53 protein-coding genes, 3 tRNA genes and 3 rRNA genes are annotated in these 85,349 nt (G+C 64.0%); 48 read left to right on the forward strand and 11 right to left on the reverse strand.

Annotation, left to right across the window (positions count from 1 at the left end; genetic code table 11):
* The 32 genes from ACPDIX_RS13400 to ACPDIX_RS13555 form a co-directional block, all read left to right on the forward strand.
* On the forward strand, positions 1-1,044 hold a 1,044-nt coding region (locus tag ACPDIX_RS13400; protein ID WP_423432311.1), incomplete at its 5' end, for a lipid II:glycine glycyltransferase FemX.
* 46 nt (positions 1,045-1,090) lie between these two features.
* Positions 1,091-3,352, forward strand: a complete 2,262-nt coding sequence (locus ACPDIX_RS13405; RefSeq protein WP_423432312.1) for an exopolysaccharide transport family protein — start codon at positions 1,091-1,093, stop codon at positions 3,350-3,352.
* 875 nt (positions 3,353-4,227) lie between these two features.
* Entirely contained in the window at positions 4,228-6,459 is a 2,232-nt protein-coding gene (locus ACPDIX_RS13410) for a glycosyltransferase (protein ID WP_423432313.1), read from the forward strand.
* 347 nt (positions 6,460-6,806) lie between these two features.
* Positions 6,807-7,790: a polysaccharide deacetylase family protein gene (locus tag ACPDIX_RS13415; RefSeq protein WP_423432314.1), complete on the forward strand. Its 984-nt coding sequence runs from the start codon at positions 6,807-6,809 to the stop codon at positions 7,788-7,790.
* Positions 7,783-8,736, forward strand: coding sequence for a glycosyltransferase (locus tag ACPDIX_RS13420; protein WP_423432315.1), 954 nt, complete (start codon positions 7,783-7,785; stop codon positions 8,734-8,736). The genes ACPDIX_RS13415 and ACPDIX_RS13420 overlap by 8 nt, the downstream gene beginning before the upstream one ends.
* Before the next feature lie 46 nt (positions 8,737-8,782).
* Positions 8,783-10,609: an asparagine synthase-related protein gene (locus ACPDIX_RS13425; RefSeq protein WP_423432316.1), complete on the forward strand. Its 1,827-nt coding sequence runs from the start codon at positions 8,783-8,785 to the stop codon at positions 10,607-10,609.
* Positions 10,585-11,358: a polysaccharide deacetylase family protein gene (locus ACPDIX_RS13430; RefSeq protein WP_423432317.1), complete on the forward strand. Its 774-nt coding sequence runs from the start codon at positions 10,585-10,587 to the stop codon at positions 11,356-11,358. The genes ACPDIX_RS13425 and ACPDIX_RS13430 overlap by 25 nt, the downstream gene beginning before the upstream one ends.
* Positions 11,359-11,383: 25 nt before the next feature.
* Complete coding sequence (locus tag ACPDIX_RS13435; protein WP_423432318.1) at positions 11,384-12,448, forward strand: lipid II:glycine glycyltransferase FemX; 1,065 nt, start codon at positions 11,384-11,386, stop codon at positions 12,446-12,448.
* Between the two features lie 15 nt (positions 12,449-12,463).
* Positions 12,464-13,522, forward strand: coding sequence for a glycosyltransferase family 2 protein (locus tag ACPDIX_RS13440; RefSeq protein ID WP_423432319.1), 1,059 nt, complete (start codon positions 12,464-12,466; stop codon positions 13,520-13,522).
* Complete coding sequence (locus ACPDIX_RS13445; RefSeq protein ID WP_423432320.1) at positions 13,519-14,868, forward strand: hypothetical protein; 1,350 nt, start codon at positions 13,519-13,521, stop codon at positions 14,866-14,868. Before ACPDIX_RS13440 ends, ACPDIX_RS13445 begins: the two co-directional genes overlap by 4 nt.
* 265 nt (positions 14,869-15,133) lie before the next feature.
* Complete coding sequence (locus tag ACPDIX_RS13450) at positions 15,134-16,312, forward strand: GNAT family N-acetyltransferase (protein ID WP_423432321.1); 1,179 nt, start codon at positions 15,134-15,136, stop codon at positions 16,310-16,312.
* A 497-nt stretch (positions 16,313-16,809) separates the two neighbouring features.
* Positions 16,810-18,432, forward strand: coding sequence for a hypothetical protein (locus ACPDIX_RS13455; RefSeq protein ID WP_423432322.1), 1,623 nt, complete (start codon positions 16,810-16,812; stop codon positions 18,430-18,432).
* 60 nt (positions 18,433-18,492) lie between these two features.
* The gene (locus tag ACPDIX_RS13460; protein WP_423432323.1) at positions 18,493-20,628 is read left to right on the forward strand and encodes a PKD domain-containing protein; all 2,136 of its coding nucleotides are present in this window, start codon (positions 18,493-18,495) and stop codon (positions 20,626-20,628) included.
* Positions 20,629-21,303: 675 nt separating this feature from the next.
* Positions 21,304-22,461 (forward strand): formylglycine-generating enzyme family protein, encoded by a 1,158-nt coding sequence (locus ACPDIX_RS13465; RefSeq protein WP_423432324.1) that lies wholly within the window; start codon positions 21,304-21,306, stop codon positions 22,459-22,461.
* Positions 22,462-22,507: 46 nt separating this feature from the next.
* Positions 22,508-23,725 (forward strand): GNAT family N-acetyltransferase, encoded by a 1,218-nt coding sequence (locus ACPDIX_RS13470; protein ID WP_423432325.1) that lies wholly within the window; start codon positions 22,508-22,510, stop codon positions 23,723-23,725.
* Complete coding sequence (locus ACPDIX_RS13475) at positions 23,715-25,472, forward strand: DUF1565 domain-containing protein (protein ID WP_423432326.1); 1,758 nt, start codon at positions 23,715-23,717, stop codon at positions 25,470-25,472. The genes ACPDIX_RS13470 and ACPDIX_RS13475 overlap by 11 nt, the downstream gene beginning before the upstream one ends.
* Positions 25,473-26,042: 570 nt before the next feature.
* Positions 26,043-27,551, forward strand: a complete 1,509-nt coding sequence (locus tag ACPDIX_RS13480) for an oligosaccharide flippase family protein (protein ID WP_423432327.1) — start codon at positions 26,043-26,045, stop codon at positions 27,549-27,551.
* A gap of 178 nt (positions 27,552-27,729) precedes the next feature.
* The gene (locus ACPDIX_RS13485) at positions 27,730-28,872 is read left to right on the forward strand and encodes an acyl-CoA dehydrogenase family protein (RefSeq protein WP_423432328.1); all 1,143 of its coding nucleotides are present in this window, start codon (positions 27,730-27,732) and stop codon (positions 28,870-28,872) included.
* A gap of 54 nt (positions 28,873-28,926) precedes the next feature.
* Complete coding sequence (locus ACPDIX_RS13490) at positions 28,927-30,579, forward strand: amino acid adenylation domain-containing protein (protein ID WP_423432329.1); 1,653 nt, start codon at positions 28,927-28,929, stop codon at positions 30,577-30,579.
* A 28-nt stretch (positions 30,580-30,607) separates the two neighbouring features.
* A complete protein-coding gene (locus ACPDIX_RS13495; protein WP_423432330.1) occupies positions 30,608-30,865 on the forward strand; it encodes an acyl carrier protein in 258 nt (85 codons plus the stop codon).
* Positions 30,866-31,060: 195 nt separating this feature from the next.
* Positions 31,061-31,639, forward strand: coding sequence for a CatB-related O-acetyltransferase (locus ACPDIX_RS13500; protein WP_423432331.1), 579 nt, complete (start codon positions 31,061-31,063; stop codon positions 31,637-31,639).
* A 746-nt stretch (positions 31,640-32,385) separates the two neighbouring features.
* Positions 32,386-33,540 carry a CapA family protein gene (locus ACPDIX_RS13505; RefSeq protein WP_423432332.1) on the forward strand — a complete coding sequence of 385 codons (1,155 nt, stop codon included), beginning with the start codon at positions 32,386-32,388 and terminating at the stop codon, positions 33,538-33,540.
* The gene (locus ACPDIX_RS13510; protein ID WP_423432333.1) at positions 33,537-34,892 is read left to right on the forward strand and encodes a polysaccharide pyruvyl transferase family protein; all 1,356 of its coding nucleotides are present in this window, start codon (positions 33,537-33,539) and stop codon (positions 34,890-34,892) included. Before ACPDIX_RS13505 ends, ACPDIX_RS13510 begins: the two co-directional genes overlap by 4 nt.
* A gap of 323 nt (positions 34,893-35,215) precedes the next feature.
* Positions 35,216-36,052: a VPDSG-CTERM sorting domain-containing protein gene (locus ACPDIX_RS13515; protein WP_423432334.1), complete on the forward strand. Its 837-nt coding sequence runs from the start codon at positions 35,216-35,218 to the stop codon at positions 36,050-36,052.
* 678 nt (positions 36,053-36,730) lie between these two features.
* Positions 36,731-37,612, forward strand: coding sequence for a hypothetical protein (locus tag ACPDIX_RS13520; protein WP_423432335.1), 882 nt, complete (start codon positions 36,731-36,733; stop codon positions 37,610-37,612).
* 76 nt (positions 37,613-37,688) lie between these two features.
* Positions 37,689-38,357: a GNAT family N-acetyltransferase gene (locus ACPDIX_RS13525; RefSeq protein ID WP_423432336.1), complete on the forward strand. Its 669-nt coding sequence runs from the start codon at positions 37,689-37,691 to the stop codon at positions 38,355-38,357.
* Complete coding sequence (locus tag ACPDIX_RS13530; protein ID WP_423432337.1) at positions 38,354-39,472, forward strand: lipid II:glycine glycyltransferase FemX; 1,119 nt, start codon at positions 38,354-38,356, stop codon at positions 39,470-39,472. The genes ACPDIX_RS13525 and ACPDIX_RS13530 overlap by 4 nt, the downstream gene beginning before the upstream one ends.
* Positions 39,473-39,930: 458 nt before the next feature.
* The gene (locus ACPDIX_RS13535; protein WP_423432338.1) at positions 39,931-40,650 is read left to right on the forward strand and encodes a VPDSG-CTERM sorting domain-containing protein; all 720 of its coding nucleotides are present in this window, start codon (positions 39,931-39,933) and stop codon (positions 40,648-40,650) included.
* A gap of 1,199 nt (positions 40,651-41,849) precedes the next feature.
* Entirely contained in the window at positions 41,850-42,659 is an 810-nt protein-coding gene (locus ACPDIX_RS13540; protein ID WP_423432339.1) for a PEP-CTERM sorting domain-containing protein, read from the forward strand.
* A gap of 849 nt (positions 42,660-43,508) precedes the next feature.
* The gene (locus tag ACPDIX_RS13545) at positions 43,509-44,795 is read left to right on the forward strand and encodes a nucleotide sugar dehydrogenase (RefSeq protein ID WP_423432340.1); all 1,287 of its coding nucleotides are present in this window, start codon (positions 43,509-43,511) and stop codon (positions 44,793-44,795) included.
* Between the two features lie 412 nt (positions 44,796-45,207).
* The gene (locus ACPDIX_RS13550) at positions 45,208-46,263 is read left to right on the forward strand and encodes an exosortase/archaeosortase family protein (RefSeq protein WP_423432341.1); all 1,056 of its coding nucleotides are present in this window, start codon (positions 45,208-45,210) and stop codon (positions 46,261-46,263) included.
* Positions 46,260-49,499: a tetratricopeptide repeat protein gene (locus ACPDIX_RS13555; protein WP_423432342.1), complete on the forward strand. Its 3,240-nt coding sequence runs from the start codon at positions 46,260-46,262 to the stop codon at positions 49,497-49,499. Before ACPDIX_RS13550 ends, ACPDIX_RS13555 begins: the two co-directional genes overlap by 4 nt.
* Positions 49,500-50,114: 615 nt before the next feature.
* Here ACPDIX_RS13555 and ACPDIX_RS13560 read toward each other — a convergent pair.
* Positions 50,115-50,189 (reverse strand) — tRNA-Asn (locus ACPDIX_RS13560).
* Positions 50,190-50,300: 111 nt separating this feature from the next.
* On the opposite strand from ACPDIX_RS13560, the gene ACPDIX_RS13565 reads away from it, so the two are divergent.
* The 5 genes from ACPDIX_RS13565 to ACPDIX_RS13585 all read left to right on the forward strand — a co-directional run bounded on the left by ACPDIX_RS13565 (position 50,301) and on the right by ACPDIX_RS13585 (position 55,401).
* Positions 50,301-51,188 (forward strand): prephenate dehydrogenase, encoded by an 888-nt coding sequence (locus ACPDIX_RS13565; RefSeq protein WP_423432343.1) that lies wholly within the window; start codon positions 50,301-50,303, stop codon positions 51,186-51,188.
* Between the two features lie 72 nt (positions 51,189-51,260).
* The gene (locus tag ACPDIX_RS13570) at positions 51,261-52,631 is read left to right on the forward strand and encodes a 3-phosphoshikimate 1-carboxyvinyltransferase (protein WP_423432344.1); all 1,371 of its coding nucleotides are present in this window, start codon (positions 51,261-51,263) and stop codon (positions 52,629-52,631) included.
* 42 nt (positions 52,632-52,673) lie between these two features.
* Positions 52,674-53,345, forward strand: a complete 672-nt coding sequence (gene cmk, locus ACPDIX_RS13575; RefSeq protein WP_423432345.1) for a (d)CMP kinase — start codon at positions 52,674-52,676, stop codon at positions 53,343-53,345.
* 14 nt (positions 53,346-53,359) lie between these two features.
* Positions 53,360-53,986 (forward strand): lysophospholipid acyltransferase family protein, encoded by a 627-nt coding sequence (locus ACPDIX_RS13580; RefSeq protein ID WP_423432346.1) that lies wholly within the window; start codon positions 53,360-53,362, stop codon positions 53,984-53,986.
* Positions 53,987-54,318: 332 nt separating this feature from the next.
* Complete coding sequence (locus ACPDIX_RS13585; RefSeq protein WP_423432347.1) at positions 54,319-55,401, forward strand: hypothetical protein; 1,083 nt, start codon at positions 54,319-54,321, stop codon at positions 55,399-55,401.
* A 194-nt stretch (positions 55,402-55,595) separates the two neighbouring features.
* Here ACPDIX_RS13585 and ACPDIX_RS13590 read toward each other — a convergent pair whose 3' ends face one another.
* The 6 genes from ACPDIX_RS13590 to ACPDIX_RS13615 all read right to left on the reverse strand — a co-directional run bounded on the left by ACPDIX_RS13590 (position 55,596) and on the right by ACPDIX_RS13615 (position 65,350).
* Entirely contained in the window at positions 55,596-56,903 is a 1,308-nt protein-coding gene (locus tag ACPDIX_RS13590; RefSeq protein ID WP_423432348.1) for a diaminopimelate decarboxylase family protein, read from the reverse strand.
* On the reverse strand, positions 56,900-58,258 hold the full coding sequence (gene thrC / locus ACPDIX_RS13595; RefSeq protein ID WP_423432349.1) for a threonine synthase: 1,359 nt from the start codon (positions 58,256-58,258) through the stop codon (positions 56,900-56,902). The genes ACPDIX_RS13590 and thrC overlap by 4 nt, the downstream gene beginning before the upstream one ends.
* 17 nt (positions 58,259-58,275) lie before the next feature.
* The gene (locus ACPDIX_RS13600; protein ID WP_423432350.1) at positions 58,276-59,598 is read right to left on the reverse strand and encodes a homoserine dehydrogenase; all 1,323 of its coding nucleotides are present in this window, start codon (positions 59,596-59,598) and stop codon (positions 58,276-58,278) included.
* A 130-nt stretch (positions 59,599-59,728) separates the two neighbouring features.
* Positions 59,729-60,829: a PQQ-binding-like beta-propeller repeat protein gene (locus tag ACPDIX_RS13605; protein ID WP_423432351.1), complete on the reverse strand. Its 1,101-nt coding sequence runs from the start codon at positions 60,827-60,829 to the stop codon at positions 59,729-59,731.
* Positions 60,830-61,034: 205 nt separating this feature from the next.
* Positions 61,035-63,080, reverse strand: a complete 2,046-nt coding sequence (locus ACPDIX_RS13610; protein WP_423432352.1) for a glycoside hydrolase family 172 protein — start codon at positions 63,078-63,080, stop codon at positions 61,035-61,037.
* Between the two features lie 143 nt (positions 63,081-63,223).
* Entirely contained in the window at positions 63,224-65,350 is a 2,127-nt protein-coding gene (locus tag ACPDIX_RS13615) for a hypothetical protein (RefSeq protein WP_423432353.1), read from the reverse strand.
* 275 nt (positions 65,351-65,625) lie between these two features.
* Between ACPDIX_RS13615 and ACPDIX_RS13620 the strand changes: the two genes are divergently transcribed.
* Positions 65,626-66,345: a class I SAM-dependent methyltransferase gene (locus tag ACPDIX_RS13620; RefSeq protein WP_423432354.1), complete on the forward strand. Its 720-nt coding sequence runs from the start codon at positions 65,626-65,628 to the stop codon at positions 66,343-66,345.
* Positions 66,342-67,340, forward strand: coding sequence for a glycosyltransferase family 9 protein (locus ACPDIX_RS13625; RefSeq protein WP_423432355.1), 999 nt, complete (start codon positions 66,342-66,344; stop codon positions 67,338-67,340). The genes ACPDIX_RS13620 and ACPDIX_RS13625 overlap by 4 nt, the downstream gene beginning before the upstream one ends.
* A 43-nt stretch (positions 67,341-67,383) precedes the next feature.
* Here ACPDIX_RS13625 and ACPDIX_RS13630 read toward each other — a convergent pair whose 3' ends face one another.
* Entirely contained in the window at positions 67,384-68,886 is a 1,503-nt protein-coding gene (locus ACPDIX_RS13630; protein WP_423432356.1) for a sigma-54-dependent transcriptional regulator, read from the reverse strand.
* A 357-nt stretch (positions 68,887-69,243) separates the two neighbouring features.
* Here ACPDIX_RS13630 and ACPDIX_RS13635 point away from each other — a divergent pair, with 357 nt between their 5' ends.
* The 8 genes from ACPDIX_RS13635 to rrf all read left to right on the forward strand — a co-directional run bounded on the left by ACPDIX_RS13635 (position 69,244) and on the right by rrf (position 78,464).
* On the forward strand, positions 69,244-70,689 hold the full coding sequence (locus tag ACPDIX_RS13635) for a 3-deoxy-7-phosphoheptulonate synthase class II (RefSeq protein ID WP_423432357.1): 1,446 nt from the start codon (positions 69,244-69,246) through the stop codon (positions 70,687-70,689).
* Positions 70,686-71,483, forward strand: coding sequence for a nickel pincer cofactor biosynthesis protein LarB (gene larB / locus ACPDIX_RS13640; RefSeq protein ID WP_423432358.1), 798 nt, complete (start codon positions 70,686-70,688; stop codon positions 71,481-71,483). Before ACPDIX_RS13635 ends, larB begins: the two co-directional genes overlap by 4 nt.
* 19 nt (positions 71,484-71,502) lie before the next feature.
* On the forward strand, positions 71,503-72,816 hold the full coding sequence (gene larC / locus ACPDIX_RS13645) for a nickel pincer cofactor biosynthesis protein LarC (protein WP_423432359.1): 1,314 nt from the start codon (positions 71,503-71,505) through the stop codon (positions 72,814-72,816).
* A gap of 420 nt (positions 72,817-73,236) precedes the next feature.
* A 16S ribosomal RNA gene (locus ACPDIX_RS13650) occupies positions 73,237-74,792 on the forward strand.
* A gap of 165 nt (positions 74,793-74,957) precedes the next feature.
* Positions 74,958-75,033: transfer RNA gene (locus ACPDIX_RS13655), tRNA-Ala, on the forward strand.
* 30 nt (positions 75,034-75,063) lie between these two features.
* A tRNA-Ile gene (locus ACPDIX_RS13660) sits at positions 75,064-75,140 on the forward strand.
* A gap of 174 nt (positions 75,141-75,314) precedes the next feature.
* A 23S ribosomal RNA gene (locus tag ACPDIX_RS13665) occupies positions 75,315-78,207 on the forward strand.
* A gap of 141 nt (positions 78,208-78,348) precedes the next feature.
* Positions 78,349-78,464, forward strand: a 5S ribosomal RNA gene (rrf, locus tag ACPDIX_RS13670).
* The 16S, 23S and 5S rRNA genes sit together here with 2 tRNA genes alongside, the layout of an rRNA operon.
* A 1,960-nt stretch (positions 78,465-80,424) precedes the next feature.
* Here the strand turns inward: rrf and ACPDIX_RS13675 are convergent.
* On the reverse strand, positions 80,425-81,825 hold the full coding sequence (locus ACPDIX_RS13675) for a glycosyl hydrolase (protein WP_423432363.1): 1,401 nt from the start codon (positions 81,823-81,825) through the stop codon (positions 80,425-80,427).
* Between the two features lie 47 nt (positions 81,826-81,872).
* Positions 81,873-82,667, reverse strand: a complete 795-nt coding sequence (locus tag ACPDIX_RS13680; RefSeq protein WP_423432360.1) for a 3-ketoacyl-ACP reductase — start codon at positions 82,665-82,667, stop codon at positions 81,873-81,875.
* A gap of 126 nt (positions 82,668-82,793) precedes the next feature.
* Here ACPDIX_RS13680 and ACPDIX_RS13685 point away from each other — a divergent pair, with 126 nt between their 5' ends.
* Positions 82,794-84,437, forward strand: coding sequence for an L-lactate permease (locus ACPDIX_RS13685; RefSeq protein WP_423432361.1), 1,644 nt, complete (start codon positions 82,794-82,796; stop codon positions 84,435-84,437).
* A 92-nt stretch (positions 84,438-84,529) separates the two neighbouring features.
* On the opposite strand, the gene ACPDIX_RS13690 is transcribed toward ACPDIX_RS13685, so the two are convergent.
* A complete protein-coding gene (locus ACPDIX_RS13690) occupies positions 84,530-85,279 on the reverse strand; it encodes a sulfite exporter TauE/SafE family protein (protein ID WP_423432362.1) in 750 nt (249 codons plus the stop codon).
* Between the last annotated feature and the right edge of the window lie 70 nt (positions 85,280-85,349).

Genomic DNA, 85,349 nt, shown 5'->3' on the forward strand with positions numbered 1-85,349 from the left:
GGGCTGGCGCCGGAACTGCGCGTCGTCAATCCGCTGGACGACCCCGACTGGGACGCCCGTCTGGCGGGCTTCCCCGAGGCCGGCATCTTCCACACGCGCGCCTGGTGCCGCGTCCTGCACCACACCTACGGCCACCGGCCCGCCTACTTGTGGCTTGAAGCGGGGAACCAGCCGCAGCTGTGCCTGCCCCTGATGGAGGTCCGCAGCCGCTGGACCGGCCGGCGCGGCGTCAGCCTCCCGTTCACGGATTTCTGCGCATGTCTGCGCACCGATCCGCTTGCGCCGGCGCGCCTGCTGCCGGCCCTCCTGGAACTGGCCAGAAACCGCAACTGGCGGCACGTGGAACTGCGCCAGCCGGGGTTCCTCCTGCCCGAGGTCGAACCCTCCCTCCGGTTCCTTGCCCACACGGTGGACCTCACCGGCGGTCCGGAGGCCATGCGGGCCCGCATGGACAGCGCTGCCCGCCGCAACCTGCGAAAGGCCGAAAGCAGCGGCCTGCGGGTGGAAATTTCCACCAGCGAGACCGCCATGGCCGCCTACTACCAGTTGCACACCCTCACCCGGCGCCGGCACGGCCTGCCCCCGCAGCCCTGGCGATTCTTCGAGAACCTCGCACGCCACGTCGTTCAGGAAGACCGGGGCATCGTCCTTCTGGTGCGGAAAGATCAAACCGTGGTTGCCGGAGCGGTTTTCCTGCACTTCGGGCGGGAGGCGGTGTACAAGTTCGGCGCTTCCGACATGAACGCCCAGCAATGGCGCCCCAACAATCTGGCGATGTGGACCGCCATGCGCTATTATTCGCTCCGTGACTGCACCCGGCTGCATCTCGGTCGTACCTCTCCGGGCAACGAGGGGCTCCGCAGGTTCAAGACCGGCCTGGGCGGCCGGGAAGAACTGCTGCCGGTCTACTGTCTCGACCCCGTCACCGGCCGGTCCCTCCCGAAGGCGGATCGCACCGAAGGACTCCACACAATGATCTTTCGCCGGCTCCCCCTGCCATGGCTGCGTTGGGCGGGGCAGGTGCTTTACCCTCACATGGATTGACCGATAAGAAGAGCATGAGGCTGACGCGTAGAAAAACGAGAAACCTATGAGCGACCCGATTCCAGTTCAGGCACGGCCCGTGCACGCCAGCCCTTCCACGGGGCTGAACGCGGCTGACCTGATGTACATGTTCTTCCGCCACAAGTGGAAGATCCTCTTCTGCTTCCTGCTCGGCTTGGGCGCCGCCGCATTCATCTACTTCCGCAACCCGCCCTCCTACGTCACCGAGGCCAAGATCCTGGTCCGTTACATCCTCGAAAACCGTCCGGCCCTGACCAAGACCGATGATTCGGACATCAAAACCCCCGACAGCCGGGGCGAAAACATCATCAATTCCGAGATCGAAATCCTCACCAGCCTGGACCTGGCACTGCAGGTCGCCGACGCCGTCGGGCCGCGCAACATCCTGGCCGGCTTCGGCGGCGGCGAGGATCGCATCCGCGCCGCCGCCCAGATCCGGCGCGGGCTCACCGTGGACGTCCCCCGGCGCAGCAACATCATCCTCGTCCGCTACCGGCACCCCGATCCGGTGATCGCCCGGCAGGTCCTCGACACCCTGTTGAAAACCTACCTCGACAAGCACGTCAGCATCCATCAGGGCATCGGCGTGCTCGACGATTTCTTCGCCCAACAGGCCGACCAGATCCGCGCCCGCCTGGCCCAGACGGAGGAGGAAATCAAACGCCTCAAAGCCGAAGCGGGCATCATTTCCCTCGCCGATGCCAAGGCTGCCACATTGGCCGAGTTGGCCCGACTCCGTTCGGAACTCTTGACCGCCGAGGCCCAACTGGCCGAGCACCGCGCCGCCCTCAACCACCTGCTGGGTACCGTCGGTACCAACGCCCTGGCCACCGTCACCAACGCCTCCGCCGTCCCGCCGGAGATCGCCGGGCAGTACCGGACCGCCGTGGCGGAGCTGGACGCCTATCGCCGGCGCGAAAGCGAACTGCTGCTGCGGTTCGGCCCGGAACACCCCTTCATCCGCCGCATCCGCGAACAAATCGCCGATGCAGATGCCCGCAAACGCGCTCTCGAACAGGAACACCCGGAACTCCTCGCGACGCCCGTCGTGCCGTCGTCGGCCCCTGCCGACACAAACGACCTGGCCCAGGCCGTGGCCCGCGTCCTGTCGCTGGAGGCCAAACTGGCCGTCTACTCCAACCAGATCGCCCGTGTCACTGACGACGCCAACCGCATCGCCGCCGTGGAACCGCGCCTGGTCGAGCTCGAACGGCGCCGTGAGCTCGACGAGGCCAACCTTCGGTATTACTCCGCCACGCTGGAAAAGGCGCGCGTGGAAGAGTCCCTCGGTCCCGGAAAGATCACCAACATCAGCATCGTCCAGTCGCCCTCGCCGGCAGCCCGCGATTTCTTCGAATTCGCCAAGCCGATGGCACTCTGTCTGGGCGGTGGCCTGGGACTCGGACTGGCCCTCGCCTTCGCCCTGGAGAAACTCTTCAGCATGGCGATCCGCAGGCCGGTGGACATCGAACGAAACCTGCGTCTGCCCCTGCTGGTCAGCATTCCCTATCTCAAGCGCAGGCGGCGCGGGCCCGACGCACTCAAACCGGCCGGTAACGGTCACCGGCCCATGGCGCCGTCCGGCGGCAACGGCGCCGCGGCACAGCCGCCGGTGCCCGCCGGCACGGGCGGCGGCGCTCTGACCGTCTGGTCGGAGAAGGACCCGCTCCGACCCTGGTTCGACGGGTTGCGCGACCGGATCGTGACCTACTTCGAGGTCCGCAACATGACCCACAAACCCAAACTCGTGGCGGTGACCAGCTGCCACGAGGGCGCAGGCGTCAGCACCCTGGCGGCCGGTCTGGCCGCCTCCCTGTCCGAGACCGGCGACGGCAACGTTTTGTTGGTCGACATGAACGTGGACGGCGGCGCCACCCGGCAGTTCCAACACGGGAAACCGGTCGTGGGCCTGTTGGAAGCCATCGAGGAGGGGCAGGCCGACCACGCCCTTGTCCAGGACAACCTGTACGTCGTATCGGCAGCCGCAACCAACGACCAGAAACTCCCGCGCGTCCTGCCCCGGCGGTTCGCCAATCTGGTGCCCAAGATGAAGGCCAGCCAGTTCGACTACATCATCTTCGACATGCCGCCGGTTTCCCAGACCACCATCACCGCCCGATTGGCCGGTTACATGGACATGGTGCTGATGGTTTTGGAAGGGGAACGAACCGGCCAGGACCTGGCCCGCCGCGCCCACGCACTTTTGCAGGAATCCAAGGCGAACGTCACCGCCGTGTTGAACAAGAAACGGGACTACGTCCCGGAGCGGCTCAGACAGGAGCTCTGAGCCATCCCTGGGGCCGCAGCGGTGGCGGCCGCGATGTTCAACGGATCGGGCCGGCCTGTGCGCGATCCTCCGTGATGCCGGGCGCCGCAAGCGCCCGGCGACAGCCAATGGCCACCGCGCACAAGCGCGCCGAGCGGCCAATGAGAGAGGAAAATGTGACGGGAAAGGGTCAATCGCAGGGAGACCTGCGAATTGACGGGGGCGGAGCCTGTCTTTCGTTCGCCCGGGTGCCGGATTCACCACAGAGACGCAGAGAGGACGACCTTGATCAAGTACGGAGGGCACAGAGAGAAGTCACAGAGATGAAAGGGAAAGAGGGTCGCAGCAGCAGTGCGGGCTGAGGGCCGGAGCTGTTCCTGAAGATCCAGCGCGGACGAACGGATGCCAGGACGGTGGACACGAAACGCACGGGCAGCTTTGAAGGTCAGAAGACAAGCACAAACGCGCAGCATCAAAAGAATGCATCAGGCCAAACGGTCTCTGTGTGTGCCTCCGTGCCTCCGTGGTTCCAATCTGCCGCCGACAGGGGCGCAAAGACCACAGGCAGATTCCACAGAGAAGAAGAAACGGACTTTCATGAAAATCGGCCCGGTGGCAATGTCCGCCACCTGATCTGACCGACCGGAGCTTGGTGGCAGGGCAGCACTTTCTGCTGGCGGACATGGTCCGGGACCCGGGAGACGCCATGGTTCCAGAGAAAGGAAGAAACACAATCCCTGTCTTTTCTCTCCGTGTCCTCTGTGCCTCCGTGGTTTTTAATGGAAGGTTTTTCTGTGTCTCCGGGGAAAACTCCCTGTCTCCGTGGTTTGCCGGACCAGCGGGTAGGCCGTCGCTCCCGAACATGAACGCGGCACCCGTGTTGAGCGCCTGAACTCATGTTACGGAACCGCTTCTGGTATGCCGTTAAGCCGCTGCTGCCGTACGGCGTGAGGATGCGCCTGCGGCGCTGGTACAGCCGGCGCCAGCTCCGGCGCATGTCCGATTGCTGGCCCATCCTCCCCGGCTCGGAAAAACCACCCGAAGGTTGGCCCGGCTGGCCCTACGGCAAAGAGTTTGCCTTCGTCCTCACCCACGACGTCGAGGGTTTCGACGGCATCGGCCGGTGCGAACGCTTGATGGAACTGGAACGCCAGCTCGGCTTCCGTTCCTCCTTCAACTTCATCCCGGAAGGTGAATACCACCTCTCGCCGATGTTGCGTGACAGGCTCGACCGCAACGGCTTCGAGGTGGGTGTGCACGACCTGCACCACGACGGTCACCTGTTCCGCAGCCGACAGCATTTCCAGCAGGCCGCCGTCCGGATCAACCGCTATCTGCGGGAATGGAACGCCGTCGGCTTCCGCGCCGGTTTCATGTTGCGCCGGCTTGAGTGGCTTCACGAGCTGGACATCCTCTACGACGCCTCCACGTTCGATACCGACCCATTCGAACCGATGCCCGACGGCGCCGGCATGATCTTTCCCTTCTGGGTCCCTGCACCGGCCGACGCCTCCGCGGGCGCCGCCAATCGTACTCGCAGCGGTTACGTGGAACTCCCGTACACGCTGGTTCAGGACTCCACCCTGTTCCTCCTGTTGGAAGAACGTTCTCCGGAAATCTGGCTGCGCAAACTCGATTGGATTGCCCGTCACGGCGGCATGGTGCTGGTCAACGTCCATCCCGATTATCTCCGATTTCCCGGCGAACCGGAGGACCCCTTCACCTATCCGGTGGAGTACTACGTCCAGCTCCTTTCGCACGTGAGGGAAGCATATGCCGGCAAGTATTGGCACGCACTGCCCAGGGACGTGGCCCGTTACGTCCGATCCCTGTCCGAGCCGCCGCGACATCGCCGGCCGTTCCGCGTGGCCATGGTCACCCATTCGGTTTACCGCCGTGACAACCGCATCATTCGCTACGCCGAGGCCCTGACCGAGGCGGGGCACGAGGTCGAGGTGCTGGGGCTTCGATCGGACCCTGACCTCCCGCGCTCAGACACACTCAACGGGGTTCGTCTCCACCGGCTCCACGACCGTTTCAGCAAGCGGGAAAAGAGCCCATGGCCGATCCTCAAAAGCACCCTGGCATTCTTCTGCAAGGCCGCCGTCCACCTCACGCGCGAGCACCGGCGGCGTCCGTACGACCTCATCCACGTTCACAACGTGCCGGACTCCCTGGTCTGGACCGCCCTGTATCCGAGACTGCGCGGCGCGCGCGTCATCCTCGACATTCACGACATCCTGCCCGAGTTCTTCTGCGGCCGGTTCGGTTACAGCGATCGCTCGCTCCTTTTTCGCTTTTTGTGTTGGATCGAGCGTCTCTCGGCCGCCTGTGCCGATCACATCATCGTCAGCAACCACCTCTGGCACGCCACCTATGTCGCACGCACCGGCACTGCGGATCGCTCGTCGGTTTTCGTGAATCATGTGAACCTGAACGTGTTCCGGCCCGAGCTCCGCACGGCCCGCCAGCCCGGCGATGCCCCCGTTTTGATCTTTCCCGGCGGGCTGCAGGAACATCAGGGCCTGGACATCGCCATCCGCGCCCTGCCGGAAATCCGCCGGCGCTTCCCCGGAGCCGAACTCCACATCTATGGCGACGGTCCGATGCGCGAGACATGGGAGGCACTGGCCCGCTCCCTCGGACTGGACGGCGCGGTTCGATTCCACCCGCCCGTACCCGTCCAGGAAATCGCCCGCATTATGGCCGAGGCAGACGTTGGCGTGGTTCCCAAACGGGCCGACTCCTTCGGCAACGAAGCCTACAGCACAAAGATCATGGAGTTCATGGCCCTCGGCGTGCCTGTGGTGGCCTCGGAAACCCGTATAGACCGCTACTATTTCGGCGATGACCTCGTCCGGTTCTTCCCGTCCGGCGATCCCCGGGCGCTGGCCGCGGCCGTGGTCGAGGTGCTGGAAGACATCGAGGGGACGCGCCGCCGGGTCGAACGCGCCCTGGCCTACGCCCGGGCCGAGAGCTGGGAGGTCAAAAAGCACGATTACCTGGCGTTGGTCAACCGCCTCTGCGGGCGGTCCGATTCGCAACGCAGGGAGTTCCATTTTCCGGACCGTACACCCCCACCAGCAGGACAGGCGGAGAGCTCCCTGAACTCCATGAGGCAACCGTGATGCCGGCTCATTGTGCTCTTTTTCCGGTTCTGCGTGCCTCCGTGGTTCAAACCGCAGAGACGCAGAGAAGAGGTGATAAAAACCACGGAGACACAGAGTTCACAGAGAAAAGGAAAAGGAAAAATCCTCTGTGTTATTCTCCGTGTTCTCCGTGCCTTTGTGGTTAAATAAGAAGGCATTCTGATGGTGTCTCTGTGGTACGACGGACCGGCGGGGGACGCCGTCCTGCCAGAAGCTCTTGGCGGGCCGATTCGGCCCGCGGGAGGGGCACCGTCCCCGGTGGCCCGATGGTTCGCCTGCGGGCCCGGAGTCTTCCCGGTGAGTGAGATGCTTTCGGTGCCGTTCTCATGCGCTGGGATCGCCTGATCACACTGTGTGTGGCGTCGCTGTACCGGCGGGGCCGGGCGCCGGTGGATCGAACCGAACGGCACCGGGTGCTCCCCATCCTCATGTACCACAGCATCTCGGAGGACCCGGAACCCGGCGTGCCCGCCTATTACCGGCTTTGCACGCGCCCGGCGCGATTCGCCGAGCAAATGCAATGGCTGGCCGGAAATGGCTGGCGGGGCGTGACCTTGAGCGAGGGCCTGGCCTGGCTGCAGGGACGGGCCGAAAAGTCCCGGGGCCCGGAGGAACCCCCGGCCGGAAGACCGGTTGCGATCACCTTCGACGACGGATTTCGGGATTTTTACGCCAATGCCTGGCCCGTCCTGCAGAGGCACGGTTTTCGGGCCACGATTTATGTGGCTACGGGCTTCGTGGGTGAGCAACCGCAGCCGTTCCGCCCGGCGGGGACCTCGGGCGTGCCGGGAGCGGCCGGACGACCGTGTCTCACATGGTCGGAACTGGCCGGGCTGGCGGCGGCCGGCGTCGAAATCGGCGGGCACACTGTGAACCATCCCGAACTGCCACGGTTGGCGCCGGCGGATCGCCTCGCGCAAATCCGGGCGTGCAGGCAGACCCTCGAAGACCGTCTGGGAGTTCGCGTCGGTTCTTTCGCGCATCCGTACGCGTTTCCCCAGGAAGATCCGGACTACGTGGCGTGGTTGGCGGAGGCGCTCCGGACGGCAGGGTATGAAAGCGGGGTCACGACGCGTGTGGGCCGCGCCACGATCGCGGACAACCCGTGGACGCTGCCCCGCCTCCCCGTCAACGACGCCGACGATTTGTGCTTGTTCTCCGCCAAGCTTCATGGCGCCTATGACTGGGCGGGGAGTGCACAGGCGTGGATGCGCCGCCTGCGGCGTGGTGGTTCGAAAAGGGCCGCCGGGTTGGACAGAACGCCCGGGACCGAACCACGCACGCCTCGCATGCTTTGCCTTCATGGCTGACTACGTCGTCATCACCCCGGTCCGGAACGAGGCCGAAAGATTTCCGCGTACCATCGCCTCGATGGTGGCGCAGACACGACGGCCGCTTCGTTGGATCATCGTGGATGACGGTTCCACGGATGAGACCGGGACGATCGCGGACCGGGCTGCGCGGGACCATGAGTGGATCCGTGCTTTGCACCGCCCGGACCGGGGACACAGGCTTCCGGGCGCGGGCGTCATGGATGCGTTTCACGAAGGCTGTGCTCTGGTGGCGGATCTGGACTGGGATTATCTGGTGAAGCTGGACGGCGACCTGGCATTCGAACCCGATTATTTCGAGCGTTGTCTGCGGCACTTCGAGGAGGATCCAAAGCTGGGGATTGGCGGCGGACTGATCTGCCGCCGTGTGGACGGCCGGCTGGTGGCCGAGGCGGCGGACGACCCCGCGTTTCACGTCCGCGGCGCGACCAAGATCTACCGGCGGGCCTGCTGGGAGGAGATCGGCGGGCTGATCCGACTCCCTGGATGGGACACGGTGGATGAACTCATGGCCAACATGCGTGGATGGCGTACGCGAACCTTCCCGGAACTCATGGTGGAGCAGCTCAAGGAGACGGGAAGCGCGGATGGTCGGTGGCAAAACTGGGTCAAAAACGGGCTGGCCAACTACGTGGCTCGGTATCATCCGCTGTTCATGTTGGCGAAGTGCTTCCGGCGTTTCCTCCGGTGCCCGTGGTCGGGTTCAGCCCTGGCGCTGGGCTGGGGCTATCTCAGCGGATACCTGAAGCATTTCCCACGGGTCGAGGACCCTGCATTCCGGCAGTTTGTGTGGCGGCAACAGCTCGATCATTTGTGCTTCCGGAGCAGCCTGTGGTCGAAACGACTCGCCCGGCTGCAACCGGACCGCGCCCCATTCTCCACAGCCGCAGGAACCGGATCGGAAATGAACTCTGCCGCCCATTGACGACCGGCGGCGGCCCCCGGGAAAAGCGCTCTCTTTGGCAGTTCTCATGCCGGACTTCCTGCTCGACACGCGGCCGCCCGAACGCCGTCCTTCGCATGATGTTGCCGGTATGCTGCGGTGGTCGGATCGGCTGCGGGTGCAAGTCTGGGACCGACCGCAGTTCCGCCTGATCGCGACATGGTCGGAACCCGACCCGGTGTGGGCACCGGCGCAGGACCCGGACGGGACCTTGTGCGCCGTGACCGGTTTCCTTGCCCTGGAAGAGGAGGAGTGGGCTCGCGCCGAAAAGGAGTGCAGCGGCGGTACCGGCTCCGGATGGGCTGCCCGTGCCGTCCTCGGCCGCTACCGGGCCGCCGGGACACAAGCCTGGGATGACCTGAGCGGCAACTGCGCAATCCTGTTGTACGATGCCGATTCCCAGACGTTTCATCTCCGGACCGATCCCGCCGGTTGCTTTCCCGTCTTCTGGTGTTCCTCGGATGGATACCCCGTATGGGCTTCTCATCCCGATGTGCTGGCGGGCGCCGTGGATCGAACCCATCGGCTCGACGAGGTTTCCCTGGCGGAATTCGTGCAAACCAGCATGGTGACGCCGCCTTACACGTACTACCAGGGCATTCAAGCGTGCGAATCCGGCATGGTGTTCACATGGCAACTGCGAACCGGCCGGATGCTTTCCCGTCGCTATTTCAACCTGGAGTACGATCCGGATCCCCGACCGGACGTGGAAGCCTGCGCTGAAAAGCTAGCGGAGGCATGGAAGACGGCCGTCCGTCGCAGGACCCTGCCGCGTCTCGGCCGTCCGGCGATCGCCCTCAGCGGGGGGTTGGACTCACGGCTCATCCTGGCCTGTACGCCTGAACCCGCACGGGCGGTGGCCTTCACGTGTTACGATGCACCCAACCGCGAGCTCCACATCGCTCGGGCCATTGCGCAGGCCGCGGGTGCGGAGTTCAAACCGCTGCAACGGCCGCCGGATTACTACGGCGAAAACGCGCCCAAAGGCGTGCGCATCGCAGGTGGCATGGGCACCTTTGCCAACAACCATTTTCTGGGGATTCTCGACTCTCTTCCCAACTGGGGGACGACCACGCTGCTCACCGGCTGTTATTGCGATTACCTCTTCAAGGGACTCCCGCTCAACCGCCGCCTCCGGGCTTGGGACGGCCGGGAGACCCTGGCACCGTACCGGCACGAATTCTATTTCCAACACTGGAGATTTGACACCCCGCTTGCGCGCCAGGTTTGGCAGCGCTGGGAAACAAGATTCCCCCCCGAGCTCCGGGAGCGACAGGATGACGAATCCTTGTTTCGCATCGAAGCCCTCCGTACCTTTCCCCTCTACCACGAGGGCGACAACCAGCAGCGCCTGGTTCCCCAACGGTACACGGCTTGGTCTCCTCCGGTCACCGACCTCGGCGTATTACGCGTCTACCGGAGCGTGCCTTCGCGGTTCAAGCTCAACCGTGACCTCTTCCTCCGCACCGCGCGGCGATTGCTTGCCGGCAGCCCGGTGAGGGACGTCCCCGACGCCAACACCGGTGTGGCCGTCCACGCCCCGCCATGGCTCGAGAATCTGAGCTGGCAGTGGCTGCGGGTGAAACGCAAGCTTAGAAGCCTCCGCGGCTCGTTGAGTTCCGACGGTTCCTGGCCCAACTGGACGCACTACTACCGGCACAGCCCGAGCTTGGATACCCACTGGCGGACGGCTGGTCCGGATATCCATGACCTGATTCTCAGGGTTACCGGTTGGAAAACTCTCCCGGATCGGCCCTCACGATTTCCGCCGGAAAAGTGCTTTCTGTTCGTGGCCATCCTGACCCTCAAGCTCTGGTGGCAATACCGCCCATGTTCCGGCGCTTCGCCAAGCTGACACTCAGCCTGTGCGTCAGCCTGTCCGATCGACTGGGCATGAGTCGTCCCGGGCAGGGAGTGGTTTTGTATTATCACGCCGTCCCGGCCCCGGCCCGAAAGCGGTTCGCGGAGCAAATGGACATCCTGGCGGAATCTGCACAGCCATGGTCGCTGGATCGCTCCCTACCCCGGGCGGATCGGTGGGTTGGAATCAGCTTCGACGACGCATACGTATCCGTGCTGGAGAACGCGGTTCCCGAGTTGGAAAAGCACCGCCTGCCCTTTACCATCTTCGTGCCCACGGGCTGTTTGGGCCGGCGCCCGTGCTGGGTTCGGTCCCCGGATCATCCGTTTTGGAATGAGCGAGTCATGTCTGCGGACCAGCTCAGAATCCTGGCACGCCTGCCGGGAGTCACCCTGGGATCTCACACGGTCACGCACCCCCGGCTGACCCGACTGGGACCGGAGGACCTGAAGCGCGAGTTGTCCGATTCCAAGGTGGCCCTGGAAGATTTGATCCAGCGACCGGTGGAATTGTTGAGCTTCCCCCACGGCGACTGGAACGAGACGGTGCTTCGGACCGCAGAAGCGATCGGATACAGGCGGTTTTTCGGCATCGAGCCCGCCTGTCTGAACGGCGGTCCGCTGCCCCCCGTGGTGGGCAGGGTGGCGGTCGAGCCCACGGACAGTCCCCTGGAGTTCCGAATGAAAGTCAGGGGATGCTACCGTTGGGCCGTGAAGCGGCGACATCCAACGCCGTGCTCCTGAAGAGTCCATGAACCTCCCAACCACCATGGGTGAGCGCGCAGTGCCCCTGGCCGACGGACCGGCGCCATGGAAGCCGCTTCCGTCCGCGCAATGGTGCGCTCTGCTTTCCCAGTTTGCGGATGGGAACTTCTATCAAACCCACGCCTACGGTGCCGTGAGTTGGGGTGAGCGCAACCTGGTCCACCTTTGTATCCGCCAGGACGGCGCGGTCCGGGCCATCGCGCAGATACGCACGGCGCGGATCGGGCGTTGGTGGGGGATGGCATATGTGCGTTGGGGCCCGTGCGTGCATCGGAAGGACGGTTCGTGGGACGCGGAGGCATTTCGTGCCGCACTGGAGCTGCTTCGGGAAGAGTTTGTGTTCCGCCGTGGCTGGGTGTTGCGAGTGATCCCCAACATCTTTCGTGAGGACGCCCCCGCGGGTCCGGCCCGGCAAATCCTGGGAGAGCTGGGATTTCTCGAGCATGCCCCCCAAGCGGTCTACCGTACGGCCCGGGTGGACCTGGATCCACCCCTCGAAATCGTGCGCAAGCGTCTCGACGGCAAGTGGCGCAACCAACTGAATGCTGCGTCGCGCAATCCACTCCGGGTCGTGGAGGGAAACGACACGGAACTTTTCGACCGATTCATGGTCCTCTACGAGGAAATGATGGCCCGAAAACGCTTCGATACGACCGTGAACGTTCGCGACTTTCGCCAGATGCAGGAGCACCTCGAGCCCTCCGAGAAGCTGCGTGTGGCGCTTGCCCTGCATGGCGATCAGCCTCATGCGGCCCTTGTGGTCACCGATGTTGGAAACACGGGCATCTACCTCCTGGGGGCCACCGGCGAGGCCGGGCTCAAGAGCAAGGCTTCCTACCTCCTTCAATGGCGGATGATGGAATTCCTCAAGGCGCAGGGCTGCCGGTTCTACGACCTGGGCGGGATCAACCCCGAGGGAAATCCGGGGGTTTACCACTTCAAGGCCGGCATGGGAGGTTCGGAGGTCCGGCAATTGGGGAGGTTCGAAGCCGCACCTTCGGAATCCGCTCGCCGGTTGCTTCACTGGGCCGAGAGAATCCGGAAGCTGCTGCACCGCCTGCGGCGCTAGGGAGACGTCCCCGTCATGGAGAAACAGCACACAGCGGGAGGTTTTCTGCAGCCGGGTGAGGGCACCACCGCCCTTACCATCGTCATCGTCAACTGGAACGCAGGGGAGAAGCTGCTTCGATGCCTCCACTCCGTTCGAGCGAGCCGGACCAGCTTTCCGGTCAAGGTGATCGTGGTGGACAATGACTCGGTGGACGGTAGCCGGGAGCGCGCGACCGCTGAGTTTCCCGAATTTCACGTGGTCAATACCGGTGCCAACCTGGGCTTCGGACGCGGCAACAACCATGCCCGTCCATGGGTGGATACCCCGCTGGTCCTTTTCCTCAACCCCGACACGGAACTGTTCCCGGACACTCTGGAAAAGGCCGTACGTTCGCTCCTTGCCCGCCCGCGTGTGGGCATGCTCGGCTGCCAGATGCGTTATCCGGACGGAACCGTGCAGCAGCTGGGTTTGCAGTGGTTTCCGACGCCGGGGAGGGCGTTCTGGGAGCTCCTCGTGCCCGGTGTGTTGCGCCGTTGGTTTTCTCCCTGGCTCTGTCACGATCCGTGCAAAAGTGGTCCGGTCCGCAAGCTTTACGGAGGTTTTCTCCTGGCCCGTAGAGACGTCCTCGACGCCGTCGGCTGGTTCGACGAGCGGTACTTCATGTACGCCGAGGACGTGGACTTGTCGGAATCCGTCCGGCGGGCCGGATGGGAACTTTACTACGATGCTGGCTGTGCCATCGTTCATGCCTGCGGCGGTGCCAGCCAGCGTGCACCATCCGGGTTCTCCGTGCTGATGAAACAACGCTCCGTCGAGCAACTCATTGAAAAGCATCAGGGCAGATCAGCCGCGCGGCGGTATCGGCTGCTGGTGGGCACGGCTGCGGGGCTGCGCTGGTTGGGCCTCACGCTGGCCGCGATTCTGCCTTCCCCGGGACTGCGGGCGCGCCTCCAACACGCGCGAGCGCGCACGCGACTGCTGTGGGATTGGGCCTGGCACGGTCGCGAGGCGGCCGTGCCCGCCCGGCCGACCCCGCCACCCCGGGAAGCCGTGCCGCCGAACGGGGCGAATCTTCTCTCCGCCACCCCATGACCCCGCTGGCCTTGCTGTTCCTGTTGGTTGCCGTGGCGGCGATCTGGTCATTGCCGCGGCAATGGGCTCCCGTGCCCCTTCTGGCCACCGCCTGCTACATGACCCTGGGACAGGGCACAGAACTGGCCGGCTTGAATCTTCACGTCATGAGGCTTGTCCTCTTGGCCGGCCTTGTGCGGGTCCTGGTGCGGCGCGAACGTGCTGCCGGTGGATGGTCGGGCATGGACCATCTGTTCGCTGCGTGGGGCGGCTGGGCCTTGGCAGCGAGTGTTTTTCATGAATCTCCTTCTGACACCTTCATCAACCATGCCGGCATGGTGTTCAACATCGCAGGTGCGTACATCCTTTTCCGCGTATTCGTACATGGGCGGGAGGATGTCGTCCGCTTGACGCAGGTCCTTGCTGTGGTGCTTGTGCCGGTCGCGCTTGAGATGCTGAACGAACAGTTTACCCGTCATAATTGGTTCTCGCTGTTTGGCGGTGTGCCGGAGGAGCCAGCGATCCGCAATGGCCGCCTCCGGTCGCAAGGGCCCTTCGCGCATGCCATTCTCGCGGGCACCGTAGGCGCCGTCTGCACGCCGTTGATGGTTGCTCTGTGGAGAGAACGGCCGTGGCAGGCGCGGGTGGGAATGTGCGCCTGCGGGATCATGGTGTTGACCTCCGCCTCGAGCGGACCTCTGGCCAGCCTGCTGGTGGCCATGCTTGCGCTGTTGCTCTGGCGCTGGCGGCACCTGACCCGTCAGATGCGCGTCGCCGCTGTGGTTGGCTACATTCTGCTCGATCTGGTGATGAAGGCACCTGCATATTACATCATCGCCCGCATTGATCTTGCTGGGGGGAGCACGGGGTGGCACCGAGCAGAACTCATCCGCAAGGCGCTCGAGCATCTTCCGGAGTGGTGGCTCGGAGGTACGGACTATACGCGCCACTGGATGCCGTACGGCGTTCCTTGGAGTGAGAACCACGCGGATATCACCAACCATTACCTGGCCCAGGGCGTCAGAGGTGGCGTGCTGTTAATCGTGCTGTTCATCTCCATCCTGTGGGCTGGATTTCGGTACGTTGGCAGGCTCGTTAAGCTGGAAGAGTCGCATCCCTCAGGCAAGCCGTTCTTCTGGTGGTGCGTCGGCTGCAGCCTGTTTGCCCACGCTGCAACTTGTATATCGGTTGCCTACTTTGACCAAAGTGTGATGTTCCTTGTCATGACACTGGCAATATGCGCCTCCGGGTTCAAGGCGGTAGAAGCCGAAGGGATTCCTTGTGCGAGGGAGAATGAGGAACTTGCGGCGGGGCTGGGGACCGCCCATGTACAGGGCGACCACGGTACAGTTCAAAAACTGAGTTGAACATCAAGCGGCCGCCTTCCGGCTGGCTGCTTGGCAGTTCGACTGGTCAACCTAGGGCTTCTTGTGCAGCGAGCTGCTTGGAAAGATGGCCGGCCCGATTGCCCGTTGAAGGGAGTGACGGGGTTGGAGGGAATTCGGCCTTGGGAGTCGAGATGCGGGCGCGGCTGTGCATTGCGGCAACGAGGGAGTCGCCCTGGCGGTCCAACTCCCTCAGATACGGACCGATGAGCTCGGGTGGCGAAGCCCGTGAAAGCATAAAAAAGGTATGATGGGTTGCTCTGACAGGGACGAGCAAAAGGTTGTGACACTCCGCCGTAAGGAGGAGTTCGATCGGGTTGCTGAAGCCTGGCGCAGCTTAGAAGTGCATCCGAACAGCTCGTTGGACCATTACCTGTTTGTTTGCGACCGGCGGGCCGAAGTAATCTCACCTTTGGCGCTCGGCTTCCAGCAGGGCGGCGAGTGGACAGCTTTTTGTGCCGGCCGTCTCGAAGACATTCGGCATGTGCCGCGGCTGGGGTATGCGAGGCTCGTGCCGGTGAAGGCCCGGGTCTGGACGGTGGTTTATGGAGGACTACTCGGTGCGTGGGACGGCGCCAAAGCAGAGAAGGTGATTGCGTGCTTTTCCAGGCTCCTTGACGATGGAATCTGTGATTTCATCCGGCTGCATGGCATATCAAGGACGCAAGTTGCGCTTTGGGACGCCTTCGGCCGGTGGCCGTCCGGGTCTCTCGGAGCTCTCGAGCCTCGATGGTCGAAGCACTATGCGATGACCATTGAGCATACGCCCGGATTTCTGCTGCGACGCCTGCGCTCGAAGCACCGGTCGTGGCTGAAGGGACGCCAACGGAGGCTTGAGGACGAATGCAAAGGACAGGTCCAGTGGGTGTGGTACGACAGTCAAATAAATGTGGACCAGTTGTGTGAGGAGCTCGAGGCAGTTGCGCGTACTACCTATCAGCGGCGGTTGGGGGCTGGCTTCATTGATGGTCCTTTTACGCGGGAACGGTTCCGGTTGCTGGAGTCCAGAGGAACGCTCAGGGTCGCTCTCCTCAAGATCCGGGGAGAAGCAAGAGCCTTTTGGCAGGGCACAGTTTGGAGAGACACATATTATTCGGGTTCAACGGGTTATACGCCTGATATGCGATCCTATGAGGCGGGCACTCTCCTTTTCCTGTGGCTTACGGATCGCTTGGCTGAAGAGGGTGTCAATCGTCTGGACTTTGGGTTGGGGCAGGCCGACTACAAGGAGAGGTTTGCGACGGAGTCGTGGGAGGAGGCCGACGTGGTATTGTTTGGCAAAAGGGCGCGCAGCCGGCTTTTGGCTGCCTACCTTCGGACGGTTGACGCCCTCAATCGAGCGGGGCGGGCACTGCTCGCTGACTCGCACTGGGTTCGGGTCATCAAGCGGCAGTGGCGCGATCGCCTGATCAGGCGTGGGGGCTGACAGTGGGCCGCCGTATGACAGCCGAAATGGCCAAGTCCCTGGTGGCTGACTGCCCAAATGACCGGTGAGGACCGGCGAAGCAGAATTATCCGCCCATCAAGTGCCCAGCCGCGCATCTGATCCGTGCTGGCGCGGTCCAAGCATGGGCAAGCTCATGGTACACAGGAGAGGGGTTCCTCCCGTCTTTGACAGGGAAGGTGGAGTAACACAAGGACGTGGAGGAAGCTTCGTTCGGGCGGGGGAATGGCTTGAGCGTCTTGGCGCGCCAGAGCGGTGGCCGGCTGAACGATGACCGCGAGGCGGATGGGCCCAAGATTTCCGGGCTGGCATGACACATGCTCTTCAAGGAGAGGGGCAAGACAAGATGCGGGACAAAAGGCTGATTCTCCATGCTGGCTGGCCCGGTCACCGCAGGCCCAACGCAGTCCGTATGCCTGGTGCTTGAAGACAAGAACATGAATCGAGGGCGCGGGAAGGAAGCCGAATACGGGGGATGGATGAAGAAGGAACGTCAATTTTCGAGACACTGGAGCATCCTGGGGCTGGGGATTCTGACGCTGAGTATGGTGCAAGCGCGCATTATCCATGTCAGTCCCGATGGCGCAGCCACCGGCGACGGTAGTGCTGGCGCACCTCTGGCCAGCGTGCAGAGTGCGCTTGACCGGGCACAAGCGGGAGATGTTGTCCTTCTGGCACCCGGTGTTTACACAGAAATTGTCACGACCGCGCGCGGCGGCTCACCGGAAGCGCCTTTGGTGATTGACGGACAGGGCAAGGCCGTGTTGTGGAGCTTGACCCTCGCGCACCCGTACGTACATGTGCAAAACCTCACGCTGAGCGGCATGACCAATCGGTACCGTGCCCTGCTGTATTTCGAGCGAGGCGCCCATTACTGCGTGGCATCGAACAACGTCATTGATCCGGCATTTACCCGTGACGTCTATGCAGTTTCCTGGCGAGGACCGGCAACGAAACCGTTTGGAGCTGACGCTGCGAGCTACAACCTGCTGATCAGCAATGTGATACGGCGCTCCATTGGGAACCCCATGGTGACCGTGATGGGGGACGGGAATGTCATTTATGGCAATCGTCTCCTGGATGGCGCGGTGGTGGACTTCTTCAGGCTGTTCGGGAGATCCAACATAATCGCAGCAAACCTGTGTTCCAACAACTTCCCTTTACCGGGTGTGAACAACCACCCCGACTTTATTCAAACGTTTGGAAACAACGGCCATGGGAGCATGGGTCATGTGATCGACGGGAACTGGGTGATAGGAGTCTGGTCGGGCCAGTTGACCCAGCTTAGCTCCGACCGTCTGTCCGACGTGATTCGAGACTGGACATTTCGAAACAACGTATTCATCGACATCGCGTTGCAGGCGAGCTGCACCATTCCAGAGGTGAAGTATTTCAACAATTTATTCCTGCGCTGCAACACAACCAATGGTGGTCATGCACTCAATTTCGGTTCCCGCGGTTATGACATCAGCAATGCCCCTCCCGGCTCTCTGGTAGCGGGTCTTGAATACGTCGTGCGGACCAACGGTTCTGGCGATGGGACGGGCTACATTGTTTACGAGGGCCGTCCATACCGTGCTGGAGAACGGTTTGTAGCAAACGCTGAACGTGAATACGTCGCCGTCGGTGACGCCGTCGTGTGGTTGAGGCTTTATGACTCGGCCCATGGAGCCTTGGTGTTCAACAATGTCTTCATCGATTGTGGTGACGCCCGGACAAACGTGGGCTGGTATGGATTTGCGACCAACCTTGTAAACGTGGCGGCGGACTACAATTTTGTTGCGAAGAGCGGATTCAAGCCCGTTCGTATAGACCCTCAAATGCGATCGGTCGGAGATCCGAGGGGATGGGACTGGGTGTCCATGTACTGGTGGGAGCCACACGGAATCAATGGGGGGGACCCCGGGTTCGTGGACCTTGCCGCATGGCGGTTCGAGCTCATGCCAGAGAGCCCTCTGGTTGGCGCTGGAACGAATTTGAGCAAATGGTTTCAGACTGACGCATTGGGGCGCCGGCGCGCAGGGGTCTGGGACATTGGACCCTATGCCGCCGTGACGACCACAAGGCCAGTGCCGCCGTCTGGATTACGAATCGTAAAGTAGGGTAAGAGAGGCTGACAAGACGTCACAGGCACGACGTTCTTGTGGGAAACTTCGAAGGCCATGCGAAGGACCGGAGAATCCAGCGGCTGCCAAAGGCAGATTGGGCCCACGCTTTTGATCCGAGCGGTGGCCGGCGCAAGCACGCGGGCGCTTTTTATTGCGCTGACGACCGGGATCCAGTTGACCGTTCAGGGAGCTGTTTTTTACGTGGCACCCGATGGAAATGACGAATGGGAGGGAAGCAGCGCCAGGCCGTGGAGGACCCTTGCCCAGGCTGCGCGTTGGACGGAAGCGGGCGATACAGTCGTCGTGCGACCGGGAGAGTACGATGAGCATGTGTACGAGACATCCTCCGGGACTCCTGATGCTCCCATCGTATGGCGATCGGACATCCTCCATGGCGCCATCCTGCGGGCCTTTCGAATCGGAGGTGCACACGTCCAGCTGGTTGGCCTTCGGCTCAGCGGCTATTCCGGGATCAATAACGTGTGGGGTGCGGCCATAAGGGTCGAGCCAGGTGCCCACTTCTGTGTGATCTCGAACTGCTGGATCTCGGATGCTCCTTACGTAATCGGCCATGACTTCCGCTTCGATCACACAGAAAATGCAGTAATAAGCGAAGGAAGCGACTTTATCGCTGCAGGCTTTCGTCCGGGAAGTCGCATCTACCTCGGGGCAAGCGGACTGGACGGGCTTTGGTACACAAACCACGACACCGCATGGATCGTGGCAAGTAACACGGCGACCACGATGTGGTTGACGAACCAGGCCGGACAGCGATTCCTGCCGGATCACGGTTCCAATTACTGGGCGGTGATCCGACCGGGTGGCGCGGGTTTGTACGGGATCCTTTTCGTCCGTTCCGGCGGCAAAGGCGCAGAACGCGCCCACATCGTGGGAAATGTGTTCTCAAACTGGATGGGGCATGCAATGAGTGTGACCAGCCGGGGCACAATCATCGAAAACAACGTCGCCACAAAGCTGCTGTCGTTCTATTTTCTCGCTTTTGATGGCAGTGATCTTGTCATCCGTAGCAATATCGTGCGGCATTCTCCCAACCTTCTTTACTACAGCCCGGAAGAACTCGGGCGTCTGATCCATCCAGCTGGGACGGGGTGGTACGACTATCAGGTTTCGATGATTCGAGGAGAATCTGCGGACAATTTGCAGACGCGAACGAACGTTGTGGTTGAATGGAACTGGTTCGAGAACCTGGACAACCAGATGGGCCGCGTGGACGACGGGCAGACGGAGACGTACGGAATTGTATACCGTAACAATGTTTTCATCGGTATCTCCATGCACTTTTCAGGTGGACGCGATGGGATGCAGTGGATCAGCAACACATTTTACCGCTGTGCGTTCGACACCGGACATCCGCTCTCCCTGGGCGGGCGACCCCCGGCCCAAACGAACTATGTCATCAAACATAACCTTTTTGTGGAGTGCGGTTCCCCGTGGCTGTATCGAAACTCGGGATGGTATGGTCTGAGCACCAACGTGGTGAGCTTTGTTGTAGACTCTAACATGGTCTGCTCAGCGGAGGTGACAGGCTTTGCGGCAAAGATTGGATTCAACGAGCCGAACGGCGTCAACGGGGGAGATCCCGGCTTTGTGAACCCCGAGGATCCCGATGGTGAGGACGATATACCATTCACGGACGACGATGGTTTGAAGGTGCTGCCGAATTCACTTGGAGCCCTGGTGGGCGGCGGGGCGCTTGGTGTGTATGATCGGACGGCGCAAGCGCCTGTGGCGCACTTCCGGGTGGTTGAGCCCACAGGGTGGTTCGAGCCAGGAAGGGAAGCTTACGATCCGGTCTGGCTGGCAGAGAGCCCGACGCGGCGGGGCCGGGTGATGCGTCCGTACCGCACTCCGCCCTACCTTGGACCGGTTCCGGTTCGGGCCAGGTTCGATGCGGGACTGGCGTGGCCTGGTGGTGAGGGGCGAAGGATCATGGCTTACGAGTGGGATTTCGGTGACGGCACCACGCTAAGAACGGTCCATCCGGTTGCCGAACACCTGTTCGTTCGAGGCGGAGACTGGCCGGTGAAGCTTACAGTGGTGAACGATCTCGGGCTGAGGGGTTCGCTGACCAAAACCTACAGAGTGGGAGATCATCTGACGCGCATGGGGGAGGCAAAGCCTCGACCTCCCCGCAGCCTCAGGCGCATTCAGGATACGGTGAAACAGTAGCAGCATCCTTTGACGGGGCTTCTTTGAGCGCGGCCGCCAGTGGTTGTCGCATAAGATTGCCTCGAGCGCCAACTGCCTGTTGAACACAGCGAGGAGAAGGCTCCAATCGGCGCTTTGTGCACGACTTTCTGAGTGGGGCTCGCTCGTCTGCGTGGGAAGTCCTGTGGCTGCTTGTGGTCTGGGATGTGCAGCCAAAGGAGAAGCTTCGGATGCTTCTGCACCTCTATTCGTCGCGAGCGGGCGGGTTGGAACTGGCCGAAAAGGGGCGTGGCGGAAGCGTGCCGGAAACCCGAGCGCTGCCCCGTACTTGACGAGGGCCAGGATGCGCAGAACATGGGAGAACGACAATGACGCATGGTGAGGCCCTCCGCGGGCTTATGCAGCGTACTCGCCTGATGGCGTGCACTGTGTGCACGGCATTGCAGACGCTCGGCGCATAGGAGGGCTACAAACGCGGCAGAGGCGGATGCCCTGTTGTTCGAGCGTATGAGAGCGCACTGCATAACCACGTGGTGTGCGATGAAGACATTCTGGATATCTGCGAGGAGGATCTCAGGGCAAAGGCCTTCGTTTATGGGTGCGTGCGAGGTCAAGGTGGATGGTGTTGCAGGAACAACGCAACGAATGTCGAACGATGAAGGCAGGGGTCGATCGATGAGGCGGACGCTCCTGTGTATGTCAGCGGCGTGGGTGCTGGCGGTTGAGATCAACGGGCACGGCCAGCCGCAACAGTTTCTCAGGATAGAAAGCACAAATGCGGCCCCCGTGCTGATCCGGTGGGATGTGGACATGGAGCAGATTATTTGCACACTTCCGCAGGGCACGATGTACTGGGTCCAAAGGACCAGGAAATTGAATGAGCAGTCATGGGAACCGTGGTCAAAGGGCATCGCAACGAACGGTACGCTGCGGGTTGCCGTGCGTGCGGACCGCATTCCGCCGGGCTTTTCCCTCGTGCCCGGCGGTCTTTTCCTCATGGGAGATGTTCTAAACGATCATAACGAGGCAAGAGACGTACACCCCGTCTGGATCGATCCCTTCTGGATGCAGACGACCGAGGTGAGCAACGGGGAGTTTGCCGACGTGCTCCAGTGGGGACTGGAGCAGGGACTGATCCGGGTCGAAGGCGACCTGGTCGTCGACTCGAGGGGAACCAACCTGTTCGCCCTGAATCGTTACGATTCTGAGATCGCTTTCGACGGGAAGCAATTTCAGGTGCGTGCAGGACGTGAAGTGTATCCAGTTGGATATGTAAGCTGGTACGGTGCGGTCTGGTATTGCCAATTGCGCAGCATGAAGGAGGGACTCGAGCCATGTTACGACATGAACACATGGAGTTGCGACTTTGCGAAAGGAGGCTACCGGCTGCCGACCGAAGCGGAGTGGGAATGCGCGGCGCGTGGGGGATATGAAGGGCGTCGCTTTTCCTGGAGTGACAGTGAATTCATCAGTCATGAACGAGCCGACTACCAGAGTCGCACGAATGTTTGGTATGACGCCAGTCAAACGACCGGATTCCACCCCATATACGGCCAATTCAGGCCGCGGACGGCACCCGTTGTGTCATTTGAACCCAATAATTATGGCTTGTACAATGTCATAGGTAACATTTTTGAGTGGGTGAACGACTGGGCTGCTCGATACTCCCGGGCCTTCCAGGTGAACCCCAGGGGGCCTGATACGGGCACTTTCAAAATCATTCGCGGTGGCTCATGGTACACAACTGCCGAGAGGACGACGGTGGCGTTCCGGTATATGTCGGCCCGCCCCGAAACGCTCACTGGTGACATCGGCTTTCGGGTTGCCCGAAGTCGTGCCGTGCGGGGTGAGTGAGCTGCGTACAGAGACGGTGAATCAACGCGGAGGAGAAATGGGGACCATGAGAGTGCCGGCACTGGGCGCGCACGAAGTGAGGCTTGTCCGGGCGTGCAGCAGGACGGTGACCGAGGAGTGTGAGAGCGCCATGGATCGTGTCGCCGGAGAGCAAGGTGCTCCCGTATACATGACATGGGATTGGCTGAAGTCTTGGTGGGAGTTTTACGGTGGCAATAGAGAGTTCGCATTGGTGTTAGTGGGAGATAGAGACCAAGTGGTGGGATTCGTGCCATGGTACATTGACAGCGTGGGATTGCTGGGCCTGAGGCGTCGGGTGGCGCGCATCGTGGGCGCCAACGTGCCACCAAAGACGTTCGACCCGCCGATCGGAGGATGTTCCGGGGACGCCGTTGAAAGCATGGTTAGGGCCTTGTTCGAGCAGTCGCGCTGTGACTTGGTGTGCCTGGGCCCGGTGTCCGCGTCGTGGAGAGGAAAAAAGGTGTGGCAGCGCGCCATCGAAAGATTGTCAGCCAGTGGGTATCGTTGGCAATACAGGCGGCTGGATGTGCGGACTATTTTCCTCCTACCCGCAACCTTCGAGGAGTTCGTGGCTAAATTGTCGAGTGGCGAGCGGAAGGGGCGGCTCAAGCGGCTCCGACAACTGTCGAGATCGTGCCATTTGGTGGCCGACGTCGTCTCGGACGCGGATCGTGTTGAAGCTGCATTCGAGGAGTTCGTCGAATTGCATCAACGCCAGTGGCGTTCGGCAGGCAGGCGGGGGCACTTCGGGGCGTGGCCGAAGGCGGTTCCCTTCAATCGTCAGCTCGTGACAAGACAAGCGGAGCACGGACGGGTGCGGTTCTACAGGCTGGTTGGAGATGGGCAGTTGTTGGCCTCCCGCTACACGTATTTGTTTGGCCGTACGCTCTATTCCGAGCTGCCGGCCCGTGCGACGGGAGGGGATTGGGACAGGAGGGGTGTTGGCATCTGCTCCATGCTGAAGTTTGTAGAACAAGCGATCGGGGAAGGCATTTCATGCATCGACAGCGGTATAGGTCATTATGAGCACAAAGAGAACCTTGGGGGGACGGAGGAAGAAGTGGGTACCTGGTACATATGGAAGTCCGGCGTGGTGCAGGGGTTGCTGACCCGGCTGAGCCTGATGGCCAGCCGGTATGCCATTGACATGTATCGCAAGCTCTGGTATCGGCGGATACATCGACACTTACCGCGTGAATGGCAGCGACCGCAAAGCGAAGCCTGGCTACGTTATGATTTCTAAGGTGCCGGAAGTCCTCCGACTGGCAGTGGGGGCCGTCGGGTTGGCGTGGCTGCTGGCTGGGACATGCGGCATGTCGGCAGCCGAGTGGTACGTAAGCCCGGACGGTGATGACGCCCAGATCGGGAACGCTGATCTTCCATGGCGGACGATCAGCCGGGCGGTTCAGGCGGCTCAAGCTGGCGACACGGTGCACGTGGGAGCCGGTTACTATTCGGAGAGGGTCAGCACGGTCAGAAATGGTGCTCCTGATGCACGTATCCGATTCCGCGGAGAGGGGGCGGTGGTGATGCACGGCTGGATCATCAACCATTCGTACATTACCATCGAAAACTTCGAAATCACACGCCATTCAGGGGCGTCCCAGCTCGACGCATATGTGCGAGTAAACAACGATGGAGACTTTTTTGAAATGATTGGCTGCACCGTTCGTGATGGCATCCACGTGGTCATCCCCGACGCGTGGTTCTTCGCAGCTGACGGGTGCATATCCAACCATGCTGTGAACTTTGTGGCAAGAGGCTTTTCGGCCGGCCAGACGCTCTACATCGGGAAGGCCACGGGTACCCAGTCCAGTATCAACAACGGATCGTACACGATCGTGATGGCTGAGCCGTCGCGGCTGCTGCTCCAGCCTGGTGTGCAAGACGAGGGGCCTGTTCCTGTGTATCTTTCCGCCAGTATGGTTTTCGGTTTGTACCTGTCAACGCGGTCGGAGGGGTGTATCATCCGAAGCAATGTATTCCGAAATCTCGGCTATGACAGCCTGCTCATCACGGGTCTGGGTCATCTCATTGAAGACAATTGGATTGAGGCAACGTCCGGTTGGGATGCGATGCACTTCGGTGGCACGAACCACGTTTTTCGGCGCAACGTGATCCGTAACAGTCCATTGGTTGTGTTTCAAAACTCGCCGGATGCGATGGAAAACTACCAGGTGCCATACAGGGACGTCACGTTCTCCAATAATATGGTCATAAACTTTGCCGGGGTGTTGGCCTCTCAAAAGGCTCCATACACCATGTCCGGGCTCTCATTGATACGAAATGTCTTTGTGGACGTTGGGCGCTTCAATTTCACGCAACGCGACACGCTAGTGGAAAACAATACGTTCGTCCGTGTTGCCAAGAAAAGCTATCCGAATGTGGCCCGGAGCAGCCACCCCATCAGTGTCGACACGACGGTGGGCGCGACAAATGTGGTGATCCGGAATAACATCTTCGTGGACTGTGGAGAGCCGTCGGGTGGTGTCTCTGTCAGTCAGGTTGGATGGTATGAGGTTAAGGGTGACCAGGGGCCCCTCGTGATGGAGGGAAACTTCGTGGCCGGTGGGCCACCGGATTATGGGCCGAAGGCCGGGTGGCCGGAGAGCATGATGCTGAATGGGGGAGACCCGGGATTTGTGAATCCGGAGGATCCCTTGGGGCCTGACGGGTTGCCCTTCACGGCCGACGACGGGCTGCGGTTGCGGGCGGACTCGAAGCTGTTGGGTGCTGGAGTGGGCGGCGTCACCATCGGCGCGTACGAACTGCCGTTTGTGGAGCGGGTGCCGCTGGTGATCGAGCGCGGCGGCGACGGCAAGGTTGTGCTGCGATGGCCGCGCTCGATGTGGGAATGGAGGGTGGAAACGGCTCGGAACCTCGCCGGGCCCTGGACGCCGCTGGATCTGCTGCAGGTCGAGAAAGGCGCATTCGTTGAGGCGGAGGCGGCTGTGAGTGGAGAGTTTGAGTGGTTTCGTCTGGCCAGGTAGGAGTGGGGAGGGGCGACAGGACCGCATTCCCTTCTGCTTGCACTGTCCATAATCTTCGGATGCTGAGCCGCTTGAAGGCTGGCTGCATGCTGCAGAGGGCTGGAGAAGCTGGGCGGGCAGGTAAGCAAGTTTTGGGTTGCGATAGGAGTTCCCGGCTGAAGCGGCGGCTGGTGCCGTGACGATCGTCTTGAGCATGATCAGAGACTTGCTATTACATCGGCTGCGGCTGGGTTTAACCAGGCGTTAGAAGGGAATGCGCACACGGCAGGAGAGAAGAGGCTGTGGCCAGTGTAAGCAGGATGGACCATGGCATGGAGGTCGGCAAGGCTAGGGCCTTGCAGAGATTGAACTGGTCAAGCGGCGGGCGCTGGGCTTGCAAGGCCCCTTGAACAGAGGAGGTTGAAGCTCTTCTGAGAAGTAGGGCGCGGCGGTGAGCGTGAATCGGGTCGGTCAGGCTCTTGCGCAGGCATCGCCAGTCAGACGGCCAAGAGATGGATCGCATGTCCTGAATCGGAAGAAACCGGGCAAGGATGCGTTAAAAGAAGTGCCGGCAGACATTGCGGGGATGGCATGGCTTTACGCAAGCAGGTGTTGACGGGGACTGGCTGGGTGGCGCTGGGTGAGGGGATCGGCTATGTGGCCTCTTTCGCCCGCAACATGATCCTGGCCCGGCTGCTCAGCAAGGCGGACTTCGGAATGGCGGCCGTCTTTGCGATGGTCATGAGCCTGCTCGAGTTCACCGCCAAGCTGAGCGTGGGGCGGTTTCTGATACGTGATCCCGAAGGGGATGATCCGGTATTCGTGAATACCGGCCACACCCTGCAGGCTTTGGCGGCGGGCGTCAGCGCCGTGCTGATCGTTCTGGCCTCCCCGGTGCTGGCCGCGTGGTTCGGCGTGGCGGACCACTCGTGGGCCATCATGGTCCTGGGCGGGGTGGTGCTCGTTCGCGGGCTGCAGCATCTCGACACGCAACGGTTCCAGAGGCACCTCCGTTTTGGTCCGGCGGCCGCAGTGGAGGCAATCCCGCAGGTGATCGTGACACTGGCGGCGTGGCCGGTCGCGCGGTGGCTGGGCGACTACCGCGCGGTGTTGGTACTCCTGGCCGCCAAGGGCCTGCTCAGTCTTCTGCTTTCCCATGTACTGGCCGAGCGGAGGTACCGTTGGGGATGGCATCCGGAGTACGGACGACGGATGCTGCAATTCGGTTGGCCGCTGCTGCTGACGGGGTTCCTGATGTTCGGCATCATGCAGGGTGACCAGTTCCTGGTAGCCTCGTTCTACGACCTGGCCGAGCTGGCACCGTATGCGGCGGCAGTGTCCCTGGTCATGGCGCCTCAGATGCTATACGGCCGCATCTTCAACTCCGTGGCATTGCCTCTGGTCTCCCGTGTTCAGGATGACCTTCCGGCCTTCCGGCGGCGGTACCGGCAGGTTCTGGGGATCATGATCCTCTACGCAAGTGTCTCGACGGCCGGGTTCATCGTGGGTGCGGAGGCCCTGATGCGCGTGGTTTACGGTTCGAAATACGCAGGAGCCGGGCCGCTCATGGCATGGGTGTCGGTGGTGGCGGCTTACCGGTGCCTGCGGATGGCCGTGGCGGTGGCGAACATCGCCAAAGGCGACTCCCAAAGCCAACTGATCGCCAACGGGTGGCGGGCGATCTCGCTGGTCCCTGCATTCTTCGTGGCATGGTCGGGCCAACCGCTTTGGATGATCGCCGCCTGTGGCCTGATCGGAGAGATCCTGGCCACGCTGGTCTGCGTATGGAGGCTCGAGAGGCGTGACGCGACTCCCATGGGGTTGACTCTGCGCCCGGCTGCGGGGATCAGCCTGTTGTCATGTGCCGCTGGCGTGGTGGCCCATTGGACGTTGCAGGCGCCGGTCTGGGCGGGGCTTTTGGCTGCCGTGATCTGCGCCTGCCTTGCCGGTGCGGCGGCGGTGGCGCTGACGCCCGAGCTGCGGTCGGAGGTGATCGTGCTCTGGCAGGGGTTCCGTCAGCAGGGCCCCGCGGGTGCGGTTCGGCAGTGGTTGGGCGTCTCCCTTCAAGCAACACCGCAGGCCTGCCAAAGTGATCGTTAACCCCCGCTCGGGAGCGCCGGGCCACAAGGAAGACGCAGCAGGGACGCGGCCCGCTTCGACATGGCATGGATGATCGTGGTTCTGGCTGCGCTTTGGCAAAGGCGGAGGGATCGGTAATGAGGGGCGCTCCGTCCGGAGGTTGGTTTGGCTCAGGCGACGCCATCTGGAGACGACAAACATGGACTTCGAATGGAACGCGGAACAACGCCGGTTGTTCGACGAGATCGAGGCATGGGCCAGATGCGCATTCACACGCGACCTTGTTGAGGCGGATCGCGCGGGCACCTTCGATCGTTCAGGCTGGGAGACAATGGGACAGCGGGGTCTGCCGGGTTTGCCCGTACCCAGCGAACTGGGCGGGGCAGGGTGTGACGCGCTCACGATGGTGGGTGCACTGGAACGGTTGGGGTACGCATGTCCCGACAACGGTCTGCTCTTCTCGTTGCATGCCCACCTTTGGACTGTTGTGACGCCCTTGTTGGCAGTCGGGACCGAGGCGCAAAAGAGAAAGTACCTTCCTGCGCTGTCGAGCGGTCGCTGGATCGGCGGCAATGCCATGACAGAGCCGGAGGCCGGCTCGGACGCATTTGCTCTGCGAACCACGGCGCGGCGGGAGGGAGACGAGTACATCCTCAACGGACACAAATCGTTCGTCAGCAATGCGCCGATCGCCGACGTGCTTACGGTGTATGCCACTGTGGATGCTGCGAAAGGTCCCGCGGGGGTCACGGTGTTCCTTGTGGAAACCAAGACCGCGGGGGTGTCGGTCCGGCTGGTAGACAAGATGGGACTCAGGACATCGCCAACAGGGGAAGTGAGTTTTTCCGAATGCCGTGTTCCCACAAATGCGCGGCTCGGGGATGAAGGTGCCGGATCTTTCGTGTTCATGCGTTCCATGACCTGGGAACGGGGATGCATTCTGGCGAGTGCGGTGGGCGCCATGCGGCGGCTTTTCGAACGGTCGGTTCGTTTTGCGCGCAACCGAAAGCAGTATGGGCAGCCCATCGGGAAGTTTCAGCAGGTGGCGGCCAGGCTAGTGGCCATGAAGGAACGACTAGAAACCTCAAGATTGCTGCTTTACCGCACGGCATGGCTGTTGGCGCAGAACCGGCCGGCATATCTGGACGCGGCTCTTACGAAGAAGCACATCAGCGAGGCCTGGGTGCAGTGCTGTGAGGACGCTCTACAGATTCACGGCGGACAGGGGTACCGGGTCGAATGCGGACTGGAGCGAGAGCTCCGCGATGCATTGGGTAGCCGGCTCTACTCGGGGACAAACGAGGTTCAGTGCAACTTGATAGCATCCCTGCTGGGCCTGTAAAGTTGTTCGAGTCAGCGGCTCACGAGTCGAGCAAGGTCAAACCAAGAAGAGCATATGGAATACTTGTTGTCACATCTCTTGCAAAATGCCGCCCAGCTCGAGCCGGAGCGGCCGGCGGTTCGTTATCTGGATGCGGAGTGGACGTACGGGGAGCTGGAAAGCCAGAGCAACCGGCTTGCAAGGGCGTTACAAAAGGCGGGAGTGCGGAAGGGAGATCGCGTCGGATTGTGGTTGAACAAGTCCCTGATGTCGATATGCGGCGTCTACGGGATCATGAAAGCTGGAGGTGTGTACGTTCCGCTCGACGCGCAGGCCCCGGTCAGCAGGGCGGCCTACATCGCCCGGGATTGCGGTCTGCGCGTGGTCATTGCAGACGAAGCACACGCAAGACAGGTTCCGGCCGCTTGCAAAGAAGGTGCGCCGGTGCGGGTGGTCGTCTGTCCGGAACAGGAGCTGACCGGGGACACGCTCGGATGGGCGGACGGCGTGGTGCTTGGCAGATCCGAAATTCTGACCATGGATTCGGGGTCGGTTGAAACGCCGACCATGGAGAGCGATCTGGCGTACATCCTCTATACCTCGGGTTCAACCGGGCGGCCCAAAGGGGTGATGATTGCGCATCGCACATGCCTGACGTTCATTCATTGGGCAGTTGATACATTCGGTTTGCGTTCGGAGGATCGTATGACAAGCATGGCGCCGCTGCATTTCGATCTCTCGACGTTCGACGTTTACGCGACAGCAAAAGCGGCGGGTACCGTCGTGGTGGTCCCGGAGAAGCTCGCTTCGCTGCCTGTCAAGCTGGCTGACCTCTGGCAGGAGGAGCGCATCACCGTTACCTACATGGTGCCTTCAATCCTCAGCCTGCTTGTGCAGTATGGGCGGCTGGAGTCTCATGACCTTGCGTGTCTGCGGCTGGTTCTGTTCGCGGGCGAGGTTTTCCCCCTGAAGTACCTCCGCCGTCTGGTCAAGGCGGTGCCGGGCGCGGATTTTTTCAACCTGTACGGTCCCACGGAGACAAACGTTTGTACGTACCACCGGGTGCGCGGCGAGGACCTGGCGGAGGACGCGCCTTCCTCGTTGCCGATCGGACGTTCGTGTGAGAACACGGAGGTCTTCGCGGTCGACGAGACGGGAAAGCAAATCACCGAGGCCGGAGTAGAGGGAGAATTATGGGTTCGCGGGCCCACGGTGGCGTTGGGGTACTGGGGCGATCCGGAAAAGACGGCCCGCAGCTTCCGCCAGAACCCTCTTCAGGACTGTTTTCGTGACGTGGTTTACGCCACGGGGGACATTGTGAAGCTGGCCGACGACGGTCGTACCTGGCTGTTTCTGGGGCGGCGGGACCACATGGTCAAATGCCGCGGGTACCGTATCGAGCTTGGGGAGGTTGAGAGTGTGCTGTACAGTCATGAGGCGGTAAAAGAAGCTGCTGTGGTCGCCGTGCCGGATGATCTGGTGGGCAACCGACTGTTCGGGTTTGTGGTTTTGGCGGGCAACGCTGCCGTCACACTCGGCGAGTTGGTTGCATTTTGTCGGAATCGCCTTCCCCCTTATATGGTGCCGGAAAAGATCCACATCTTGGGCGAGCTTCCCAAAACATCGACAGGCAAGGTAAACCGCCCCGAACTTGTCGGAATGTTGCAAACAGCGTTACTAAGCAGTCATGGGGCTGGCCCGGGGACCTTTGGTGCTGGGCTGGTGTGAGAAACCACATGTAGGAAAGGGAGTTGAGATGAACGTGTGCTCGCAAATCGAACAGTTTATTGTAGGGGAGATTCTGGCCGGCGGCCGGGAACGGTTGGAACCTGGTGAACCCTTGGTGGGGGTGGGAGGGCTGATTGACTCCCTGGGGTTGTTGCGCCTGATTCAATTTCTGGAGGAAACCTACGAAATCCACGTGGGCGATGGGGATGTGGGAGAAGAGAATTTCGGCACGTTGGAACGGCTGACGGCCTTCGTGGAGAAGCGGCGGGCTTCGGATGCATCCTGAATCTTACGAGCACATGGTGTCTGGAGGTTTCGCTCGATTCTGCGCGGAGAGGGACGAGACAGTATAGGGTGTGGAAGGTCCTGAAAGAGCCTGCGCGCCTGTTCGTGAATGACTGTAGGAACCACAGAGAAGCTGTTCGCAGGCGGGAGGTCATCCCGCTACGGGAGGTTGGTGGCTCGCCATATCTACGGCCGCGTGCTCAGCTCATCTTTCCGGTGGGCGTTGCGCGCGTTTGTGATGAAGCGGGAAGGGGGACCTGTATACTCGCGCAGCGTGCGGGAGATCCTCCATCGGTACCACGGGATCACCGTGGGGATGTACAGCATCGGCCCGTGTGAGTCGGATCCAAATCATTTCGCGCCCGGTACAGTTATCGGGCGGTACTGTTCCATTTACTATACGGCGCGGGTCCTGGGAGCGGATGGCCCGGACGAATGTGTCGTGCAGGGAGGCCCGGCGTGGAGCCCTCATGCGGAGGAGCGTGCACTTGCGGGGCACGTTGCCGCAGGGGTGTGCATCGGGCATGACGTTTACATCGGCCATGGTGCAATCGTCTTGCCCAAGGTGCGTGCCATCGGACATGGAGCGGTGATTGGCGCCGGGGCGGTTGTACACGACGACGTACCTCCTTATGCGGTTGTGACGGGCAACCCGGCCAGGGTGGTCCGATACCGCTTTGCGGCTGCCACGGTGGAGAAGCTCCTTGCGGAGGAATGGTGGTGGAGAACCATCGACGAGCTGGCGATTTCGGGGGATGGCAAGGGTATGCCTTGAAGTATGGTGCATCGGATCCGCGGAGAGACTCGGACGCTATGACTGGGAAGCGGCGCACGGAAGTGCGGGAGCAGGGCTTGCGGGTTGGAGGGGCTTGGTTGCTGCCGTTTTACGGCGTGGCGCGCCAGGAAAGGCTGCGCAAGATCATCCGGTGCTGGATCGTTCAGGTCGAGGGTGGGCCGGCATTCTCCGGGACAATTCGCAAGTTGCTGAGCCGGTATCACGGCGTGGAAGTGGGTGCGTTCGCCTACTGGCCCTGGCAGCTCAAACCGGCCGTTTTGCACCGAGGAACCCGGATTGGGAGGTATGCATGGGTGGCCGACGACGTGCGAACCTTCACCCGGAACCACCCTCTGGACCTACGATCCACGCACGGATTCTTTTACAATCCAGAGCTGGGTAGGGTCCGCGGCGCGCCGATGGCTTTTGGGGTGTTGGAGATTGGGCACGGTGCCTGGTTGGGGCCCGGAGTGATCGTGCTTCCTCCCACTCGGCGGATTGGAATCGGCGCCGTCGCGCAACCTGGTTCCGTCGTTTGTATGGACGTGCCTGATTACGCCGTCGTCAGCGGATTTCCGGCTCGGCAGGTCGGATGGCGAGTGGATAGATCGGAGGTGGAACATCTGCTTGCTTCCCGCTGGTGGGAACGTCCGCCCTGGGAGTTTTGGCCCACAAGGCGGAAAAGGGATTCGATCTTCCCGGCAGCAATGGGCTTTTAGGAGCCCGAAGGGCGGAGACCAGAGGTCATGGTGACGATGCTGATCGGGGCGGACGTCTGCCCCATCGGAGACAACCTGGAACACTTCAAGCGGGGCGATGCGGAGACGCTTTTCCACGACCTGCTCCCCGTGTTTCGGGCTGCGGACCTGGTGGTGGCCAACCTGGAGTGCCCGTTTATCGAGCGGGCTTCTCCCATCCGCAAGACAGGACCGGTTTTCGGAGCGCCCACAGTGTGTGTGGAGCCCTTGCGAAAAGCCGGAATCGGCCTGCTGAACCTGGCCAACAACCACATCATGGACCATGGAGAAGCGGGGTTGCGTACGACCCTGGAGACATGTCGTCGGGCGGGCATCGCCACGGTCGGAGCCGGCAGCAACCTGGAGGAAGCCGGCAGACCGTTCATTCGGGAGGTCAAGGGCGTTCGGATTGCTGTCGTGGGCGTAGCGGAGCGGGAATTTTCGATCGCCGGACCGACGGCTGCAGGTGCAAATCCGTTGGACCTCATCTCGCTGGTGCAGTTGGTGCGAGACAAGCAGGCAGAGTGGGATCATTGGATTGTTCTGTATCACGGAGCGGCGGAGTTCCAGCCGGTCACCCCCCGGGTCCAACGCTTGTGCCGGTTTCTGGTCGATCTGGGTGCCACGGCGGTGATTGTACAACACCCGCATGTGCTGGGCGGTTGGGAACGCCATGGGAAAGGTTTCATCGTTTACGGGCAGGGGGCGCTCGTGATGGATGAAGAGATCTACCGAAGCAGGGAGGGATTTCACGACGGCTTTCTCGTACGTCTTTGTCTGGGTCCTCGAAAAGAGGCGGCGTTCGAATGTATTCCTTTTCGGCAGTCGAAGCCGCCACCCGGTGCGCAATTGTTGCCGGCGGGCGAAGCCACCCTTTGGCGGGAGCGCATGGAGGCATTCAGTAGGCGTTTGTCAGATCCCGATGCGGTGGAGGCGGAGTGGCTCTCATTTTGCGAGAAGCATCGGCACGGAGCACTGAGCAGTTTGCTCGGGCATGGGCCCCTGCTACGCTGGTTGAACCGGCGCGGTTGGGTGGAACGATTCTGGATTGGTGAGCGACGCATGCGGGGCGTGCGCAACATGGTCCTCTGCGAGACGCATCGCGAATTGGTACAGACCGTGTTCGATCGTTGGTGGTATCCACCGGGGGGCAGGTTCGCATGAAGGTTGGATTGATGGGGACCCCGGTGAGCTCGGGAAATCGCGGGGTCATGGCCCTGGGGACGTCGCTGGTTTCCCTGTGCGCGGAGGCCGGGGCCGGGGAGATCGTCATGTTCCTCGGCCATCAAGCCCCGGAGGAGGTCGCCTTCCGCATGGGAAGCGAGATCCGGCGGGTGAAGATCGTGAACTACCGGCTTTCTCCGCGCGCAAAGCCCTGCGAACATCTCTCCTGGATTGTCCTTGCCAGCGGGCTCTACCGGATGCTCCCGCTGCGGCAGGTCCGCCGATGGTTGAGCCGGCACACCCCGTGGATCGCAGCCCTGGAAGAGATGGACGTGGTGGGCGACATCCGCGGCGGTGACAGTTTCAGCGACATCTACGGGCCGCGGCGGTTTCTGCTGGGTTTCCTGGCGGCCTGGTCGGTCATCATGGTCAAGGGGGCGTTGGTTCAGTTCCCGCAGACCTACGGGCCGTACCATCGGTGGTGGGCGCGGCAATTGGCCGGTTGGCTGCTCCGCCGTTCGCCGATCATCATCGCCCGGGATCGGGAAAGTCAACGGGTGGCGCAGGAACTGGTGGCGCGCCGGCGAACGGTGATGCTGAGCCCGGACGTGGCGTTTGCCCTGCCGCCGCGCAGGCCCGGGCGATTGCTCACCGAACCGCCCCTGCCGCATGAGGATGAGTCGTGGGTCTGGCCGGAGCTGCGGCCGATCGGATTGAATGTCAACGGGCTTATGTACAACGGCGGTTACAATCGCGCCAACATGTTCGGCCTGAGACTGGATTACCGCGCATACTTGCCGCGCCTCGTGGAGGCTCTCCTGAAGGAGCACAGGGGCGAGGTCTGGCTGATTCCCCATACGTACGCGCCGCCGGACAGCGTGGAAAGTGACCCGGAAGCATGCCGACGCGTACGGGAGACCTTGCCGCAAGCCTTGCGCGCAAGGGTCCGCATCGTCACGGGTGAGTACGATTGCCAGGAAATCAAGGCGGTGATCGGCTTGTGCGAGTTTTTCGTCGGGTCCCGGATGCATGCGTGTATCGCGGCGCTTTCGCAGGGCATCCCGACTGTGGGCGTGGCCTACAGCCGGAAGTTCGAAGGGGTGTTCGATTCGGTGGGGGTACGCGACTGGGTTGTGGATGGCCGGGCCATGGACACCGACCGTGCGGTTGAGCGTGTCCTGGAGCTGTTCCGGCGGCGGGGTGAGGTGCGCGAATTGCTGCAGGTCGCTGCAGACCAGGCCAGGGCCGAGCTGGGCCGACTGTTTCGCGAGCTGGTTCCGGCTATGGCCGGACGAGACCGGGTTGCCGAGGGCGCGGTTGCGGCGGGGACACCCCACGGACCTGCTTCGTGACGACCAGGACGTTTTAGGCGAAACCACGGAGACACAGGGCCCACAGAGAAAGAAAAAAAGAAAAAATCTCTGTGTCTTCTCTGTGTCCTCTGTGCCTCTGTGGTGGATGAAAAAACAGTCTCGGTGCTTCCTCGCTGCTCTGTGTCTGTGCGGTTGAATCAGAAAGATGCTTTTCGGTGTCTCTGTGGTTCAACGAAACGGCGAGGATGTCGTCCCTCCCAAGGTTTGTGGCGGGCCTGGGTGCGTGGCACGGAAAATGCCCCTTTTCGCCCGATGGTTGCTTGTGTACAGATATGAGACGCATCGATTTGGGAGTCCGAACCATGACTTGGACAACACATCGGTCGGGAGGCCGGATCGGGGGCCGGACGCACGGCCTGGCCACCTTGTGCGTGGCACTGGCCGGATGGATCCTCCATGCCACGGCGCTCCAAGCCGGGCCGATCACGCTGACCAGCCAGGATTCCAGGGTCTCCGCGCAGTGGTTGGAAGTGTGGAGCGATTCGGAAGGGACCACGCGGGCTGAAACGGGGATTTTCAATCGCGCCTCGGCCGGTAGCGACCTCCTTTTCTGGCAGGGCGCTTCCCGTCCCCACGGGTGGGGATGGGCGGAAGGTGCCGTGGGCCCGTTTTCCTTGTGGCTGAGGGCCGGTGCAGCTCCCTGGGATCTGCCGGCCCCTGATGGGGGCGTGGGCAGCCTGCCCGGCAGCGGACTTTACGTGGCGACCGAATCCCGCACGCGCTTCCTGTTCAACGCGCCCGAAATGACCTTCACGCTCCAGGCCGAGGCCTGGTGGAATTACAGTGCCCAGGAACAGGACATGAGTTTCGTGCTACGGGACCTGACGCTGGACGAGGTCCTCCTGCGATGGCAGCTCATGGACGAACCGGTCTCCTCATTCTCCCAGCCGTACAGCTTCACCGTGAACCCGGGTCACGAGTACGAGATGGTCCTGAGCGGCTGGGTGGATGCGTGGGACGCCAAGGACGCCAACCTGAGGTTGTGGGTGGGATGGCATCTACCCGGGACCGAATTGCAGATTGCCAGTGTGCCGGACACCGGAAGCGCGGCGGCGTTGCTCCTCCTGGGTCTGGGCGGCCTCTGGATGCTGGGGAGGCTCTTCGGCCGGCCGGAACAGAAACGCCCCGGCACGCTGTGAGCACCCTGCCGAAGGACCGAAACGCGGACCACACCAGGGAGACACGGAGAGAGGTTTATAAACAAACCACGGAGGCACAGAGAACACAGAGATCTGTCGCAGAGAAAACAAGAGATTATCTGTTGTCAAAAGGGCACAAGAACGTGGCACTGGGAGCCCGCCGGCACGCCCTTGGCCGAACAGCCTCGTCCCTCAGCGTGCACCCAGGCAATGCAGTAGTTCCAAACACCCGCCGGCTTGACATGAAAAGCAAACCAGCACCTGTGCTTGTGACCTTGTCTGAGTGTTTCTTTCCGTCCCGGGCCATCTGAAAAAGCAATCAGAAAAACAGAAAAAATCTCTGTGTTCTTCCTCTGTGGCCTCTGTGCCTCTGTGGTTGTATAGAAACAAACCTCTTTTTATCTCTGCGGTTCATGGAGACCGTGTCCCCGGCGTCGCGGAGTATGCTCTCTGTGCCCTCCGTTCCCTCTGTGTCCTTCAAAGAGGGAAAATGGTTGCTGTGTCTCCTCTCCGTGCGCTCTGTTCCTCTGTGGTTCAACACAAAAGCCTTCTTCTCTGCGTCTCCGTGGTGAGACAGCCGGACGCTTTGTGTGTGCCCCGTGCCACGGTAGCGCGGCCGCGCCGGGCGGGCCGTGCCCGGATCAGATCTTCGAGGTCAACGTGATCGGGCTGCCTTCCATGACCCTGGCTGAATATGCCGCCTATGAGCGCGACATGGGCGCGCGGGTGGCCGAGTCCGGCGGGGTATTCTGGCGCCGGGTGCGACCGCTGTTTTATCGCCCCCTTTTTCTCCTGGAGCCTCTGGATGCCGGTGGTGTCACGCCGCCGGCGGAAGCGCGCTGGGGTGGATGGCAGTTCGTGGTCGGGGACCCGGCCCGGGCCAACGGTTCGATCGACGTCCTGCTCTTCAGAAACGCCTCTGCTTACAGTTTGGATCGGCTGGAGAAGAAACGCCGTTGGGAGGTGCGCACGGCGCAGAGACATTTCACGGTGCGGAGGATCGAATCTCCCCGGGAGTTGACCGAGGCGCACCCGGCATATGTGGATTTCCAAAGGCGCACAAGGTACGGGTATCGCTCGGATCGGGTGGACGCCCGCCGGTTTGCCGAGTGGGCGCAGGCGGTATTTCGCCACCCGAAAGTGCGCGTGCTGGGGGCGTGGGAGGGGGGAACGCTACGGGCGGTGAGCGTGCTGCAGAGGGTGGGGACGACGCTCCTGTACTCCACTTTCTTCGCATCGTCCGGGGCGCTGCACCGGCACGTGGCGAGCCTGATGCTGCACGAGGTGAGGCGACTGGCAGCGGAGTCCGGTTGCGTGGACCAGGTGTTTGCCGGCCTGCGCAAGGCCGGGAGGGAGGCGTCGGTGGACGAGTTCTACTTGCAGCGGGGGTGCGAGATCGTCCGCCTGCCGGCCTGTCTGCGGGTGCACCCGTTGACCGGCTGGTGCCTGCGGATGATCCGCCCCGGCTTGTGGCGGCGACTGTCGGGTGAGCGGGTCGGCGTGGCAGAGTCCGCGAAGGCCGGAAGGGCCTCCTCATGCCTGTCGGCAGGCAGCAGATAGATCTCGGCGCCGCTGGTGATGCGGAAGTGGACGCCGGCCCCGGCCCGTCCAGCCTTGTGTGACGTGGGGTGCGGGCATGCGAAAGTGGCTGACGGTCCGGCAGGCTTGTGGATCTGGCGAGGTGCTGGCGCGCCTTGCCGACATCCTTTGGTCCGGGCGATCCTACCTGCGGGTCGAGCGCGGACTCGAGGACCTCGCAGGAACGGAGGATGATCAAGCCCTGCGTGGACTTCGGTTCCGGAAGGGAGGAGAGTCGTTGGATGCGCTGAAAAGGTGGCGGATGGTGCAGCGCATGCCGGGCACCAGGGCGCCCATCGAGTGTTGCATGGATGCGATGGCCGGGCTGAACAGGTCTTACACGGTATGGACCGGTGACGAGCTGGCGCAGGTCTCTTGGGTGGCCGGGCCCGGGGAGAAGTCGTCCCTGCCCGGGTGGCCTGTGCCTCCCAAGAGCTGCGAGATTCGGGCCTCCTACACGTTCCCGGCGTATCGTGGGCGCGGGATTTGCGTCGCCGTGCTCAGGGAGATCGTGCATGATCTTGCCAGGGAGGGGCTCACGCTGGCGTTCGCGCATGTGTGGCCGGACAACGAGCCGTCCCTTCGCGCGTTCGCAAAGGTCGGGTTTCGTGTAACCGGAGCGTGGCGGGTGAGGTGCCGGTTGGGGTGGCGGACGGTATGCGCTGCTCGTGACGGTGGTGGCATTATGAACGCCGTCCCGGCCGGCCGATTCACCGGAGCGCCATGACGCTCTCCATTCAGCCGTCCGGTGTGCAGAGTGGAGCGGAGAAGGCCGGTTCTGTCGTTCCTGCGGGGGTCCCGGAGGAGGCTAGCCTCGAATGGGAGGCGTTTTTGGAAAGCCAGCCGCGTGGACAATACCAGCAGTCCGTCCGGTGGGGCTGGGTGAAAGAGGGCGAGGGATGGCGGTGCCGACTGGAGACCTGGGGTTGCGGAGGACAACTGGCCGGAGGCTTTCTTTTGCTCATCAAGCGGACACGGCTCGGGCGACTGGGTTTCGTGAACAAAGGGCCGGTGCTGGCCGAGGAGACCCCTGAGACTGTCTCAGCGGCATTGGATCGAGTCGTCCGGGTGGCTTCGGAGGAACGCTTGCAGGCGTTGATCGTGCAGCCTCCGGATGCCAGTGCGATCGGCAGCGACGAGCTTTGGTGTCGGGGATTTTGCAAATCACCGGTGCCGGGCATCATCGACGCCACGTTGGTGGCCTCCGTGGAAGGCGGGTCGGAGGGGATCCTGCACCGGCTCAGCCGAAGCGCGCGTCGTGAGCTGAGGATCGCACGCGAGCGGGGCGTCCGGGTCGTCGAAGGCGGCTCGGCCGACCTGCCTGCCTTTTTCGAGCTCATGTGCTTGACCTGCCGGCGCCAGGGCGCGCGACCGAATCCGTCATCGGTGGAGGGACTGCGCCGGCGGTGGACGGCCTTCGGATCGAACATGCGCCTCCTGCTGGCCCTGGTGGGGGACGAACTCGTGGCCGGCCTGTCGCTGCTGCGCTTCGGGGACCGTTGCACGTTCGAGAAGAAGGGTTGGAACGGGCGACATGCAGCCGCGTTTCCCAATACCGTCCTGAACGTGGAGGCGATGTTTCGAGCGGCCGAATGGGGCTGCCGGGAGGTTGATTTCTGCGCCATGGACCGGACGCTGGCGGAGCGGATGTTGCAGGGGCAATCGGTGGATGAGGACCTGGCGAAGACGTGGCATGCTTTCAACGTCCGGCTGGGTGCCAGGCCGGTGCTCCTGCCTCCGGCACTCGTGCGGGCCAGGTACGGATGGGAACGGTGGGGTCTGGACTGGCTGTTGGGGCGTCCGTTCATCTCCCGGCGTCTGGCCCGGTGGGCGGCGGGATGAGTCCAAGGCCGGTTGATCGGCCGGCCGTGTGTAGGCAACTGCCTCTCTTGGGGCGCTTCCTGCGGTCACTAACGTTAAAGAGAGCTTCGTCTGGGGCAATGAACGCGATTGTGACCAAGGTGTCGGATCCGGAGAAAGGGGTGTCGGTGGTGTTAACACCCGGTGTGTTGACCAAACATGTTTGTAATGAGCGACTTGCATCATTTGGCCGTCCTGAGTCGGGTGCCGACCCGGCTGGAAGCGTCGGCAGAGTTTACACTTTCCAAGCCCTCCCGGGCGCCGATCGGTTCGGGCCAATTCTCGACCTTTCTCTGATCGTGTTTCAAGTGTCTGTATTGCAACACTTTGCGCTAAATCAGGAACCCCGGCCGCCCTGGCGCGAATCAGCTTGGCACGGGTGCTGCTACAAGGGAGGCAACAGGCAACACAGCGAACGGAGAAAGGAAGCGAAGATGACTATGAAAGCGTTGAAAACGATTGCGGCGGCGGGGCTGGTGGCCGGCATGGCTGCCACGGTATCCGCGGTGCCCGATGCGACGGTGACGGTGGTTCGGACCTCGGGTTATTACGACCCCGCCTCGGGGTACGGTGGCGGGGAGTTTACTCTGAAGGGATCGCCTTGGGCAAATCCGGCCCACTACGATCCGGCCACCCTGGTTTCTGGTGGATTCCAGACGTTCTGTATGGAACGGAACGAAGGGCTGAGTGGCCAACCGTTTCATGCGTATCTGAACACGGCTGCGGTGAACGGTGGGTTGGGTGGCGGGTCGCCGGATCCGTTGTCCATCGGCACGGCGTGGTTGTACAAGCAGTTTGCCGAGGGTAACCTGGCCGGCTACGACTACACGCCGGGTCCCGGGCGCGAAGCTTCGGCTCGCGCCCTGCAAGAGGCGATCTGGATGCTGGAAGATGAACTCCCCGTCGCAGCCAATCCCTACATCACCCTCGTCACCACGAAGTTCGGTTCTCTGGCTGCTGCGAAGGCGAACTATGATCCGATGACCGCCGGCTTCACCGTCCGGGTTGTCAATCTCTACGGCATCGACAAGACGACCGGGGATACTGACTGGTCGGCCAAGAAGCAGGACATGTTGGTCTACCTACCGGATGGCGGGATGACGTTGGTCCTGATGGGCGGTGGCCTGTTGGGATTGGCGCTGATCCGCCGGAAGGAATAAACACCACCGCGCTGTAGGTTGCCTTTCTTGTGGCGCTCCGGAAACGGAGCGCCACTTTTTTGCCCACGCACTCCTGCCATTCAACCACGGAGACAGGGAGGGCACGGAGCGGAAACCCAGAGGGAGGAAAACCTCGATTGTTTCGCTCATTGGGCGTAATCTCGTGTTTCTACGATGGGCAGATCTGCCAGGCCCAAGGGCTTCTCGGTGTTGTTCCGATCCATGGGCAGGCGCCGGATGCCCAAGTGCATGCACGTCACCAGCGCGCGTTGCTGATTTTGCAGTCTTTTCTTCTCATCCCTCTGTCGTTTCTCCGTGTTCTCCGTGGCTGTGTGGTTTGTTGAGAAGCCGTCTCCCGCCTCTCCGTGGTGAATTCCGCGTCTCGGTTGGTTGCGGGACCTGGCAGTGCTGGAGGGTCCTCCCCGTGTCCTGGCGTGAACCACGGACAGATCAGGTGATGTGGCCGCCTTCGGCGGCCCTGGCATTCAACCACGGAGACACGGAGGGCGCAGAGACGAAACACAGAGAGTGATTGAAACAGGAGCTTTTTGCTGATGCTGTCTGCCATTGTCACCACTGCAAGTGCTTGGCGAACAGGTCGTTCCTTCCCACGCTTCTGCAGGGGGTTCCTGGATGTGGGGCGGGGAGATTGGCAGTGGAGAGCGTGGAACCTGCTCTTTACAAGGCTTTGTTCATCATTCCTCTGCGTCATTTCTCCGTGTTCTCTGTGGCTCTCTGGTTTGTTTAGGAGCCGTCTCCGCGTCTCCGTGGTTAGGTAGCGCGGCCCCATGGCGACTTCCGTTCCGCGAACCGACCGTGTAAAGGGGTCCATAATGGCCGTCGGTAAAATTTACACATCCGACATCTCTGCAAGTGATTGATGAGGAACAACGTGACTCTTTCGGGGCCCCTCGAGGTGTCGGCATGGCTTACAGTGTCCGCGGTACAGGGTTCACTGGTTTCCTATCGAGATCTTGGCAAGTAGCTGATGTCCAGTGACTTGCCGCTTTTGCCGTGCGCTCGGACGCCTGTGTGCGCGTTCGTGGCACGGATCCTGTTGTTGGCGACCCGACCCGGGTTTGCGGATTGTCTGGGGCGTTTGCACGGACAGGGCGAGCGGCTGTGTGGAGCGGCCGCGGAAGGTTGGCCCGCGCCCTGTGGGCAGTCCGGGCCTGGGAGAGAAATCCGGAAACACGCCTATGAAACTGCGAATCCTGACCTTCATGACGTTGTTGGGACTCCGGGCGATTTCCTGGGGTACGCCGATCTCCATCACTGATCCGAGCCTGCCCTACACGCAGGACTTCAACTCGCTGGCTTCCTCTGGCACGGGCCACAGCTCACTTCCGCCGGGCTGGGCGATCCACGAAGACGGCAGCAACGCCGACGGGTTGTACCGCGCGGGCACGGGCAGTTCGAACACCGGCGACACGTACAGTTTCGGGGCTTCCGGCGACTCGGATCGCGCGCTGGGTGGATTGCGCAGCGGCAGCCTGATTCCGAGCTTTGGAGCGCAATTCCGTAATGACAGCGGTCAGACGATCGTGGCGATGACCATCGCCTACTGGGGCGAGCAGTGGCGGCTGGGTTTTGAAGACCGGGCCGACCGGCTTTTGTTTGCCTACAGCCTGGACGCCACTTCCCTGGCCGACGGGACGTGGACAGCGGTGCCGGATTTGAACTTTGCGACGCCCGACTTCAGCGGCGTGGGCGCGAAGAACGGGAACGATACTGATCACCGATACCAGGTGACCGCCACGATCAGCGGGCTGAGCATTCAACCGGGCGACACGTGGTGGATCCGGTGGGAAGACTACGATGCGCCCGGGGCTGACGACGGCCTGGCTGTTGACGATCTGACCATCACGTTCCAGACCATGGGCGGTCCGGCCACGATGCCTGATGGTGGCGCAACGGGTGCCCTGCTGGGACTGGCCCTTGCGGTGCTGGGTGTGGGACGAGGTCCTGTCAGGCGTCGCGAGTCGCAGGGACGCCGTGAAGCGTCCTGACCTGCGAGTCGCTGAAAAGATCCCGCTCACCGGCGATCGCTCCGGGCCCCTTCGCCGGTGCTGGTACTTAACCACGGCGACGCAGGGAACAGACCCGCCGGCAATGTCACGGAGACGCCGGGAGACGTCTCCGACGAACCACCGGGGCATCGGGAGATTTCTTTTCATGGGACCAAGGAGGCACGAAGCAATCTGTGTTTAACAAGCACCGAGGCAAGGAGAGGGAGAACTTGCATTTAACCACAGAGGCGCAGAGAGCACAGAGACAAACCCAGAGGTCTTATGTTCCTTTTGTCCTCCTTCCAGAGGACACGGAGGAGAAACACAGGGCTCGCGTTGTTGCCACATCTGCGACATGCTGGTCTTCACGCAGGGCGGCATCGGATGCCAGGTGGGTGCGGCACTTCAGGCCGTGGTCGGCGTTGCCACGCTCCTGTGCCCGGCGGCTCGCGCGGGCCGACGCTCCTGCCTCATAAGAGATCTTTTTTCGTCTCTGTGAAGAATCTCTGTGTCCTCTGTGCCTCTGTGGTTTGTTTAAAATCCAGTCTCCGCGCGCCTGAGGTGAACTCCGCGTCTCGGTGGTTGCCGGCGGAGGCGGACGCCGCGTGCAGACCGGTTCTCCTCCTGGCGCGGCCGGGGCATGTGCGCTTGTGACCGGGGTCGGACGGCCGGCCCCGGGGTGGCGAGGGTTGCGCCGGGCAGGGTCCTCCGCCTCCGGTGGCGGTCCATGATGGGTGGCGTAGATCGCGAGGAGACTCGCGCCGACCGGGGGTTTCCCGCGCCGGGTGCGAGGGCGAAGGCACAGGCTTGCTCTTGCGCGGACCCCGGCGGCTTTCGCAGAATCGCGCCATGTACATTGCCGTTGTCGGTCAGGGCTACGTGGGGTTGCCGTTGGCTCTGCAGTTTGCCCGTTCGGGCGTCAAGGTCCTCGGCCTGGACATTGATCCTGCGAAGGTCGAGGCGCTCAACGCCGGGCGCAGCTACATCCATCACATCCCTTCGGAGGCTGTGGCGGAACAGCGGGCCGCGGGCCGGTTCGAGGCGAGCACGGATTTCTCCCGCGTGCGTGAGGTTGAGGCGGTGATCATCTGCGTGCCCACCCCGCTCAACAAGAATCGCGAGCCCGACATCACCTACATTATCAACACGGGCCGTGCCATTGCGCCGCATTTGCAGCGGGGCGCGCTGGTGGTGCTGGAGTCCACGACCTATCCGGGCACGACGGACACGGACCTGCGCGAGGTGTTGGAGCAGGGCTCGGGAATGAAGGCCGGGGTGGACTTTCACCTGGCCTTCTCGCCGGAACGGGAAGACCCGGGCAATCCGCAGAGTCGGGTGGCCGAAATCCCGAAGGTCGTGGGCGGCCTGACGCCGGCCTGCCTGGAGCGGGCGGCCGCACTCTACAAGAAGGCGATCAAGACGATCGTCCCGGTGTCGTCCTGTCGCACGGCCGAGGCGACGAAGCTGATGGAAAACATCTTCCGCAGCGTCAACATCGCGTTGGTGAACGAGTTGAAGCTGGTCTACAGCGCGATGGGGATTGACATCTGGGAGGTGATCGAAGCCGCCAAGACGAAGCCGTTCGGGTTCATGGCGTTTTATCCGGGACCCGGTCTGGGTGGACACTGCATTCCCATTGACCCGTTTTATCTCACGTGGAAGGCCCGCGAGTACGGCAAAAACACCCGGTTCATCGAGCTGGCCGGCGAGATCAACACCTCGATGCCGGAATATGTGGTGCATCGGGTGGCCGATGCGCTGAACGACCGTGGTCGCGCGGTGAAGGGGAGCCGGATCCTGGTGCTGGGACTCGCCTACAAGCCGAATGTGGATGACGACCGCGAATCGCCCAGCTACGTGCTGATGGACATGTTGCATCAGCGCGGGGCGATCGTGGAGTATCACGACCCGTACGTGCCGGTGATCAAGCCGACGCGCGAGCACCCGCACTGGGCGGGCAAACGTTCCGTGCCCTGGGACGAAAAGACCGTCCGTAGTTTCGATCTGGTGCTCATCGCCACGAATCATGCGTGTGTGAACTACAGGGAACTGGCCGAGTGGGCCGAATGCATCGTGGACACGCGAAACGCGATGAAGGGCTGTCCGACCCGCCCCGGCCAGGTCTGGAAGGCGTGATCGGGGACGGGCAGCGGGCCGGGGGGCGCCGACAGGATAAAAGGCGCGGGCAAAAAGTTCTGAAGAGAGCAACGGTCCCGGCCGATGCTGATAACCCGGAGTGGAAGGCGACCCCGCGGGATGGGGTCCGGGCGCCGGGGGGCGGCCGGTGGGGAACGGTCGCGGCATCGTGAGGTCGAGCAACCGGGTTTGGTGATGGAGACGCGCGGAGGTAGAACGTGCGCCGTGGCGCGGGGAGGGCCCGGCGCAGGTGAGGCGCAGGTTCGCGTCCGTGGCACCTTCCTTGACGTGGTTGGCAGCGCAATTCGAGCCTTTTTCGCTGGCGTGTGGGAGCTCGTCCCGGCCGCACCGGCGATGCAGCCCCGGTTTGGGCCCGCACCTTCATCCTCACCGATCACCCGTTTTCTGAAACGTGAGTGAGGGCAGCTCCACCTCATTGTTCAGCCGGATGTCGGACACGGCCAAATTCTGGCGGGATCCGGAAGGGAGGCCGCTGACGCAATCGCTGGCGTGGCTCGGCCTTTACGTGCTGGTCCTGACGCTGCTTTTCATCCGGCCCCTTGCGGAGTATGCGCGCTTTGCATGGCATACAGAGCTGTACTCGCACGTGTTTCTTGTTCCGGCGGTGACGCTGTACCTGATCCGGCAGGGTTGGCACGGGCGGCCGGGCCGGGTGCGGGGCTCGCCCGTGTTGGCGATCGTGCCGGCCATGCTGGGTGTGGCAGCGCTCCGGGCCGGTGCCTGGCTGGGGGCGCGTGACCTCCTGCCGGAACCCTGTGACCGGCTGCTCTGGCCCGTGCTGGCCTGGCTCTGTTTCCTGTGGGCGGGTGTGCTGGGACTGTTGGGGAGCGCTTTCGTCCGGACCTATCTGTTTCCGCTGTTGTTCATGGTGTTTGCATTACCGATGCCGTCGGCCATGCGGGACGGGCTGGAGATCTTTTTGCAGCATGCATCGGCCGAGGCGGCGGCGGTGATGTTTGTTCTGACCGGCACGACGCTGTTCCGTGACGGACTGATCTTCCAACTGCCCGGGCTGACCATCATGGTGGCGCAGGAGTGCAGCGGGGTGCGATCCACCTATGTGTTGTTCATCGTGAGCTGGGTGGCCGGGTACTGGTTCCTGCGCTCATACGGACTGCGGGGCGTGCTGGTGGCGTCGGTGATTCCCCTTGCCATCCTGCGCAATGCATTCCGCATCGTGACGATTTCGCTCCTGACCTTGCACGTGGACCCGCGCGTGATTGACTCACCGCTGCACAGTCAGGGTGGCCCGATTTTCTTCGCCCTGTCGTTGATTCCGTTCCTGGCCCTGGTCTGGGGTTTGCGTGAGTGGGAGCGCCGGCGACAACTGCGCCGGGCGGGCGCGCCTTCCCCCGGGGGCGCGGTGCCTGCCGGAGGGTGCGCCGTTCCCGGGGCGGCAGCGGACCCGCCCGGGTCGGAAACGACTGGAAAGGAAAGGACGTCATGAAGGCTGAAAGCATCCGACGATCTGCGAACGGTTGGTTCGTGGTGTGGGCCTGCTGGGTCCTCGTTGCCCTGGTGGGCTGCTCGCGCGAGGCCCGGATGCAGCGCCATCTGCAACGGGCCGACCGCCTGTACGAGGCGGGGGATTACGATCGCGCCGAGATCGAATACCGGAATGCCCTGAAATACGGTGGTACGAACCGTGCCGCCGCCGCCCGGCTGGGTCTGATCCTGCATCAACAGGGGCGGCTGCTCGAAGCCTATTCGATCCTGCGCACCGCCACTGAATGGGACCCGGAAAACGTTGATCTCAGGGTCGCACTCGGGCAGAGCCTGCTGGCCTTGGGAAATGTGGGGGGCGCACGCACGCAGGCCGTGGCCGTTCTCTCCCGTGAGCCCGCCAACACGGATGCCTGGTTGTTGCTCTGGGATGCCACCCTCACCACCAACCAACTCGTCGAGACCCGGCAACGGCTGGAAAAACTGGCCCCCCAAGCCGAAAAATGCGCCGGCTATCACCTGGTCTGGAGCGGTGTGTACGCCCGACAGGGCGACCCCGCACGGGCCGAGCAGGCCGTCCGTCGTGCCCTGGAGGTGGAACCCAACTCACCTGCCGCCCACTTCGCCTGGGCCGCCCGTCTGGCTCGTGCGGATCGTACCCGGGAAGCCGAGGAGGCATTCAAGAAGGCGGCCGAACTGGCCCCGCTGCGATCGCCCTACCGGCTTCGTTACGCGGAGTTCAAGGCCGCCACCGGCGACCGGACCGGAGCCCGCGCGATCCTGGAAGAGCTGGTCAAAAAGGCACCGGATCACCTCCCGGCATGGACCGAACTGGCGAAGCTTGAGCTGGCCGAACGGAATTGGGATGCGGCCGACCAGGCCCTCCGGCGGGTGCTGGTGCGCGATCCGGTGAACCTGCCGGCGCTGCTGCTCCGGCCGCAGTTGGCGGTGGCCCAGGGCAAATACACCAACGCGGTGGCCGAGCTGGAGAAGATCCTGAAACTGGTGCCGAATCACCCGCGCGTGCTTTACCAGATGGCGCTGGCCTCGCTCATGGTGAACGACGTCAGCCGCGCCATCAGCAGCCTGGAACAGGCGGTGGAGGCCGGTCCGGACAGCGCGGAGGCGGTCGTTTTGCTGGCGGAGCTGCGCCTGCGACGGGGCGACGCCTCCGCAGCCGTTCAACTGCTGGAACCGTTCGCCCAGCGGCATCCGGAGAACTGGCAGGCCCGACTCCTTCTCGCGCGGGCTTATCAGGCACGCAACGAGGTGGACCGGGTGCTGGCAGTCTATCAGGGTCTGGCCCGCGACTTTCCGACCAATCCCACGCCCTGGCTGCTGACGGGGCTTATCCAGCGGGAAAGAAACCAGCTCGATGCGGCGCGCAAATCGTTCGAGAACGCCGTCCGGATCCGACCCGGTTACCTGCCCGCGGTGGAGCAACTGGTGCAACTGGACCTGATGGCGCGACGATTTGACGATGCACGGAAGCGTGCCGAAGCCGAGCTGGCCCGACACACCAACTCGCCGCTGCCGTGGATGTTGCTCTACCAGGTTCATTTGTTTCAAACCAACCTGCCCGAGGCCGAGCGTGCGCTGTTGAAGGCGGTGGAGGTGGCGCCCGATTACCGGCCTGCGCATTCCGAACTGGCCCGCATCTACGTGGCCACGGGACGGCAAAAGGAGGCCATCGAACGACTCGAATCGGTGGTCCGAGCCAATCCCCGGGACATCGTTTCGCTCATGCAACTGGCCCTGCTGCAGACCGCCTTGACCAACTACACCGAGGCCCGCAAAACCTACGAACGCATCCTGGAAATCCAGCCGCGTTACGGTCCGGCCCTCAACAATCTGGCCTGGTTACTGGCGGAAAACCTCGGCGAACTCGACCGCGCCTACGAGCTGGCCCGGCGTGCCGTGGACCTGCAGCCGGGTGAACCGGCCAGCGCGGACACCCTGGGCTGGATCCTGTTCAAGCGGGGCGACTACGCGCAGGCCCTGCCCCTGCTGCAGGAGAGCGCGCGCAAAATGCCGGAGGAACCGGAGGTGCAGTATCACCTGGGCATGACCCACTACATGCTGGGCGAGGAAACCGCTGCGCGGGTTGCCTTTCAAACCGCCGTGCGACTGCGTCCTGACTCGCCCGTGGCCGGGGAGGCGCGGCGCCGGCTGGCCCTGCTTGATCTGAAACCTGAGACAGTGGACGACGCCCGTCTGGAGGAACTGGAGGCACAGGCACGGAAGGAGGGTGGGGATCCGATCCTCTGGTTGCGCATCGGAGAGGTCCATGCGATTCGCGGCCGGTGGGAACAGGCCGTCCAAGCGGGGCGGAAGGCTCTGGAGATTGCGCCCGGCTCCGCGGTCTTCATGGCCCGGCTGGCGCGGTGGTTGGGTGAATTGCCGGGCAGACTCGACGAGGCGATCGAGCTGGCCCGTCGGGCACGGGAACGGGCTCAGGACGATCCCCACGCGGCGCATACCCTGGCGCGGTTGGTCTGGCGCAAGGGGGATCAAACCTGGGCGGCCAACCTGCTCGAGGAAACAGCCCGGCGACTGCCGGACGATCCCGGCGTCTGGTACGACCTTGCCTGGGCCCGATACAGTCTGGGACAGCTCGCCGGGGCGCGGCAGGCACTGGAGCAGGCGGCACAGAAACAGCCCGGGACTGCGCTGGCGCGCGAGATCGAGGAATTCCGGCGCGCAATCGCACTGGGGGAAAACCCGCCCACGGCTCCCGCCGATGTGGCCCAGGTGCGCCAGTGGGCAGCCGGCCGCACCAACTACGTCCCGGCGATGTTCGCCCTGGCGAAGTTGGAGACCCTCGGCGGCAACCCAATCGAGGCGGCCCGCCTGTTGGAGGCCGTGCGCAAGCTGTTCCCCAACTTCACTCCGGCCCTCCGGGAGCTGGCCATCCTATACGCCGGCCCCCTCAAGCAACCGGACAGGGCTTATGAACTGGCTTTGCGCGTGCGCGAGGCGGATCGGGATGATCCGGCCATTGCACGCCTTGTCGGGATCCTGGCGCGCGAACGCGGCGACGTCACCCGTGCGGCCGCGGCGCTCACCGACTACACCCGCCAGCGGAACGACGATGCCGAGGCGTTTTATCACCTGGGCCTGGTTCGCAGGCAACTGAAGCAGCCCGAGCAGGCCCGTCAGGCGCTCGAACGCGCCGTGGCCCTGGCGCCCAACGCGCCCTTTGCCGCTGAAGCGCGGAAAATCCTGGCCGAACTGAAATAAACACGCACCCGCGGCGGCGGGATGACGGATCTGGATCGGGCCACCGGCGGGCGCCGTCTCGTTGGCATACGATGTACACCATGAGGCACGCGGGAGGCTCGCCGACAGGGGCGGGCGTGGTTCTTACTGAACGAGGCGAGAATCCTTTCAACAAGGACCTTTCCACTGGCCGGGCTGTCCGGCGGGGCGTCCGGATGGCGCGGAAACAGTCTGGTCCGCCCGCCATCTTGATTGTTGGGCGATCAGTGGCGAGGCCTGTCCCCGCTTTTGCGCTGGTGTCGAGGGCGTCCTTCCGCATGACCGGTCGCCCGCGTGTGGAGAGCTCTCCTTTGCGGGCGGTGTTTGTTAGCAGGGGGCCGGGCTCTGCTGTGTGTGCCGGCCGTTGAAGGGGCACTCGAGACTCGAGATCCAGCATGGGCATGGGCCGTTTCCCTTCGGAGTGGAAACGGCCCTTTTTGTTTGGGGACGGCTCGCCGGCTGAAGCGCGCCGGGGTGTCCGCGTTCATGGGGCTGCGCCGTGGAGCCGAAAAAACGCCCGGGAAGGGGACTTGACGTTGCCGGTTCGGAGAACGCGAAAGCGCAGCTTGCCCGGGAGACGGGGGCCGCAAAAGCAATTGGCTCCAGAGACAGGACTCGAACCTGTAACCCGCCGGTTAACAGCCGGCTGCTCTACCATTGAGCTACTCTGGAGCGCCAGTGCGCCGAGAATCTACCCAACCGGGTTGCGGACGTCAACGGGGTCCTTGGCGGGCACCGCGTTTTGCTTGGGTGGCCGCGGCAGGTTGGCCTAAGCTGCGGCCCGTGCACTGGCAGAAGGTCACCGTGATCGGCGTCGGACTGTTGGGCGGGTCGCTGGGCATGGCACTGCGGCGCAGGGGACTGGCCCGGCAGGTGGTTGGGTTCGTACGTCGCGAGGCTGCGCGAGGGGAATGTCGCAAGGCACGGGCGGTGGACGATGCCACGACGGACCTGGTCGAGGCCGTGTCGGATGCGGATCTGGTGGTGTTGTGCACGCCGCTGGCGCAGATGGAGCCTCTGGCCCGTGCCATGCGTGGTGCGCTGAAGCCCGGTGCGGTGGTGACGGACGTGGGGAGTGTCAAGGTCCCGGTGGTTCGGCGGTTGGAGTCGTTGTTGAAGCGCTCCGGGGCGGAGTTTGTGGGCAGTCATCCCATGGCGGGGAATGAACGGACAGGGGTCGGTGCCGCACATGCGGATCTGTTCGAGGGGGCGGTGGCGGTGGTCACGCCGACGGCGCACACCGGTGCGCGCGCGTTGCGCGAGGTGCGCCGGCTTTGGACGGGTGTGGGCGCCAGGGTGCTGGAGATGGGACCGGACGAACACGACCGGCTGGTCAGCCGGTCGAGCCATCTGCCGCACGTGGTGGCGTCGGCCCTGGCGGCGCTGGTGCTGGCTCCGGGACGGAACCCCCGCCAGAAGGATCTTTGCGCCACCGGTTTTCGCGATACGACGCGTGTGGCCTCCGGATCACCCGAGATGTGGCGTGACATCGCCCTGGCGAACCGGCGGCATTTGGACCGGGCGTTGGACGAGCTGATGCGCGAGCTCGACAAGTTTCGGAAATGGCTGGCGGCGGAAGATGCCGAGGCGTTGTTCAAATTCTTCCAGGTTGCGAAGGCCCGGCGGGACGCGTGGTGCGGGAGCCGGCGCGCCTCACCGTCTCCGGAATGAGCCGGGCGAGGATGGGATACAGGAGCGATACGCCCGGGAGGGCTTGCAACAGAGCAGGGTCGGGAGGCTCGCATGGCATTGCCTGAGGTGATCGAGATCGAACCGTTGGGCGCGCCCGTGGAAGCGCGGGTGACGGTGCCCGGGTCGAAGAGTTTGACCAACCGCGCTCTGGTGTTGGCCGCCCTGGGGCGCGGGGAGGTGACCTTGAAAGGGGCGCTCTGGAGCGAAGACACGCAAATCATGGTGGAGGCGTTGCGCCGGCTGGGGTTTGTGCTCCGGGTGGAGCCCGATCCCGCCGAGCCCGGGAATCGGACGATCCATGTCCGGGGTTGTGGGGGGCGGGTGCCTCCCGGGGGCCGGCGTGACGCGCCGTTGGAGCTGTACGTGGGCAATGCGGGCACGGCGGCGCGGTTTCTGGCGGCTTTTGTGGCTCTGGGCCGCGGATGGTACCGGCTCCACGGGACCCCGCGTATGCACGAGCGCCCGCAGGCGGCCTTGTTTGCGGCTCTGCGACAGCTCGGATACCGCGTGGAAAGTCCCCATGACCGGCTGCCGGTGCTGATCGAGGGTGGTGGGCCGCGGCCAGGTCGGTGCGAGGTGAGCATCCTCGAGAGCTCGCAGTTTGCTTCGGCGCTGTTGATGGCCGCGCCCTGGGGTGGCTGGGAGGTGGAAGTGAAGGGTGAGAACCCGGAGGAATCACCCTACGTGGCCATGACGCTGAAACTGCGCGGGCAATTTCCGGTCCAGGGCGGCGAGTACGTGGTGGAACCGGACGCCTCCAGTGGAAGTTATTTCTGGGCGGTGAACGATCCGTCGTGGATCTGGCCGAGGTTGGACCGGGATCCGGCCGAGCTGGACCCGTCAAGGTGGCCGGTGCAGGTGCGTCGCTGGCCCCCGCCGGAACTGCAGGTGGACGCGCGGTTTCCGGGAGTGTGGCAGATGCTGTTGTCGGCGGGTCACGCGTCGCGCGGCCGGTCGCGGAGTCTGGAAATCGAGGTTTCGCGCGAACGTGACCTGGGCGACGCGATCATGACCGCGGTGGTGATGGCGCCGTTGTGCGGCGTGATCTGCCGGTTCACCGATCTGGGGCGACTGCGCCTGCAGGAGTGCGAGCGGGTGGCTGCATTGCGGACGGAACTGACGCGGTGCGGCGCGTCGGTGGTGGAGGAGGGCGACACGTTGACGGTGCGTCCGTCCGTCCTGCACGGGGCGGAGATCCGGACCTACCAGGACCATCGCATGGCCATGTGTTTTGCGATTCTGGGGTTGAAAGTCCCGGGCATTCGCATCCACAATCCCGCCTGCGTGGCCAAGACGTTTCCGAACTTTTTCGCGAAACTGGCCGCGCCACCTCCGGACGGACTGGGTGCGCGGATCCGGGACGGCCGGTCCGGTGCGATGCTGGGGCCGGACCGGTTGACGGTGGTTGCGCAGGAGCCATGAGCCGGCGGTCCGTCCTGCGGGGCCGCCAGGGGACCGAAGGATTTGGAAACACCCATCGTCATCGCCATTGACGGGACCAGCGCCAGCGGCAAGAGCACGAATGCCCGGCTCGTGGCGCGTGCGCTCGGGTACGTCTACGTGGACACGGGGGCGATGTACCGCACCCTGGCCTGGTATTGCTTGAAACTCGGTGTGGATGTGAAGGACCCGGATGCGGTCGCCCGTGTCTGCCGCCGCTGGAAAACCGAGCTGCGCTGCGTGGACGGGCAGGTGCGCTTGTTGGTGGACGGTTATTACCCGGAGCGTGAGATTCGGACCGCGGAGGTCAGTGCGGCGGTTCCGCATGTGGCCGCGGTGCCGGCCGTGCGGCGCTGGATGAAGCGGAAACAGCGGGAGTGCACGAAGTTCGGCAACCTCGTGATGGAAGGGCGCGACATCGGCACGAACGTCTTCCCGGAAACGGAGTTCAAGTACTACCTCGATGCCAGCCTGGAGGAACGGCACCGTCGCCGCGCGGCCGAGGGTGTGCAGGAGGACCTGGCCGCCCGCGATCAACAGGACAGCCAGCGGGCCGTGGCGCCGCTGATGATCCCGCTGGGTGCCCACGTGATCAACACCTCCGAGATGAGCCCCGAACAGACCAGCGCCCTGATTCTGGAGGACATCCGGCAGCGGTTGGCCGCCCGCAGGACCGGTGGCGCTTCCTCATCATGACCGGTGCGGCGCGGATGGATCCCCTTTACCGGGTGAGCTGGCAGTTCTGCCGGCTGGTGTTCCGACTCTGTTTCCGCTGGCAGGTGGAACATGTCGGGCGCGTGCCGGCCGAGGGAGGCGTCATCCTGGCCCCGAACCATGCCAGTTTCCTGGATCCGCCGCTGGTGGGGGCGGCGGTGACGCGCCCGGTGTCGTACCTGGCCCGCAAGAGCCTCTTCAGCTTTCCCCTGCTGGGCTGGCTGTTGCGCCGGTACCGGTGCATCCCTGTGGACCGTAACGCCACTGCGCCGGCCGGCCTCCGGACGCTGCTCGAACGCCTCCAAGCCGGGGAAGCCGTGCTCTTGTTTCCCGAGGGGACGCGCAGCCCGGACGGGTCGCTGCGACCAGCCCAGGTGGGGTTGGGCCTGTTGGTGGTGCGCAGTCAGGCCCCGGTCGTGCCGGTCCGGCTCTTTGGAACGTACGAGGCATGGAGCCGGCATCGGCGCCTGCCCAGGCCGCGGCCCGTACGCGTGGTCTTCGGTCATCCGTTGGATTTCGCTCCCCAGCGACGTGAGGCCGCATCAGCCGATCGTGCCCGGCTCAAGGCGATCTATCAAGAGATTGCGCAAATCTGGGAGGAGGCGGTCCGCGAACTGAGTTAGATGGCACTTTTCCTGTGGTGCCGTGCGGGAGACGACGAGCCCGGACGGCAACAGCGTTGGTCTGCAAGGGGCTTGGGATCCGTGCCTGAGGCTCGACCGTAGCAACGGTTGGAGCTGCCCGCACGACTTTGGGCGCGGCTGGCCAGTTTGTCAGGGCGGCTTCGGCCGGCGATTGGGAATGTCCGACGTTGGTGGAGTCCGGGTCGGAGCGTGAGTTCGGGCCTTCCCGGGGCTCTGGGTCCTCCCGTGAGGTCCGCCACGGAGGAGCAGGTCCTCGCCGAAACAGCCGCTTTGACAAGGTTCCACCCCTCCGACAGAGTAGGGTGACAGCCATGAATATCTGGCAGGCATACGAGGAGTTGAAGGGCGCACTGGGTCCCGAGGCTTCTCAGAAGGTCGCGCACGTCTTGGACGCGCTCATTCAGGAGCATGTGCGGACCGAGGTCAGGGACGCCACCGAACCGCTGGCGCGTGCGTTGCAGGAGCTGGCGACCGAACAGGTGCGGACAGAACAGCAGCTGCAGCGGCTCGCCCAGAAAGTGGAAGAGCTTGTCGAGGCGCAGAGGCGGACGGACGAACGGCTCGAGGCCCTCGCGGTGCGGGTGGAGCAGCTGGCCGAGGCGCAGAAGCGAACCGAACAGCGGCTCGAGGAGCTTGCCGAGGCGCAGAGGCGGACGGACGAGCGGCTCGAGGCCCTCGCGGTGCGGGTGGAGCAGCTGGCCGAGGCGCAGAAGCGAACCGAACAGCGGCTCGAAGAACTTGCCGACGCGCAGAGGCGGACGGACGAGCGGCTCGAGGCCCTCGCGGTGCGGGTGGAGCAGCTGGCCGAGGCGCAGAGGCGAACCGAACAGCGGCTCGAAGAACTTGCCGAGGCGCAGAGGCGAACCGAGCAGCGGCTCGAAGAGCTGGCCGAGGCGCAGAGGCAAACCGAGCAGCGGGTTCAGACCCTGGCCATCCGGTTGGATCAGTTGGCCGCGGCCTTGCAGGAAACCCGGGAACGTTTGGACGAAACCAACCGGCAGTTGGGCGGGTTGTCCGCGACTGTTGGTTATACACTGGAAAACGCTGCCTATCGCGCGCTTCCGGCGCTCTTGGAGCGCGACCACCGGGTGCGGGTGCTGGAAAGAATCCGCCGCGACTTCCTGACCGACTCGGAGGGGAGAAACCTCGAAGTAAACATCCTGGCACGGGCGGAACAGGACGGCCAGCCCGTCTGGATTGTCGGGGAGAGCAAGACGCAACTTTCGTGCAACGACGTGGATCGGTTTTTGCGACGGCGTTTGGAACGGCTGCAGCCGGTTTTGGGGCGTGTTTTCCCCGTCCTGGTGACGCACATGATCAGCGGGCCCGAGGTGCGAACCTACGCCCAATCCAAGGGGGTCGCACTATACCTGTCGTTCGAGTTCGACGCCTGATGCGGCTGACCCGGGCCGGGCAGCACCGCTCCCGCCATCCGGGTCATCCGTTCTGGCAGGGCGCAAGGCGGTGGGGCCGGATTGGCTGTGTGGGGCCATGGTGCCCCGGGTTTCATGCCCAGCCATCGCGCTCGGGTCCCGCACCAGACAGGTCGTCCCGCCTTCATCCCGTCGAGGGATGGCGTTTCGGTCTCTCATCCGGACCGGGGCTTCGGCGGGTCGGCGGGTGCGGGCATCCATCTTCCGTACCATTGGTCGAAGGATTCACGGGGTCGCACCTGTTGAACGACACGGCCGTCGTGCCAGAGCACCGGTGCCAGCCCGTGTGAAAAGCGCGTTTCCCAGGAGAGGTTGTAGGCCCCGGCGTGCATCCAGATGAGGTGATCGCCGGCTCGCAGGCCCCGGGGCAGTCCCGCCTCGGCCAGCACGTCGAAGGTCATGCAGGTGGGGCCGGTGACGATTGTCGGCACCCGGCGGCCTGCTCGCTCGGGCAGCACCACGAGATCGTGTCTCTCCCAGGTGCTCACCATCCCGTGCAGGGTGCGCCCCCCGTCGCAGATGGCGTATCGAACGGTTCCTCGTGTCTTGAGGTCACGCACCCGCACCACCAGCACGCCGGCGGGTGCGGCCAGCCAGCGGCCGTTTTCCAGCCAGAACTCCTTCAAGTGGGCGAAAGATTTCCGCGCCCTTTGCAACGCTTGTGCGAAGGCCGGGATGGAAAAACCTCGGGCCAGCGGCCGGTTTGTGGGATCGAGGGCGCCGTCGAGTGGCCACCCACCGCCACAGTCCACGACCTGCGGGTGCCAATGCAATTGGTGGCACAGCGTGGCTGCTTCCTCCAGTGCTGCGGCGTACCAGTCTGCGGAGGGGATCTGGGTGCCAAGGTGAAAATGCAGCACCTCGGGTTCGATTCCGATCCGGCGCGCCCGGCGGAGGACCTCGCGCAGTTCCGGGAGACTCATGCCGAACTGGCCGGGCCGTGCGCGTGAATCGGCTGACCGGCACACTCCGGGCGCCAGACGCAGGCCCAACTGCCATTTGTACTTCGCGGCCAGCGGGAGCAACACGGCAGCCTCGGCCGGAGAATCCAGGTTGACCCGGAGGCCGCACCGTTCGAACCCAGGCAACCAATCCTGTTTTGCCGGTCCATTGACCAGGATTGCTTCCGGGGTGAATCCCTCTGCGAGGGCGGCGCGAAGCTCGAATTCGCTGACCACCTCGATCCCGCGCCCCTCCTTGCGCCACCATTGCCAGAGGGGCGGCAGGGTGAGCGTCTTGGCGGACCACCAGTGTTTCACCGGGATTCCCTGCAGGGCGCGGTCGGCCCGGGCCAATCGCCACTGGAGCGGCCGGAGCGAAAAAAGAAAAAACGGGGTGACATGCTTCCGGAGCAGCGGCTTGACCTGTCGGAGCCAGAAGTGTCGCGGGTCTTCCGGCTCATCGGGTCGCTGGTTCCGGGGCCGGCCCGGGAGGCGGGGGTGCCCTGGGGCGGTGCAGCTCATGGCCGGGGCAACGCCAGGAGGTAGTCGCGGAACTGTTCGTAACGCGGTTCGAGTGTGTCGCAGGACTCCGGCAGGTGGTCCAGGGCTTTCAGGGCTGCCGGCTCCTCGGGTCGGAACCCAAGTAATCGTTCGATTTCCTCGGGGAACTTGGCCGGATGCGCCGTTTCCAGCACGACGGTTGGGACGGGCCTGGCGGAGGTTTCCCGGCGGTACAGTTGGAATCCCCACCAGGCCACAGCTCCGTGGGGTTCGAGGAGAAGGCGGTGCCGTTCCCAAGCCTGGCGGATGGCGGCGCGGGTTTCATCGTCCGAGACGGAAACGCTGTAGAGATCCCTTCGCATGGCCGCCAGATCCGGTTCCTGGCAAATCCGCCCGGTTTCATCCATCCAACCTCCGTACACGGCGATCAACCGGGCGAGGTTGCTGGGGTGGCCGACGTTCATGGCGTTGGAGAGGCAGGCCCGGGACGGCACCACTTTTTCGTACCGGCCGGTGGCCAGGTAACGGGGGAACTCGTCGTTGCGGTTGACGGGCACCACCAGCCGCCGCACCGGCAACCCCATGAGCCGTGCGATCACCGCGCCCATCATGTTGCCGAAGTTGCCGCTGGGGACCACCACGTCCACGGCTTGCTCCGGACCGGCCACGCGTGCGGCGGCGTAAAAGTAGTACACACTCTGCGGCAGCAACCGGCCGACGTTGATGGAATTGGCCGATGAGAGGTTGAGCCCTTCGAGCGCGGGGTCGGCAAACGCCTGTTTCACCAGTGCCTGGCAATCGTCGAATTTCCCGTTCAGCGCCACCGTGCGGATGTTGTCGCCCAGCGTGGTCATCTGCCGGCGCTGGCGGTCGCTGACCTCCTCGCGTGGAAACAGGACCACGACGCGGATGCCCGGCACGCGATGGAACGCGCTGGCCACGGCCGAACCGGTGTCGCCGCTGGTGGCCGTGAGGATGGTCAGGGGCCGGCCTGACCGGGCCACCAGCCGGGACAACACCCGCGCCATCCAACGCGCTGCGAAATCCTTGAATGACGCGGTGGGCCCGCGATCCAGGCGGAGGATGTACACCCGGTCCTCATCCCGGACGGGCTCCAGGGGCACCGGGAAATCGTAGGCCTGCCGGCACAGCTCCGCGAGTTCGTCCGGAGCGAGGAGTCCCTCGGTGTACGGCGCCAAAACCTGTGTGGCAATGTCCGCGTACTCCCGTTCGGCGAAGCTGCGGCGGGTGTGAACATCGAGAGTGGGGAACCGTTCCGGCAGATACAGCCCCCGATCGGGCGCCTGACCCCGCATGAGAGCCTCGCGCAGGTCGGCCGCGGGAGCCGCGCAATTGGTGCTGCGATACCGGATCATGAACGCCTGCGGTTTGTTCAGTCCAACGATTCGACGCGGAACCGGACCGGCGGGGCCTTGACCACGGGAAGTCGGCCGATCCGGCCGAGGGCCCGGCGCACCGCGCCGTCCGGCGCCTCGTGCAGCATCAGTATCAGCGGCACGATTTCCCCGGTGTGCCCCTCGGGTTGAATGACCGAGGCAATGCCGATCCCGGCCTGGCCGAACACCGCGGCAATCCGCGCCAACACACCGGGCCGGTCCACAACACTCAACCGGACAAACGACCGGCTCACCACCTCGTCCATCGGCACCACACGGACCCGGTTCGGTTGCCGCACGAAAGCCGGGCGCCGTCGCGGGCTGCCGAACCGCAGGTCCAGGGCCGCATCGGCCAGATCACTCAGCACGGCGCTGGCCGTGGCGTCCTTGCCCGCGCCCTGGCCGTAAAACAGCGTCTCGCCCACCACGTCCCCGCGGACAAACACCGCGTTGAACACACCCTGAACGCCCGCCAGCACGTGCCGGCTGGGGATCAGCGCCGGGTAAACCGACACCTGCAACGGTGTCTCGCCATCGGTTGCGTCCGCCGATCCCAGCTCCTTCACAATGCCCAACAGTTTGATCGTGTAACCCAGTTGCGAGGCAAATTCCAGGTCCAACGGGGAGACGGATCGGATGCCCTCGACCCTGATTTTCGAGGGCGGAATCCAGATGCCGTGAGCCAGCGAGGCCAGGATGCCGGTTTTGTGCTGGGCGTCATGGCCGTCAATGTCCAGGTCGGGCGGTGTTTCGGCGTAACCCTCCCGTTGGGCTTCCTTCAACACGGCATCGAACCCGGCGCGATCCCGGGCCATGCGGGTGAGGATGTAGTTGCAGGTGCCGTTGACGATGCCGTAGAGCGCACGGATGCGATTGCCCACGAACCCCTCGCGCAGCGCCTTGATGATCGGAATCCCGCCGCACACGCTGGCCTCGAAATACAGGTTCGTCCCGTGACGCTCGGCTTTGCGGAACAGCTCGGGACCGTGCGCCGAGAGCAGGGCCTTGTTTGCGGTGATCACCGGTTTGCCCAGGCGCAGTGCCGTCTCGACAATCTGCCGAGCGACCGTGGTACCCCCCACCAGTTCGGTGACCATGTGGACCTCGGGGTCCTCAACCACCTGGCGCCAGTCGGTGGTCAGCAGCCGGCGCGGGATCGGATAGGGCCTCGGCTCGTCCACGGCCTTGACGGCCACTTTGCGGACTTGAATCCGGACGCCGATCCGGCAGGCCAACAGCTCGCCGTTCTGTTGCAGGGCGTGGAACACGCCGCTGCCGACCGTCCCGCCTCCTACCATGCCGAGATTCAACACGTCCATAACGGCCGCCCAACTTGCCGGGAAGGCGTTTCAGCGACAACCCCTTTGTGCGGCGATGTCACCCGGATCACCCTCCGGCCCCGGGCAGGGCGCGGGCCGGGCTGGTCTGCTGGAGAGGCGGCAACGGCGTTCAATACCGGCTTTGTCCTGTCCGCTGGCTGTTGCCCTGGTAGGTGGGCCAGTTGGAGGGCGCCAGCGGGGCCTCGGGATGGAGGGCATGCAGGGCGTAATAGGTAAGGACGTAGATCGTCCCGTCCCGTCCCAGCGCCGGGCTCGACAGGATGAACCCCTTGAGCCAGTTGTGCCACACGTAACGTCCCTCGGGTGTCACGGCATGGAGGGACCCGTCCCGGCTGCCCACCAGGATCGTGCCATTGGCGCAGAGCGTGGGAGCGGCCTCCACATCGTCGCCCGTGCCGTACCGCCACAGGAGCCGACCGAGCTCGCCGTAGGCGCGCAGGTCACGGTTGACCCCCACGTACACGCGTCCGTCCAGGTCGAGCACCGGCGAGGAGGCGGTGATGCCGCCCGTGTGGGTCTCCCATCGCAACCGTCCGTTCCGATCCACACAGAGCAATCGCCCGCGCACCGTCGTAAAGTACACATTGCCCTGAGGATCCAGGGCCGGCGTGGAGAGAATGGCCCCGTTGGCCTGGTACATCCAAAGTTCGGTGCCGTCCGGTCGCAGTGCGTACAGACGCCCCGCATGGGTGCCGAAGTAGATCATGTCGTCGGCGGCGACGGCGGCGGAGGCTGAGATGATGCCGGAGGCGTCGAAGGTCCACCGGACCCGGCCCTCGGGCGAGAGCACGTAGAACCGTCCGTCCCAGGATCCGAAGCACACGCTACCGTCCGACAGAAGGGCAGGGGAGGCGTCCACCCACTGGCCGGTGCGGAAATACCATTTCAGCCGCCCGTCCGGGCGCAGCGCGTACAGGCGGCGGTCCCGGCAACCGAAATAGATCGTTCCATCGGGTGCCACCGTGGGCGCCGACTGGATCTCCATGCCCGTGGCGAACTGCCAGCGGCGCTGTCCATCCGGCCCGAACGCCACCATCCGGCCGTCGAACAACCCCACGTACACTGTGCCGTCCGGCGCCACAGCCGGCGTGGCCTGATTGCCCGAACCCAATTGGACCGACCAGAGGTTGGTGCCCGGACGCAAGGGGGGTTGCGCCCGGGCCATCAGCGCCAGAGCACAGCAAAGCCCCACCCACCACCATCGGTGCAACCCACATGAAGTTGCTGCCCTCCCGTTCCAACCGCTCCGCATCATCCGTGCCCAGTTAAGGGTGGCCGTCGCCCGGCGGCAATCCTTTTGGCAACTCCGCCCGGCCGTGCCCCGGCGGCGGGTTCTGCGGATCGCGTTTCCCACGGGACTCTCTGCGGACCTGCCGGCCCGAGGCCGGCCCACGCAGGGCGGGGAGGCCGGTTGCTCATGGAGAGGTCGCGTTCGCGTTTGCCGGCGAAGATGCGGCGGGCGTGAGCTTCACGTAATCGAGCCCGAACATGTAGGCGGGCAGGGCGTCGGGGTGTTTCCCTGTGATTCCCACCGTCAACACGTGTTGTCCGGCCTCCAACGCATGGACGCCCAGTTCGATGAGTTCGGTGGGGACGACACGGGGATCGTAAAGGTCCACCTCTTCGCCCACGGGACGACCGTCCAAGCGGAAGCGCACGACGCCATAGTCACGCGCGCGGGTCAGTCGCACAGCGACGGCATGGGAACCGTTGGTGGCCACCGGCAACTCCAGGTCGAGTCGGGCTCCGGGGCGGCCTTCGATCCACCACAACTGCGCGTCGTGGCTCCACTGATCGCCCCAGCCGCTCATGTCCTGGACCACGGCGCGGCCCCCGGTGCAGGAGAGGACCTTGAGCTGTTCGCCCTCAACGGCCCCGGGAATCTCGGGATAAACGAATGCCCGGGCGTATCCGACCCGCTGCTCCACCGGGGCCAGCGCGTAGGGATCGTAACCGCCGGGTGCGAGGTACCAGTAAGCCGTGGCAGCGTAAAGCGTGGGGCGGGTGTTGGGGAAATACTTTTCAAGGTACACCTCCAGGGACTCCTGGAAAGGCACCTGATCGGCCACGTGCCAGCGATTGACGGATATGTGGCCCTTGTTGTTGCCGTCGTTGCGCGTTTGATTGTGGAAGGCGTGTTGGAAAAGGTCCGGACAGCACCAGGCATAGCCAAAATAGTCTTCCGAGCCCGTGCCGAAGATCGAGGGGAACGTCTCGCCATCGACGAAAAATTTTTCGTCGCCTTCGCCCCACCAGGCGCCCCGCGGGTTCCACACGTGCAACATCACGCCCACATAACGGCCCCGGCCGGCGGTCTTGAGCACCGGCCAGTCCAACCAGCGTTCCGGTTCGGTGGGCAGGAACTCGTCGCGATGCCACTTGGCATGGAAGCGGCCGTAGGCCGCCCCACCACGGCGCAACCGCTCGGTGGTGACTTCCAGGGTCACCGACCGCGCCACGCGACCCTCGTTCATCAGTCGCAATTCGAAGGAACGATCGAACGGCATGAACCAGTTGGCGTAGAACCAACTGTCCTCCGTCAGTCCGCAGGGCAGGGAGCGGTAGGTGTTCAAACCGGGGGCCGTGCCGAAGAAATCCCCCAGCGGCGTCCAAACGGCCGGCCGATCCTCTCCGTCCCAGGTGATCTCCAGGGTCAACTCACGCAGGGCCGCTTCCGCTTCATGGGCCGGCAACGCGTCGATTCGCGCACGAATCAGCGTGATGGCGCCGGGACCGCTCCGGCGGATGGTGTGGTGGTCGCCCGGCCCGAGCGTTCCCTCGAAGCGGTCGTGACCGATCGGGTCCCGCGGTGTGCGCGGGCCGCATTCGCGCAGCCGGCGGTCCATTTCGTCCAACGCAGCCGCCTCCTCGGGGTCCAGGTTCATGCGAAAGGTCGGGACCCTGGTCCCTTCGGGAAACAGGGTGTAGGTGAAATGGTAGTAATCGCCCCATCCATCCTCGGCCACGATCCTGCACGATTTCTGGAACGGGATGGGCGTGTAGTTGTTCCAGCCCATGGCGGCCCGGTGGACCAGGGCCTTTCGATGGAACGGCGGATGCCTGCCGTCGAAATACGCCGCAAACGGCAGGTCCACAGCCGGCTCGGTTTCGTCGTCGAGGTAAATGCGGACCCGACCCTCCTTTGGCGTGGCCGACCACATGCGCCAGATGACGCCGGGCCCTTTCATCTCCGCCAGCACCTGAAGATTACCCTCTCGCCGGATGAAACCGTGCCCGTCGGCGTTGGCGTCCCATCCCAAATAGCGACCGCTGGCCTCGTCGTACCGACTGGTCCGGTCGTAGCTCGACCATTGTGCGGTGCGCTCGCCCTCCGGGGGCAGCGTGGCCAGGTGTTCCAAGTCGGCCAGCCGCTTCACCAGGTCGGCATAGCCAAATTGTTCTGCAGCCGGAGCCATTGCGAGACCCCCTGCCGTCAGACAGATCGTCAGGAGCTTTTTCATAGGCAACATGGCAACTCCTGATTGTGCGGACCGGCGTGCCCGTCCGATTCCCTTCTCCGCCGCGGCCGGCTCATTTCGGGGACGCGTCCACAGGGGCTGTGAGGCCGGCCGGGATGGGCCTGTTTTGGGTCGCCCCTCCGCGGTCAGGATCCGGTTTTTTCCTTCGCGGGAAGTGGCATCGGCTGCACGTGTGCCGCAAACTTTCCCGGCTCGGGCTCGAGTTCTGCCGCGTGGGGCCCGGGTGTTGTTGAGTCCCGGGTCCCGGGCATGTCCATCGGGCAGGACGCAGGTCGTGCAGGCTGCGCCGGGGAGCTCGGAGACGCCTTGGTAACTTCCAAGCCGGCTGATCCTTCCGGGTGGGGTCGCTCTGCGGAAGGTTCGGAAACGGGCGCAGCCGGCGAGGGGACGGCCGGGTTTGCATGGAGTGGAACGGCCGGTGCCGGGGCGATCTCTTCGGCCGTCGGCGGGCCCGATGCGGGTGGTTGGGTTTCTGTCGCCGCGCGGTTGGCTTCGGCCCGGGTGGACTGCGCCGGGGCGGCGTCGGATGAGGGTGAGGATTCGGCAATGCCCTTTTCGCGGGGTCGGCTCGTGTAGACGCGGCGCAGATTCGAAGCCAGGATGCCGAGTTCCATGCGGTATTTCGCGACCGTGCGCCGGGCGATTTCGATGCCGCGTTGTTTCAGGATCCTGACGACCGCATCGTCGGACAACGGATGAGCCGGGTCTTCGTTGCGGAAGATCTCGGCGATCATCTCCTTGACGCTGGTGTTGGACAGGTCGGAGCCCGTCGCGGTGCGGATGCCGGTGCTGAAGAAGTATCGCATCTCGAAGAGGCCCCGCGGCGTTTGCATGTACTTGCCGTTGACCGCCCGGCTGACGGTGGTCTCGTGAACGCCCACCGCCTCGGCCACGGCCGCCATGGTGAGGGGTTTGAGGTGCGAGGGTCCCTTCTCGAAGAAGTCTCGCTGCCGTTTGACGATCTCGCGGGCGATGTTCAGGATGGTCTCCTGCCGCTGGTGGATGCTCCGGATCAGGAACTTGCCTGCGCGGATCTTGTCGCGGATGAAGTTCCGGGCCTCCAAGAAGGCCGCTTTTTCCATGATCTGCGCCTGGGCGACTTGAAGCGCCTGCCGCTGCGCGCGGGTCAGATCCGGAAACTCGCCGATTTGTTTGAGCCGCTGGAGGGCGATCTGGTCCTGGTCGGACCGGATGGCCTCCATGGCCTGCTCCAGCAAGGGCCGGATTTCCTGCGGACAGCCCTCGAACGCACGTGCCAGCGCCACGGTGTCCACGGCCGAACGGCTCATCAGGTCGCGGTAGGTGGGGCTGATTCGCAGGCGGGGGAGATAATCCTGGTTGGCGGTGACCACGTAGTCGTCGCCGACCTTCTGGACGAACACTTCCGGCACGACGTAGAGTTCGGCCTCCGAAGCATACGCACGGCCGGGGCGCGGATCGAGTCGTGCAATCCGCCGGAGGGCTTCCTGCACTTCCTCGATTGTCGCGCCGGTGACCCGGGAAAGTTCGGGGATCTTCCGCCGGGCCAGCAGGTCCATGTGATCGCGGATCAGACGGTATTCGAGGCTGTTCTGTTGTCCGGCACGTTCCAGTTGCAACAGGAGACACTCCTGCAGATTACGCGCGGCCACACCGGGCGGTTCCAGGCTCTGGATCACCCGCAGCACGCGTTCGACATGCTCGGGCGTGGTGCGGGCTTCCGCCGCGATCTCCTCGATCGTGGCCGTGAGATACCCGCGTTCGTCCACGTTGCCGATGATGAGCTCGCCGACGGGGTAATCCGCCTCCGAAAGGTCCGACTCCCGCATTTGTTCCAGCAGGTCCTGTTGCAGCGAGGGACTGGCCACCAGAGAGTCGAACATGAACTGGCGCCGCTCCTCGTCTTCAGGGGTGACCCGCTGCGTCAGTTGGGTTTCCTGGAAGTGTTCCCGCCATTCCTGGTCCAGTTGCAGGAGCCGCTCCAGCTCGGCTTGGAAATCGTCCACAGGCTCGCCGGGGCGTTCCACCGTGGGATCGTATTGGACGTCCGGCGGTGGCTCCGCAGGGTCCAACTGGTCGAGTCGCGCGGCGTGCGCCTCCGCGGTTTCCGCCTCCGCGGCGCCCGGGGGGAGTTCTTCCAAGGCCGGGTTCTGCTGCAGCTCCTGCTCCACCAGGCTCTTGAGTTCAAGCAGGGGGGCCTGCAACAGTGCCAGCGACTGCTGCAGTTGCGGTGCCAGGATCAGCGACTGGGTCAGCCGCTGAGAAAGATGCATCCCCTGAGCCATGCTTTGTCCGAACACTAACAGCGGTTCCACGGCCTCTCAAGTTTTATGTCCCCGGTCTGCAACGTGCTCGCGTCACTCCGCGCCGGGCCGGGTCGGGTCTGGCGGACCTTTACAGCGTGGCGCATGCCCGCCTAACCTGCCGGGCAACGGACCCGGGTGCGGGTGGAAGCCGCGGGAGTCGCGAGTTCCCGTGCGGGGGAAGGTCCGGGTTCGGTGCCTCACCTGCACGTTCACCCGGGGGCGAGTCTCCCGGCACTGGCTTCATGAACTGGCGCTGGCTCAGACCCTGGCCGTGGCTGGACACACGGGCCGCGTTCGTCGCCGCCACACCGCGCGGCGGCGCCCTGCTCGACCTCGGCTCCTCCGACGGCGAGACGCTCCGGCACATGGCCGAACTCCGGCCGGACCTGCGGTTCCATGCCGTGGACAAGGCCGGCCTGCCCGAGCGCTACCCGGCCGGATGCGCGTTCGTGCGGGCTGACTTGGAACGCGACCCGTTGCCCTGGCCGGACGCCACGTTCGACGCCATCACCTGCATGCATTTGGTCGAACACCTGCAACGCCTGGACCGGCTGCTGAACGAGGTCGCCCGCCTGCTCAAACCGGGCGGGCGCGTGTACTTCGAAACCCCCCATCCCAAGACTCTTCACCTCCCTTCTGCGCGGACGTTTGCCCCGGCCGTGAACTTCACACTCAACTTCCACGACGATCCCACGCACGTCCGGGTGGTGACCGTCGCCGAACTGACACGCGAGCTGGAACAGCGCGGCCTGGTCATCCTGGGCGCCGGGATTTCGCGCAACTGGCTCTTCGCGCTGAGCCACTGGCTGCTGCGCTGGGGGCCACCCACCCGGCAACGCCTGACCGCTTGCGTGCATTGGCTGGGATGGTCGGCCTGGGTGGCCGCGCAGCGACCCTCACACGTTGCGCCCGCCGCCCGTGCCGTGCCGCCCCAACGCCCACACGCTGCCTCGCCGCCATGAAACCCAGGCTGCTGGTGCTGGAACTCTGGGGATTGGGCGACCTGGTCATCGCCGGCAGATTCCTGCAGGCGGCGTCCGAACGCTTCGATGTCACCCTGGTGTCCAAGCCGTTCGGCAGCGAATTGCAGCCACGGCTCTGGCCCGGCGTGCGGGTGCTGGCCGTGGTGGCGCCCTGGACGGCCTTCCGGGGCAAGTACAGGTTCTGGACATGGCCGTGGCGGCGGCTCATCGGCATGACCCGTCAACTCCGTCGCGAACGCTTCGACGTGGGCGTGTCCGCCCGTTGGGATCCACGGGACCATCTGTGGCTGCGCCTGGTCGGTGCCCGGGAACGGCTCGGGTTCCCGCGCCTCGGCAGTCAACGTTGGTTGACCCGGCCCCTTGCGTTGCCGGATCCGGAAGCGCACCGCTATGACTACTGGCGGCAGGTGGGGCGCGCGCTCGGACTGGAGCTGCCGCCGCGCGAACGACTCGTTCCAACCCGCCGGCCTGCAGACCGTGCCATCCTCGTTCATACCGGTGCAGGGCAGCCCGTGCGCGTCTGGCCGCTGGACCGCTACCGCGAACTGGTTCGCCGGCTCCGCGCCAGGGGCTGGCAGGTGCGCGTGGCCTGTGACCCGCCACAGACCGAATGGTGGAAACGAGCTGGAGAAGCGGATGTGGCCACCCCTCAAACCGTGTCCGCCCTTCTGGAACTCATCGACGCGGCTTCCGTATTCATCGGGAACGATTCCGGCCCCGGCCATCTGGCGGCGGTTTGCGGCCTGCCCACGTTCACCCTGTTCGGTCCGCAACTGCCCGAATGGTTCGCACCCCTCCATCCGGCTGCTCGCTGGGTCGATGGCAAACCGTGCCCTTTCAAACCCTGCTTCGACTACTGCCGCTGGCCCCGGCCCGTCTGCCTGGAGGGACTTTCACTCGAAGAGGTCTGGTCGGCGTTGCAACGTTTCCTTGCCGAGGTTGCCCCGCAGCCGGACCGGCACGGGTCGGCCTGAGCCCGGCAGGCGACAGGTGGCGCCAGGGCCCGGCCGTTCGCACCTATTCCACCCTCAGCTCGCGGCGGATGCCGAATTTCTCGATCCGTTTGCGCAAGGTGGCCCGCGTGATGCCCAGCAACCGTGCCGCGCGCATCTGGTTGTCGCGCGTTTCCTTCAGCGCCTGGACGACCAACTCCCGTTCCACGGCCGGCAGGACCTTCCGATCCGGATGCCGTCGTGCCCACTGGAACAGTCGCTGCGCCAGCCGCACGACCTCCTCCTCCTCCGATCCACCCGTGCCTTGCTCGGCGCCGACAGCAGCGGCTGCGCCCGTCGAACCTCCGGCCGGTCGCGCTTCCGCTCCCGCGGCCGGGCGGACCGCGCCGCCGCTTCCGGTGACCTCCGGCGGAAGGTCCCCCGGGAGAATGGCCTCCCCTTTCGCCATGACCGACGCGCGCCGGAGGACGTTTTCTAGCTCCCGCACATTGCCCGGCCAGTGATAGCCTTGGAGCGCCTCCAAAGCCGCCGCCGTCATGGACTTCGGCGCCTGGTTCTGCTCCCGCGCAATCCGGCGCAGGAAGTATTCGACCAACAGCGGGATGTCCTCCTTGCGTTCCCGCAACGGCGGCAGATGAATCCGCACCACGTTCAGCCGGTAGAACAGGTCCTCCCTGAACTGGCGCGCTGCCACCATCTCTTCCAAGGGCCGGTTCGTCGCTGCCAGGATCCGTACATCCACCTGCAGGGTCTGGTTGCCACCCACACGCTCGAACCGGCCCGTTTGCAACACGCGCAGGATCTTGGCCTGCGTGGCCAGGCTCATGTCGCCGATCTCGTCCAGGAACAACGTTCCCCGGTGGCACTGCTCGAACTTGCCGATGCGCTGCTGGGTGGCGCCGGTGAACGCGCCGCGCTCATGCCCGAACAGTTCGCTCTCCAACAGTCCCTCCGGAATGGCCGCGCAATTGACAGCCAGAAAAGGTTGATCGGCGCGCCGGCTGTGCTGGTAGATCGCCCGGGCCACCAGTTCCTTGCCCGTCCCGCTTTCACCGGTGATCAGCACGGTGGCGTCCGAACCGGCAAGCTGACCGATCAGCTTGAACACCTGCTGCATGGGCTCGCTGCGACCCACCAGTCCGAGAGTGTCCTCATCGGTGGAGCCTTCCGGCCGGATGGCCACCGTCTGCCGCATGTCCCGGGCCGCCTTCAGCCCCTGTTCGATCGCCGCCCGCAGTTTGGCCACGTCGAACGGCTTCAACAGGTAATCGTAGGCCCCCAGCTTCATTGCCTCGATGGCCGTCTGCGTCGTGCCGTAGGCGGTCATCAGGATCACCAGCAGGCGCGGATCGGTCTGGCGAATCCGCCGCAGGGTCTCCAGCCCGCTCAGCCCCGCCATGCGGATGTCCATCACCACCAGGTCGGGCTGTACCTTGGGAATGAGACGCAGGGCCTCCTCACCGCTGGCGGCCTCCCACACCTCCAGATCCGGTCCCTCGAACAGGCGCCGGAACGAGTACCGCACGTCCGCCTCGTCATCCACCAACAACAACTTCCTGGCTCCCATACACCGAGCGTTAACATAGACGACCTGCCGCGCTGCTCCAGCAGGAAAACCTGCCCCGTGGCCAACAGCCGGCGTGCGCGGCTTTCCCCATGCCGGAAAGTCGCCAGGAGCGCTCCCGCGCCCTCGGCGGATGAATCCGGGCCGCCCGGTTCCGGGGCCTGCGGGGCCGGGGCGCTTGTCGTTCGGCTCCGGCGGGAAATGAAGCCGCCACCCGGTCACCGGGGAAAACTCCGTCGGCCAAGCGACGGCACGCACAAGTTCGCGCCGGTACCGGACGAGATGAAGGCCCGCTTCTGCCCACATCGCTGCCTCACTTGCACTGGCGCCATCTTTGCGGCAGGCTCACCCCCGCAAGGCATGGGCCCGCAGACGCAACCGCAGGATTGGCAGCCCGACAGTTGGCGGCGCAGACCCGCCCGCCAGCAGCCGGAGTACCCGGACCCCGCCGCGCTCGAATCGGTCCTCCGTCAACTCCGGCAACTGCCACCGCTGGTCAGCAGCTACGAAATCGAGAACCTCAAAAGCCAGCTGGCGGCTGCGGCTCGCGGCGAACGTTTCCTCCTGCAGGGTGGCGACTGTTCCGAGACCTTCGCCGATTGCGAGTCCTCCATCATCGCCGCCAAGCTGAAGATCCTTCTGCAGATGAGTCTGCTCATCGTGCACGACGCGCGCATCCCGGTTATCCGCGTCGGGCGCTTCGCCGGCCAGTACGCCAAGCCACGATCCGCCGACACCGAGATCCGCAACGGCCGGGCCCTGCCGGTCTATCGCGGCGACCTCGTCAACCGCCCGAATTTCGATCCGCGCGATCGGACGCCGGATCCGGAACTCCTCCTGCGCGGGTACGAACGTGCCGGGCTCACAATCAATTTCATCCGCGCCCTGATTGACGGCGGGTTCGCCGATCTGCACCACCCGGAGAACTGGACCCTCAGTTTTGCGCGTGCCACCCCGGTGGCCGAGGCCTATCAGGAACGCGTCCGCGCGGTTGCGGATGCCATCGGCTTCATCGAAACCCTCACCGGCGGCGTGTCCATTCCCCAGCTCCAACGCGTGGATTTCTTCACCAGTCACGAGGGCCTCCACCTCTCCTACGAACAGGCTCTCACGCGGCAGGTCCCGCGCCGCCCGGGCTGGTACAACCTGGGGACCCACTTTCCGTGGATCGGCAATCGTACACGCGATCCCGACGGCGCGCACGTCGAGTATTTCCGCGGCATCCGCAACCCCGTCGCCGTCAAAATCGGGGCGCCGATCACCCCGGACGAACTCCTGGCCCTGTGCGAGCGACTGGATCCGCACCAGGAACCCGGCCGGCTTGCCCTCATCACGCGTTTCGGCGCTGATGAGGTCGTCTCCGGCCTGCCTCCGTTGATCGAAACCCTGCAAAAACGCGGCCGGCGCGTCCTGTGGGTGTGTGACCCGATGCATGGCAACACCGAAATCACCCCTGCCGGCGTCAAAACCCGCCGGTTCGAACGCATCCTGCGTGAACTCGAGCTCACCGCCCAAATTCTTCAGGATGCCGGCCTGCCCCTGGGCGGGGTCCACTTCGAACTCAGCGGGGAGGACGTGACCGAATGCATTGGAGGTGCCTGTGGCCTCACCGAGGCCGATCTGACCCGCGCCTACCGCAGCCCGGTGGACCCGCGCCTCAACTACGAACAATCGCTCGAAATGGCTCTTCACCTGGCCCGGCTGTTGCAGCGGCGCACCCGGACCTCCGTCTCCTTTGCCCCGCGCAGCGGCCCCGGCCCGGCCGCTCCCCACGCCGCGTCACCCGCCCATTCCGACCCATCATGACCACCCAGGAAGCCATCCAATTGTTGGAGGCCTTCCGCGCCCGTCGCATCGGGCGCGAAGAGGTCCTGCGCGCATTCCAAATCGCTCCCCTGGCCGACCTGGGTTTTGCCCGGGTGGATCTTCACCGCGGACTTCGCCAGGGGTTTCCCGAGGTCATCTTCGGACAGGGCAAGACGCCCCGGCAGGTCGTCGCGATCGCCGAAACCCTCCTCCGTCAGGGCGAACGCGTGCTGGCCACGCGACTGACGGCCGATCACGCCCGCTTGCTGCGCCGCCGGTGGAAACACGCCGTGTGGCACGAGGCAGCCCGGTGCGTCACCATTGACCCGAACCCGCTGCCCAAACGCCCCGGCACCATCGCCGTGGTCAGCGCCGGGACCAGCGACCTGCCCGTGGCGGAGGAGGCGGCCGTGACCGCCGATGTCATGGGCAACCAGGTCCAGCGCATCTACGACGTGGGCGTGGCCGGCCTGCACCGGTTGCTGGGCCGGCTCGAGGACCTTCACCGCGCCCACGTCCTCATCGTCGTGGCCGGCATGGAAGGCGCGCTGCCCAGCGTCGTGGGGGGACTCGTGAATCGCCCGATCATTGCCGTGCCCACCAGCGTCGGTTACGGAGCCCATCTGGGCGGTCTGGCCCCGCTGCTGGCCATGCTCAACAGCTGCGCCAGCGGAATCACCGTCGTGAACATTGACAACGGATTCGGCGCCGGCTTCGCCGCCAGCCAGATCAACGCCTTGGTCGCCGAGCAGATCACCCGTGCGACCGAAGAACCACCGCGGCGAGAATCATAAGCCAAACTCCTTCTGAAGAATGGACGTCCTTTACCTCGACCTCTTCAGCGGCATCAGCGGCGACATGCTCCTGGGCGCCCTGTTCGACCTGGGCGCCGAGCCCGTACGGGTCGAAGCCGAACTGCGCAAGCTCCCGCTGGGCCCCTGGCACTGGCACGTGCACCGCGACAGCCGCGAGCACATCGCCGGCTGCCGCGTGGAGGTCCATGCCGCGCCCGCGCATCCGGACCCCGCGCACGGCGCGCCACCCCGTGCACACGTTCATCCGCATGCTGATGCGCAACATCATGAGCACCGGTCATTCGCCGAAATCCGGCGCCTGATCGAAGAAAGCCCGCTGGCCCCGTGGGTCCGCGAGCGCGCCCTGGCCTGGTTCCGCCGCATCGCAGAGGCCGAGGCCCGCATCCACGGTCAGCCGGTGGAAACCGTCCACTTCCACGAGGTGGGTGCTGTGGATTCAATCGTGGACATCGTGGGCGGTTGCATCGCCCTCGACCTTCTGGGGCGGCCCCGCGTACTGGCCGGCCCCGTGGTGGACGGCACCGGCTGGATCGAGTGCGCCCACGGCAGGTTCCCCGTCCCGGCGCCGGCGACACTCGCCATCCTCGGAGCCCGCGGTGTGCCCATAAGTCAGTGTGAAGAACCACATGAGCTTGTCACCCCCACCGGCGCGGCCTTCCTGGCCGAGTTCGTCGAGGAGTTCGGGCCCATGCGCAACCTGGTGGCGCGGCGCATCGGCCACGGGCTGGGGCATCGCACACTCCGCACCCGGCCCAACGTGCTGCGGGCCGTTCTCGGAAGCTGTGCCTCGGCCGTCGGGGGGCCGCCCGCGCCCCATGACTGGGAACACGACGAGGTCGCGGTTCTGGAGACCAACCTCGACGACACAACGGGGGAGCAGCTGGGCGCGTTCATGGAAGCGGCGCTGCAGGCGGGCGCGCTGGATGTCTTTTACGTGCCCGTGCAGATGAAAAAGCAGCGTCCCGGCGTGTGGCTGACCCTCCTTTGCCCGCCCGGCGAGGCGGACCGTTTCACCGAGCTCATCCTGCGCGAGACCTCGGCGTTGGGTGTGCGGCGCAGCGTACGGGAACGCCGTAAATTGCGCCGCCAGATCATCGAAATCGCCACCGCATACGGCACCGTCCGGGTCAAAGTGGGGCTGCTCGACAATCGGGCGGTGCAGGTCAAACCCGAGTGGGACGATTGCGTTCGGTGCGCTCGGGATCGGAACGTCGAACCGCGTGTGGTGTGGCAGGCTGCCCTGGCCGGGGCGTCGCCGATGGTTGCGCAAGTGACTGCGGCCCATGCGGCAACGCAGCGAAAAAATTTTTGAAAAAAACCTCTTGCGCGGTCATGGCGCACTGCGTATGGTTTGCCGCGTTCTTTGCGAGGATGCCCCCGAACCCGGGGTGAAAGTCCGGCAGGACCTTGCGAAAGCGGGGTCGAAAAAAGCAAAAAAACCTGTTGACACCTGCCGGGCGGGAAAATACATTCTGAGGCGAAATTCGACGGCTGCGCAGAGCCGGTTCGAGAGGGCGAACACGGCGCGCGGCATTGTCGTCTGCGGCAGGCAACCAGGCTGCAGAACCGGATTTTGAGGGTTGGCAAGCAACCCGGCGTTCTTTGAGAGTTGAATTGTGCGACAAGTGCGAGCCCCTCTGGGGCCGGCCGGCAGGTGGTCGGCCACGGAGTTTTAACCGAAACGGCACCCGGTCCTGCGGGACCGGATGCGGAATCAGACCTGCGTGTTTTTGACACGGAGAGTTTGATTCTGGCTCAGAACGAACGCTGGCGGCGTGGATAAGACATGCAAGTGGAACGCTGGTTGTCGGGTAGCAATATCCGGCGACCGGAGTCGCAAACGGGTGAGTAACACGTGGGTAATCTGCCGCGAAGACCGGTATAACCCGCCGAAAGGTGGGCTAATTCCGGATGTGGTCCTGCGGGGGCATCCCTGCGGGATTAAAGGGTGGGGACCGCAAGGCCTGCCGCTTCGCGAGGAGCCCGCGGCCTATCAGCTAGTTGGTAGGGTAACGGCCTACCAAGGCTAAGACGGGTAGCTGGTCTGAGAGGACGACCAGCCACACTGGGACTGAGACACGGCCCAGACACCTACGGGTGGCAGCAGTCGAGAATCTTCCGCAATGGGCGAAAGCCTGACGGAGCGACGCCGCGTGGGGGATGAAGGGCTTCGGCTCGTAAACCCCTGTCATCCGCGACCAAACCCACCGGCCGAACAAGCCGGTGGCTGATGGTAGCGGAAGAGGAAGGGACGGCTAACTCTGTGCCAGCAGCCGCGGTAATACAGAGGTCCCGAGCGTTGTTCGGATTCACTGGGCGTAAAGGGTGCGTAGGCGGTCGGGCAAGTCTGACGTGAAATCCCGGGGCTCAACCCCGGAACTGCGTCGGAAACTGCCCGGCTAGAGGGTTGGAGGGGGGACCGGAATTCTCGGTGTAGCGGTGAAATGCGTAGATATCGAGAGGAACACCGGTGGCGAAGGCGGGTCCCTGGACAACCCCTGACGCTGAGGCACGAAAGCTGGGGGAGCAAACAGGATTAGATACCCTGGTAGTCCCAGCCCTAAACGGTGCACGCTTGCCGTGGGCGGATTCGACCCCGTCCGTGGCGCAGCTAACGCGTTAAGCGTGCCGCCTGGGGAGTACGGCCGCAAGGTTAAAACTCAAAGAAATTGACGGGGGCCTGCACAAGCGGTGGAGTATGTGGCTTAATTCGATGCAACGCGAAGAACCTTACCTGGCCTTGACATGCACGTGGTAGGAGCCCGAAAGGGTGACGACCCCGCAAGGGGAGCGTGCACAGGTGCTGCATGGCTGTCGTCAGCTCGTGTCGTGAGATGTTGGGTTAAGTCCCGCAACGAGCGCAACCCCTGCGTCCTGTTGCCACCCGGCCGAAAGGCCGGAGCACTCTGGACGGACTGCCTCGCTTCAACGAGGAGGAAGGTGGGGATGACGTCAAGTCAGTATGGCCCTTATGGCCAGGGCTGCACACGTACTACAATGCCCGGTACAATGGGAAGCGATACCGCAAGGTGGAGCAAATCCCCAAAAACCGGGCCCAGTTCAGATTGTCGGCTGCAACTCGCCGGCATGAAGCTGGAATCGCTAGTAACGGCGCATCAGCTACGGCGCCGTGAATACGTTCCCAGGCCTTGTACACACCGCCCGTCACACCACGAAAGCCGGCTGTGCCCGAAGTCGCCCTCCGGGGTGCCGAAGGCATGGCTGGTGATTGGGGTGAAGTCGTAACAAGGTAGCCGTAGGGGAACCTGCGGCTGGATCACCTCCTTTCTACGGAGATCAAGGGTCCCGGCTGCGGCCGGGATTCCGAAGGTCGAACCTCCGCTGCGGCGGGGGAATCGGGTTCGGCGCTTGTCGCACAATCCAGCCCTCAGAGGACGCCGGGTGCCACCGGCGTCCGGGGGTCGCACGACCCGAGGGTGGCTCCAACCGCGTGGGGCTGTAGCTCAGTTGGTAGAGCGGCAGCTTTGCAAGCTGTAGGTCAGGAGTTCGAGTCTCCTCAGCTCCACCAAGCTGCACAGCCGCCCGGGCCCGCGCCGACGGGCGTGTAGCTCAGTTGGTTAGAGCATGCGCTTGATAAGCGCAGGGTCACTGGTTCAAGTCCAGTCACGCCCACCATCGCGGTCACGGATTTGTCCGGTCCTTTCCGACCCGCTCGCAGGGCGGGGTGGAAATGGTTGACCGAACGTTCTTTGAAAACTGCGCATAGTGTCATCAGGGCAGATTCCAGTTCGCCGAGTCCTCCTTGAGGAGATCCGGGTGACCGGATTCCCGCAAGGGGCCAGACTTTGCGATCAAGCTACAAAGGGCTTGGGGTGAATGCCTTGGTGCCAGGAGGCGATGAAGGACGTGGCAAGCTGCGATAAGCCCCGGGGAGCCGCAAGCAGGCGTTGATCCGGGGATCTCCGAATGGGGCAACCCGACCGGGGTAACACCCGGTCATCACCGGATGAATGCATAGTCCGGTGAGGCGACACCCGCTGAAGTGAAACATCTCAGTAAGCGGAGGAAAAGAAACCGAACGGGATTCCCTGAGTAGTGGCGAGCGAAAGGGGAACAGGCCAAACCGGGGGGACTTGTCTCCCCGGGGTAGCGGGACCTCCACAAGGGGATGAGCCAAAGGTTAGCCGAACGCTCTGGAAAGGGCGGCCATAGACCGTGACAGCCGGGTAGGCGAAAACCCGAGGCCCCCCGGAGGGATCCCAAGTAGCACGATGCACGTGAAACTTCGTGCGAATCCGCCCGGACCACCGGGTAAGCCTAAATACTCCCTGGCAACCGATAGTGCACCAGTACCGTGAGGGAAAGGTGAAAAGAACCCCGATGAGGGGAGTGAAACAGAGCCTGCAACCCCATGCCTACAAGGTGTCGGAGCCGCCGCAAGGCGGTGACGGCGTGCCTTTTGCATAATGAGTCCGCGAGTTATTGTCCGCGGCGAGCCTAAGGCCCTCAGGGCCGGAGGCGAAGCGAAAGCGAGTGCGAACAGCGCGTTCAGTCGCGGGCAATAGACCCGAAGCGGAGGTGATCTACCCTTGGGCAGGCTGAAGCCTGGGTAACACCAGGTGGAGGGCCGAACTCGTGGATGTTGAAAAATCCTGAGATGACCTGAGGGTAGGAGCGAAAGACTAATCAAACCCCGTGATAGCTGGTTCTCCCCGAAATCGCTTGAGGGCGAGCGTCGGGCCAGTACCCGGAGGAGGTAGAGCACTGAATGGCTTAGGGGGCCCACCAGCCTACCAAAACCAATCAAACTCCGAATGCCTCCGGTTCCATTACCCCGGCAGTCAGGCTACGAGCGATAAGGTCCGTGGCCGAGAGGGCAACAGCCCAGACCACCGGCTAAGGTGCCTCAAGGCGGTTTAGTGGAAAGGATGTGACGTCGCTTAGACAGTGAGGATGTTGGCTTAGAGGCAGCCATCATTTAAACAGTGCGTAACAGCTGACTCATCGAGCGATGTCGCGCCGAAAATGATTGGCGATCAAACCGCCTACCGAAGCCGTGGATCCCCGGCCGGCACGCCGGCCGGGGGTGGTAGGGGAGCGTGACCGGTGCTGTGAAGCGGGAGGGAGACCGACCGTGGAGCGCCGGCCAGTGAGAATGCGGACACGAGTAGCGATAAACCGGGTGAGAATCCCGGTCGCCGTAAACCCAAGGTTTCCTGGGCCAGGTTCGTCCGCCCAGGGTTAGCCGGGAGCTAACACGAGGCCGTAAGGCGTAGTGGATGCACAGCAGGTTAAATATTCCTGCGCCGGGCAAGGAGTTGGCCTGAGGGGGACGCATGGGAAGGTGCCGGCTAGGCAATCGAATGCTGAGCTTAGGCTTCGGCCGAAGCGCACCGGTGCCGACCGTGCCGAGAAAAGCCCTCAGGTGCGCCTTGTCCGCCCGTACCGGAAACCGACACAGGTGGGTGGGTGTCAATGCACTCAGGCGCGCGAGAGAAACCTCTCTAAGGAACTCGGCAAATTGGCCCCGTAACTTCGGGAGAAGGGGTGCCCCCCGGGACCGCCGCAAGGCGGGTTCGGTGTGGGCCGCAGTGAACGGCGCTTGGCGACTGTTTAACAAAAACACAGCTCTCTGCGAAGTCGTGAAGACGACGTATAGGGAGTGACACGTGACCAATGCGGAAAGATGAAAGCGCTCGGTTAGCCGCAAGGCGAAGCCGCGCGCCTAAGTCCCCGCGAATGTCGGCCGTAACTATAACGGTCCTAAGGTAGCGAAATTCCTTGTCGGGTAAGTTCCGACCTGCACGAATCGTGTAACGACCGAGCGACTGTCTCGGAGAGGTTCTCGGCGAAACTGTAATGGCGGTGAAGATGCCGCCTGCCCGCAGTAGGACGGAAAGACCCTATGCACCTTTACTGTAAGCTCGTATTGGGTTCTGGTTGGCGCTGCGTAGCGTAGGTGGGAGGCTTGGAAGCGGGGGCTTCGGTTCCCGTGGAGCCGTCAATGAAACACCACTCTGCGCCAATTAGGATTCTAACCCCGACCCGTGAAGCCGGGCGGGGGACAGTGCGAGCGGGTCAGTTTGACTGGGGCGGTTTCCTCCCAAAAGGTAACGGAGGAGCGCGAAGCTCGGCTCAGCACGGTTGGCAACCGTGCGGTGAGGGCATGGCCAGAAGCCGGGTTAACTGCGAGACCTACAAGTCGAGCAGGTGCGAAAGCAGGCCCAAGTGATCCGGCGGTTGAATGTGGAATCGCCGTCGCTCATCGGACAAAAGGTACGCTAGGGATAACAGGCTGATCGGGCCCAAGAGTTCACATCGACGGCCCGGTTTGGCACCTCGATGTCGGCTCATCGCATCCTGGGGCTGGAGAAGGTCCCAAGGGTCCGGCTGTTCGCCGGTTAAAGCGGTACGCGAGCTGGGTTCAGAACGTCGTGAGACAGTTCGGTCCTTATCCACTGTGGGCGCAGGAGGCCTGAGGGATTCCTTCCCTAGTACGAGAGGACCGGGAAGGACGCACCTCTGGTGTGGCAGTTGTCCCGTCAGGGGCAGCGCTGCGTAGCCATGTGCGGAAGAGATAAGCGCTGAAAGCATCTAAGCGCCAAGCTCCTCCCAAGATGAGGCCTCCCGGACCGCAAGGTCCCTGAAGACCCCCGGAAGACTACCGGGTTGATAGGCCAGACGTGTAAGCGGAGCAATCCGTTCAGCCGACTGGTCCTAATCGGTCGTGCGGCTTGATCGTTTATCCGCCCCTCATGCGGATGAACGATTTCGGCTCGGCGTATGGTTCTCCCCTGACCACTGTGCGCAGTTTTCAGAGAACGGCTCTTTCCCAGCAGCTTTGGCGGCGTCCGGACATCCCCGGACGAATCCCAACGGATTTCCTGGTGGCCATGAAGCGGTGGAACCACCCGTTCCCATTCCGAACACGGCCGTGAAACGCCGCATTGCCGATGGTAGTGGTTGTCGAGCTTCCGCGAGAGTAGGTTGCTGCCAGGAGTTTCTCTCAGAAAACGGCCGGAGTCCCGTAACTCCGGCCGTTTTCATTTCGATCCGCGTGGATGACGGGTGATCGAACGGTCGGCCCCATCCGACCCGCAACCTGACGTTCGAAAGTCCCCTTTTCTCCCCCGGATGCGCACGGTCCACGCAGGGGTCGGAAGCGCGGCACGATCGTCTCGTTGTGAGTGCACCCTCGACCGGGAATCAACCGCGGCGGAGGCTCGCGCGGGATCGTTTGGACGACCGTCGGCCTGCCGGACCGGGCCGGGATACGGCCATTCGAACCCCCGCACGGCCGGGGCATGTCCGGACGCATGCACGGCCGAAGCGGCACGTGCGCGGCGCCCGTTTGCGCGTGTCTGCCCGGGTGAGAGATCGTTCCTCTGGTTCAGGCCAAGGGCGGGTTTTGCAGGATAACGCCGGATGAGGCGGCGAGCGAAAGGACCGTGCGCGGGTTTTTCCATCGGTCTTGGCAACTTCACTTCGACCGGCGGCTGATCGGGCGGGCGCAGCGCGCGGTCGGAGGCGGGAATCCAGCTGGAGTTGGAAGCGACGGGATTTCCGATCGGTGGAACGTCGCAGCCTGGAAAAGCGCCGCGGCAATTGAGTGCGCGTTCCTCGATCCAAGAGCCGGGGCAACGCGTCGCCTGTCGCGCGCACGGCTGGCGACCCGGAGGGTGAGAGGGGCAGGAAGCCTCCGGCGAAGCGGTCCGTGAGAAAAGCTGCCGACGGAGAACGCACTGTCACTGTCTTGGGCAATACGAACGCCGCTGCGCAACATTCGCGCGGCCCCGGTGCCTTGGGCGGAAGCGCGGAAGCAGGTTGGTGCGGTTTCTGAAGCCGCGACTCGCGGGAGAGGCAGGTGGCTGTTTCGAGTGGCTGGATGAACACAACATTTCAGCAGGTTCAACATCGCTGGCGGGTTTCATTCGGTGCCCTTTCCGATCGCCATCGCTTGGTTCCCCGACGAGACCATCCGGGGTCTTTCGAGCGTCACGTACAGCCGTTGGGGCAGCGGTTTCGGCTCCTGGCGGAGACCCTCCGAAGATATGCCTTCCCGGCATGGCGCATCTGAGGTGCCAGCCCGTTGGGCGATGGTTTCCAGACCGGCCGTCGGTCAGGGACCCGGGGCCGGGTCCTTTTGCCGAGAACGAGGAGCGTTTGCCGGGTCCGCAGCCCGCCCGACCTTTTGCCGGTGCCGGGTTGCAAGCCCGCGCGAAGCCTCCATCGAATCTGGCAGGCCGTGAGGAGCCGTTGCCGGTGGCAAAAACCGATGGGAACGGGCCGTTTGAGCCCGTCAGTCTCGACGCCCCGGCGGTGGTTGAACAGCGTCCCGGGGCTTCGGGATGTACCGCAAGGCCTTTCGGGAGGGGGCTTGCGCCGGCCCGCGTTGGACAGGAAGCCGCGTGCGGTCCCCGTTTTAGAGCGTGGAGAGGACCGGTCCGACGGGCTTGGACACCCCTTTGTTCGGCACCTCGCGGTAGGGCCTGTTGCGTTTTGATCCGGAGCTGGGGAGGCGGGGAATCGAGGTCGGAGTGCTTGGGGAGGGGCGAGCTTGGGGCCGGCGCGCGTCCTGCACTGCCGGCGCCGGACATGCCGGCACAAACGGGAGCGACAGCGATGTGGCGCTTTTGGTGCGGTTTCCTGCCGTTGCGTTGGGCGGTTGGGGGACGGTTCAGGTGACGCGGTGGGCAGGACCCATGTCCAAGCAGCGATGGTCACCCGGTTTCACGGTGTTCTGCTTGCCAACGGCATCGGGGGTGTTCCACCGGGACCGGAAACGACCTCGGGTGCGGGGGAGAAGCCCGACTGCCTCGCCCCCGGGTTATGGGCGAAGGGGGATTCGTCCCGGCTGGACCGGCCCGCGGTCCGGGCTGGCGGACTTTCGACTGCGTTTCCCCGAAGACTCTCGTGTGGGCTTGCGCGGTCCCGTCCCGGGCGGCCGCGAGCGGTGTTTCTATGACGGGAGCACGCCGCTGAAGAAGGTGGGGTAGACCTCGCCGCGGGCTTCGCGCAGGATGAGGAGGGCGAGCTCGCGCGCGTGATAATCGCCCCACATGGAACTTTCGCCGTTGGGCACTTTCTGGCCGCGTGGCACGTGGTCCCATCCGTTGGGCCTGTGGTAGACCGAGTGGAGGATCAGCCCTTGGTGGCGTGGATCCGTGCTGAGATAGGGTTCGCGGAAGAGGGTGCGGGCGATGGTGAGGGCGGCCTGGCGGTACTTGCGGCCGCGCGCCGCCTGGTTGTGGGCCAGGAGATAGTTGCCCAGGCGCAGGAGCCCTTGTGCGGCGATGGCGGCAGCCGAACTGTCCACCGGCTCCCACGGGTTGAACGGATCGGATGGGCGATCGAGGTAATCGGCGGGCAGCCGGTGCAGGTTGGGCGCGCCGGTGTCCCACATGGGGACGCCGTCGGCGCAGCAGTGTGCCAGGTAGAAATCGGCGGTGACCGTGGCTCCGCGCAGCAGCTTTTCGACGAACGCGTCACGTCCGCCGACGGCGGCGAAGTCATCGTCCGGGGCCCGGACGCCGGCGTGGAAGAACTCGAGTTGTTCGGCGCAACCCAGCAGTGCCCAGGCCAGGCCGCGTGTCCAGGTGGTGAAGGGCGAGAAGCCCTGCTGGGAGTTGGGGCATCGGAACACGCCGCTGGCGGTGTTGAAGACGGCCTCGTGGGCGACTCGTCCGGGTACGTCATAGGCGTCGCGGCCCTCGCCGTAGTAAACGTTGTAGCGGAGGGTGTTCCAGGCGTGATGGACGAGCCGTTCCATCAGGGAGATGCGCCGGTCCTGTTCGCCCATGAGGACGTGTCCGAGCGCGTGGGCGACGCCCAGCACGCGCAGGGACCGGATGGTGTCCACGAAAAGGGAATGGGGTCCGTTGAAGCTGTGGATGAATCCGGTGCCGTCTGCCAGGCGGGTCCATCGCGATGCCTGGATGGCTCCGCTGACCTTGAGGGCCAGCTCGTAAAAGGCCTTTTCGTTGGGGTCGGCGGGGATTTTCCCCTCGTGCATGAGGCGGAGGAGCTGGCCGTAGGTGGAGATGTTGTTGAACCCGTGGTCGTGCACGCCGATGTGCGACAGGTGCGGTGCCATGCGTTCGAAGGTGCCGCGCCGGCCGATTTTCAGGAACCGGTCGTCGCCCATGGCATCGAACTGCAAGAGGGCTGAACCGTACTGGAACCCCTGGGTCCACTCCGTCCAACCTCGGGTGGTGTAGCGGCCTTTGACCGTGAAGACCGGCGTGCCGCGTTCGGGCGCCCAGGTGGCCTCGAGCGAAAGGATTTTCTGAGCCGACAGTTCGAAGAGTTTTTCGATGTCGGGAACGAGTTGGCGACTGGTGAGTCGGTTGTCGATTTTCAGGGCCATGATGCTGTTTTCGGGTGGTGGTTGTGAAGGTGTGCAGCCGATCAGAGCCGGTGAAGGTGGAACCCGCCGTCCACGTTGAACACCTCCCCGGTGCTGAACGGAAAGAGGTCCTGTGCGATGGCCGCCACGGCGCGGCCGATGTCCTCGGGTGTGCCCCAACGGCGGATGGGGGTAAGCCCATCGGCGATGAGCTTGTCGTACTTTTCCCTGACGGCGGCCGTCATGTCCGTGGCGATGACGCCCGGGCGGATCTCATAGACGCCGATGCCGTGGTCGGCCAGGCGCACGGCGAACAACCGGGTCATCATGGAGAGGGCCGCCTTGCTGAGGCAGTAATCGCCGCGGTTGACGGAAGCGGTGTAGGCTGAGATGGAGGAGATGATCACGATTTTCGGGCGCGGCTGTTCGGGGGGGGCCGATTGAACCTGTTCGATCATCCAGCGGGCGGCGGCCTGGGTGAGGAAGTAGGGGCCCTTGAGATTGATGGCCAGCACACGATCGAAACTTTCCTCGGTTGCCTCGAGGATGTCGGCCCGGAGGGAGGGTGCCACGCCGGCGTTGTTCACCAGCAGGTCGAGCCGGCCGAAGTTGGAGCGGGCAAAGTCCAGCAGGCGCTGGCGATCTTCCGCGCGGCTGATGTCGGCCTGACAGGGCTCGGCCCGGATCTGGTGGCCGGCGGCGCGTGCGGTTTCCCTGCAAGCCCCGGCGGTTTCTGCCGCCGCGTCGGCGCGTCCGGCGTAGTTGAGCACCAGGTCGTGCCCCAGCCGCGCCAGGGCCAGTGCGATGCCGCGGCCGATCCCGCGCGATGCACCCGTGATCAAGGCGACGCGATTCATGGGCCGCAGCATAGGGAAGGAGTCTGCCCGGGGGAAGTCCGGCAGAAGCGACTTTTCCGCGTGGGTGGAGGGGTTGGCACCGCCGGCTTGACGCGGGGTGGGCGATCGGTTTTGAAAGGGAGTTCGATGGCCCCGGACACGGTCTGGATGCAGCGGTACACGCCGTGGGGCGGATTGTGGGGTTCGGCCTTGGTGGCGGCGGTGCCGCTGGTGTTGTTGTTGGTGTGGCTTGGTGTTTTTCGGGCGCGTGCCATGCGTGCGGCGTTGGTGGCGCTGGTGATGGCGGTGGGGCTGGCGGTCGGGGTCTATGGCATGCCGGCGCGCATGGCGGGCATGGCGGTGTTGTATGGTGGGGCGTTTGGCCTGTTTCCGATCGGTTGGGTGGTGTTGCATGCCATGTTTCTCTACCGGGTGTCTCTCGAGACCGGCGGATTTGACGATTTGCAGCGGCGTTTGGCGGGGATTTCGGCCGATCGGCGGATTCAGGCGTTGCTGGTTGCGTTTTGTTTCGGGGCATTTGTGGAAGGGTTGGCCGGCTTTGGTGCGCCCGTGGCGGTAACCGGAGCGTTGATGATCGGCCTGGGTTTCCGGCCATTGGAAGCGGCCAAGCTGGCGTTGATCGGGAACACGGCTCCGGTGGCGTTCGGCTCGGTGGGGATTCCGATCGTGACATTGTCGCGGGTGACGGGGTTGGACGAGCTGGCCCTGAGCGCCATGGTGGGGCGGCAGTTGCCGTGGGTGGCGATGGTGGTTCCATTTTGGTTGGTGGGGGCCCAGGCCGGCTGGCGCGGACTGCGCGAGGTGTGGCCGGTGTGTGCGGTCAGCGGCGGCACGTTCGCGGTGCTGCAGTTTGTCGTGAGCAATTACCACGGGCCGTGGCTGGTGGACATCGTGGCCGGATTGGGCAGTTTGTGTGTCACGCTGATGTGGTTGCGGGTGTGGTCGCCTCGGCGGATCGAGCCGGTCAACGGCGGGCGGCTGCGGGAGCCGGCCGCGCCGCGCCTGTCGACGGCCCGTGCGGTGTTGCCGTGGGGATGTTTTGCGGTGTTGGTGGCGGTGACGACCCTGGGACCGGTCCGGAGCGTGTTGGATGCGTTCGTGTCGTTCGAATGGACCGTGCCCGGCCTGCACGAGCGTGTTGTTCGCGTGCCGCCGGCGGTGGCGGAGGCCCATCCTGAACCGGCCGTGTACCGGTTGAATCTGTTGTCGGCCAGCGGCACGGCAGTGGGGTTGGCTGCGGTGTTGAGCGGGTGGGCCCTGGGATTGGGCCCGCGCCGGCTGTTCCGTTTGTACGTTGAAACCTTGCTTCGGGTGCGCGCCTCGCTGGCCACCATTGCGGTCATGCTGGCGCTGGCATTCGTGACCAGGTACAGCGGAAGCGACACGACGCTGGGTCTGGCGCTGGCGGCGTCAGGGCCGTGGTTTTCGTTCTTTTCGCCGTTGCTGGGTTGGCTGGGTGTGGCCCTGACGGGGAGCGACACCTCGTCGAATGTACTGTTCGGTCACCTGCAGAAGGTCACCGCCGAGCAGCTCGGTCTTTCGCCGGTGATGATGGCTGCGGCCAACAGCGCGGGCGGGGTGATGGGCAAGATGATTGACGCCCAGAGCATCGTGGTGGCCAGCGTGGCCACGGGTGGCCGGCCCGACAGCCCGGACGTGGGGAGGGTGTTGCGGGCGGTTTTCCTGCACAGTGTGGGGTTGGCCCTGCTGATGGCGGTGGTGGTCTGGGTCCAGGCCCGTTGGTTTCCGGGCGTGGTCCCCGGGTCGTGAGTGTGGCGGGACCGCAACGGACCGGCGGGCGGCGACGCTCTGCAGGGTGTCTGCGACCGGTGTGCGCGGGGTTGTACGGCCGGGAGGACCGTTCAGAATCGGAATTCGAAGATCAACTGCAGTCCGGTCAGGAAGATGGTGGCCAGGACGATGCGGCTGAAGAGTGTCTCGGAAAAACGACGGTTGAGCTTCACGCCGAGCCACACGCCCAGGGGGACCAGGGGAAGGTAGAGGAGGCTTTGGCCCAACGTGTGCGGAGTGATGACGCCGTTGGCAACGTAGAAGGGGACCTTGATCCAGTTGATCCACGTGAAGACGAGCGCGGTGGTGCCCACGTAGACCTCTTTGGGCAGACGCTGGGGAACCAGGAACATGCTGACCACGGGACCGGCCCCGTGTGCGAAGGTGGAGGTGAGTCCGGCTGCCAGGCCGAAGGGAAAGCCGATCCACAGATTGGGGCGGAACGCGCCTTCCACGCGCAGGATCCGGTCGCGCCCGACTTGATACAACACGAATCCCACGGCGATGAGGCCGATCGCCACGTTCAGTTCGCGGGCGGAGAAGCGGCCGACCCACTGGGCACCGAGGATTACGCCCGGGACCACGCCGGGCAGCAGGTGCCAGAGGTTGTGTGGCTCCCATTTGCGCCAGTAGTAGTAGAGCGAGAATGCGTCGCCCGCGCAGAGCAGCGGCAGCAGCATGCCCAGGGCGTCGCGGGGAGGGAAGGCCAGGGCACACAATGGGGTGGTCAACATTCCCAGGCCGCCGCCGAAGCCGGCCTTGGAGAGGCCGATGAACAGGACGGCCAGACCCGCAAGCAGATGGTTTTCCCACGAATCCACCGCAGTCGTTTAGGGGTTCGCCCGGCCGGTTGTCCAGTCTGGTTCCGGGCACGGATTGGGCCGCGTTCCG

It is taken from the genome of Limisphaera sp. 4302-co (assembly GCF_049537155.1).
Classification (GTDB): Bacteria; Verrucomicrobiota; Verrucomicrobiia; order Limisphaerales; family Limisphaeraceae; genus Limisphaera.

Bases quoted from the DNA above. Each gene is read 5' to 3' on its own strand.
- ACPDIX_RS13455 (WP_423432322.1), top strand. From the start codon at position 16,810: ATGAAGAAGGAACGTCAATTTTCGAGACACTGGAGCATCCTGGGGCTG.
- ACPDIX_RS13630 (WP_423432356.1), bottom strand. From the start codon at position 68,886: ATGGGAGCCAGGAAGTTGTTGTTGGTGGATGACGAGGCGGACGTGCGG.
- ACPDIX_RS13520 (WP_423432335.1), top strand. From the start codon at position 36,731: ATGACCCTGGCTGAATATGCCGCCTATGAGCGCGACATGGGCGCGCGG.
- ACPDIX_RS13425 (WP_423432316.1), top strand. From the start codon at position 8,783: ATGCCGGACTTCCTGCTCGACACGCGGCCGCCCGAACGCCGTCCTTCG.
- ACPDIX_RS13515 (WP_423432334.1), top strand. From the start codon at position 35,216: ATGACTTGGACAACACATCGGTCGGGAGGCCGGATCGGGGGCCGGACG.
- ACPDIX_RS13590 (WP_423432348.1), bottom strand. From the start codon at position 56,903: ATGAGCTGCACCGCCCCAGGGCACCCCCGCCTCCCGGGCCGGCCCCGG.
- ACPDIX_RS13540 (WP_423432339.1), top strand. From the start codon at position 41,850: ATGAAACTGCGAATCCTGACCTTCATGACGTTGTTGGGACTCCGGGCG.
- ACPDIX_RS13420 (WP_423432315.1), top strand. From the start codon at position 7,783: ATGGCTGACTACGTCGTCATCACCCCGGTCCGGAACGAGGCCGAAAGA.
- ACPDIX_RS13465 (WP_423432324.1), top strand. From the start codon at position 21,304: ATGTCAGCGGCGTGGGTGCTGGCGGTTGAGATCAACGGGCACGGCCAG.
- ACPDIX_RS13445 (WP_423432320.1), top strand. From the start codon at position 13,519: ATGACCCCGCTGGCCTTGCTGTTCCTGTTGGTTGCCGTGGCGGCGATC.
- ACPDIX_RS13615 (WP_423432353.1), bottom strand. From the start codon at position 65,350: ATGCATCTTTCTCAGCGGCTGACCCAGTCGCTGATCCTGGCACCGCAA.
- ACPDIX_RS13495 (WP_423432330.1), top strand. From the start codon at position 30,608: ATGAACGTGTGCTCGCAAATCGAACAGTTTATTGTAGGGGAGATTCTG.
- ACPDIX_RS13450 (WP_423432321.1), top strand. From the start codon at position 15,134: ATGATGGGTTGCTCTGACAGGGACGAGCAAAAGGTTGTGACACTCCGC.
- ACPDIX_RS13410 (WP_423432313.1), top strand. From the start codon at position 4,228: ATGTTACGGAACCGCTTCTGGTATGCCGTTAAGCCGCTGCTGCCGTAC.
- ACPDIX_RS13570 (WP_423432344.1), top strand. From the start codon at position 51,261: ATGGCATTGCCTGAGGTGATCGAGATCGAACCGTTGGGCGCGCCCGTG.
- ACPDIX_RS13600 (WP_423432350.1), bottom strand. From the start codon at position 59,598: ATGGACGTGTTGAATCTCGGCATGGTAGGAGGCGGGACGGTCGGCAGC.
- ACPDIX_RS13460 (WP_423432323.1), top strand. From the start codon at position 18,493: ATGCGAAGGACCGGAGAATCCAGCGGCTGCCAAAGGCAGATTGGGCCC.
- ACPDIX_RS13430 (WP_423432317.1), top strand. From the start codon at position 10,585: ATGTTCCGGCGCTTCGCCAAGCTGACACTCAGCCTGTGCGTCAGCCTG.
- ACPDIX_RS13685 (WP_423432361.1), top strand. From the start codon at position 82,794: ATGGCCCCGGACACGGTCTGGATGCAGCGGTACACGCCGTGGGGCGGA.
- ACPDIX_RS13620 (WP_423432354.1), top strand. From the start codon at position 65,626: ATGAACTGGCGCTGGCTCAGACCCTGGCCGTGGCTGGACACACGGGCC.
- larB (WP_423432358.1), top strand. From the start codon at position 70,686: ATGACCACCCAGGAAGCCATCCAATTGTTGGAGGCCTTCCGCGCCCGT.
- ACPDIX_RS13625 (WP_423432355.1), top strand. From the start codon at position 66,342: ATGAAACCCAGGCTGCTGGTGCTGGAACTCTGGGGATTGGGCGACCTG.
- ACPDIX_RS13510 (WP_423432333.1), top strand. From the start codon at position 33,537: ATGAAGGTTGGATTGATGGGGACCCCGGTGAGCTCGGGAAATCGCGGG.
- ACPDIX_RS13580 (WP_423432346.1), top strand. From the start codon at position 53,360: ATGGATCCCCTTTACCGGGTGAGCTGGCAGTTCTGCCGGCTGGTGTTC.
- ACPDIX_RS13470 (WP_423432325.1), top strand. From the start codon at position 22,508: ATGAGAGTGCCGGCACTGGGCGCGCACGAAGTGAGGCTTGTCCGGGCG.
- ACPDIX_RS13405 (WP_423432312.1), top strand. From the start codon at position 1,091: ATGAGCGACCCGATTCCAGTTCAGGCACGGCCCGTGCACGCCAGCCCT.
- ACPDIX_RS13555 (WP_423432342.1), top strand. From the start codon at position 46,260: ATGAAGGCTGAAAGCATCCGACGATCTGCGAACGGTTGGTTCGTGGTG.
- ACPDIX_RS13610 (WP_423432352.1), bottom strand. From the start codon at position 63,080: ATGAAAAAGCTCCTGACGATCTGTCTGACGGCAGGGGGTCTCGCAATG.
- ACPDIX_RS13585 (WP_423432347.1), top strand. From the start codon at position 54,319: ATGAATATCTGGCAGGCATACGAGGAGTTGAAGGGCGCACTGGGTCCC.
- ACPDIX_RS13480 (WP_423432327.1), top strand. From the start codon at position 26,043: ATGGCTTTACGCAAGCAGGTGTTGACGGGGACTGGCTGGGTGGCGCTG.
- ACPDIX_RS13535 (WP_423432338.1), top strand. From the start codon at position 39,931: ATGAAAGCGTTGAAAACGATTGCGGCGGCGGGGCTGGTGGCCGGCATG.
- ACPDIX_RS13490 (WP_423432329.1), top strand. From the start codon at position 28,927: ATGGAATACTTGTTGTCACATCTCTTGCAAAATGCCGCCCAGCTCGAG.
- ACPDIX_RS13680 (WP_423432360.1), bottom strand. From the start codon at position 82,667: ATGAATCGCGTCGCCTTGATCACGGGTGCATCGCGCGGGATCGGCCGC.
- ACPDIX_RS13440 (WP_423432319.1), top strand. From the start codon at position 12,464: ATGGAGAAACAGCACACAGCGGGAGGTTTTCTGCAGCCGGGTGAGGGC.
- ACPDIX_RS13530 (WP_423432337.1), top strand. From the start codon at position 38,354: ATGACGCTCTCCATTCAGCCGTCCGGTGTGCAGAGTGGAGCGGAGAAG.
- ACPDIX_RS13485 (WP_423432328.1), top strand. From the start codon at position 27,730: ATGGACTTCGAATGGAACGCGGAACAACGCCGGTTGTTCGACGAGATC.
- ACPDIX_RS13545 (WP_423432340.1), top strand. From the start codon at position 43,509: ATGTACATTGCCGTTGTCGGTCAGGGCTACGTGGGGTTGCCGTTGGCT.
- ACPDIX_RS13525 (WP_423432336.1), top strand. From the start codon at position 37,689: ATGCGAAAGTGGCTGACGGTCCGGCAGGCTTGTGGATCTGGCGAGGTG.
- ACPDIX_RS13635 (WP_423432357.1), top strand. From the start codon at position 69,244: ATGGGCCCGCAGACGCAACCGCAGGATTGGCAGCCCGACAGTTGGCGG.
- ACPDIX_RS13415 (WP_423432314.1), top strand. From the start codon at position 6,807: ATGCGCTGGGATCGCCTGATCACACTGTGTGTGGCGTCGCTGTACCGG.
- ACPDIX_RS13435 (WP_423432318.1), top strand. From the start codon at position 11,384: ATGGGTGAGCGCGCAGTGCCCCTGGCCGACGGACCGGCGCCATGGAAG.
- larC (WP_423432359.1), top strand. From the start codon at position 71,503: ATGGACGTCCTTTACCTCGACCTCTTCAGCGGCATCAGCGGCGACATG.
- ACPDIX_RS13475 (WP_423432326.1), top strand. From the start codon at position 23,715: ATGATTTCTAAGGTGCCGGAAGTCCTCCGACTGGCAGTGGGGGCCGTC.
- thrC (WP_423432349.1), bottom strand. From the start codon at position 58,258: ATGATCCGGTATCGCAGCACCAATTGCGCGGCTCCCGCGGCCGACCTG.
- ACPDIX_RS13505 (WP_423432332.1), top strand. From the start codon at position 32,386: ATGGTGACGATGCTGATCGGGGCGGACGTCTGCCCCATCGGAGACAAC.